Origin of the sequence: Tardiphaga robiniae (genome assembly GCF_013359755.1) — a bacterium.
GTDB classification, from domain to species: domain Bacteria; phylum Pseudomonadota; class Alphaproteobacteria; order Rhizobiales; family Xanthobacteraceae; genus Tardiphaga; species Tardiphaga robiniae.
The window spans coordinates 1-113612 of the sequence record NZ_JABMCJ010000067.1; the positions used below are offsets into that span (position 1 = coordinate 1).

106 protein-coding genes, 1 tRNA gene and 1 riboswitch are annotated in these 113612 nt (G+C 62.3%); of the genes, 57 read left to right on the forward strand and 50 right to left on the reverse strand.

Annotated elements, in window-relative coordinates; translation table 11 throughout:
- Positions 1–430 precede the first annotated feature (430 nt).
- Positions 431–823, reverse strand: coding sequence for a Co2+/Mg2+ efflux protein ApaG (apaG, locus tag HP556_RS03120; protein WP_089266768.1), 393 nt, complete (start codon positions 821–823; stop codon positions 431–433).
- 242 nt (positions 824–1065) lie between these two features.
- Between apaG and HP556_RS03125 the strand changes: the two genes are divergently transcribed.
- Genes HP556_RS03125 through HP556_RS03135 form a run of 3 tightly spaced genes read left to right on the forward strand, consistent with a single transcriptional unit; the run spans position 1066 to position 4048 of the window.
- On the forward strand, positions 1066–2322 hold the full coding sequence (locus HP556_RS03125; RefSeq protein WP_175365880.1) for an OpgC domain-containing protein: 1257 nt from the start codon (positions 1066–1068) through the stop codon (positions 2320–2322).
- Complete coding sequence (locus tag HP556_RS03130) at positions 2319–3077, forward strand: SGNH/GDSL hydrolase family protein (RefSeq protein WP_175365881.1); 759 nt, start codon at positions 2319–2321, stop codon at positions 3075–3077. The genes HP556_RS03125 and HP556_RS03130 overlap by 4 nt, the downstream gene beginning before the upstream one ends.
- Entirely contained in the window at positions 3077–4048 is a 972-nt protein-coding gene (locus HP556_RS03135; protein WP_175365882.1) for an SGNH/GDSL hydrolase family protein, read from the forward strand. The genes HP556_RS03130 and HP556_RS03135 overlap by 1 nt, the downstream gene beginning before the upstream one ends.
- 155 nt (positions 4049–4203) lie before the next feature.
- Here the strand turns inward: HP556_RS03135 and HP556_RS03140 are convergent, their stop codons facing one another.
- Positions 4204–5385 carry an O-succinylhomoserine sulfhydrylase gene (locus HP556_RS03140; protein WP_175365883.1) on the reverse strand — a complete coding sequence of 394 codons (1182 nt, stop codon included), beginning with the start codon at positions 5383–5385 and terminating at the stop codon, positions 4204–4206.
- An 84-nt stretch (positions 5386–5469) separates the two neighbouring features.
- A riboswitch (SAM riboswitch) is annotated at positions 5470–5549 on the reverse strand.
- Between the two features lie 107 nt (positions 5550–5656).
- Between HP556_RS03140 and HP556_RS03145 the strand changes: the two genes are divergently transcribed.
- Positions 5657–6763: a 2'-deoxycytidine 5'-triphosphate deaminase gene (locus tag HP556_RS03145; protein WP_068737579.1), complete on the forward strand. Its 1107-nt coding sequence runs from the start codon at positions 5657–5659 to the stop codon at positions 6761–6763.
- Between the two features lie 100 nt (positions 6764–6863).
- Here HP556_RS03145 and HP556_RS03150 read toward each other — a convergent pair whose 3' ends face one another.
- The gene (locus HP556_RS03150; protein ID WP_093758063.1) at positions 6864–7526 is read right to left on the reverse strand and encodes an outer membrane protein; all 663 of its coding nucleotides are present in this window, start codon (positions 7524–7526) and stop codon (positions 6864–6866) included.
- A gap of 229 nt (positions 7527–7755) precedes the next feature.
- Positions 7756–8649 (reverse strand): LysR family transcriptional regulator, encoded by an 894-nt coding sequence (locus HP556_RS03155; RefSeq protein ID WP_175365884.1) that lies wholly within the window; start codon positions 8647–8649, stop codon positions 7756–7758.
- A 139-nt stretch (positions 8650–8788) separates the two neighbouring features.
- Between HP556_RS03155 and HP556_RS03160 the strand changes: the two genes are divergently transcribed.
- Positions 8789–9781 (forward strand): aldo/keto reductase, encoded by a 993-nt coding sequence (locus HP556_RS03160; protein ID WP_175365885.1) that lies wholly within the window; start codon positions 8789–8791, stop codon positions 9779–9781.
- Between the two features lie 19 nt (positions 9782–9800).
- On the opposite strand, the gene HP556_RS03165 is transcribed toward HP556_RS03160, so the two are convergent.
- The gene (locus HP556_RS03165) at positions 9801–10643 is read right to left on the reverse strand and encodes an NAD-dependent epimerase/dehydratase family protein (RefSeq protein ID WP_175365969.1); all 843 of its coding nucleotides are present in this window, start codon (positions 10641–10643) and stop codon (positions 9801–9803) included.
- A 162-nt stretch (positions 10644–10805) separates the two neighbouring features.
- On the opposite strand from HP556_RS03165, the gene garD reads away from it, so the two are divergent.
- Positions 10806–12350 (forward strand): galactarate dehydratase, encoded by a 1545-nt coding sequence (garD, locus tag HP556_RS03170; protein WP_175365886.1) that lies wholly within the window; start codon positions 10806–10808, stop codon positions 12348–12350.
- A gap of 168 nt (positions 12351–12518) precedes the next feature.
- On the opposite strand, the gene HP556_RS03175 is transcribed toward garD, so the two are convergent.
- Positions 12519–13859, reverse strand: coding sequence for a PQQ-dependent sugar dehydrogenase (locus HP556_RS03175; protein WP_175365887.1), 1341 nt, complete (start codon positions 13857–13859; stop codon positions 12519–12521).
- 128 nt (positions 13860–13987) lie between these two features.
- On the opposite strand from HP556_RS03175, the gene HP556_RS03180 reads away from it, so the two are divergent.
- A complete protein-coding gene (locus tag HP556_RS03180) occupies positions 13988–15040 on the forward strand; it encodes a hypothetical protein (protein WP_175365888.1) in 1053 nt (350 codons plus the stop codon).
- Positions 15041–15169: 129 nt separating this feature from the next.
- On the forward strand, positions 15170–16615 hold the full coding sequence (locus tag HP556_RS03185; RefSeq protein WP_175365889.1) for an MATE family efflux transporter: 1446 nt from the start codon (positions 15170–15172) through the stop codon (positions 16613–16615).
- Positions 16616–16622: 7 nt separating this feature from the next.
- Here the strand turns inward: HP556_RS03185 and HP556_RS03190 are convergent, their stop codons facing one another.
- From HP556_RS03190 to HP556_RS03205, 4 genes are read right to left on the reverse strand one after another with little or no spacing between them, the layout of a single operon-like run.
- Positions 16623–17150, reverse strand: a complete 528-nt coding sequence (locus tag HP556_RS03190) for a hypothetical protein (protein WP_175365890.1) — start codon at positions 17148–17150, stop codon at positions 16623–16625.
- Positions 17147–17548, reverse strand: coding sequence for an SRPBCC family protein (locus HP556_RS03195; protein ID WP_175365891.1), 402 nt, complete (start codon positions 17546–17548; stop codon positions 17147–17149). Before HP556_RS03195 ends, HP556_RS03190 begins: the two co-directional genes overlap by 4 nt.
- A 35-nt stretch (positions 17549–17583) precedes the next feature.
- Positions 17584–18426 carry a helix-turn-helix domain-containing protein gene (locus HP556_RS03200; RefSeq protein ID WP_175365892.1) on the reverse strand — a complete coding sequence of 281 codons (843 nt, stop codon included), beginning with the start codon at positions 18424–18426 and terminating at the stop codon, positions 17584–17586.
- 9 nt (positions 18427–18435) lie between these two features.
- Positions 18436–19014, reverse strand: coding sequence for a methylated-DNA--[protein]-cysteine S-methyltransferase (locus HP556_RS03205; RefSeq protein WP_175365893.1), 579 nt, complete (start codon positions 19012–19014; stop codon positions 18436–18438).
- Positions 19015–19180: 166 nt separating this feature from the next.
- On the opposite strand from HP556_RS03205, the gene HP556_RS03210 reads away from it, so the two are divergent.
- Both HP556_RS03210 and corA read left to right on the forward strand, forming a co-directional pair.
- Positions 19181–19254, forward strand: a tRNA-Gly gene (locus HP556_RS03210).
- Between the two features lie 110 nt (positions 19255–19364).
- A complete protein-coding gene (gene corA / locus HP556_RS03215) occupies positions 19365–20372 on the forward strand; it encodes a magnesium/cobalt transporter CorA (RefSeq protein WP_089266783.1) in 1008 nt (335 codons plus the stop codon).
- 12 nt (positions 20373–20384) lie between these two features.
- Here corA and HP556_RS03220 read toward each other — a convergent pair whose 3' ends face one another.
- Positions 20385–22043, reverse strand: a complete 1659-nt coding sequence (locus HP556_RS03220; RefSeq protein ID WP_175365894.1) for an FAD-binding dehydrogenase — start codon at positions 22041–22043, stop codon at positions 20385–20387.
- A 257-nt stretch (positions 22044–22300) separates the two neighbouring features.
- Between HP556_RS03220 and HP556_RS03225 the strand changes: the two genes are divergently transcribed.
- Complete coding sequence (locus HP556_RS03225; RefSeq protein WP_089266785.1) at positions 22301–22759, forward strand: Clp protease/crotonase-like domain-containing protein; 459 nt, start codon at positions 22301–22303, stop codon at positions 22757–22759.
- Between the two features lie 437 nt (positions 22760–23196).
- Positions 23197–23790, forward strand: a complete 594-nt coding sequence (locus HP556_RS03230; protein ID WP_175365895.1) for an SCO family protein — start codon at positions 23197–23199, stop codon at positions 23788–23790.
- On the opposite strand, the gene HP556_RS03235 is transcribed toward HP556_RS03230, so the two are convergent.
- Positions 23781–25661 carry a glycosyltransferase gene (locus HP556_RS03235; RefSeq protein WP_175365896.1) on the reverse strand — a complete coding sequence of 627 codons (1881 nt, stop codon included), beginning with the start codon at positions 25659–25661 and terminating at the stop codon, positions 23781–23783. The two genes, HP556_RS03230 and HP556_RS03235, sit on opposite strands and share 10 nt — an antisense overlap.
- A 211-nt stretch (positions 25662–25872) precedes the next feature.
- Here HP556_RS03235 and HP556_RS03240 point away from each other — a divergent pair, with 211 nt between their 5' ends.
- Together HP556_RS03240 and HP556_RS03245 are read left to right on the forward strand one after the other, a co-directional pair.
- Positions 25873–26754, forward strand: coding sequence for a transporter substrate-binding domain-containing protein (locus HP556_RS03240; protein WP_420878639.1), 882 nt, complete (start codon positions 25873–25875; stop codon positions 26752–26754).
- Positions 26755–26826: 72 nt separating this feature from the next.
- Positions 26827–28470 carry a lysine--tRNA ligase gene (locus tag HP556_RS03245; protein WP_175365897.1) on the forward strand — a complete coding sequence of 548 codons (1644 nt, stop codon included), beginning with the start codon at positions 26827–26829 and terminating at the stop codon, positions 28468–28470.
- Between the two features lie 63 nt (positions 28471–28533).
- On the opposite strand, the gene HP556_RS03250 is transcribed toward HP556_RS03245, so the two are convergent.
- Together HP556_RS03250 and HP556_RS03255 are read right to left on the reverse strand one after the other, a co-directional pair.
- Positions 28534–29043: an SgcJ/EcaC family oxidoreductase gene (locus HP556_RS03250; RefSeq protein ID WP_175365898.1), complete on the reverse strand. Its 510-nt coding sequence runs from the start codon at positions 29041–29043 to the stop codon at positions 28534–28536.
- An 83-nt stretch (positions 29044–29126) separates the two neighbouring features.
- Positions 29127–29756, reverse strand: a complete 630-nt coding sequence (locus HP556_RS03255; protein WP_089266927.1) for a S24 family peptidase — start codon at positions 29754–29756, stop codon at positions 29127–29129.
- Between the two features lie 237 nt (positions 29757–29993).
- On the opposite strand from HP556_RS03255, the gene HP556_RS03260 reads away from it, so the two are divergent.
- Together HP556_RS03260 and HP556_RS03265 are read left to right on the forward strand one after the other, a co-directional pair.
- A complete protein-coding gene (locus HP556_RS03260; protein WP_175365899.1) occupies positions 29994–30338 on the forward strand; it encodes a DUF952 domain-containing protein in 345 nt (114 codons plus the stop codon).
- On the forward strand, positions 30335–31429 hold the full coding sequence (locus tag HP556_RS03265) for a quinone-dependent dihydroorotate dehydrogenase (RefSeq protein ID WP_175365900.1): 1095 nt from the start codon (positions 30335–30337) through the stop codon (positions 31427–31429). Before HP556_RS03260 ends, HP556_RS03265 begins: the two co-directional genes overlap by 4 nt.
- Here the strand turns inward: HP556_RS03265 and HP556_RS03270 are convergent.
- From HP556_RS03270 to HP556_RS03285, 4 genes are all read right to left on the reverse strand, one after another.
- Complete coding sequence (locus HP556_RS03270) at positions 31404–32753, reverse strand: MATE family efflux transporter (RefSeq protein ID WP_175365901.1); 1350 nt, start codon at positions 32751–32753, stop codon at positions 31404–31406. The genes HP556_RS03265 and HP556_RS03270 overlap by 26 nt on opposite strands.
- 30 nt (positions 32754–32783) lie before the next feature.
- Positions 32784–33089 (reverse strand): DUF6460 domain-containing protein, encoded by a 306-nt coding sequence (locus HP556_RS03275; protein WP_068737958.1) that lies wholly within the window; start codon positions 33087–33089, stop codon positions 32784–32786.
- 86 nt (positions 33090–33175) lie between these two features.
- Positions 33176–34852: an ATP-dependent DNA ligase gene (locus tag HP556_RS03280; RefSeq protein ID WP_175365903.1), complete on the reverse strand. Its 1677-nt coding sequence runs from the start codon at positions 34850–34852 to the stop codon at positions 33176–33178.
- Positions 34849–35889: a ligase-associated DNA damage response exonuclease gene (locus HP556_RS03285; protein WP_175365904.1), complete on the reverse strand. Its 1041-nt coding sequence runs from the start codon at positions 35887–35889 to the stop codon at positions 34849–34851. Before HP556_RS03285 ends, HP556_RS03280 begins: the two co-directional genes overlap by 4 nt.
- A 74-nt stretch (positions 35890–35963) precedes the next feature.
- Between HP556_RS03285 and HP556_RS03290 the strand changes: the two genes are divergently transcribed.
- Entirely contained in the window at positions 35964–36896 is a 933-nt protein-coding gene (locus tag HP556_RS03290) for a class I SAM-dependent DNA methyltransferase (RefSeq protein WP_175365905.1), read from the forward strand.
- Positions 36897–37080: 184 nt separating this feature from the next.
- On the opposite strand, the gene HP556_RS03295 is transcribed toward HP556_RS03290, so the two are convergent.
- Complete coding sequence (locus tag HP556_RS03295; protein WP_175365906.1) at positions 37081–38487, reverse strand: outer membrane protein; 1407 nt, start codon at positions 38485–38487, stop codon at positions 37081–37083.
- 196 nt (positions 38488–38683) lie between these two features.
- The gene (locus tag HP556_RS03300; RefSeq protein ID WP_175365907.1) at positions 38684–40033 is read right to left on the reverse strand and encodes an outer membrane protein; all 1350 of its coding nucleotides are present in this window, start codon (positions 40031–40033) and stop codon (positions 38684–38686) included.
- A gap of 346 nt (positions 40034–40379) precedes the next feature.
- Between HP556_RS03300 and HP556_RS03305 the strand changes: the two genes are divergently transcribed.
- The 4 genes from HP556_RS03305 to pdeM all read left to right on the forward strand — a co-directional run bounded on the left by HP556_RS03305 (position 40380) and on the right by pdeM (position 46563).
- Positions 40380–41600, forward strand: coding sequence for an ABC transporter substrate-binding protein (locus tag HP556_RS03305; RefSeq protein ID WP_175365908.1), 1221 nt, complete (start codon positions 40380–40382; stop codon positions 41598–41600).
- 166 nt (positions 41601–41766) lie between these two features.
- Positions 41767–42924 carry an ABC transporter substrate-binding protein gene (locus HP556_RS03310; protein ID WP_246297372.1) on the forward strand — a complete coding sequence of 386 codons (1158 nt, stop codon included), beginning with the start codon at positions 41767–41769 and terminating at the stop codon, positions 42922–42924.
- A gap of 187 nt (positions 42925–43111) precedes the next feature.
- Positions 43112–45832, forward strand: coding sequence for a ligase-associated DNA damage response DEXH box helicase (locus HP556_RS03315; protein WP_420878640.1), 2721 nt, complete (start codon positions 43112–43114; stop codon positions 45830–45832).
- A gap of 38 nt (positions 45833–45870) precedes the next feature.
- On the forward strand, positions 45871–46563 hold the full coding sequence (pdeM, locus tag HP556_RS03320) for a ligase-associated DNA damage response endonuclease PdeM (RefSeq protein WP_120288144.1): 693 nt from the start codon (positions 45871–45873) through the stop codon (positions 46561–46563).
- Positions 46564–46585: 22 nt separating this feature from the next.
- Here pdeM and HP556_RS03325 read toward each other — a convergent pair whose 3' ends face one another.
- Positions 46586–47119 carry an ureidoglycolate lyase gene (locus HP556_RS03325; RefSeq protein ID WP_175365910.1) on the reverse strand — a complete coding sequence of 178 codons (534 nt, stop codon included), beginning with the start codon at positions 47117–47119 and terminating at the stop codon, positions 46586–46588.
- A 78-nt stretch (positions 47120–47197) separates the two neighbouring features.
- Positions 47198–48061, reverse strand: a complete 864-nt coding sequence (locus HP556_RS03330; RefSeq protein ID WP_116664696.1) for a LysR substrate-binding domain-containing protein — start codon at positions 48059–48061, stop codon at positions 47198–47200.
- 95 nt (positions 48062–48156) lie between these two features.
- Between HP556_RS03330 and HP556_RS03335 the strand changes: the two genes are divergently transcribed.
- The 3 genes from HP556_RS03335 to HP556_RS03345 all read left to right on the forward strand — a co-directional run bounded on the left by HP556_RS03335 (position 48157) and on the right by HP556_RS03345 (position 51232).
- Entirely contained in the window at positions 48157–49083 is a 927-nt protein-coding gene (locus HP556_RS03335) for a DMT family transporter (RefSeq protein ID WP_175365911.1), read from the forward strand.
- A gap of 3 nt (positions 49084–49086) precedes the next feature.
- On the forward strand, positions 49087–49851 hold the full coding sequence (locus HP556_RS03340; protein WP_175365912.1) for an MBL fold metallo-hydrolase: 765 nt from the start codon (positions 49087–49089) through the stop codon (positions 49849–49851).
- A gap of 73 nt (positions 49852–49924) precedes the next feature.
- Positions 49925–51232: an NRAMP family divalent metal transporter gene (locus tag HP556_RS03345; RefSeq protein ID WP_175365913.1), complete on the forward strand. Its 1308-nt coding sequence runs from the start codon at positions 49925–49927 to the stop codon at positions 51230–51232.
- Between the two features lie 44 nt (positions 51233–51276).
- Here HP556_RS03345 and HP556_RS03350 read toward each other — a convergent pair whose 3' ends face one another.
- The 5 genes from HP556_RS03350 to HP556_RS03370 form a co-directional block, all read right to left on the reverse strand.
- Positions 51277–52050, reverse strand: coding sequence for a TIGR02186 family protein (locus HP556_RS03350; RefSeq protein WP_175365914.1), 774 nt, complete (start codon positions 52048–52050; stop codon positions 51277–51279).
- Positions 52047–52976 (reverse strand): sulfite exporter TauE/SafE family protein, encoded by a 930-nt coding sequence (locus HP556_RS03355; protein WP_175365915.1) that lies wholly within the window; start codon positions 52974–52976, stop codon positions 52047–52049. The genes HP556_RS03350 and HP556_RS03355 overlap by 4 nt, the downstream gene beginning before the upstream one ends.
- Before the next feature lie 215 nt (positions 52977–53191).
- Positions 53192–54007: a COG3904 family protein gene (locus tag HP556_RS03360; RefSeq protein ID WP_210269049.1), complete on the reverse strand. Its 816-nt coding sequence runs from the start codon at positions 54005–54007 to the stop codon at positions 53192–53194.
- Positions 54008–54123: 116 nt separating this feature from the next.
- The gene (locus HP556_RS03365) at positions 54124–57528 is read right to left on the reverse strand and encodes a tetratricopeptide repeat protein (RefSeq protein ID WP_175365916.1); all 3405 of its coding nucleotides are present in this window, start codon (positions 57526–57528) and stop codon (positions 54124–54126) included.
- Positions 57529–57755: 227 nt separating this feature from the next.
- The gene (locus HP556_RS03370) at positions 57756–58343 is read right to left on the reverse strand and encodes a TetR/AcrR family transcriptional regulator (protein WP_338117526.1); all 588 of its coding nucleotides are present in this window, start codon (positions 58341–58343) and stop codon (positions 57756–57758) included.
- 77 nt (positions 58344–58420) lie between these two features.
- Between HP556_RS03370 and HP556_RS03375 the strand changes: the two genes are divergently transcribed.
- From HP556_RS03375 to HP556_RS03390, 4 genes are all read left to right on the forward strand, one after another.
- A complete protein-coding gene (locus HP556_RS03375) occupies positions 58421–58807 on the forward strand; it encodes a nuclear transport factor 2 family protein (protein WP_175365917.1) in 387 nt (128 codons plus the stop codon).
- Positions 58808–58905: 98 nt separating this feature from the next.
- Positions 58906–60696, forward strand: a complete 1791-nt coding sequence (locus tag HP556_RS03380) for an acyl-CoA dehydrogenase C-terminal domain-containing protein (RefSeq protein ID WP_089266812.1) — start codon at positions 58906–58908, stop codon at positions 60694–60696.
- A gap of 157 nt (positions 60697–60853) precedes the next feature.
- Positions 60854–62062 (forward strand): acetyl-CoA C-acetyltransferase, encoded by a 1209-nt coding sequence (locus HP556_RS03385; RefSeq protein ID WP_068732581.1) that lies wholly within the window; start codon positions 60854–60856, stop codon positions 62060–62062.
- 12 nt (positions 62063–62074) lie between these two features.
- Complete coding sequence (locus tag HP556_RS03390) at positions 62075–64291, forward strand: 3-hydroxyacyl-CoA dehydrogenase NAD-binding domain-containing protein (protein ID WP_175365918.1); 2217 nt, start codon at positions 62075–62077, stop codon at positions 64289–64291.
- Positions 64292–64548: 257 nt separating this feature from the next.
- Here the strand turns inward: HP556_RS03390 and gstA are convergent, their stop codons facing one another.
- Positions 64549–65163, reverse strand: coding sequence for a glutathione transferase GstA (gstA, locus tag HP556_RS03395; RefSeq protein WP_175365919.1), 615 nt, complete (start codon positions 65161–65163; stop codon positions 64549–64551).
- 125 nt (positions 65164–65288) lie between these two features.
- Between gstA and HP556_RS03400 the strand changes: the two genes are divergently transcribed.
- The 5 genes from HP556_RS03400 to HP556_RS03420 all read left to right on the forward strand — a co-directional run bounded on the left by HP556_RS03400 (position 65289) and on the right by HP556_RS03420 (position 68810).
- Positions 65289–65789 (forward strand): MarR family winged helix-turn-helix transcriptional regulator, encoded by a 501-nt coding sequence (locus tag HP556_RS03400; protein WP_068732586.1) that lies wholly within the window; start codon positions 65289–65291, stop codon positions 65787–65789.
- A 96-nt stretch (positions 65790–65885) separates the two neighbouring features.
- Positions 65886–67256: a glutamate--cysteine ligase gene (locus tag HP556_RS03405; RefSeq protein ID WP_175365920.1), complete on the forward strand. Its 1371-nt coding sequence runs from the start codon at positions 65886–65888 to the stop codon at positions 67254–67256.
- A 149-nt stretch (positions 67257–67405) separates the two neighbouring features.
- Positions 67406–67921, forward strand: a complete 516-nt coding sequence (locus tag HP556_RS03410; RefSeq protein WP_116664682.1) for a PAN domain-containing protein — start codon at positions 67406–67408, stop codon at positions 67919–67921.
- Positions 67922–67948: 27 nt separating this feature from the next.
- A complete protein-coding gene (locus HP556_RS03415; RefSeq protein ID WP_175365922.1) occupies positions 67949–68308 on the forward strand; it encodes a DUF6152 family protein in 360 nt (119 codons plus the stop codon).
- Positions 68309–68318: 10 nt separating this feature from the next.
- Positions 68319–68810 (forward strand): hypothetical protein, encoded by a 492-nt coding sequence (locus HP556_RS03420; protein ID WP_175365923.1) that lies wholly within the window; start codon positions 68319–68321, stop codon positions 68808–68810.
- On the opposite strand, the gene HP556_RS03425 is transcribed toward HP556_RS03420, so the two are convergent.
- The 3 genes from HP556_RS03425 to tldD all read right to left on the reverse strand — a co-directional run bounded on the left by HP556_RS03425 (position 68801) and on the right by tldD (position 71486).
- Positions 68801–69157: an MmcQ/YjbR family DNA-binding protein gene (locus HP556_RS03425; protein WP_175365924.1), complete on the reverse strand. Its 357-nt coding sequence runs from the start codon at positions 69155–69157 to the stop codon at positions 68801–68803. The genes HP556_RS03420 and HP556_RS03425 overlap by 10 nt on opposite strands.
- 128 nt (positions 69158–69285) lie before the next feature.
- Complete coding sequence (lepB, locus tag HP556_RS03430; RefSeq protein ID WP_089266821.1) at positions 69286–70062, reverse strand: signal peptidase I; 777 nt, start codon at positions 70060–70062, stop codon at positions 69286–69288.
- A complete protein-coding gene (tldD, locus tag HP556_RS03435) occupies positions 70059–71486 on the reverse strand; it encodes a metalloprotease TldD (protein WP_175365925.1) in 1428 nt (475 codons plus the stop codon). The genes lepB and tldD overlap by 4 nt, the downstream gene beginning before the upstream one ends.
- A 343-nt stretch (positions 71487–71829) precedes the next feature.
- Here tldD and HP556_RS03440 point away from each other — a divergent pair, with 343 nt between their 5' ends.
- Positions 71830–73041, forward strand: coding sequence for a PepSY-associated TM helix domain-containing protein (locus HP556_RS03440; RefSeq protein WP_175365926.1), 1212 nt, complete (start codon positions 71830–71832; stop codon positions 73039–73041).
- 17 nt (positions 73042–73058) lie between these two features.
- On the opposite strand, the gene HP556_RS03445 is transcribed toward HP556_RS03440, so the two are convergent.
- The gene (locus HP556_RS03445) at positions 73059–73391 is read right to left on the reverse strand and encodes a winged helix-turn-helix transcriptional regulator (RefSeq protein WP_420878641.1); all 333 of its coding nucleotides are present in this window, start codon (positions 73389–73391) and stop codon (positions 73059–73061) included.
- A 233-nt stretch (positions 73392–73624) separates the two neighbouring features.
- On the opposite strand from HP556_RS03445, the gene HP556_RS03450 reads away from it, so the two are divergent.
- The 3 genes from HP556_RS03450 to HP556_RS03460 all read left to right on the forward strand — a co-directional run bounded on the left by HP556_RS03450 (position 73625) and on the right by HP556_RS03460 (position 75288).
- A complete protein-coding gene (locus HP556_RS03450) occupies positions 73625–74008 on the forward strand; it encodes a DoxX family protein (protein ID WP_175365927.1) in 384 nt (127 codons plus the stop codon).
- Between the two features lie 88 nt (positions 74009–74096).
- A complete protein-coding gene (locus tag HP556_RS03455; RefSeq protein WP_089266825.1) occupies positions 74097–74609 on the forward strand; it encodes a DsrE family protein in 513 nt (170 codons plus the stop codon).
- Positions 74610–74655: 46 nt separating this feature from the next.
- Complete coding sequence (locus tag HP556_RS03460) at positions 74656–75288, forward strand: TlpA family protein disulfide reductase (RefSeq protein ID WP_338117527.1); 633 nt, start codon at positions 74656–74658, stop codon at positions 75286–75288.
- 18 nt (positions 75289–75306) lie between these two features.
- Here HP556_RS03460 and HP556_RS03465 read toward each other — a convergent pair whose 3' ends face one another.
- Positions 75307–75867 (reverse strand): invasion associated locus B family protein, encoded by a 561-nt coding sequence (locus HP556_RS03465; RefSeq protein ID WP_246297366.1) that lies wholly within the window; start codon positions 75865–75867, stop codon positions 75307–75309.
- Between the two features lie 483 nt (positions 75868–76350).
- Between HP556_RS03465 and coxB the strand changes: the two genes are divergently transcribed.
- The 12 genes from coxB (at position 76351) to HP556_RS03525 (ending at position 87320) form a co-directional block, all read left to right on the forward strand.
- Positions 76351–77196, forward strand: a complete 846-nt coding sequence (gene coxB, locus HP556_RS03470; RefSeq protein WP_175365929.1) for a cytochrome c oxidase subunit II — start codon at positions 76351–76353, stop codon at positions 77194–77196.
- A 103-nt stretch (positions 77197–77299) separates the two neighbouring features.
- Positions 77300–78925: a cytochrome c oxidase subunit I gene (gene ctaD, locus HP556_RS03475; protein ID WP_089266829.1), complete on the forward strand. Its 1626-nt coding sequence runs from the start codon at positions 77300–77302 to the stop codon at positions 78923–78925.
- A 101-nt stretch (positions 78926–79026) separates the two neighbouring features.
- The gene (locus tag HP556_RS03480) at positions 79027–79968 is read left to right on the forward strand and encodes a heme o synthase (protein WP_175365974.1); all 942 of its coding nucleotides are present in this window, start codon (positions 79027–79029) and stop codon (positions 79966–79968) included.
- Positions 79969–79984: 16 nt separating this feature from the next.
- Entirely contained in the window at positions 79985–80158 is a 174-nt protein-coding gene (locus tag HP556_RS03485; protein WP_120288167.1) for a CoxF protein, read from the forward strand.
- Between the two features lie 18 nt (positions 80159–80176).
- Positions 80177–80827, forward strand: coding sequence for a cytochrome c oxidase assembly protein (locus HP556_RS03490; RefSeq protein ID WP_175365930.1), 651 nt, complete (start codon positions 80177–80179; stop codon positions 80825–80827).
- A gap of 96 nt (positions 80828–80923) precedes the next feature.
- A complete protein-coding gene (locus HP556_RS03495; RefSeq protein WP_175365931.1) occupies positions 80924–81781 on the forward strand; it encodes a cytochrome c oxidase subunit 3 in 858 nt (285 codons plus the stop codon).
- Between the two features lie 80 nt (positions 81782–81861).
- The gene (locus HP556_RS03500) at positions 81862–82257 is read left to right on the forward strand and encodes a DUF983 domain-containing protein (RefSeq protein ID WP_175365932.1); all 396 of its coding nucleotides are present in this window, start codon (positions 81862–81864) and stop codon (positions 82255–82257) included.
- Positions 82254–83009, forward strand: coding sequence for an SURF1 family protein (locus tag HP556_RS03505; RefSeq protein WP_175365933.1), 756 nt, complete (start codon positions 82254–82256; stop codon positions 83007–83009). The genes HP556_RS03500 and HP556_RS03505 overlap by 4 nt, the downstream gene beginning before the upstream one ends.
- Positions 83010–83136: 127 nt before the next feature.
- A complete protein-coding gene (gene thrC / locus HP556_RS03510; RefSeq protein ID WP_175365934.1) occupies positions 83137–84552 on the forward strand; it encodes a threonine synthase in 1416 nt (471 codons plus the stop codon).
- Positions 84552–85841, forward strand: a complete 1290-nt coding sequence (locus HP556_RS03515; protein ID WP_093761650.1) for a M16 family metallopeptidase — start codon at positions 84552–84554, stop codon at positions 85839–85841. Before thrC ends, HP556_RS03515 begins: the two co-directional genes overlap by 1 nt.
- A gap of 34 nt (positions 85842–85875) precedes the next feature.
- On the forward strand, positions 85876–86463 hold the full coding sequence (locus HP556_RS03520) for a GNAT family N-acetyltransferase (protein WP_175365935.1): 588 nt from the start codon (positions 85876–85878) through the stop codon (positions 86461–86463).
- A gap of 167 nt (positions 86464–86630) precedes the next feature.
- Positions 86631–87320 carry a hypothetical protein gene (locus HP556_RS03525; protein ID WP_246297368.1) on the forward strand — a complete coding sequence of 230 codons (690 nt, stop codon included), beginning with the start codon at positions 86631–86633 and terminating at the stop codon, positions 87318–87320.
- 71 nt (positions 87321–87391) lie between these two features.
- On the opposite strand, the gene HP556_RS03530 is transcribed toward HP556_RS03525, so the two are convergent.
- The 5 genes from HP556_RS03530 to HP556_RS03550 form a co-directional block, all read right to left on the reverse strand.
- Positions 87392–87880, reverse strand: coding sequence for a F0F1 ATP synthase subunit B family protein (locus HP556_RS03530; protein WP_068732624.1), 489 nt, complete (start codon positions 87878–87880; stop codon positions 87392–87394).
- Between the two features lie 4 nt (positions 87881–87884).
- Positions 87885–88454, reverse strand: a complete 570-nt coding sequence (locus tag HP556_RS03535) for a F0F1 ATP synthase subunit B family protein (protein WP_089266933.1) — start codon at positions 88452–88454, stop codon at positions 87885–87887.
- Between the two features lie 62 nt (positions 88455–88516).
- A complete protein-coding gene (locus HP556_RS03540) occupies positions 88517–88744 on the reverse strand; it encodes a F0F1 ATP synthase subunit C (protein WP_068732626.1) in 228 nt (75 codons plus the stop codon).
- A 73-nt stretch (positions 88745–88817) separates the two neighbouring features.
- A complete protein-coding gene (locus HP556_RS03545; protein WP_089266839.1) occupies positions 88818–89567 on the reverse strand; it encodes a F0F1 ATP synthase subunit A in 750 nt (249 codons plus the stop codon).
- A 104-nt stretch (positions 89568–89671) separates the two neighbouring features.
- The gene (locus tag HP556_RS03550) at positions 89672–90049 is read right to left on the reverse strand and encodes an AtpZ/AtpI family protein (protein WP_089266840.1); all 378 of its coding nucleotides are present in this window, start codon (positions 90047–90049) and stop codon (positions 89672–89674) included.
- A gap of 275 nt (positions 90050–90324) precedes the next feature.
- Here HP556_RS03550 and HP556_RS03555 point away from each other — a divergent pair, with 275 nt between their 5' ends.
- From HP556_RS03555 to HP556_RS03565, 3 genes are all read left to right on the forward strand, one after another.
- The gene (locus HP556_RS03555; RefSeq protein ID WP_120288171.1) at positions 90325–90948 is read left to right on the forward strand and encodes a 2-hydroxychromene-2-carboxylate isomerase; all 624 of its coding nucleotides are present in this window, start codon (positions 90325–90327) and stop codon (positions 90946–90948) included.
- Positions 90949–91046: 98 nt separating this feature from the next.
- The gene (locus HP556_RS03560) at positions 91047–91541 is read left to right on the forward strand and encodes a hypothetical protein (protein WP_175365976.1); all 495 of its coding nucleotides are present in this window, start codon (positions 91047–91049) and stop codon (positions 91539–91541) included.
- Positions 91542–91684: 143 nt separating this feature from the next.
- The gene (locus tag HP556_RS03565; protein ID WP_089266842.1) at positions 91685–91906 is read left to right on the forward strand and encodes a DUF6894 family protein; all 222 of its coding nucleotides are present in this window, start codon (positions 91685–91687) and stop codon (positions 91904–91906) included.
- A gap of 15 nt (positions 91907–91921) precedes the next feature.
- Here the strand turns inward: HP556_RS03565 and HP556_RS03570 are convergent, their stop codons facing one another.
- Positions 91922–92143, reverse strand: a complete 222-nt coding sequence (locus HP556_RS03570; RefSeq protein WP_175365879.1) for a hypothetical protein — start codon at positions 92141–92143, stop codon at positions 91922–91924.
- A 31-nt stretch (positions 92144–92174) separates the two neighbouring features.
- On the opposite strand from HP556_RS03570, the gene HP556_RS03575 reads away from it, so the two are divergent.
- Positions 92175–92645, forward strand: coding sequence for a secondary thiamine-phosphate synthase enzyme YjbQ (locus HP556_RS03575; protein ID WP_175365936.1), 471 nt, complete (start codon positions 92175–92177; stop codon positions 92643–92645).
- A gap of 101 nt (positions 92646–92746) precedes the next feature.
- Here the strand turns inward: HP556_RS03575 and HP556_RS03580 are convergent, their stop codons facing one another.
- On the reverse strand, positions 92747–94399 hold the full coding sequence (locus tag HP556_RS03580) for an MFS transporter (RefSeq protein WP_374725619.1): 1653 nt from the start codon (positions 94397–94399) through the stop codon (positions 92747–92749).
- A 412-nt stretch (positions 94400–94811) separates the two neighbouring features.
- On the opposite strand from HP556_RS03580, the gene HP556_RS03585 reads away from it, so the two are divergent.
- The gene (locus HP556_RS03585) at positions 94812–95492 is read left to right on the forward strand and encodes a response regulator (RefSeq protein ID WP_175365937.1); all 681 of its coding nucleotides are present in this window, start codon (positions 94812–94814) and stop codon (positions 95490–95492) included.
- Between the two features lie 120 nt (positions 95493–95612).
- Here HP556_RS03585 and HP556_RS03590 read toward each other — a convergent pair whose 3' ends face one another.
- From HP556_RS03590 to HP556_RS03620, 7 genes are all read right to left on the reverse strand, one after another.
- On the reverse strand, positions 95613–99131 hold the full coding sequence (locus tag HP556_RS03590; RefSeq protein ID WP_093761642.1) for a PAS domain-containing hybrid sensor histidine kinase/response regulator: 3519 nt from the start codon (positions 99129–99131) through the stop codon (positions 95613–95615).
- Positions 99132–99244: 113 nt separating this feature from the next.
- On the reverse strand, positions 99245–99574 hold the full coding sequence (locus HP556_RS03595) for a GlpM family protein (RefSeq protein WP_068732644.1): 330 nt from the start codon (positions 99572–99574) through the stop codon (positions 99245–99247).
- Between the two features lie 131 nt (positions 99575–99705).
- Positions 99706–100935, reverse strand: coding sequence for a 5-aminolevulinate synthase (gene hemA, locus HP556_RS03600; protein ID WP_175365938.1), 1230 nt, complete (start codon positions 100933–100935; stop codon positions 99706–99708).
- Positions 100936–101097: 162 nt separating this feature from the next.
- Positions 101098–102162, reverse strand: a complete 1065-nt coding sequence (locus HP556_RS03605) for an MBL fold metallo-hydrolase (protein WP_175365939.1) — start codon at positions 102160–102162, stop codon at positions 101098–101100.
- 87 nt (positions 102163–102249) lie between these two features.
- On the reverse strand, positions 102250–103302 hold the full coding sequence (gene bioB, locus HP556_RS03610) for a biotin synthase BioB (protein ID WP_175365940.1): 1053 nt from the start codon (positions 103300–103302) through the stop codon (positions 102250–102252).
- Between the two features lie 120 nt (positions 103303–103422).
- Positions 103423–105567 (reverse strand): methyl-accepting chemotaxis protein, encoded by a 2145-nt coding sequence (locus HP556_RS03615; protein WP_175365941.1) that lies wholly within the window; start codon positions 105565–105567, stop codon positions 103423–103425.
- A 190-nt stretch (positions 105568–105757) separates the two neighbouring features.
- Positions 105758–106492, reverse strand: a complete 735-nt coding sequence (locus HP556_RS03620; protein ID WP_089266850.1) for an outer membrane protein — start codon at positions 106490–106492, stop codon at positions 105758–105760.
- A 460-nt stretch (positions 106493–106952) separates the two neighbouring features.
- Here HP556_RS03620 and HP556_RS03625 point away from each other — a divergent pair, with 460 nt between their 5' ends.
- The gene (locus tag HP556_RS03625; RefSeq protein WP_175365942.1) at positions 106953–107309 is read left to right on the forward strand and encodes a hypothetical protein; all 357 of its coding nucleotides are present in this window, start codon (positions 106953–106955) and stop codon (positions 107307–107309) included.
- 163 nt (positions 107310–107472) lie between these two features.
- Here HP556_RS03625 and HP556_RS03630 read toward each other — a convergent pair whose 3' ends face one another.
- Positions 107473–109341, reverse strand: a complete 1869-nt coding sequence (locus HP556_RS03630) for a dihydroxy-acid dehydratase domain-containing protein (protein WP_175365943.1) — start codon at positions 109339–109341, stop codon at positions 107473–107475.
- A 340-nt stretch (positions 109342–109681) separates the two neighbouring features.
- Here HP556_RS03630 and greA point away from each other — a divergent pair, with 340 nt between their 5' ends.
- On the forward strand, positions 109682–110164 hold the full coding sequence (gene greA, locus HP556_RS03635) for a transcription elongation factor GreA (protein ID WP_175365944.1): 483 nt from the start codon (positions 109682–109684) through the stop codon (positions 110162–110164).
- Positions 110165–110246: 82 nt separating this feature from the next.
- On the opposite strand, the gene HP556_RS03640 is transcribed toward greA, so the two are convergent.
- Positions 110247–111305, reverse strand: coding sequence for a ketopantoate reductase family protein (locus tag HP556_RS03640; RefSeq protein WP_175365945.1), 1059 nt, complete (start codon positions 111303–111305; stop codon positions 110247–110249).
- A gap of 223 nt (positions 111306–111528) precedes the next feature.
- On the opposite strand from HP556_RS03640, the gene HP556_RS03645 reads away from it, so the two are divergent.
- Positions 111529–112518: a Bug family tripartite tricarboxylate transporter substrate binding protein gene (locus HP556_RS03645; RefSeq protein ID WP_175365946.1), complete on the forward strand. Its 990-nt coding sequence runs from the start codon at positions 111529–111531 to the stop codon at positions 112516–112518.
- 154 nt (positions 112519–112672) lie between these two features.
- Here the strand turns inward: HP556_RS03645 and HP556_RS03650 are convergent, their stop codons facing one another.
- Positions 112673–113587 (reverse strand): 3'-5' exonuclease, encoded by a 915-nt coding sequence (locus HP556_RS03650; RefSeq protein ID WP_175365947.1) that lies wholly within the window; start codon positions 113585–113587, stop codon positions 112673–112675.
- Positions 113588–113612: the final 25 nt, after the last annotated feature.

Consider the following 113612-nt stretch of genomic DNA (forward strand, 5'->3'; position numbering starts at 1 on the left):
GCCTTGGGACTTTAATTCGCGATCGGAGCGTTCGTCGAGGCAAAGTGCAAGCAACCGAAAAAACACCGCAGGCGGAACGTCGGGCACTTGCTCGGCGCCTCCGAAAGTCCTGATGCACACTAACCCTGCGGAAGACCGCATCGCATCAGGCCCAAGGGTGCAACGGGCACCCGGCGTTCCGCACGCCCTCTCACAGGGGGCAGGGAATGCAAAAGACGACGGCGCCCCCGCGCCGCAAACAATGGGGGCGATGACGCATGTCTGAAGAGCAGTGGCTGTTTGACAGTTGAATCTGCGATGAGGCCGTAGGATGGGTAGAGCGCAGGCGCATCTTGCGCCGGAGCGAAACCCATCACCAACATCAACATACGGTGGTGATGATGGGTTTCGCGAAGACGCTCTACCCATCCTACATTTCTACGGCGGTCGCCTAATTCAGCACGCGCTTCCCGTCCGGTCCGTCCAGCGAAAACAGCGGCACGTCGATCTCGAACGGCTCGCCGGTATCGGTCACCATCTGATAGGTGCCTTCCATGAAGCCGGACGTCGTCGGCAGCGGCACGCGCGATGTGTATTCGAAGCGTTCGCCGGGGCCGAGCACGGGCTGCTCGCCGACGACGCCTTCGCCGCGCACTTCCTGCATGCGGCCGGATGCATCGGTGATGATCCAGTGCCGGGTCTTCAACTGCACGGTCTCTTTGCCAGCATTGGTGATGACGACCGTATAGGACCAGAAGAACTGTCGCTTCTCCTGCGACGAGCTTTCAGGCATGAAATTCGGTTCGACGGTGACTTCGATCTGTCGTGTGATGGCGCGGTACATGGCGGTGTCATCGTTCAAAATGCGTCGCAAGCATAGCGAAAAACACGTTACCGGCCAAATCCAGGGAAAATCGGCGTGGAGTGCTGCGCGGAACGGCGGCAACCCATCGCGGTTTCAACATAGTTACCGCATAATCGATCCCTGATTTGGCTATGACGTGACGGATCGCCCCATGCAGATGGCCTGCGTGGTGTGGGGCGGTCGATTTTCATCATGCGACGATTTCCGTTGAGCGGTGCTGAATGACCTCTGTTGCCGACCCGATTGCCGGCCATCCCCACGCAGATGCGTCCTCCCACGTGTCCGCGTCGCGCGCCTCGACGCGTGCCGATGCCGTGTTGTTTCCCGTCGCAGGCACCGAACGCGAATTGCGCCTCGATCTGTTTCGCGGGCTGGCGCTGTGGCTGATCTTCATCGATCACCTGCCGCCGAATATCCTGACCTGGCTGACGATCCGTAATTACGGTTTCAGCGACGCTACCGAGATCTTCATCTTCATCTCCGGCTATACCGCCGCTTTCGTCTATGGCCGCGCGATGCAGGAGCAGGGCACGCTGGTTGCCAGCGCGCGCATCTTCAAGCGGGTCTGGCAGATCTATGTCGCCCACGTCTTCCTGTTCACGATCTTCCTCGCGGAAATTTCCTATGTTGCGACGCGGTTCGAGAACCCGCTTTATTCCGAGGAAATGGGGATTCTCGATTTTCTCAAACAGCCTGACGTGACCATCGTTCAGGCGCTGTTGCTGAAATTTCGCCCGGTGAACATGGACGTGTTGCCGCTCTATATCGTCCTCATGCTGTTCCTGCCGCCGATCCTCTGGCTGATGCGCCGCCGCGCCGATCTCACGCTGGCGCTGTCGGTCGGTCTTTATGCGCTGACCTGGGAATTCGACCTGCATCTGACCGCCTACCCGAACGGCGTCTGGGCCTTCAATCCGTTCGCCTGGCAGTTGCTGTTCGTGTTCGGTGCCTGGTGCGCGCTGGGCGGCGCCGTCAGGATGTCGCGGATACTGTCATCCAACGTCACGCTGTGGCTCTGCGTGGCCTATCTTCTGGCGGCGTTCTGGGTGACGCTGACCTGGTACATTCCGCAGATCCATCATCTGCTGCCGAAGGTCATCGAGCAGTGGATGTATCCCATCAACAAGACCGATCTCGACGTGCTGCGCTTCGCCCACTTCCTGGCGCTGGCGGCGCTCACAGTCCGTTTCCTGCCCAAGGACTGGCCGGGGCTGAAATCGGTCTGGCTGCGGCCGATGGTGCTGTGCGGCCAGCATTCGCTCGAAATCTTCTGTATCGGGGTGTTCCTGGCCTTTGCCGGCCATTTCGTGCTGGCCGAGGTCGCCGGCGGGGCCGGCATGCATGCCCTGATCAGCTTCCTCGGCATAGTTGTTATGTCAACCGCCGCCTGGGTGTTTTCGTGGTACAAGGGCGTCACTGTCAAAGGCGGATCCCGCGCCAAACGATCCGACGCGGATCTCGCAGGAGGGGAAGCATGAAGGCCGTTCTGCGGCTCACGATGCTGGCTGGCCTGCTGGTGGCGGCTCCTGTCCGGGCTGAACCGCCCGCGCATACCTGTGAGGTTCCCGCCTACCTCCTGACCTCCGAAAGCACCCTGCCCAAGGTCGAGGCTGCGGCCAAACCGGGTGGAAAACTCGATATTCTGGTCGTTGGCAGCCGATCCTCGGTGATCGGGGTCTCAGACCACTCCGCAGCCTATCCGAACCGCCTGCAGGCCTATCTGAAGGAGAAGCTACCGGGCGTCGAGGTGAACGTGGCACTGGAGCTGCAGGTCAAGAAGACCGCCGAGGAAATGGCCCCGACCCTGGAACAGCTGGTGACGGACAAGAAGCCGAACCTGGTGATCTGGCAGACCGGAACCGTGGATGCCATGAAGCAGGCCGACGCCGACGACTTCCGGAACGCCCTGGATGAGGGCGTTGCCGCCATGCAAAAGGCCGGAACTGACGTCATTTTAATGAATCTGCAGTACAGTCCGCGCACGGAGACGATGATTTCCGGCTCCGCCTACCTAGATAATATGCGTGTGGTGGCGCAGCAGCACGACGTCCCGCTGTTCGACCGTTTCGCCATCATGCGGCACTGGAATGAGAGCGGTGATTTTGACCTGTTCAGCGCGTCGCCCGGCATGGAGCTGGCGAAGCGGGTGCATGATTGTCTTGGCCGGGCGCTTTCGACCTTTGTCGTCGATGCGGCCAAGATCAAAGCAGCGGATTTGAGGATTCAGCGTTAATGAGTTTCGTCGGCCATTTGTCTCGCTTTGCTGTCGTCGCTGCCTTTGCTGCTTCCACGACCTTCGCGCTCCCGATCTCATCGTCCGTCGCTCACGCGGAAGCGGCGCAGGCCGCCCCGGCTGACAGCAAGGGCGCCGACCAGGGCGTTGCGGCGAATGATCCCGCGGACGCCGCGAAGAGGGGCGTCGCTGCGAAAGCCATCGACAGGGTCAAGGAAGTCGCAAAGACCGCGACCGATATCTTGAGCCGCGTCCCCTGCCGTACACCGAAAGGCGGCATGAAGGCGATGGGCGCGCTGCCGCATGTGGCCAGCAAGCTCGTGGCCGGCAAGCCCGTGGTCATCGTTGCGTTCGGCTCGTCCTCTACCGAAGGCTACGGTTCGACGGCGCCCGAATTCACCTATCCGAACCGCCTTGCAGCGCAGCTGCATCGTGCTTACCCGTCGGCCAACATCACCGTGCTCAACCGCGGCAAGGGCGGCGAAGATGCGCCGGAAATGATGGCGCGGCTGCAGAGCGAAGTGATCAATTCGAAGCCTGATCTCGTGATCTGGCAGGTCGGCACCAATGCGGTGCTGCGCAATCTCGATCCCGGCGAAACCGGCAAGATGGTGGAAGACGGCGTCGCCCGCATTCAGGCAGCCGGCGCCGATCTGGTGCTGGTCGATCCGCAATATTCGCCGCTGGTGAATACGCGGCCGGAAGGCACCAGCAAGATGGTTTCGCTGCTGCACAAGGTGGCCGAACTGCGCAAGGTCGGCATCTTCCCGCGCTTCGAAGTGATGAAGGAATGGCACGAAGGCCAGCAGATGTCGTTCGACAGCTTCGTCATTGCCGACGGCCTGCATATGAACGACTGGGGCTATGCCTGCTTCGCGCAGTTGCTTGGCGACAACATCATCAAGTCGGTCGGCCAGGTGAAGCTCGGCATCAACGAGCCGCAGATTCAGCAGGCGCAGAAGCCGCTGTAAGTTCGAAGAGGGGCGAATGCCTCTCAGCCGTCATTGCGAGCCCGCGAAATTCGCCTTCGGCGATTTTCGCTGAGCGAAGCAATCCAGTCTTGCTTGAAAGAAAGTCTGGATTGCTTCGTCGCAAGTGCTCCTCGCAATGACGATGGAGAGATTGGCTACGCCTTCGCCAATGCCGCTTCGAGATCCTCGATCAGATCGTCACGATGCTCGAGGCCGGCCGAGAAGCGGATGAAGCCTTCCGTGATCCCGAGTTCGAGCCGCGCTTCCAGCGGCAGGCGCTGATGCGTCGTTGTCGCCGGATGCGTGACCAGGCTCTTGGCGTCGCCGAGATTGTTGGAGATGCGGGCGACTTTCAGCTCGTTGAGGACGCGGAATGCAGCTGCCTTGCCGCCCTTCACCTCGAAGCCGATCAGCGTCGATCCCGCACGCATCTGCTTCTTCACCGTTGCTGCCTGCGGATGATCCTCGCGGCCCGGATAGATCAGCCGCGAGATCTTCGGATGCTGCGCCAGCACGTCGGCGATCGCCGCGGCAGTCTGCGTCTGCCGTTCGACACGGATCGCCAGCGTCTCCAGTCCCTTCACCAGCGTCCACGCATTGAACGGCGAGATCGAGGGGCCGGTCTGGCGCAGATAGTTGTGAATATGCTCGTCGATGAACTCCTTCGACGACAGGATGATGCCGCCGAGGCAGCGACCCTGTCCGTCGATATGCTTGGTCGCCGAATACACGACGACATCTGCACCGAGCGCCAGCGGGCTCTGCCAGAGCGGCGTCGCGAATACGTTATCGACAATCAGTCGCGCACCGCCGGCATGGGCGATGTCAGCGATGGCTGATATGTCGAGCACGTCGAGCGTCGGATTGGTCGGGCTTTCGAGAAACAGCGACTTGGTGTTCGGGCGCATCGCCTTCTGCCACTGGTCGAGGTCGAGTCCATCGACAAGCGTGAATTCGATGCCGTAGCGCGGCAGCAGCTCTTCGATGACGTAGCGACAGGAGCCGAACAGCGCCTTGGCGGCGACGACGTGATCGCCCATGCGCAGCGGCGCGAGAATGGCGGTGGTCACGGCGGCCATGCCGGTGGCCGTCGAGCGTGCAGCCTCCGCACCTTCGAGGTCGATCATGCGGCTCTCGAACATCGACGTATTCGGATTCGAAAAGCGCGAATAGATGAAACCGGGATCTTCGCCCTTGAACCGCGCCTCGCAGGCTTCTGCGGTCTCGTAGATGAAGCCCTGCGTGAGGAAGAGGGCTTCGGACGTCTCGTTGAATTGCGAGCGCAGCGCGCCGGAATGAACGAGCCGGGTTTCGGGGCGATAGGACTTCGTAGACATGTGACCTCCAACGTACCCGCGTAACACGGGCACAAAAAAAACCGGCCTGGACGGACGTCCTCAGGCCGGGATCGCATGCTGGAAGGACATGTGTCCCCGGCCTGTTTAGCGACTTATTTTACGTGGCTGCAAGCCGGCCGGCTCAAATCACCACGGGATAACGATGTGCATATTCCCGCTTGCCCTTTTCGTCAAGGCGGGGCTGAGATAACCGGTAAAGTCGCTATTTTTCAGTGTATTCTCGCTGAAGGACGACCGAAGGACGAGACCTGTGCCGTTTACGCTTGCCCCCGATGCCGATGGAATTCTGCCCGACCGCATGATTGCGGCGATGGCCGATGCCGGCCTGATCCTGCCGGAATATCCCTTCGTCGAGAGCCAGATTCAGCCCGCCAGCCTGGATCTGCGGCTCGGCTCCATCGCCTATCGCGTGCGCGCCAGCTTCCTGCCGGGGCCGAATTCGACGGTCGCCGAGCGCATCGATGAGCTGAAGCTGCACGAGATCGACCTGTCCGACGGTGCGGTGCTCGAAACCAACTGCGTCTACATCGTGCCGCTGATCGAGAGCCTGGCGCTGCCGCCGAACATCTTCGCCGCCGCCAATCCGAAGAGCTCCACGGGGCGCCTCGACGTGTTCACGCGGGTGATTGCTGATGGCACCAGACGGTTCGATGTGATCGGTGCGGGCTATCACGGGCCGCTTTATGCCGAAATCAGCCCGAAGACATTTCCAGTCCTGCTGCGCGAAGGCTCGCGCCTGTCGCAGGTCCGTTTCCGCGTCGGCGATGCGGTGCTCGACACCGAGGCGCTGGAAGAACTCCACGCGCAGGAGCCGCTGGTCGACAGCGACACTGCCGACCTCAACAATGGCCTCGCGCTGTCTGTCGATCTCTCCGGCGAGAATGCCTCGGGCTTCGTCGGCTACCGCGCCAAGCGTCATACCGGCGTGGTCGATATCGATCGTCGCGGTGGCTACAGCGTCAATGAATTCTGGGAACCGATCTCGGCGCGCAAGGACGGCACGCTGATCCTCGATCCCGGCGAGTTCTACATCCTCGCGTCCAAGGAAGCCGTGCAGGTGCCGCCGGATTACGCCGCCGAAATGGTGCCGTTCGATCCGCTGGTCGGCGAATTCCGCGTCCACTATGCCGGCTTCTTCGATCCCGGCTTCGGTCATGACGGCGCTGGCGGCAAAGGCTCGCGCGCCGTGCTGGAAGTGCGCTCGCGCGAAGTGCCGTTCATTCTCGAACATGGCCAGATCGTCGGCCGTCTCGTCTATGAGCGCATGCTGGATCGTCCGGATGCCCTCTACGGCCAGCGTATCGGCTCGAATTATCAGGGCCAGAGCCTGAAGCTGTCGAAGCACTTCAAGGTCTGATCGCTCACCGCTGGTCATCGTAGCCGAGAAAGAAAAAAGGCCCGCATCGCTGCGGGCCTAAGTTTTTTCTGGAGACGAAGTAGACGATAGATCGTCAGGCTTACTGAACGAAGCCTGCGCCGAAGTTGCCCAGATTGAAGCGATAGTTCAGGCCGGCCTTGATCGTGTGCTCGTCGTTCTTGAAACCACCAACGGCGAGGGTCGGCGTGATGAAGTTGACGTTGCCGAAGTCGTAATACTGGTACTCGACCTTGCCCGACCAGTTCTGGGTGAACAGGTATTCGAGACCGCCACCAACCGTGTAGCCATCGCGGCCACCATCGCCGGCAAAGCCGTTGGTGAAGCGAGAGTCAGCCCAGGCGTAACCACCCTTCACGTAGAGCAGTGCTGGACCCCAGGTGTAACCGACACGACCGGTGACCGAACCGAGGCCGCGATTGTCGAAGTTGCTGCTGGTGGACAGGAAGCTGTAATTGGCTTCAAGACCGAACACCCAGTTCGGGGCGAACTGGTAGTCGTAACCACCCTGCACACCGCCCATGAACGTGCCGTCGTTGCTGCCGCCGAGCAGGTTGTTGTCGTTGCCCGGGAACGCGCCGCCGATGTGACCGCCGATGTAGAAACCGGTCCAGTTGTAGATCGGAGCAGCCGGAGCATAGGCCGGAGCCTTGGTGTAAGGGCGCGCAGCCAGGTCAGCAGCGGACGCCGGAGCGGCCAAAGCGACGAGGGCCAGAGCAGCGGTAGACAGTAGAAGCTTCTTCATCAGGTGTTCCTTCTCAATCCCGACGGGGGATGACGAAAGGCAACCTAGACTATTGCGCAGTGATTGCTGTCACACGCGTGCAACAGCGCCTCAAACGAAAAAGGCAGCTTTGGCGACCACGTCGCGCTTAAGACACAGCATTGCCCAAATTGATTCAGGAACTTTTCACGATGTGCGATTTTGCGTCAATCACGTTCGGATTGAAGCGCTGGAACACGACAACCGCTGATCAGCCGCGGTAACGCAACGCTTCAACCAGCGCCGCGAATGCGGATGTCGGTTGTCGGCGGCTCGGATAATAAAGGTGATAGCCCGAGAACGGTTGGCACCAATCGTCCAGCACTTGAACAAGCCGGCCTGAGGCAATGTGCTCGCGCACGCGATCCTCCGGCAAATAGGCCAGCCCCAGTCCGTTCAACACCGCCTTGTGGCGCAGCGACATGTTGTTGAACACGATCTGGCCATCGACACGCACTTTCAAGGCGCGCCCGCGCTTCTCGAACTCCCATGCATAGAGGCCGCCCATGGTCGGCAGGCGGATATTGATGCAGTCATGCGCGGTGAGGTCTTGCGGGCGTTTTGGCAGCGGTCGTTTGGCGAAATACGACGGTGCGCCGACCACGACCATGCGAAAGTCCGGTCCGATGCGGACGGCAATCATGTCTTTCGCGACCTGTTCTCCCAGGCGAACACCGGCGTCGTAGCGTTCCGCGACGATATCGATGAGGCCGTAATCGACGACGAGTTCGGCCTTGATGTCGGGATAGCGCGGCAGCAGCTTGGCAAGCGCAGGCCAGATGATCGTTTCGGCGGAATGCTCACCTGTTGTGATGCGGATGGTGCCGGCAGGCTTCTCGCGCAGCTCCGTGACGGCCGTGAGTTCGGCGTCGATCTCTTCCAGCTTCGGGCCGATCGTCCGGATCAGGCGTTCGCCAGCCTCGGTCGGCGCGACGCTGCGAGTCGTTCGGGTCAATAGCCGCAGTCCGAGCCGTTCTTCGAGACCGCGGATGGTGTGGCTGAGCGCGGATTGAGAGACGCCGAGTTTGGCGGCCGCGCGCGTAAAGCTCGCCTCTTTCGCGACGGCAAAGAAGGCGAGGAGGTCGTCGATTGTCTGGCGGGCCATTCATGAATCCGGCTGATAAGTGCGTGCAGATTATATCATCTAGTCTCATGGGCGCACGATCTCCAGATGTCGCAGGTCGGCGGCAACATCCCACCAGCGCGGGAGCCGCTCATTGGCCGGATGGCACAGGAGATTTGACATGAAGACACGCAAACTCGGACGCAATGGACTGGAAGTCTCGGCCATCGGTCTCGGCTGTATGGGCATGAGCTTCGGCTACGGGCCTCCGGCCGACACAACGGAAATGACCGCGCTGATCCGCGCAGCCGTCGAACGCGGTGTTACTTTCTTCGATACCGCCGAAGTCTATGGCCCGTTCACCAATGAAGAACTCGTCGGTGCAGCGCTCGCGCCGGTTCGCGATCAGGTCGTCATCGCCACCAAATTCGGCTTCAGGCTCGATCCCGTGACCGGTCAGCAGGTCGGTCTCGACAGCCGACCCGCGCATATTCGCGAGGTCGCTGAAGCATCGCTCAAGCGGTTGAAGATCGATGCCATCGATCTGTTCTACCAGCATCGCGTCGATCCTGACGTGCCGATCGAGGATGTGGCTGGTGCGGTAAAGGACCTGATCCGCGAAGGCAAGGTCAAGCATTTCGGCCTGTCCGAGCCGGGCGTGACGACAATTCGCCGTGCCCATGCCGTGCAGCCGATTACTGCGATCCAGAGCGAGTATTCGTTATGGACGCGCAGTCCCGAAAAGGTAGTGCTGCCGACGCTCGAAGAACTCGGGATCGGCTTCGTCCCCTACAGCCCGCTCGGCAAGGGCTTCCTCACGGGCGCCATGAATGAGAGCACGACGCTCGACAGCGGCGACTTCCGCAATATCCTCCCGCGCTTCACGCCAGAAGCGCGCAAGGCCAACCAGGCGCTGGTCGATCTGCTCGCCGAGATCGCCGGACGCAAGCAGGCGACGCCGGCGCAGATCGCGCTGGCATGGCTGCTGGCTCAGAAGCCGTGGATCGTGCCGATCCCGGGCACCACGAAACTGCACAGGCTTGAAGAGAACCTCGGTGCTGCGGTTGTCAAACTGACGGCTGGCGATCTGCAGGACATCGACCGGGCTGCTGCGAAGATCACGGTGCAGGGCAACCGCTATCCGGACAGGCTGGAGGCGATGACCGGCCGGTAGTCCGCAGGTCATTCGCTGCTTAGATCTCGCGCCGCTGCCACAGCGCCATGAGGCCTTCGCGATAGGTCGGAAATGCGAGCTTCACGCCGAGCTCGCGTTTCAGCCGCGCATTCGAGATGCGGTTGTTGCTGGCATAGAAGCTGCGCGCCATCGGGCTCATCTCGGCGTCATCGAAATTTTGCTCGGGCGGCGGCGCGATGCCCATCAGCGAAGCGGCGAATGTCACGACGTCCTGCGGCGGCGCGGGCTCGTCGTCGCACAGATTCCAGATGCCGGTCTGCGGATGTTCGAATGCAGCCGCGATGGCCGTCGCGATGTCATCCGCATGAATGCGGTTGAACACCTGGCCCGGCTTGACGATGCGATGGGCCTTGCCGGCTTTGAGGTTTTCCAGCGCATTGCGGCCAGGGCCGTAGATGCCAGCGATGCGCAGAATCGTCGCGCGATCGCCGGCCAGAGCGCGCCAGCCGGCTTCGGCATCGATACGTGCCTTGCGCCGGCCCTCGCCGGAGACCGGGGCGGTTTCGTCGATCCAGGCGCCCTGATGATCGCCGTAAACCCCGACGCTGGAGAGATAGACGATGCGCCGGACGCCGCTGGCGGCGATCCGCGCGCCGAAGGCTTGCAACACGGGATCGCCATCTGCACCGGGCGGGATCGAGACGAGCAGCAGATCGGCATCTGCGAGGCGATCGGCAATGCGGGGGTCGGCGACCTCCGGGTTGAAGACGAGCGTCTCGATATCCCGAGCAGCCGACTTGCCGGCCGTGCGGACGGTGCCGGCAATCCCGGTGAATTGACCGCCGTGCCGGGCGATGAACCGGTTTGCGCTGTAGCCGAGCCCGAATACGAAAAGACGCACGTTCATCCCATTTCTGCATGAATTCGGGCGCGCCGGCCCATTTCAAGGTCATCATTCGGGCTGCAGAGCGCGTCGGTCAAGTGCGCGACACCGTCATCTTTTGTGCTACTGCTCTGCTACGAGACCGGCGCGAATGCCGGCAGATTTGGGAAGGACAAGGCGATGGCCACCACGCTGGCAGCAGACGCATATGCGCCGCGCTACATCAAACTGAATGCGCGCGACAACGTCGCCATCATTGTCAATGATTTTGGCCTGCCCGCGGGCACCATGATGACCGGAGGTCTGGAGCTGCGTAATTTCGTGCCGCAGGGCCACAAGGTGGCGCTGGAAGATATCGCCAAGGATGCGCCCATCATCCGCTACGGCGAAATCATCGGCTATGCGTTGGATATGATTTCGGCCGGTGAATGGGTCGAGGAGGCGCGCATCCATATGCCCGATGCGCCGGATCTCGACAGTCTTGAGATCGCCAACGCGGTTCCGGAACCGCAGCCGCCGCTGAATGACTACACATTCGAAGGTTTTCGCAATCGCGACGGCTCCGTCGGCGTGAAGAACATTCTCGCCATCAGCACGTCAGTGCAATGCGTCGCCGGCACGCTCGAATTTGCGCTCAAGAAGATCAAGGCCGAGCTGCTGCCGCGCTATCCGAATGTCGATGACGTCGTCGCCGTCACGCATGGCTATGGCTGTGGCGTCGCCATCAATGCGCCGGATGCCTATATTCCGATCCGGACGCTGCAGAACATCGCGCGCAATCCCAATTTTGGCGGCGAGGTGATGGTGGTCGGCCTCGGCTGCGAGAAGCTCGCACCGGAGCGTTTACTGCCGAAGGAGGATCCCGGCAGCATGATGCGCCTTCAGGATGAGAGCAATCAGAGCTTTGGCGACATGGTGGATACGATCATCACCATGGCCGAGGCGCGGCTGAAAATCCTGAACCAGCGCAAGCGCGAAACCTGCCCGGCCTCCGATCTGGTGATCGGCCTGCAATGCGGCGGCAGCGACGCGTTTTCCGGCGTGACCGCCAATCCGGCGCTCGGCTTCGCCAGTGATCTTCTGGTGCGCGCCGGCGCAACGGTGATGTTCTCCGAAGTCACCGAGGTGCGTGACGCCATCGAATTGTTGACGCGCCGTGCGGTCAACGAGGATGTCGGCCGCGCGCTGATCCGCGAGATGGATTGGTACGACTCCTATCTGGCGCGGGGTGGCGCCGATCGCAGCGCTAATACGACGCCCGGCAACAAGAAGGGCGGCCTCGCCAATATCGTCGAAAAGTCACTGGGCTCCATCGTCAAGTCCGGCTCGAGCGCGATCAGCGGCGTGATTGGCCCCGGCGAACGCGCCACGACGAAGGGACTGCTGTTTGCAGCAACGCCGGCGAGCGATTTCGTCTGCGGCACGCTGCAACTCGCCGCTGGCATGCAGATGCAGATCTTCACCACGGGACGTGGCACGCCCTATGGGCTGGCGCAGGCGCCGGTCATCAAGGTCTCGACGCGGACTGAACTGGCGAAACGCTGGTCGGACCTCATCGATTTCGACGCCGGCCGCATTGCGTCAGGCGAAATGACCATCGAGGAAGCCGGCTGGGAGCTGTTTCAGCTGATCCTCGACGTCGCCAGCGGCCGCAAGCAGGTTTGGGCGGACAAATGGGGGCTGCACAACGATCTGGTACTGTTCAACCCCGCGCCGGTGACGTGAAGAATTTCAAGTGGGATAGGCGAAGTAATAAAACTCGTCATGCCCGGCCTCGTGCCGGGCATCCACGTCTCGGCCATGAACTCAGGAAGACGTGGATTGCCGGGACATCCAGTGAAGCCCTCGCTTCGCGCTGCCCGGCCATGACGGAGCTTCGTCAGGTCTCTGGTATCACTTCAACGCTGCCGCCTTCGCGCCCGATGGCGTCACGCGCCAGATCGTATTGCCGACATCGTCGGCCACCAGCAATGCGCCCTTGCTGTCGATGCGCACGCCCACCGGGCGTCCCTGCGCTTCACCGCTGTCATTGAGGAAGCCGGTGAGCACGTCCTGCGGCTTGCCCGACGGCTTGCCGTCGGTGAAGGGCACGAAGATCACCTTGTAGCCGCTTTGCGGTCGCCTGTTCCAAGACCCGTGCTGGCCGATGAAAGCGCCGTTCTTCATGTTGGCGGGGAAGAGATCGCCGGTGTTGAAGGTCAGCCCGAGTGATGCGGTATGCGCACCGAGCGCGTAATCCGGCGCGATGGCTTTGGCCACCATGTCAGGGCGCGGCGGCTGCACGCGGACATCGACATGCTGGCCGTAATAGCTGTAGGGCCAGCCATAGAAGCCGCCATCCTTCACCGAGGTCATGTAATCTGGCACGAGGTCGCTGCCGATCTCGTCGCGCTCGTTGACGGTGACCCAGAGCGCGCCGCTTTGCGGCTGCCACGACGGGCCGTTGGGGTTGCGCAGGCCGGATGCGAAGACGCGTGAGGCGCCGGTCGCGCGGTCGATCTCGATCACCGCGGCGCGGTCTTTCTCGGCCTCCATGCCGTTCTCACCGACATTGCTGTTGGAGCCGACGGTTGCATAGAGTTTCGTGCCGTCGGGACTCGCCGTGAGATCCTTGGTCCAGTGGTGATTGATCGGGCCGCCGGGCAGGTCAGCCACCTTCACGGCAGGCGTTGTGATCCTGGTATCATTGGTCCTGTAGGGAAACTTCACCACGGCATCGGCATTGGCGACGAAGAATTCGTCGCCCATCAGCACCATGCCGAAGGGTGAGTTGAGCCCTTCGAGAAACGCTGTCCTGGTCTCGGCGACGCCGTCGCCATCCGCGTCGCGCAACAGCGAAATGCGATTTGCCGTGGGCGTACCCGCGCCAGCATGGCCCATCACCAGTTTCACGACCCAGCCCTTGATGCCCTTGCCGTCTTCCGGCTTCGGCGGCGCATTGCTTTCTGCCACCAGCACGTCGCCATTGGGCAACACATAGACCGTACGTGGATGATCGAGCCCGCGCGCAAAAGCGTTGACCGTCATGCCGTCCGCAGCCTTCGGCTTGGCACCCTCTGGCCAGCCGACCGCCTTGGAGACATTGACCGTTGGAATAAGCGACTTGTTGGGCTCGACAAGCTTCGGCGCCGGTCCGAAATCTTCGCCGGATGCGATGGTGGATTGTTCGTTGCATCCGGCCAGTGGCAGCGCCAGAGCGATGAGACAGGCCGAAAGCAGGAATTTCTGGCGCATGGAATGTCCTTGTGGCTGAACCGATCTAATGCGGTCAATGCAGGAACGTTCGACCTCCCTGCATGAATTTCATGTGAAGCCGGAGTGATGCGCGGCTATGGTCCTTCCCAATAATCAGGGAAGAAACGATGACCGGACCGACAAATACGGGCGACGAAGCCACCTGGACGCGCTGGCGTAGCGTCGCCGATCTTTATCACGCCTATTTCACCGGCCTGATTCTGACCACGGTCACGCGCCGCGGCACGGCAGACGCCGCCGAGTTCATGTTTCGGATATTCCGCCGGCAGCAGCAGGAGCGGTTTCTGCCGGGACTCGTGAAGCTCGGTCTGTCCGGCCTGCCACCCGCGGTCGCTGCGGCCCAGTATCACTATCTCTCGAACTGGATCGGCGGCGTCTCGGTCGAATATATGTATGAGAGTGATCGCAAGGCCTGGATCCGCTATCCGCCGCCGCGCTGGATCTGGCGGGGCACCGCGATCTGCGGCATTCCGGGTGAAGTGTCCCGCGCAATGCTGCGCGGCTGGCACGCCAACAATGGCGTCTCGCTCGGCAATCCCCGCATGGGCTTCGTTTGCACCAAGCAGAGCGTCGATGGCCAGGATGGGCTCGAAGGCTATTACTGCGAATACGACCATGATCTTGATATCGATCAGCGTCTGGTGTTCGCGCGCCACCTGGAGGCGCCGTTGTTCGATCCCGCGACGGCACCGGCGCTGCCGGTGGATAGCTGGCCAAAGGCCCGGCTGGAAAAGGCCTATCGCAACTACGCCATGGAATATGTACGGACAACAGCGCCGGTGGCGGTTCAACTGTTCGGCCCGGTCGACGCGGGTTATCTGCTGCATCTCACCGGCAAGCTGATCGGCATGCAATATTTCGACGAGGTTTCCGCGGGCTTCGGCCTGCGGCGCGGCGACGCCAGGGCCTTCGCAGAATTCCTCGGCGTTCTGTTCGCAGCGCAGGACGACGTCGTGGAGATAAGCGCATCCGAGGGCCAGTTCGAGATCCGGCAGCAGAGCTGGAAATTGATGGACGGCGTTGCCGACAACAATGCCGCCTGCGCGAAAGCCCTACAGGGACTGGTCGAGGGCCTCGCCGCCGGATGCGGTCGCAATATACCCATCGCGATGACGCCGGCACGAGGTGGTGCGCTGCCGTTCATCTGGTCGATCGGCTAGCGCCTCGACCCCTTGATACTGCAGTGCAAATCGAACATCCCCCATGCGTGTGTCGCGCATGGCATTGTCCGCGATCGGTGCTAGGAACGAGGTGTCCGGCAGGCAAGACCGGAAGCTCAGGGAGAATGCATGTCCGACGCTGTCGTCGCCGAACCCCGATTGGTCGATGCCGACAAGCAGCCGCTTCCGAGCCTGAAGGCGCCGGCCAAAAACCCCCTGCTGGATCATCCCATTCTGCCGACCATCTTGCGGTTGGCCTGGCCCAATGTCATCGCGCTGACGGCAGGCGCCGTCGTCGTTATTTTTGAGACCACCTATGTCGGTCGGCTCGGCACCGAAGCATTGGCGGCGATGGCGCTGGTGTTTCCCTTCGTGATGCTGACCATGACCATGTCCGGTGGCGCCATGGGCGGTGGCGTGTCCTCGGCCATCGCGCGCGCGCTTGGCGCCGGCGACCGCGCGCGCGCCGATACGCTGGCGGGCCATGCGCTGCTGATCGCCATCTGCTTCGGCCTCACCTTCACGGTCGGCATGCTGGCCTTCGGCTCCATGCTGCTGCAACTGCTTGGTGGCCGCGGCAATGTGCTGAGCCAGGCGCAGGGCTACATCACCGTCTTCTTCGCTGGTGGCGCGATCCCCTGGCTGCTGAATACCTTCGCGGCGATCCTGCGCGGCACCGGCAACATGAAGATGCCCTCCGCCATGCAGATGGCGGGGGCTGCCTTGCAGGTGGTTCTCGGTGGCGTGCTGGGCCTCGGCTTCGGTCCGATCCCGCAATTCGGCATGCCCGGCGTCGCGGCGGGCACGCTGATTGCATTCACGATCGGCACAGGCGTCATGGGCTGGTATGTCTTTTCCGGTCGTGCGCGAGTCCGGCCTCAGATCAAGGGCTTCCGCATTCAGCGCGGGATGTTCTTCGATATTCTGAAAGTGGGTGCCATCGCCTGTTTCAATCCGCTACAGGGCGTTCTGACTCTCCTGATTTTCACCCATATGCTGGCGCAATACGGCACCGCGGTGCTGGCCGGCTACGGCATCGGTGCGCGGCTCGAATTCATGCTGAGCACGCTGGCTTTCGCGGTGGGTATCGCCTCGGTGCCGATCGTCGGCATGGCAATCGGCGCTGGCCGCATCGCGCGTGCGCGCCGCGTGACCTGGACTGGCAGCGTGATCGCCTTCGGTGTCGTCGGCCTGCTCGGCACACTGATCGCGATCTTCCCCGATGCCTGGGTCAATATGTTCACCAATGATGCCGGTGTGCGTGCGGCAAGCCAGACCTATCTGGCCACCTGCGCGCCAATGTATGCCTTTCTGGGGCTGTCCACGGTGGCCTATTTTGCCTCGCAGGGCGCCGCCAAGGTGCTCGGCCCGGTGCTGGCGCAAACCGCGCGGCTGGTCTTCGTCAGCGTTGGAGGCTGGTGGCTGCTGTCGATCGATGCCTCGGCCACAAGCTTCTTCTGGCTCGCGGCAGCGTCCATGGTGCTGCTCGGCGTGCTGTCGGCACTCAGCGTACTGCTGACGTCGTGGGGACCGAAGGCTGGCCCCGTGCCCGAGATCCGGCCGGAGCTCGTCTGAGCAGTTTCTAGCCAACGCGCGTCGCAGTAAATTCCACATCGCGCCGCCACGTCGCGCCGTCGTCATGCGAGGTCTCGCCGCGCCATAGAAACGAGCGCGGCGTGATCTGCGAGAAGCTCCAGCGGATCGGGCGTCCGTCATTGTCGCGGCCGAGTTGGACGATGTCGTTGCCCTGTTTGCGGCCGGTCATGGTGAGAAAATTCTGCATCACCGGATCGGTCCACTGGATCTGCCACGCATCGATACGTGGGTCGTAGATCCGCAACGTGCTTCCATACGAGTAGGCATTCGCTGTGGCGTCGCCGTCGCGCAACTGGCCGCGCGGCGGCACGATCCAGACATCCTGGATGGCACGGCCTTCCAGCACCCAGCCGAAATGCCATTCGCCCTTGCGCCGGCGCTCCCCGCCGTCCGGCATATACCTGATCACATCGAGATCCCAGGCGCCGATCAGCCAGCCATAGAGATCCATCTGGCCGATGCGATCCGGGGCAGGGCCGTCTGCTGCGAGCGCATCGAGAAACGATGCAGTCATCGCGCCACTTTCCCGAACTGGGTCTGCATCGCCGCCAGGCCCAGATCCATCTGCTCGCTCATGTAAGGCGCGATCTCGTTCGGCAGCACGTCGGCCGTCCAGACAAACCGGCAGCGCGCATCGCCATCGGCAAACACCTGCGCTGACGCGCTGTGCTGGCTGATACGTTCGCTGACGATGGCATAGACGAGGCGCTGCCGGTCGTGGTCGCAGGTGACCAGTCTTTCGCGTGCGACGGACCCATTGGCGAACGTCACGATACGCGCGTCGCCGTCCAGCTTTGTGTCGGTGACGAAGCCCGGCACCAGCCTTGTGTGCAGCGCGCCGAAGTCGGCCAGTGCGGACCAGACATCGTCTGCCGGTGCGCCGAGGAAAATCTCTTTGTGAATCGATGCCATGCTGTGCCTCCCGGTTGATCAGGACGGCAAGTTACTCAGTGCACGGCCAGCCGTTCTTGGAAAATCTTGCGGTCGCCGCGGGAAGCCTGTCGAAATACGCGGGGCGAGACGCCGGCAGCGCGATGGAAGCTGCGCACGAAATTCGAGAGATCGCCGAAGCCGACATCGAAGGCGATGTCGGTGATGGCGCGGTCTTTCTCGACCAACAGGTTTGCAGCCCGCCGCAGCCGCGCGCGCACCAGATACTGGTGCGGTGTCACGCCGAGCACATTCCTGAACAGGCGCAGGAAATGAAACGGACTCAATCCGGCCTGACGGGCGGCCGCATCGAGATCGATCTCCTCGCTGGCATGGGCGTCGATCCACAGCGCGGCCTCGACCGCGCGCCGGCGATCCCGTGCATTGCCGTTCACACGCCTGCGCGGCTCGCCTGACACGACGTCGACAAAACGCGTGGCAAATGCATGACCGATCTCATCGAGCCCGAGATCGCTGTGCGCCGATGCGCTGGCCTGCGCGAGCTCGCCCAGCACCATCAATTCGGCGCGTGGCGCGATGGCGCCCTGTTGCCAGATGTCCCTGGCGTCGCCGACGGTGTCGATCAGCTCAGGCGCGAAGGAGAATGAAAGGCACTCGTCGCCAGAGCCATGATGCTCGTGATGGCAGGTATATTCGTCGCCGGGGTGCCCGATCAGCAGCGCGCCGGCGATGAGTTCGTGCGATTGCCCGCGGCAGCGACAGCCGAAACTGCCCTTGCGAACATAGGAGAGCGAATGGCCGGCGTGCTGTTCGGAAAACGGCTGGTCGTCCGGACCCGCCGTACAGCGATAGTCCGTGACGGTGATCGCGTTGCTCTGGAACAGTGTTGTTGCCTGCATAGGCTGAATTTAGCCCTGTGGGCGCGGTGGGGCAACCGACAGCAGGGCATCGAACAGGGTGGTCGTCCGGCCCGCCAGCGCGCCCTCGATCGAGAGCAGCCGCGACTTGGTGATGATGCCGCCATTGCCGGCAAAGCCGCTGGTCTGGCCCGCAACGGCCAGTGCACGGTGGCATGGTACGAGGATCGCAAACGGATTGCGGGCGATGGCCTGGCCGACTGAATAGACCGCGCCGCTGGCGCCGATCTTGGCCGCGATCTCCGCATGGGTGCGGGTCTCGCCGCGCGGGATCATCCGAATGGCCTCATAGACGCGGCAATTGAACAGCGGCAGGCCATGCATGTCGACGGGGATATCGCCGAGGTCGACGGCTTGCCCACGCAGCAGCGCAACGATGCCCTCGATGGCGTAGTCGACATCGGTGGGCGGCCGGAATTCGCGCGCATCGGGAAATTGCTGCAGCAGGCGGCGCCGGGTCTCGATCTCGCGCGCTTCCGGCAACTGCACGCCAACAATGCCGGCGTCGCCCCATGCGATACCGCATCGGCCCACCGACGTGTCGAAGGTTGTGTATCCGTGCCCAGCCATCCCGAAGGGATGTTAGCAGGCGAATTGAAGCCGTCATCTGGAATCTTTGGAGCGGTTACCTTTCGAAGGGCGCGGCCGGGTGTGCAGCGCGATGAAACTGTAGCCGGCTGCCATCAATCCGCTTGGCGGATCGGCCGGTCTCGGCTAGATCAGATGGCGCGACGACGCGGGCGTAGTTCAATGGTAGAACGGCAGCTTCCCAAGCTGCATACGAGGGTTCGATTCCCTCCGTCCGCTCCAGCCCCCTCATTCATTCCAGATGATCGGTGCCGCATGGCGATTGAACGGTTTGGCATCCCCGCTGTTCTTCAAAGGCGCCCGTTGCTGTTCGCACAACACAAGGTTCTTGAATGACGTTTCCCCTCTCAGCTGCAACCGCCGGCAATGTGCCCGGTGTTGTCGCCTCCAGCGTCTATGCCAATGGCCGCCGTGTTGCGGATATCCCCGTCGAAGAGGCGGGCGTCTGGGCGCAGAAGCCGGGCCATGTCGTCTGGATCGGACTGTTTGAACCGTCCCTTGAACTGCTCGAGAAACTGCGCGCGCAATTCGATCTGCATCCGCTCGCCATCGAGGACGCGCTGAAATCGCATCAGCACCCCAAGGTCGAGCAATATGGCGAAGCGCTCTTCATCGTCGCGCGAACGGCGCAACTGGTCGATCAGACGGTTGCTTTCGGCGAGACGCATATCTTCTTGGGTAAAGGCTACGTCGTGTCCGTGCGCCATGGCGCCTCGACGTCCTATGCGTCTGTCCGCGAGCGATGCGAGGCTTGCCCGACAAACCTGACGCACGGCGAAGACTACATCCTCTACGCAATTCTCGATTTCATCGTCGACAACTATCGTCCTGTCATCGAATCCATCCTGTCCGAGATCGACGAGCTCGAGGATGGCGTCCTGCATCGCATGCTGACGCGGGCCGAATTCGAGCGGCTCTACAAGCTGCGCCGCGAGCTGTTGCGCCTTCGTCGCGCGGTCGGACCGCTGGTCGATGTCTGTCACCGCCTCGAACATATCGATATCCTGTTCATCGACGATGACATGAAGCCGCTGTTCCGCGACGTGCTGGATCACGTCAAACGCGCGGAAGAAGATATCGATTCGCTGCGCGAAGTGCTGGCCTTTGCCTTTGAAGCCAGCCTGATGTCAGGGCAGTCGCAGCAAACCGAAATTACCCGCAGGCTTGCGGCCTGGGCGGCGATCCTGGCGGTGCCGACGGCGATTGCCGGAATCTACGGCATGAATTTCGAACATATGCCGGAGCTGAAATGGGCTTACGGCTATTACGTCGTGCTGGGCGGCATCGCCGCGATCTGCGGTTACCTGTATACCCGCTTCAAGCGTAACGGATGGCTGTGATCGACGAGACGATCACCCCACCGCCTTCGCCGCAGCCCGCCCCGCCGTCCGCCCCGTGAACAAACAGCCGCCGAGAAACGTGCCTTCCAGCGAGCGATAGCCGTGCATGCCGCCGCCGCCGAAACCGGCGGCTTCGCCGACCGCGTAGAGGCCGGGCATGATCTGGCCGTTGCTGCCGAACACGCGCGAGTCCAGGTCAGTCTCGAAGCCGCCCAGCGTCTTGCGCGTCAGGATGTTGAGCCGCACGGCGATCAGCGGTCCCTGTGCGGGATCGAGAATGCGATGCGGCTTCGCGGTGCGGATCAGGCGGTCGCCGATATATTTGCGCGCATTGTGGATGTTCATCACCTGCGCATCCTTGACGTAGGGATTGGCCATGGTGCGGTCACGCGCCTCGATCTGCATGCGGATCTCATCGAGCTTCAGCAGATTGTCGCCGGTCAGTGCATTCATTGCGCTGACGAGGTCGTCGAGATTGTCGCGCACCACGAAGTCGATGCCGTGATCCTTGAAGGCTTCGACAGGCGCCGGCGCGCCCTTGTTGGTGGCGCGGCGCGCGGTCATCAGCCAGCTCTTGCCGGTGAGATCCGGGTTCTGCTCGGAGCCGGAGAGCGCAAACTCTTTCTTGATGATCGCTTGCGTCAGCACGAACCATGAATAATCATAGCCGGTGGACTGGATATATTGCAGTTGGCCGAGCGTATCGGAGCCGGGAAACAGCGGCGCCGGCAGCCGCTTGCCGGTGGCGTCGAACCACATCGACGAGGGGCCCGGCAGAATGCGTATGCCGTGCTTCGGCCAGATCGGATTCCAGTTCTCGATACCCTCGACATAGTGCCACATGCGGTCGCGATTGATCAGCCGCGCACCGGCGGCTTCCGTGATGCCCATCATGCGACCGTCGACATGGGCGGGCACACCGGAGATCATGCGCTTCGGCGGTTCGCCGAGGCGCTTCGGCCAGTTCTGCCGCACCAGATCATGATTGCCACCGATGCCGCCGGAGGCAACGATCACGGCTTGCGCGCGCAGCGAGAAGTCGCCGATCACATTGCGCGAACTGCTTTCGCCGCGCTCTGTGTTGGACGGTTCGAGAATCGCGCCGCTCACGCCATCGACAGTTCCGTTGGTGACGCTGAGCGCATCGACGCGATGGCGGAACCTGAAGCTCAGCAGGCCCTTCTTCTGTGCCTCGCGCGCACGCCGCTCGAACGGCTCGACGATGCCGGGGCCAGTGCCCCAGGTGACATGAAAGCGCGGAACCGAATTGCCGTGGCCCATCGCGTCATAGCCGCCGCGCTCGGCCCAGCCGACCACGGGAAACACGCGGTGGCCCATGGCGCGCAGCCAGTCGCGTTTCTCGCCGGCGGCGAAAGCGACATAGGCTTCGGCCCAGCGCCGTGGCCAGAGGTCCTCATCGCGATCGAAACCGGCCGTGCCCTGCCAGTCCTGCATCGCTAGGTCATAAGAGTCTTTGATGCCAAGGCGCCGCTGTTCCGGCGAGTCGACGAAGAACAAACCGCCGAACGACCAGAACGCCTGGCCGCCGAGATTCTGCTCGCCTTCCTGATCGACCACGACAACGCGCTTGCCGGCATCGGCAATTTCCGTAGCCGCGACAAGGCCCGCGAGTCCGCCGCCGACGACGATGACATCCGCATCAACGGCCATACTGTTTCCCCCATTTTGTTAATGGAGATTGAAGTCGGCGCGGGAACTTTGGTCAACGGAAATTGCGCGCGAAGGGCGGCGCTGTTTCAGATTGATACCGCGACGGAACCGAGGTGCATCCCGCGCGCAACACTCGATTTGAATCGCATTGGAAGCGTCATGCTCGTCTGGACAAAGCCACGATCTCGCAACACGCTGATCATGCCCTGCATCACCAGGGCGCTCAGATTCGGGATCGACAGGTTTTGGGGCTGGACATGAAGTTCGTTACGGGTTTGCTGGCGGCGGTCTTGCTGTTCGCGGGCGTCGGGGCAAGTCACGCGGTGGTTCGGATCGCGGATGATCGTGGCGGACGGATCGGAACCTATGTCGACAGATATCAGGGATTGCGCACTTCCGGCGAAACCGTGATCATCGATGGCCTGTGCGCCTCGGCCTGCACGATCGTGCTCGGCGCGGTTCCGCGTGACCGGATCTGCGTCACCTCCAATGCCAATCTCGGCTTTCATGCGGCCTGGGACATGGGCGCCAATGGTCGCGCGGTCACCAACCCGGAAGCCACCCAGATGTTGTATTCGATGTATCCGACGCAGATCCGGCGCTGGATCTCCAAACGCGGCGGACTGAAGACGCAGATGATCTTCCTGCGCGGTCGCCAGCTGATGGGCATGTACAAGCCCTGTTACATGGATGCTCACGCCTCCAGCGCGCGCTAGAGCGTTTTCGAGCGAAGTGGATGCCGGTTCGCGTCAAGAAAACGCGTCAGAACAAAAAGCTAATGGCCGATCTGGGTTTTATTCCATCAGCATGACGTGATGCCCTGCGGCGCCGGGAGCGCTTGCCCGCGCCGTCATCTCAGCCTATCTGGAACCTGGATGGCGGGCTCTTGAATGATCTCGGGCCTTGGCCGTTCTGAGATCGTCTGATGGTGCAGCCTTTATTGACGCCTAAGAGCACGATGCCCGCGTCCGAGCGGCCGTCTCGGCTTGCGTCGGTCATTGTCGCATCGGCCGCGGCGTTCGCAGCGCTCCTTCTGGTGGGTGCAATCGGGCTGTGGGCACATTACGGCACTGCCGTATTTTTCGAGATGATCAAGACTGGCATCGCCGCCTGCATGTGATCGGCTGCCAAAGGGCAATTCAGGGGACATTCCATGACTGAACGAACCACCCGGCCGCTGGTCATCATTGCTGCCTTCGCCGGCAGCCTCGCGGCGGGATTGCTGGTCGTGCTGTGGCTGACGGGCGGTTTCCGCAATGTCGCTGCACCTGCCTCGATTGGCGGTTCGTTCCAGCTCACCGATCAGTCCGGCCAGACCGTCACCGAGCAGAGCCTGAAGGGCAAGCCGACGCTGGTCTTCTTCGGCTTCACCCATTGCCCGGACATCTGCCCGACCTCGCTGTTCGAAATGTCGGAAGTGCTGCGCGCGATGGGCAAGGACGCCGATCGTATCAATACCTATTTCGTCTCGGTCGATCCCGAGCGCGATACGGCACCGATCATGAAGGAATATCTGTCGAGCTTCGATCCGCATCTGAAGGGTTTGACCGGTACGCCTGATGCGGTGGCGAAGGTGATTTCCGGCTACCGCGTCTATGCCAAGAAGGTGCCGACCAAGGACGGTGACTATACGATGGATCACACCGCGCTGATCTATCTGATGGACAAGGACGGCAATTTCGTCGCGCCGTTCAACCTCAAGCGCAAGCCGGAAGAAGCGGCCACGGATCTCAAGCGCTATCTCTGAGGTCGACCGCGGCTCGCTGCCATCGTTCCGGTCCGATGCACGAGGCCGTGCTCGGTCTTTTCCCAGTGATGGCGCCGGGTCCAGAATTGCCACAGGGCGCGCCAGGTCGCGATCGAGAGACATCCCCAATAAATCGGCGTCAGGGCCAGGATCCAGCCGTCGCGCAGACGGCCGCGGCGCATCAGGCCGGTGAGGCCCAGGATGCAGGTCGCGATGAAGCCGCAGGCGATGGCCAGCACGTGCAGTGACGACAGCCGGTCGCCAAGCAGCAGGGTGCTATCGGCAAGCAGCAGGCAGGCGATAAGTTTGACGACCAGCACCGTAAAAGCCAGCGACGTCAGGATATTGCCGCCGAAGACGATGTTGAGTGCGAGGAATCCCCGCGCACCGGCTTCGTCCCACAGTTTTCGGGGATCGCGCATATGCACGGCCCAGGTCTGCATCCAGCCCTTCATCCAGCGTGAGCGTTGTCGCAGCCACGCGCCGAACGCGATCGGTGCTTCCTCAAGCGTGACCGATGGAATGGTCACCGAGCGATAGCCCAGCCGCGCCAGGCGGATTCCGAGGTCGGCATCTTCCGTGACGTTATAGGCGTCCCAGCCACCGATGCGGCGCAAGGTGTCGGTGCGAAAATGATTGGAGGTGCCGCCGAGGGGCAGTGGCATGCCCAATGCGACCAGTCCGGGCAGGAAGACCGCGAACAGCCCGGCATATTCGACTGCCGCCATGCGTGACAGCAGGCTGTGCGTCAGATTGTCGAAATGCAGCCCGGCCTGAACGCAGGCGACGTCGTCGTTGTGCTGGCGAAACATGCCGAGCGCTGCGCGCAATTGGCCGGGGTCGGGATCGTCTTCGGCATCGAACACCGTCAGAAAGCTGCCGCGCACGAAGGGAAGTGCAACATTCAGCGCCTTCGGCTTGGTTTTCGGACCCGTCGCCTGTGCGATCAGGACTTGAACCTGCGGCCCCGGCCGGGCTCTGGCAACCGCCGCGCGGGTCCGCAGATCGTCGGACTCGAGCACCAGAATGATGTCGAGTTTCTCGGAGGGATAGTCGAGCCTTTGCAGGGATCGCAACAGACCCGGAACGGACGCTTCCTCGCGATAGAGCGCGACGACCACTGAGTAGATTGGCAGTTGATCGTCGCGCAAGTGCGGAAACCGTTGCTCCGGCTGCGGCGGAACCAGCACGCAAGTCAGCCTGAGAAGCGAAAAGGCGAGAAACCAGATCGCCGCCAGGCCGCCGATCAGATCCATCGTCAGCGCCGGATACAGAAGCGCGAAAACCGCGCATACCGGCAGCAGAAGCGCCGGCAGCAATCCTTTGCGCCAACCGACGGCCGACTTGGCCGACATGGCAGGTTGCATCTGCAGCAGGCCTTCGGCGGCGATATCCGAAAGCGCGTCGCCGGTTTGCTCGGTCAGATATTGATGCAGGTGACGCCGCGTGGTCAGCCGAATGCGCGCGATAAGTGATGGATATGTGGTGGAGAAACGCATCAGCCGCCGTGCCGTAAAGGCGCGCGGCGTGACGATCCAGTTGAGTGTGTCATCCTCCTGGAGGGGCAGGATGCCGAACTCTGCGATCCCCGGAAGATCGGCATCCGCCAGGGGGCAGTGAGCGCGCCCGACTGTCGAGAGATCGTCGAAGCCGATGCTGAGGTGGCGGGCCAGATGCGCGACATACGTCTCCTCGGTGATCACGCCCCATTGGATCAGGATCTGATCGGCGCCCAGATTGAGCTCGCGGCTCCGTCGCTCCGCGGCGTGCAGCAGCGGGACCGGGAGTATGCTGCGCAGGCAGTCGAGTTCGCTGGCTGGTTCCGCGCGCCGGTCCGACCCGTCTCGCTCCGGCATGGGGAAGGAGGTCATCCTGCCGATCGGCAGAGGAGGAGAGCGTAGTGCGGCGCCCGGCTGGCGCGAAACGCGCGGCCGATGACCCCGGGAAGATTGCTGCACCCCCATGCAACGCCCTCACACCACAAACGCTACTCGCGTCTCGCGCCGGATGGTCTATAAGACCGCGATCCGGAAGCACCCTATGCAACCACAGATGGTTAATTCCCGCAACCAAATACCGCTAATGAAGTGTCGCGCAACTGCGCTGACCCTTGGCGCTTTGCTGGCCGCATGGATGTCGCTGTTTTCGGCCGCACCGGCTTTGGCGCAGACGTCGGCTCCGGCTGTGAGCCAGCCCGGTCCGCAGGCCGTGCCGGGCTTCTGGGATCCGCGTCGCCGTCCGGACCGACCGGACCTGTCGCGCATCACCGTGATCCGCTTCCTGACCGAGACCGACTACCCGCCGTTCAACTTCACCGGCCCCGACGGCAATCCGGCGGGCTTCAACGTCGATCTCGCACGTCTTCTCTGCGAGGAGATCAAGGTCACCTGCACGGTGCAGATGCGCCGCTTCGAGACGTTGCTCGATGCCATTTCCAGCAACCGGGGCGACGCGATCATCGCCTCCATGGCGGTGACGCCGCAGATTCGCGCCCGCGTCGATTTCACCGATCCCTATTACCGTGCGCCGGCGCGCTTCGTGGCCCGCAAGAATGCGGTGATGCCGGAGATCCGCCCGGAATATCTCGAAGGCAAGAAGGTCGGCGTGATCGCGGGCTCGACCCATGAGGCCTATCTGAAGGCGATGTTCACCGATGCGGTGCTGGTGCCTTTTCCAAGCGACGATGCGCTACGCCAGGCGCTGAAACGCAGCGAGGTCGATTTCATCTTCGGCGATGCGATCTCGTTCGCCTTCTGGATCAATGGCAGCGATTCCGCCGATTGTTGCGCCTTCAGCGGCGGCCCCTTCATCGAAAGCCGTTTCTTCGGCGAGGGCATCGGCATCGCCGTCCGCAAAGGCAACGACACGCTGCGCCAGGCGCTGAACTGGGCCCTGTTCCGGGTCTGGGAGAAAGGCCGCTACACAGATTTGTGGCTGCGTTATTTCTCGGTCAGCCCGTTCTGAATTTTCTCATCCCGCGGTTTGGCATTTCGGTGCGGAGCCGCTAGGTTCCGCGGCCCGGAGGCCCAAAACACGATGTCCACGCTAGACCCCACCATGAGCCCGAGCGAGTTGTGCGCGCTCGCCGAGACTTCCAACGCCTGGCCGTTCGAGCAGGCGAAGGCGCTGGTGGCGCGTCTGAAGAAAACGCCGAAAGACGAAGTGCTGTTCGAGACCGGCTACGGTCCGTCGGGCCTGCCGCATATCGGCACTTTCGGCGAGGTGGCGCGCACGACCATGGTGCGCCATGCCTTTCGCGTACTCACCGAGGACAAGATCAAGACCCGGCTGATTGCCTTCTCCGACGACATGGACGGTCTGCGCAAGGTGCCGGACAATGTGCCGAACAAGGACATGCTGGCATCGCATCTCGGCAAGCCGCTGACGCGGGTGCCGGATCCGTTCTCGAACGAATATCCGTCCTTCGGCGCGGCCAACAATGCACGGCTGCGCGTATTTCTGGATCAGTTCGGATTCGACTACGAATTCGCTTCGTCGACCGACTACTACACATCCGGCCGGTTCGATGCGACGCTGCTGAAGATGCTCGCAGTCTATGACAAGGTCATGGACATCATCCTGCCGACCCTGGGCCCGGATCGTCGCGCCACCTATTCGCCGTTCCTTCCCATTAGCAAGACCACTGGCGTCGTGCTGCAGGTGCCGATGATCCGGCGCGACGTGGCTGCAGGCACCGTCACCTATGTCGATCCCGACACTAACGAAGAAGTCACGACGCCGGTCACCGGCGGCGCTGTGAAGTGCCAGTGGAAGGCCGACTGGGCGATGCGCTGGGCTGCGCTCGGCATCGATTATGAAATGGCCGGCAAGGATCTCATCGATTCCGTGAAGCTGTCGGGCAAGATCTGCGCGGCGCTCGGTGGCACACCGCCGGAAGGCTTCAACTATGAGCTCTTCCTCGACGATAAGGGCGGCAAGATTTCGAAGTCGAAGGGCAATGGCCTGACCATCGACGAATGGTTGCGCTATGCCTCGCCGGAATCGCTGTCGCTGTTCATGTATCGCGAGCCGAAGGCGGCCAAGCGGCTGTTCTTCGACGTCATCCCGCGCAATGTCGACGAATATCAGCAGTTCGTCGAAGGCTATGCGAAGCAGGATCCCAAGCAGCGCCTGTCCAATCCGGCCTGGCATATCCATGCCGGCGATCCGCCGGTGGCGGACATGCCGGTCACGTTCCAGCTCCTGCTGACGCTGGTGTCGTCGTCGAATGCCGAGAATGCCGAAACCCTGTGGGGCTTCATCCGGCGTTATCGACCGGGCGTCTCCGCGGCGACGCATCCGCGGCTCGACGCGATGGTCGGCTATGCCATCAACTACTATCGGGACTTCGTGGCGCCGACCAAGACGTTCCGCGAGCCCACCGATGTCGAGCGCGTGGCGCTGCAGGATCTGCGCGATGCGCTCTCGCAACTGCCGGCGGAGGCCACGCCGGAAGACATCCAGAACGCGGTCTATGAGATCGGCCGCCGCGAGCCGTTCCTTGATCACAAGAAGCTCGCCAAGGATGGCCGGCCCGGGGTCTCGCTCGACTGGTTCAACATGCTGTACCAGGTGCTGCTCGGCCAGGAGAAGGGCCCGCGCTTCGGGTCCTTCGTCGCGGTCTATGGCGTGCAGAATGCGATCAACATGATCGACGGCGCGCTGGCGCGCTCGGCCTGAGGCTCACACTCTACGGAACATCAAAGGCGCGCTTCCTGATGGAGCGCGCCTTTTTCTTGACGCCTACTTCGGCGCTGCCGTCGCTGCCGCGGGCGTGACAGGTTCCGGCATTGCCGACGAGTGGTGATGCGCGATCAGCCATTTCTTGTCGCGGTAGACATAGACATAGCTGTAGCGGGCCTTGACGATTTGCGTATCGCTGGGGGACTTGCCGGACAGCGTGAAGGTGTAGGTGCCGACGTCGGATGCCATATTGCAGCCGATCTTGACGGTGCGCGTGTCGATCTTGCCTTGCGGGTGCTTCTTCAGAAAATCCACGAAGTAGCTCTGGATCGACGCGCTGTCGGTGCGCGGCGTGTTCGACACCGTCGGCAGCAGCACCGCGTCCGAGGCGTAATTGGCGGTGACCTTGGCGGGGTCGAGCGTTGCGAGCGAGGCATTCCAGCGGTCGAATAGCGCTTCGATCTGCTTTGTCGTGACGACCGCGCAGGTCATGGGCTTCGCATGTGCGAGAGAACCTGCGCTAACGACGGCCAGCGCGATCGCGCCGGCAACGATTGTTCTGGTTTTCATGGCGCCACCGAAGGTTGCGAGTTTCGGATAGGGAACTCGCATAGATCATTCGGTGGCCGGACGCCAGTCCAGAGTGTGTTCGGTTACTGGCTCGCCCAAACGATGCGCGCGATCCAGGCGATGTCGGCGGCCGGAAAGCTGCGGTCGACATGGTTCGGATTGAGCGACTGCAGCTCGATGATCTTCGTGGTTCGGCGCTTCAATTCCTTCGCCATCACCTCGCCGTCCTTTGTCTTGACCACGACGCGGTCGCCCTTGCGGATCTGTGCTTCCGGCGAGACGACGATGATGTCGCCGTCGCGATAAGCGGGCTTCATCGAGTCGCCAGAGATCTTCAGCGCATAAGCGTGCTCGTCATTCACCGACGGCAGGCCCACTTCGTCCCAGCCCTTGCTGCCGGCGGGAAAACCCGCGTCGTCGAAGTAACCGCCATGGCCGGCCTGTGCGAAGCCGAGCAGCGGCACCGACTGCACGATGCGCTTGGTACCTTCGATCAGCGTGACGAAGCTGTCGATGGTCACGCCGGTTGCGGTCAGCGCCTTCGAGACCGACTCCGTCGACGGCCAGCGTTCGCGGCCATCATTGGTGATGCGCTTGGACTTGTTGAAGGTCGTGGCGTCGAGCCCCGCTTTCTTCGCAAGGCCGGAGGGTGACATGCCGTTGCGCTCTGCGAGGCGGTCGAGGGCGTTCCAGATCTGGGCGTGCGAGAGCATCATCGGTTTCGGTCCCTTGGCCCGGATTTCTGCGGGGCGGTGAATCGTGGCGAAATCTAGGAATTATTGCCGTGAATGCACGGATTTCGCAACAGGCATTTGAAAAAAATGTGCAGCCTTGAAGTGGAGGGGGGGCGCCGATACGGTCGACTGTCGGCTCCAGCCACCGAATCCCGCGACTGGGCGTCCACACCACATCGAAAACAGCTGATTCAACCAAATTGGAAGTCTGGGCGGTTGCGCACCATCTATAAAATCTGTCCGGCCTCGAGCTGGCGCGAGGCCGAGCGCCAGGGCACCTATCGCGGCAGTGCCGATGATGCCCGGGACGGCTTCATCCACTTCTCGACCGCGGCACAGCTCCCCGAGACGCTCCGGAAGTATTATTTCGGCCAGACCGGCCTGTTTCTGGTCGCTGTGGACGCAGACGCACTCGGTGACGACCTGCGCTGGGAGCCATCCCGCGGTGGCGATCTGTTCCCGCATCTCTACGGCGAACTCGATCTCGGCGCCGTCACGGCCGTCCTGGATCTGCGTGCGCGCTCCGACGGCAACCACGACATTCCGGAGCTCAAATCGTGATCCGCGCTTTCGATGCCTTTTCCCTGCCGATGCTGCGCATGCTCGACGCCGAAGACGCGCACCGCCTCGCGATCCGTGGGTTGCGCATGCTGCCTTACGCCCGCCCGCGGCCGGATGATCCAAAACTCGCGGTCCGTGCATTTGGTCTGAACTTCCCCAATCCGGTGGGGATCGCCGCCGGCTTCGACAAGAATGCCGAGGTGCCGGACGCGCTGCTCCGTCTCGGCTTCGGCTTCGCCGAGATCGGCTCGGTGACGCCGAAGCCGCAATCCGGCAACCCACGCCCGCGCATCTTTCGGCTGGAGCGTGACGAGGCGGTCATCAACCGGCTCGGATTCAACAATGACGGTGCGGAGGTCGTGCTGCGTCGGCTGGCTGCACGTGCGCAGAATGGCGGTATCGTCGGCGTCAACGTCGGCGCCAACAAGGATTCGCCCGATCGCACGCAGGATTATGTGCGGCTGATCGAGACCTTTGCGCCGGTGGCGAGCTATTTCACCGTCAACGTGTCATCGCCGAACACGCCGGGCCTGCGCAATCTGCAGCAGGCCGCCGAACTCGACGATCTGCTGGCGCGGGTGATCGATGCGCGTGAGCGCGTTCGCAAGAATGCGGGAGATTCTCCGGTGTTGCTGAAGATCGCGCCCGATCTCAGCCTCGCCGACCTCGACGATGTCGTCCATGTCGCGCGCTCGCGCGGCGTCGATGGCATGATCGTCGCGAACACCACTATCGGCCGTCCCTCGACCTTGCGCGAACAGGCACGCTCGAAAGAGCAGGGCGGATTGTCCGGGCGGCCCTTGTTCAGGCTGTCTACCCGCATGGTGGCGGAGACCTTCGTGCGTGTCGAAGGTGCATTTCCGCTGATCGGCGCCGGCGGCATCGACAGCGGCGGTGCGGCGCTCACCAAGATTCGCGCGGGTGCGAGCCTGATCCAGCTCTATTCGGCGCTGGTCTATAAAGGCGTCGGCCTTGTCGACAGCATCAAGGCCGACCTGTCCTCGACGCTGCTGCGCACCGGCCGTGATTCACTGTCGGAAATCGTCGGCGCCGATGCGGCGACGATCACAGCGGAAGACTGGCCGGCGTAAGCCAGGCCTGCTGCGGAAACGACTGTCGCAGCAGGGCTGGATGACGCAGCGCTTGCAAAGCGCCGCGCGACAGCATGAACACCAGAAACGCGAGCCATAGTCCGGTATTGCCAAGGCTGGCCAGTGCGAACCATGCGGCGATGTAAATCGCTAACGCCAGCAGCATCAGGTTGCGCATGTCGCGCGCCCACGATGCGCCGATATAGATGCCGTCATAGGCGTAAGCGAGGACGCCACAGGCGGGCGCCAGCGCTGCCAGCAGCATGTAATTCCGCGCAGCGAGCCGAACTTCGGGGCTGGTGGTGATGAAATCGATCAGCGCGCCGCCGAACAGCACGAATAGCAACGTGACAGCGATGCCGAATGCCGTGCTCCAGATCAGGACGAGCTTTACGGCCCGGGAAAACTGCTTGCGGTCGCGAGCGCCGGTGCCTTGACCGCAGAGCTGCTCGGCGGCGGTGGCGATGCCGTCGAGGAAGAACGAGCCGATCATGACGAAGTTGTTGAGCACTGCATTGGCAGCCAGGGTCAGGTCGCCTGCACGGGCGCCCTGCGCCGTGAAGAAGAGAAATGCAGCAATCAGTGCTGCCGTACGGATCATGATGTCGCGATTGACTGCGAACAACCGTAGTAGCCGGATGCGGTCGAACAGGACCGCGCGCGGCACATCGATGCGGCCGCCAAGGATTTTCCACACGGCGATGAGGCCGGCGAGAAAGCCCGCGGTTTCCGCGATCACCGTAGCCAGTGCTGCGCCACTGACGCCAAAGTCGAATTGCAGGACCAGCAGGGAGGTGAGTGCCATGTTGGCGAGATTGATGCCGACCTGCAGTGCCAGAGCGATCCCGGTGCGCGCCTGGCCGACCAGCCAGCCGAGAATGATATAGTTGCCGAGCATCAGCGGCGCGGACCAGAGTCGGATGAAGAAATACTGGCGTGCGGCGGATGTGACGGCGTCGCTGCCGCCCATGATGCTGAACACCAGCGCCGCCAGCGGTGTCCGCAAGATAATCAGCGTCAGCCCGATCGCCGCTCCGAGCATCAACGCGCGCAGCAGGATAGCGCGCACCTCGATCCGGTCACCGGCGCCAAGCGCCTGTGCGGTGAAGGCAACCGTCGCCATGCGCAGAAATCCGAACAGCCAGAAAATGCAGTCGAATGCCACGGAGGCCAAAGCCACACCGCCGAGCAGGTGCGGGTCGCCAAGCCTGCCGATTGCCGCGGTCGAGACGATGCCGATCAGAGGCGTCGTCAGATTGGCCAGCATGGCCGGGCCGGCAATGGCAAAGACGCGCCTGTTGGTGACGGACAATCCCGACGACATCAATGCAGCCTGAAGCGGATGATGCGCGTCTCAGCGGCCGCGGGGGGCGCTGAACAGCCGCATGATCAGCCAGATCGGCACGACGATCACGGCGCCGAGCAGGAAGTAGCGCCAGAGGCCATTGATGGCATCGAAGCCGAGGTCATAGACCCACTGGAACAGGCGACGAATGCTGGTGACAATGTTCCACGGATCGAAGCCGATGGCGGCGAGAACGACGCCGACCAGGATCGACAGCAGGATCAGCCGGCCGAGTACCGCCAGCGGCGAACCGCCGAGGAAGCGCGCCAGGCCGTCATTGTTGGCCGGCAAGTCCCGAGTCTCATTTGGCTGCATCATGGTCTCCTGCGCGCAAATCGCGCGCTGATCATAGGTGGTCCCACGCAAATGGGGAACCCGGCTCGTTCGTCAAGTATGGACCGTCAAGGCGTCGCAGGCTCGGGCGGCGCAATTGTGGTCTCCGCCTTCAGCATGCGCTCCAGCGTCTCCAGCCGGTCGGCCTCACGTGGCGGCTTGTCCCAGCGCAGCCGGCTGATGCGGGGAAACCGCATTGCGACCCCCGACTTGTGCCGGGGCGAGCGCGCCAGCCCTTCAAAGGCAACTTCCAGCACCAGCCCCTTGTCAGGTTCGTGGGTGACGTGGCGGACCGGGCCGAACTTTTCGGTGGTGTTGCGGCGAACGAAGCGGTCGATTTGCAGCAGCTCCTCGTCGGTGAAGCCGAAATAGGCCTTGCCGACCGGTACCAGCTGGTCGCCGCTCTCGCCTGCGGTCCAGACGCCGAAGGTGTAATCCGAATAATAGGACGAGCGCTTGCCGTGGCCGCGTTGCGCATACATCAGCACCGCGTCGATGATGTGTGGGTCGCGCTTCCATTTCCACCACTGGCCTTTCGGCCGTCCCGGGAGATAAGCGGAATCGCGCCGCTTCAGCATCACGCCCTCGACGGCGTCGGCATCTTCGCCGGCTCCGGCACTGACAGGATCGGCACGCGCGGCGGTGAGGGCATCCCACGTTGCGAACGGGATCTGGTCGGACAGATCGATCCTGTCGTCGTCCAGCTCTGTGATGAATCTTTCCAGTTTGGTTCGTCGCTGTTCGAATGGCAGTTCGCGCAAATCCGTCTCGCCATCGCTGAGCAGGTCATAGGCGCGCAGATGGATGGGATATTCCTTCATCAGCTTCGGCGTCACGCTCTTCCGGTTCAGCCGTTGTTGCAGCACGTTGAATGACTGCACGCGTCCCTCGCGCAGCACCAGCAACTCGCCATCGATCGCGCCGGGCAAACGCAGCGATGGCGTCAGGTCCGGGAAGCTTCCGGTGATGTCCTCGCCGGTGCGCGAATAGAGCCGCGTGACGATCCTGTCGTCATCGCCTTTGCCGCTGATCGCCTGAATCCGGATGCCATCCCATTTCCACTCCGCGACGAAATCAGACGCGTCGAGATTGGCGAAGTCGGAATCTTCGATGGCATGTGCCAGCATCACCGGGCGGAACGGCGCCGGATCGCGATTGACCGGCTTCTCCGCGCGACCTTCGAGCCAGGCGAACAATTCGCCATAGGGCGACGCAAGGCCGGGCCAGATCAGCTCGACGTCATGCGGGTCCTTGTCGCCGAGCGCCGCGGCGGCGGTCTTGGCCAGCCGCGCCGAAACGCCAATCCGCATCGCGCCGGTGACGAGCTTCAGCAGTGCCCAGCGCCCGGTCTCGTCGAGTTCATCGAGCCAGCGGGTGAGTTGTGCGGGCAATTCGGCCTTGCCGAGCGTGCGGAGTGTGGTGACGACTTCGGTGAGTGTCGGTGGTGGCGGGTTGTTGTGCACGATGTCCTGGGCCTTCGGCCACATCAGCGCAACCGTCTCCGAGAGATCGCCGACATAGTCATAAGAGAGTTCAAACAACACCGGATCAGTTCGCGATGCGATGAGGTCGCGGATCAATCCAGCTTTCGCATGCTTGAACGACAGCGCACCTGTCAGCGCCGCTAGCGCGTAGCCACGGTCGGGATCGGACACTTCGCGGAAATAGCCCGTGATCAGCCGCAGCTTGTTGTTGCGGCGGGGTTCGTAGGTCAGGCGATCGAGCAGTTCGGCGAAGCGGTTCATGCCTCGGCGCTTTCGCCGGGCGGAAGTGTCTCTTCTTCCTCTTCGTCGCCATAGCCGACCAGCGCAAGAGGCCGCGCAGTCAGGCCTTTGCTCTGGCACCAATGCACCAGCGCGTCTTCCTGGCCATGCGTGACCCAGATTTCGCCGGCTCCAGTGGCGCCGATGGTGGCGCATAATCCATCCCAGTCCGCGTGATCTGAAATCACCAGCGGCAGTTCGACGCCGCGTTGCCGCGCACGGGCGCGCACGCGCATCCAGCCGGACGCAAAGGCGGTGACTGGATCGGGAAAGCGCCGCGTCCACACATCCGATGTGGCCGACGGCGGCGCCAGCGTGATGGTGCCGGCGAGATCGGCTTTCTTGACGCCCTTCACCGGGCGCAGTTCGCCTAGATCGATGCCGCGGCTCTGATAATAGTGTGTGATCTTCTCCATCGCGCCATGCAGATAGATCGGTGCATCGTAGCCGGCCTCACGGATCAGCTTGATGACCCGCTGCGCCTTTCCCAGCGAATAGGCGCCGACCAGATGCGCGCGCTCCGGAAACAGCGCGACCGAGGCCAGCAGTTTCTTCACTTCGTCGGCGGCATTGCCATGACGAAACACCGGAAGCCCGAACGTCGCTTCGGTGATGAACACATCGCAGGGCACCACCTCGAACGGTGTGCAGGTCGGGTCATGGGCGTCCTTGTAGTCGCCGGAGGCGACAATGCAGATATCCTTGCAGGTCACCGCCATCTGCGCGGAGCCGAGGACATGGCCGGCGGGATGGCAGGACACCGTGACGTCGCCGAGCTTTACCGTCTCGCCATAGGCAATGGCCTGCGTGCTGCCGGCGAAATTGTCGCCATAGCGCAGCCGCATCATGTCGAGAGTCTCCTGCGTCGCCAGCACATGGCCGTGACCCGGTCGCGCATGGTCGGAATGGCCGTGGGTGATCACGGCGCGCTCGACCGGTCTGACCGGGTCGATATGGAAGCCGCCCGGTTTGCAGCGAAGGCCGGCGGGAACCGGGATAAGGATGTTTTGCGGACGCATCTCGGTTATATAGGTCCGCCTCGGGTTGGTTCGAGTCATCCTGCGAACGCCCCGCCCTCCGATCGGTTCCCACCATGCCCGCGCGCTTGTTCATGTCATCCGGCGATATGAACGCCGACCGGCGTTTCGACTATGCGCGCGACCTGCAGGTACAGGGCGATCTGGTGGCGGCGGCCGATCTGTTCGAGCAGGCCACTGATTTGGCGCCGGGCTTTGCCACCGCATGGTTCGTGCTCGGGGAGGTCCGGGAGCAGCTGGGTGACACCGCTGCCGCCATTGCCGCGTTTCGCCGCGCGCAGGCCAGCGATCCCGGTGATCGCAACGGTGCTGGTTTGCGGTTGATGCGGCTCGGCGCTGACGATCTCTCGGCCATGCCGGCGACCTATGTGACGGCGCTGTTCGATCAATACGCGCCTAAGTTCGACGCCGCGCTGGTCGATACGCTCGGTTATCGCGGACCAGCGGTCCTGTTGGGCGCCGTGCGTGCCGCATGCGCTGCGACGGATAGGGCGATGCTCTTCCCCCGCGCCATCGATCTCGGTTGCGGCACCGGGCTGGCAGCCGGCGCTTTTGCCGCCTGCACCGGCGCCATCATCGGCATCGACCTGTCGCCGCGCATGATCGAGCGCGCTCATGCCACCGGGCTTTACGCCGAGCTTGAAGTGGTCGAGATCGTCGAGGGTTTGTGCCGCCGGTCAGATAGCAGTGTCGAGCTGGTCATCGCCGCCGACGTGCTGATCTATCTGCACGACCTTGCGCCGGTTTTGCGAGAAGCTACGCGCGTGCTGGTCCCAGACGGGTTGCTCGCCTTCACGGCTGAGACCCATGACGGCGACGGTGTCGCTCTCGGCGCGGGCTTGCGTTATGCGCAGAGCGAAGATCATCTGCGTGGCCTGATCGCAACTGCCGGCCTGGCGCTCATTCATCTTGAACACGTTTCGTCTCGTACGGAACGCGGCGTTGCCGCACCAGGACTGGTGGCCGTCGCGATCAAACGTCGGCTTTAACGCCGTCGGGGTCAGCTAGGGCAAGTTTGCTGGCGCGATCGAGAAACGAAGCGAAAAGACGGTCGCTTCGTTTCAAGGTCTTACAATGAAGGCCGGGCAATAACGTCTGTGAGCGCCAAGCGTCCTACCAATAAAAACCCCGGCCGTGAGGCCGGGGTTTCGCGTTTCAGCGATGTCACCAGGATCAGTACTTCGCAACGACCGGGCTGTTGAAGTGATAGTTCAGCCCGGTGCGGAAGATGTGTTCGGTGACCGCGGTCGTGACGGTCGTGGTGTTGATCAGGTTCGAGGTCGAGCCGAGATCGACATAGAGATATTCCGTCTTCGAGGTCCAGCTCGGGCCGAACAGGCCGAGCAGGGTGAAAGGCGTCTCGATGCCGGCGCCCGCGGTCCAGCCGCTCCTCGTGGTCGATGCATTGAGCTGCACGGCGCCGTCTTCGCTGGCCTTGGTCTTCACGCCGCCATAGGCGTAACCGCCGGTGGCATAGAACAGCGTCGAGCCGACCGAGTAGCCGAGGCGGCCGCGAACAGTGCCGAACCAGGGCAGCTTGGCGTCGAACGGGACGTCGCCGAGGCCAATCGCCGTCTTGTTGTCGCGCTGGCTCGAAGCCTGGATGTCGGTTTCCAGACCGTAGACCCAGTTCGCCATCTGCCAGTTGTAACCCAGCTGTAGGCCGCCATTGATGCCATCGGGAGCGAGGTTGAAGGCATTGTAGGAAGGTAAGTCGCCAAGGCCATCACCGGCTTTGGAGACCGAGGTGCGGTCGCGTCCGATGCCGGAGCCGACATTGCCGCCGAGATACCAACCGGTCCAGTTCGCGGCAGGCGCCGGCACATAGGTGCTGTTGTTGCCGCCGATGCGATAGTTCAGACCGACGCGGAACAGATTCTCGCGCAGTTCGGTGGTGGTGGTCTGCGGAAAGGTGCCGAGCACCATCACCTGGTCGGTCTTGTTGCCGAGGTTGAGATAGAGGTACTCGATCTTGCCGGTCCAGTTGCCGCCGAGAGATGCCTCGACGCCGCTGCCGACGGTCCAGCCGCCCTGGACGCGGCTCGTCGCCAGGGCAGGAAAGCCCAGGGAGGTGGAGGTAGTGGTGACGTTGCCATAGGCATAGCCGCCGGTCACATAGCTGAGCACCGGACCCGTTGCCAGACCGACGCGGCCGCGCACCGTGCCGAACCAGTCGATTTTCTGGCTGTAGGTGTCCTGCGACGCCAGCGGAAAGGCGCCGTTCTCCAGCAACGGATAGCTGTCCTTCAGCGCGCCGCCCTGGATGTCGGCTTCGACGCCGTAGACCAGCGGGCCGAACATGGAGCCGGTCTGCCAGTTGTAGCCGATCTGACCGCCACCGAATCCGCCAGCAGGCTGTAGATAGGTCGAGGTGGCTGAGCCGGGAGTGATCGGGTCGTTGTTTTGCAGCCGATCCCGGCCGACGCCGTAGCCCGCGTTCACGCCCATGTAGAAGCCGGTCCAGTCATAAACCGCTGTTACCGGCACCTTGTAGTAGGGGGCCTTCACGGCCATGTCGGCGGCTTGCGCACCGGCGGTCAGTGCGAGCAGTGCCGCGGCGGTGAGGCGAAGGGTTTTCATGATGGGATCCAGTTCAGGTTTCTGGCCGAACTATGAAGGGGTAACGGAATGCTGTCTGCAGCCGTGCGACCAGAAATTGCGGTATTTGGATATTGGGTTCCTTGTGGTTAATTTTCTCGGAACAGCGTTGTTCAGGGCGCAAACAAAAACCCCGGCCGCAAGGCCGGGGTTTTCGAAATAGCGGATGTCGCTGAGATCAGTACTTCGCAACGACCGGGCTGTTGAAGTGGTAGTTCAGGCCGGTACGGAAGATGTGCTCGGTAACCTTGCTCTCGCTGACGACGCCGGGAAGGATCGTGGTCGAAGCCGAGCCGAGGTCGACATAGAGATATTCGGTCTTCGAGGTCCAGTTCGGTCCGAACAGGCCGAGCAGCTTGAACGGGGTCTCGATGCCCGCACCAGCGGTCCAGCCGCTCTTGGTGGTCGAAGCGTTGGCAACTTCGACGCCCAGTGCGTTGATCTTGGTCTTCACGCCGCCGTAGGCGTAACCGCCGGTGGCGTAGAACAGGGTCGAACCGACCGAGTAGCCGAGGCGGCCACGAACCGTGCCGAACCAGGGCAGCTTCTGATCGTAGCTGACGAGGCCGAGAGCAACCGCAGTTTTGTTGTCGCGCTGGCTGGAAGCCTGGATGTCGGCTTCAAGACCGTAAACCCAGTTCGATGCCTGCCAATTGTAACCGATCTGGGCACCGCCGTTGATGCCGTCCGGAGAAAGGTTGAACTGCTCAGGAACCGGGGTGACGCCGGTAAGCGTGGTGCGATCACGACCGGTGCCGGAACCGATGTTGCCGCCGAGGTACCAGCCGGTCCAGTTCGCTGCAGCGACCGGGGTGTAAACGCTGTTGCCGCCGATGCGGTAGTTCAGACCGACGCGGAACAGGTTTTCACGCAGCTCGGTGTTGGTGAGCTGGGTGGGGGTAGCGAACGCATCAGAGCGGTTGCCGAGGTTCAGGTAGAGATATTCGATCTTGCCGGTCCAGTTGCCGCCGAGCGCTGCTTCCACGCCGCTGCCGATGGTCCAGCCGGTCGCCATGCGGCTGTCCGAGAACGCCGTCACGCCGCCTTCAGTGATCGTGGTCTTGACGTTGCCGTAAGCGAAACCGCCGGTGAAGTAGCTCAGGACCGGACCGGTTGCGAGACCGACGCGGCCACGAACGGTGCCGAACCAATCCGACTTCTGACCGTAGACGGTCTGCAGCGGGCCAACCACATTGGCGCCACCGCCGGTGAGGCCCGAACCCTGGATGTCGGCTTCGAGGCCGTAAACGATCGGGCCGAGCAGCGAGTCGCCCTGCCAGTTATAGCCGATCTGGCCGCCGCCGAAGCCGCCCTGCGGCGTGAGATACAGCGAGTCGCCGGTGTAGCTATGGGTGACGCGGTCGCGGCCGATGCCGACGCCGGCGTTCACGCCGATGTAGAAGCCGGTCCAGTTATAGACCGAGACGAGGGGCGCCTTGTAATAAGGGGCCTTGACGGCCAGATCGGCAGCCTGCGCGCTCACAGCGGTTCCGAGCAGCGCGGCGCTCGCAAGAAGAATACGTTTCATGGTCGACCCCAATTCAGATTTGAACCGTTAGAATAGGGGAGTCGGGCCATATTGGCTGTATCCGGACGGCCACACTGTCCGACATTGCAACCGCAGGGGCGCCGGCCAAAAAAAGCCGGTTAAATAAGCGTTTAGACGTCCGTGGCGCGATGCGTATTTCGTCACGTTTGGGTGCGCTGAGACCCTGTCGATAGCCAACCCACGGAAAACATGAGGCAACCTGTGAGGGATTGCCAACCCTGCTGCGCCCGCAGAGGATAAGGGCAAGCCCGTACAGCCGCGATCAACGCCGGGACGGGTCACAAAAACACGCCCGCACAAGCGGGTCTCAGGGAGAAAACACCAGATGCCTTCGCGCCGCAGGTCTGTCTTTAGGACGGCAACACTCGCTGCAGTTGTCTCGATTCTGGCCCATTCGGCCTCTGCGGCGGACAAGAAATACGATCCGGGTGCCAGCGATACCGAGATCAAGCTTGGCCAGACCATCCCCTATAGCGGCGCCGGTTCCCTGTATGGCGTGATCGGCCGGACACAGGCCGCCTATTTCCAGATGCTGAACGAAAAGGGCGGCATCAACGGCCGCAAGATCAATTTCATGTCGCTGGACGATGCCTATAGTGCGCCGAAGGCCGTCGAGGCCACCCGCCGGCTGGCGGAGCAGGACGAGGTGCTGGCGCTGTTCGGCTCGCTGGGCACTGCGCCGCAGTCGGCGGTGCAGAAGTTTCTCAACAGCAAGAAGATCCCGCAGCTGTTGCTCAACACCGGCGCCTCGCGCTGGAACAACCCGAAAGAGTTCAAGTGGACCACGCCGGGCCTGCCGATCTATTCGACCGAGGGCCGGATCATCGCGCGCTACCTGATGCAGGCCAAGCCGAACGCCAAGGTCGCGATCCTTTACCAGAACGACGAGTTCGGAAAGGACTTCATGAATTCGTTCAAGGAGATTCTGGCCGAAGCGGGCGGCTCCGCGAAGGTGATCGCCGAGGCGTCTTATGACCTCACCGATCCGACCATCGATTCCCAACTGATCAATCTGGCGAAATCGGGCGCCGACACTTTCTTCAACATCTCCACCGGCAAGGCGACGTCGCAGTCGATCCGCAAGGTCGCGGAGCTCGGCTGGAAGCCGCTGCATCTCCTGGTGTCGACCTCGAGCGGTCGCTCGATCATCAACGCCGCCGGCGCCGAGAATGCCAAGGGCATCGTGGCGATGACCTACACCAAGGAAGTCAGCAGCGAGAAGTGGAAGGACGATCCGGACGTGATCGCCTTCCAGGAGCTGCGCAAGAAGTATCTGCCGAATGTCGATCCCGACAACACCATCGCATTCCAGGGCTATTCGCAGGGCGTGACCATGGCGGAGATCCTGCGCCGCTGCGGCGACGATCTCACCCGTGAGAATGTCCTGAAGCATGCCACCAATCTGGAAGGCTACCGCGCACCGGTGTTCCTGCCGGGTATCACCTATGGCTTCACGCCGACCGACTACACTACCATCAAGGCGCTCTATGTGGGCACATTCAACGGCACCGACTGGGATCTGTCGGACAAGCCGGTGAGCCAGTAAGCGCGTATCTTAAAATAGCGACCATCCCCGGCGGATAGGCCGGGGATGGAGACGACCAATCGGACTCGCAAAGAGCCGTATCAAAAATCATCAGGGAGAAAACGCCATGAACAAGGGACTGTTTGCGTCTGCGGCGCGGGTCGCCGTCGTCGTGTTGCCACTGACTATGACGGCCGCTATCGCCGCCGACAAGAAATACGATCCAGGCGCCAGCGACACTGAAATCAAGATCGGACAAACCATTCCGCATAGCGGACCCGGTTCGCTCTATGGCGTGCTAGGCCGTGTCGGTGAAGCCTATTTCCAGAGCTTGAACGAGAAGGGCGGCATCAATGGCCGCAAAATCAAGTTTCTGACGATGGACGATTCCTACAGCGCACCGAAGGCGGTCGAGGCCACGCGCCGTCTGGTGGAGCAGGAGGAGGTACTTGCACTCTATGGCTCGCTCGGCACCGCGCCGCAGACGGCCGTGCACAAATATCTCAATTCCAAGGGCGTACCGCAGCTGCTGCTCAACACCGGCGCATCGAAGTGGAACGATCCGAAGAACAACAAATGGACCATGGCCGGCCTGCCACTCTATCCGACCGAGGCGCGTATTCTCGCCAAATATGCCGTCAGCGTGAATCCGAATGCGAAAGTCGGCATCCTCTATCAGAACGATGATTTCGGTCGGGATTTCCTCGGGCCGTTCAAGGATGAACTCGCGAAAGCCGGCGGCACCGCCAAGGTGATCGCCGAGGTGACCTATGACCTCACCGATCCCACGATCGACTCGCAGCTGATCAATCTCGCCAAATCCGGCGCCGATGTTTTCTATAACATCACCACCGGCAAGGCGACGTCACAGTCGATCCGCAAGGTGGTCGAGCTCGGCTGGAAGCCGCTGCAGTTGTTGTCGGCGGGCTCCACCGGCCGATCGATCCTGGAGGCGGCAGGGTTGGAGAACGCCAAGGGCATTGTCTCGATTGCCTATGGCAAGGATATCGGTTCGCCGCTTTATGCCAAGGATCCCGACATCGTGGCGTTCGAAGCGCTGCGTGCGAAGTATCTGCCGACGGTCTCCGCGGATAATTCGATCGCCTTCTTCGGCTATGGTCAGGCCGTGTCCATGGCGGAAATCCTACGCCGCTGCGGTGACGAGCTTACCCATGAGAACGTACTAAAGCAGGCCATCGGCCTGAACGGCTTCCGCGCTCCGCAAATGCTGCCGGGGGTGAGTTACAGCTATACCAATGACGCCTATGTTCCGATGGCGACGCTCTACACCCAGCGGTTTGACGGCAAGGACTGGATCATCTCCGACAAGTCGGTGACGCAATAAGACCACAGGTCTCTCCACGTCATTGCGAGCCCCGGCGAAAATTGGCGCAGCCAATTTCGTTTGGGCGAAGCAATCCAGTCTTCTCTTGCTGTTTTCTGGATTGCTTCGTCGCAAGGGCTTAGGGGAAAGTTGCACGGCAACTTTCCTTGACCTCGCAATGACGGCTGAGAGTGCCTAGTTCTAACGCGTGCCGCCCCGTAAATCCGTCGCCAAACCTGACCTGTTGCCCGATCACTTCCTGCGCTGGTTCGCCATGCGCGGCTGGTCGCCGCGCGAACATCAATTGGCGCTGCTGCAGATGGCGAGGGACGATCGCTCGGCGCTGCTGATCGCGCCGACCGGCGCCGGCAAGACACTGGCCGGGTTTCTTCCGACGCTGGTGGAACTGTCTAACCTCTCCCCGCTTGCGGGGAGAGGTCGGCTTGAGAGCGCAGCGAACAAGCCGGGTGAGGGGGAGCGCATAATTGAAACTCCCGAGTTCGCCGAAGCTCCCCCTCACCCGTCGCGGACTGCGTCCGCGCCAGCCTCTCCCCGCAAGCGGGGCGAGGGGAAAAACGCCCTCGTCTCCACCGGCCGCACCGTTCAGCGCACCGGTGGTCTGCACACACTCTACATTTCCCCGCTGAAAGCCCTTGCGGTCGACATCGCGCGCAACCTGGAAACGCCGATCGCGGAGATGCAGCTGCCGATCAAGGTCGAGACGCGCACCGGCGACACGCCGGTGTCGCGGCGTGCACGGCAGCGCCGCTATCCGCCGGATATTCTTCTGACCACGCCGGAACAACTGGCCTTGCTGTTGTCGTCCGACGACGCGCCGTTTCTGTTCTCGTCGCTGAAGCGCGTCGTGCTCGACGAGTTGCATGCGCTGGTGACGTCGAAGCGCGGCGATCTGCTGTCGCTCGGCCTTGCGCGGCTGTGGAAACTCGCACCCGAGATGCGGGCCATAGGCCTGTCGGCGACGGTCGCCGAGCCTGAATCGCTGGCACGCTTTCTGGTACCGCAGCCACCAGGCGAAAGCGTCTCGGCCGATATCGTCGTCGCCGGCGGCGCGGCCGAGCCGGTGGTCGAGATGCTCGACACCAAGGAACGGTTGCCCTGGGCCGGGCACTCGGCGCGCCATGCGCTCGGCGAAATCTACGATCTCATCAAGGCCAACAAGACGACGCTTGTCTTCGTCAATACGCGCAGCCAGGCCGAGATGCTGTTCCAGGATCTCTGGCGCATGAATGACGATGGCCTCGCCATCGCGCTGCATCACGGCTCCCTCGACGTCGCGCAGCGCCGGAAGGTCGAGGACGCGATGTCGGCCGGGAAACTACGAGGTGTGGTCTGTACCTCGTCACTCGATCTCGGCGTCGACTGGGGCGATGTCGATCTCGTCATCAATGTCGGTGCCCCCAAGGGCGCCTCGCGGCTCATGCAGCGGATCGGCCGCGCCAATCACCGGATCGACGAAGCCTCGCGCGCTGTACTGGTTCCGGCCAATCGTTTTGAAGTGCTGGAATGCCGCGTTGCCATCGATGCCGTTGCCGAAAATGCCCAGGATACTCCGCCGTTGCGGACTGGTTCGCTCGACGTGCTGGCGCAGCACGTGCTCGGCTGCGCCTGCGGCGCGCCGTTTCGCGCGGACGATCTCTATAACGAAGTGCGCTCGGCGGCGCCCTATGCCGAACTGTCGCGTGTCGATTTCGACGATACCGTGGAGTTCGTGGCGTCCGGCGGCTATGCGCTGAAAATCTACGAGCGTTTCGCCCGTATCAAGCAGGACGCCTCCGGCAAGTGGCGCGTCACCAATCCCAAGGTGCGCCAGATGTATCGCATGAATGTCGGCACCATCGTCGAGGATACGATGCTGAAGGTGCGGCTGGTGCGCGGAGACAGCGGAAAAGGCAAAAAGGGTGTCACTGGTGCGCTGGCGCGCGGGGGACGCATGCTCGGCCAGATCGAGGAGTATTTCATCGAAGGCCTTGTGGTCGGCGACACCTTTGTCTTTGGCGGGGAAGTCGTGCGCTATGAATCCCTGGTCGAGGATCAGGTCTATGTTTCGCGCGCTCATGACAAGGGCGCCAAGGTGCCGTCCTATATGGGCGGCAAGTTTCCGCTCTCGACCTATCTCGCGGAACGCGTGCGCAAGCTGCTGGACGATGAGCGCGCCTGGAAAGGCCTGCCTGATCAGGTACGCGAATGGTTGTCGCTGCAGGCCCATGTCTCGCATGTGCCCGGCGCGCGCGAACTGATGGTCGAGACTTTTCCGCGTGCCGACAAGCATTACCTCGTCTGCTATCCGTTCGAAGGCCGCCTCGCGCATCAAACATTGGGCATGCTGCTGACGCGCCGTCTTGAACGCGCCCGCGCGCGGCCGCTGGGCTTCGTTGCCAATGAATATGCGCTGGCCATATGGGGCCTCGGCGACACGTCGCACATGATCAGGCAGGGCAGGCTTGATCTCGCCGCTCTGTTCGATCCCGACATGCTCGGCGACGATCTCGAAGCCTGGCTCGCGGAATCGGCGCTGATGAAGCGCACGTTCCGCACCTGCGCGGTGATTTCGGGGCTGATCCATACGCGCTTCACCGGCGAGGAGAAATCGCGCCGTCAGGTGCTGTTCTCCACGGACCTGATCTATGACGTGTTGCGCAAGCACCAGCCCGATCACGTGCTGCTGCGTGCCGCGCGTGCCGACGCGGCGACGGGATTGCTGGACATTCGGCGATTGAGCGACATGCTGACGCGGATTCAGGGCCGCATCATTCACCGGGAACTCGACCGCGTCTCGCCGCTGGCGGTGCCGGTGATGCTGGAAATCGGCCGTGAAGCGGTATACGGCGAGGCGTCCGACGAGCTCCTGGCAGAAGCCGCCGAGGAACTCGTGAAAGAGGCGGCAGGATTCGAAGAGATGGGATCGTAAGGGTTTTGCGAATCTCGCATTCGTCTTAAAAGAGCACCATGCACGCTGAGACCATCACCGTCGATATGAGCACCGTCAGCATCGCCGGCGTCACGCTGGCTGCGGACCTGTCGGGCGCCTTGTATTGGGAAGAGCAGAAACTTCTCGTGGTGTCCGACCTGCATCTCGAAAAGGGCTCCAGCTATGCCAATCGCGGCGTGCTGCTGCCGCCCTACGATACGATCGCAACGCTCGGTCGCCTCGGTGCGGTGATCGCGCGTCACGATCCGCGCATTGTGATTGCGCTCGGCGACAGCTTCCACGACCGTGACGCCCATGAGCGGTTGTCGCCGGCCAATCGCGAGGTGCTGTCTGCATTGCAGATGCGCCGTGACTGGATCTGGATCTCAGGCAATCACGATCCTGCATTGCCGCCGGATCTCGGCGGCACCGTCGCTGAAGAAGTGGCCATCGGCCCGATCACCTTCCGTCATGAGCCGACTGGTGCTGCCGGCGAGATTGCCGGTCACTTGCATCCAAAGGCGCGCGTCAGCACGCGCGGGCGCGCCGTCGAACGTCGTTGCTTTGCGAGCGACGGCACCCGCGCGGTGATGCCGGCCTTCGGCGCCTATACGGGTGGGCTCAACATCCGCGATGCAGCATTCGCCAGGATCTTCCAGACCCTTGGCTTCGTTGCCCATGTGCTCGGCGACCGGCGCATGCACGCCATTGCTGCCTCGCGCTGTTGCTAGATCAGCGATATCCAACAGATCGTCATTCTGGCTGGATCAGGCGAACCTGTGGGATTTCCAGGATGGCAGTCTCCTTTGCGGGCTGGCTGTTGACGAGATGGTCGATAAGATCCTTCGTCGTCGAGCCACGGGTCAGCATCAGGCAGGTCGCATTGTCGGCGCGCGTTGCGTGCCAAACGCCGGCGCGCATGCAGATTCCGACGCCAGGAGACAAACGATAAGCTCGGAGGGTCGACAAATCCGGCTGCCGGTTTGCGTCACTCAAGCAAAGGACCTGAACGATCTCTTTCGTGAGAGGCACGACCGCCTGCTGGGTCAGGTGATGGACTTCGAGCTTGGAGACAAGCGGATTGTTGTCACGATACTCGACCCACAAGACCTCGGTGTTGCCTCCCGTGCCGGGATCAAAGAAGTGTTCGTGCCAGAAATCGCTCGCCGGGCTTCGAAAACCGACCGCGTCTTTTTTGAGAGGATCGGTTTTGCCGAGCACCCATCCGAAGGGTTCGAACGACGTGGGACTCAGAGCCTCGACAGTAACAGCGTCGGATGTCGGCATGGAGGGCTCCTTGGGGGCGTGTCCGAAGCATGGCTTCATGGCCCTGCAAACCGACGAGCATTAAAAGAAAGAGCGGCCTTACGCCGCCTTCGCCTGCACCGTATCGCAGAACTCGGCGAGGTGGTCGGCAAGCCGCAGCGTTGCCGGGCTCGCGTCGGGGGCGGCCATCAGCGTCACTTCAGTCTGGTCGATCGGCGCGAAGCCTTCTTTCGCCGTCAAGATGCGATGGTCGGCCTGGATAGCCATGTCGGACAGGATACTGAGGCCAAGTCCGGCGGCGACCGCAGCCTGGATGCCGGCGAGGCCGGAGCTCGTATAGGCCATGTGCCAACTGCGGCCTGCCGCCTCGATGGCATGAATCGCGCGGGTCCGGTAAAGGCAGCCGGCGGGAAAGCCGATCAACGGGACCGACCGGATGGCGGGGTCGATCGGATGCGCCTTGCTCGTGACCCAATGGATACGCTCGGGCCACACCGCGATGCCACCTTTCTCACCGGCGGCGCGCTTGAACAGTGCCAGGTCGAGTTCGCCGCGTTCGAGGTCGCGGCGCAAATACGTGCTCTGGTCGGCGCGCACGTCGAGCCGCAAGCCGGGTCGGGACCGCGAAAAATTCGCCAGCAATTCGGTCAGGCGATAAGCCGCGAAATCCTCGGGGATGCCGAGCCTGACGGCGCCTTCATTGGTCGGCCGGGCCAGTACGTCGCGGGCTTCCTCCGCCAGCGCCAGCAGCCGTCGCGCATAGGACAGGAGGCGCTCGCCGGCTTCGGTCGGGGTCACGTCCTTGCCGGTGCGGTTCAGCAGCGGCTGGCCGATATCCTCTTCCAGTCGCTTGATTTGCTGGCTGACGGTGGATTGGGTGCGGTGAACGCGCTCGCCGGCGCGGGTAAAGCCGCGGGCATCGACCACCGAGACGAAGCTGCGCAGGAGTTCGAGATCCAGCATCGGCTGTCCATTCGTTTTTCAACTGACAGCAAGTATATCATTTAATTTCCAAATGGGAAGGCGAGCGCATAGACCGGTGGCAAAGGAGATTTCCGATGTCCCTCGCGCCGTCAGTTGCGGTTCCCCGTGCCGCCTTCAATCCGCTGCCGATCTATATCGGCATCTTCTGTCTGCTCTGGAGTTTCTCCTTCGTCGCGGGGAAAATCGCTGTCACCGATTGCCCGCCGCTCATTTTGCTCGCCGCGCGGTTCTCGCTCGCTGGTGTTCTGATCCTTGGCATTTCCGCCCTGCGCCGCGGTGCCTGGTCGCTGTCCTGGCGCGATGTCGCGGCTTACGCCGTCATCGGCCTGGCCAATAACGCGCTGTATCTCGGCCTCGGTTATACCGGCCTGCAAACCATCTCCGCCGGTCTCGGTGGCCTGGTCGTCAGCGCAAACCCAGTGTTTACGGCTGTGTTCGCAGCGCTGTTGCTGAAGGAGCCGCTCACCGGACGCAAGGTCGCCGGGCTCTTGCTCGGCATCGCCGGCGTCACCTCGATCGTCTGGCACCGCATATCGGTGGGCACCGACAGCGCGCAGGGCATCGTATTCACGCTGGCATCGCTCGCATCCATCGTGACCGGGACGATCCTGTTCAAGCTGCTGGCACCGAAGGGCAGCCTGTGGCTCGGCAACGGCGTGCAGAATCTTGTGGCCGGCGTGGTGCTGATCCCGGTGGCGCTCACGTTTTCCGATATCGGCGCGATCGTGCCGAGTGCGCGATTGATCGCTTCGTTTGCATTCCTGACATTGGGCGGTTCTATCCTCGGTTATCTGCTGTGGTTTCACCTGCTGAAGACCTGCGGCGCCACCGCTGCCAGCGCCTATCACTTCCTGATGCCGCCACTCGGCATGCTGTTCGCCTGGATGGTGCTCGGCGAGCATGTCGAAAGTCGTGATCTTCTGGGGATCGTCCCGGTCGCCCTCGGTATCTATCTCGTCACCAGACCGGCCGCTTCACCAGCCCCCCTGCGACAGGAGTAGTTCATGTCTCTCACCATCACTTTGATTGGCGGACCCACCGCGCTGATTGAATTCGACGGCTTCCGGCTGCTCACCGATCCGACGTTCGATCATCCGGGCGCCTACAAGCTGCCGCATGTCACGCTGGAAAAACTCGTCGGTCCCGCGATCTCCGCCGCGCAAGTCGGCGCGGTTGATGCGGTGCTGCTCAGTCACGATCAGCACTCCGACAACCTTGATACCTCCGGGCGCGATTTCCTGCGCCACGCGCCGCGCGCACTGACAACCATTGCGGGCGCCAAGCGCCTCGGTGGGGATGTCGAGGGTCTCGCGCCATGGGACAGCACCGAACTTACAGGCAAGGATGGTCACTCGCTGACGATCACCGCGACGCCTGCGCGTCATGGCCCCGCGGGTATCGAGCCGCTGTCTGGCGACGTCATCGGATTCGTGCTGAGTTCGAACGCGCCGGGGAGCAGGCCGATCTACATTACAGGCGACACCGTCTGGTTCGATGGCGTCGCCGAGGTCGCGCGGCGTTTTCCGGCCGGCGTGGTGCTGCCCTTCGCCGGCGCGGCGCAGACCCGCGGGCCATTCCACCTCACCATGGACACCAACGACACCATCGAGACGGCGCGCGCATTTCCCGATGCGACGATTGTGCCGGTGCACACCGACGGATGGGCGCATTTCAAACAGAGCGCCGGCGACCTGCGCGCATCCTTCGACACGCTCGGCTTCGGTGCCCGTCTGCGTATCCTCGAACCGGGTGTGCGGACCTTGATCTAGCCCATTGCCAGTCTCTGCTTCGGAACGTTAGCTGCGACGGCACGTTGCCGAGCGGTGAGATGGCAGGGATCAGATGTCGGACCAGTCCAGCGAGAAGAAGCCTGATGATCAGGAGGGAGAAACTGCTGGTCCGAAAGGTTTTCTGAAACGGCTTGGTCCTGGTCTGATCACCGGCGCTTCCGACGACGATCCGTCCGGCATCGGCACCTATAGCCAGGCCGGGGCGCAGCTCGGCTACGGCATCGGCTGGACCATGCTGTTGACCTTTCCGCTGATGGTCGCAATCCAGGAAATTTCCGGACGCGTCGGCAGCGTGACCGGTCGTGGCATTTCCGGAAATGTCTGCCGGCACTATCCGGCATCGCTGCTGCACCTCATCGTGTCGCTGCTGTTCATCGCTAACACGATCAACATCGCGGCCGATCTCGGCGCCATGGCCGATGCCACCAAACTGCTCGTTGGCGGTCATGGCATCGTCTATGTCGTTCTGTTCGGCGCGCTCTCGGTAGGCGCGCAAATCTTCTTTGACTACAAGCGCTATGTTTCGGTGCTGAAATGGCTGACGCTCTGCCTGTTTTCCTATGTCGCCGCGCTTGCGGTGGTGAAGGTCGACTGGAGCGCGGCTCTCACAGGCATCCTGCTGCCGCAAATCACCTGGAGTGGCTCGTATCTCACCACCATAGTCGCCATTCTCGGGACGACGATTTCGCCATATCTGTTCTTCTGGCAGGCCTCGCAGGAGGCGGAGGACGAACGTATCGATCCCGCCAAAGCTCCGTTGATCGAGAGGCCGATTGGTGCCGCGATGGAGTTTTCGCGCATTCGGGCCGACACGATCGTCGGCATGGCATTTTCGAACCTGATCGCGCTGTCGATCATCATCACGGCTGCGGCCACGCTCAATGCCTCCGGCAAGACGGATATCGAGACCTCGGCGCAGGCGGCTGAAGCCTTGCGTCCGATCGCCGGAGTATTCGCAGAGTGGATATTTGCGCTGGGCATCGTCGGCACGGGTCTGCTGGCGATCCCGGTGCTCGCAGGCTCAACTGCTTATGCTGTCGGCGAGGGCCAGCGCTGGCTGGTCGGACTCGATCGCAAGCCGCGCGAGGCCGTGGCGTTCTACTCGGTTCTGGCACTGTCCGCGGCGATCGGGATCGCGCTGAATTTCACCTCGATCAACCCGATCTCGGCGCTGTACTGGAGCGCGGTCATCAACGGCGTGCTCGCCGTGCCGGTGATGGTGCTGCTGATGGTGATGTCGCGCCGCAAGGATGTGATGGGCGATTTTGTGATCAAGGGGCCGTTGCACTGGCTCGGTTGGCTGTCGACTGCAGCAATGGCCATCAGTGTGGTGGCGATGGGCGTAGGTGTCTTCCTGTAGGATGGGTTTCGCTGCGCTCTACCCATCCTACGGTCTGTGAGCTTTCAATCCCGCCTGAACACGATCGACGCGGCCCAGCCGGACATTAGCGCCATCGCGGCGGTGAGCAGCCCGTAGATGAAACCGTGATTGCGCGCGGCATTGGCGACGAACTGCTCGAAGCCGATCTTGACGATATCGAACGCTGTCTCTGCTTTCGAGATCAGCGCACCGTCGGCGAACAATTTGATCTCGACATCATAGGTTCCGATGGGGACTTCGGCGGGCAGCGGAATGCTGGTTCGGAACAGCGTCGGTGTCAGGAATGTCACCGCTGAGGTCTCCTCGCGATACAGTCCGTGTTCCTTGCGCAGTCGCACAAAGGCGCTGCGGAACGGGTCTGTGGCCACGACGTCCGCATAGTCGGTGCCGACGCGCTGGGTCAGCAGGACGTTATTGATTCCGAGCTGCTGGCGGCGCTGTACGTCGGCAGGCGCTATGGCGTCCATAGGACGGTTGGAAAACACGGCGAGATAGGACGGCACCTGCAGGAATTGGCGCGAATCCGTGTTGATCCAGATGCCGAAGCGGCGCTCCTTGCGCCGGGTCATGAGGTCGGTGCGCGGTCCGTTGACGGTGACGACGAGATTGTAGTTGTTGCGGCCGGGCGGTGTCTTGTCGTCTTTCTCGACAGCGCCGAACAGCACCAGTTCCTCGCCGGCATAATTCGGCGTCACGGTCACGCGATGGTTCGATACCGAAACGATCAGTTGTTCGGCGCGGGCCGGAGCGAGCATTCCGATGCCGAGTGCGGCGATGATCGGGAGCGCGCGTATCATGGAGCGACGCCTCCGGTATCGCGGATCGTGAACAGATCCGTGGGGCGAACGACCAGTTCCACCGCGAAGCGGACGCCGACCGCCAGGATCAGCAGGCCCAGCAGCAGGCGCAAATGCTCGCCGCGAATCTTCTGCCCGGCGCGGGCGCCGAATTGTGCGCCGGTGACGCCGCCGACCATCAGGATGAGGGCCAGCACCGCATCGACCAGATGATTGGTGACGGCGTGCAGCAATGTCGCGATCACCATGGTGACCAGCGTCAGCACCATAGATGTGCCGATGACCGTCGAAGTCGGAATGCGCAGCCAGTAGATCAGGATCGGGATCAGGATAAAGCTGCCGCCGATGCCCATCACGGCGCCGATGAAGCCGATCAGGAGACCGACGGCGATCACCGGGATCACCGAGAGATAGATCTTGGAGCGCTTGAACCGCATCTTGAGCGGCAGGCCGTGAACCCAGCTATGGCTGCCGGACCGGCGCAAGTTCACGGGATCACCGCGCCGGATGCGCAGCAGCGCGCGCAGGCCCTCCCAGAACATCAAGCTGCCGACGGCGGTGAGCAGGATCACATAGGACAGCGAGATGGTGAGGTCGAGCTGGCCGAGATTGCGCAGCTGCGTGAATGCCCACACGCCGAGCGCCGTGCCGACCACGCCGCCGGTCAGAAGGACACTCGCAAGCGCGGGATCGATGGCGCGGCGTCGCCAGTAGGACAGCGCACCGGAGAAAGACGAGGCTGCAATGTGGCTCGCGACCGACGCGACCGATACTGCGGGGGCGATGCCGACGAAAATCAGCAGCGGTGTCATCAGGAAGCCGCCGCCGATCCCGAACATGCCGGAGACGAAGCCGACTGCAGCGCCCATCGCCAGGATGAGCAACACATTGATCGGAATGTCGGCGATCGGGAGATACAGTTGCACGCGCGTTCGCTTCGGAATTCTGGCCCTGAGTTGGGCCGAAACCGCTCATGGCGTGGTTCTGGAGGCGGCGCGGATTGCGAGCCGCGTCCTCGTCTTAGACGATATCGTCCGTTGATGGGATTAAAGAATTCGGTAAAGGCGCGGTTTTCCGCCTCTACCGATGATGCACCTTTCAAGGTGGTAAATTTTGTTGGGCCAGGCGCAGGCCGGGGGTATCACGACTTCCTGGCCGGATCGGTGACGAGGTTCATGGCGGCGGCCTCGCTGGTGCCGAGCCAGCGGATTTTCTCGGTGGCTGACATCGCCTCGACGACCGACGAGGCGACGCCCATCTTGGTCATGTAGCTCAGCACATAGCCCATGGTGCGCTGCGCGGACGCAACAGGATCCGCCCCCGGCTTGGGCGAGACGAAGCGGTGAACGCCCAGCTTTGAGCCCTCGACGCCGATGCGGGCCTTGCCGCCGGCATAGGTCATCACGCAGGCGCTGGCGCAGTAGGACGGTTTGATGCGGCCCGCCGAATCCACCGTGCCCACCGCCGTAGTCAGCCCGCGTGCACGGATGATCTCGCCCATGATGATGGCTTGGCCGACATTTCCGCCCGGAGACGACAGCAATACGGTATCGCCGGGCGCGAGTTTGGCTTCATCGAGCTTTTCGCGAAACCAGCTCGCAGTGGCCGGGCCGATCTCGCCCGTGATCGCCAGCGCTGGACGGCCGCGGCCCGAATTGTCCGGATCGAGACTTCCGACCTCCGAAGACGACATGCTCGGCGAGACATAGAGGTCTTTCCAATAGGCCCAGGCCTCGGGTTTGGAGAGCTCCTGATAGGCCTGCGCACCGATGCCGCCGAATATCACGACCGCGAGTGCGACCGAGGGCCAGTTGAACCATTTGCTGTGCGGTGGCTCGGGCAGCGGGGGCTGCGGTGGGGCAGACGGCTCGGGGGGACGTGCGGCCCAGGGGTTGACCGTAGGGATCCCCGATGGACGTTCCGCGCCCCCCGATGTGTCGTCATTCCGAAAAGACAAATCAATTTCCTCGTCGTTCAGTCCGGCCCGGCGCGCACTTCACGGCGCCAAATTTGCTGAAGGTTTGTTGAGGAAATAAGACCGCCGGTTCGATCCGGCGGCCAGAAAAATCTGCCTTAGCGCGCAGCTCGCTTGCCCATCGATGCTTTCGCCCCGACCTGTGCCGGCGTGGCATCCCAACCGCCCGCGGGAGTGGCCACGTTAATGGCGTCTTCGGGCTGGCCTTCCGGCGCGAAGGTCTGGACCGCCAGCCTGGCCGCGGCCAGCGACTGCGGATCGAGACGCTTGGCAATGTCATCGCGCTTGCGGCCGGCATCGACGTCGCCCTGGGAGGCGGCGAGGCTGAACCACTTGAAGCTCTCGGCGAGGTTCTGTTCGACGCCGATGCCGCGGGCATAGAGGATGCCGAGATTGAACTGGCTGTCGGCGACGCCGCGATCGGCGGCCTTGCGGAACCAGTACGACGCGCTCTTGTAGTTGGCGCCCTTGGTGCCGCCGTCGGCATCGAGCACGGCGAGATTGTGCATCGCCTTGGCGTTACCACGGTCGGCGGCGAGCACGTAATAGCGGCGGGCGACGTCTAGATCCTTCTTCGCGCCGAGGCCCTTCTCGAACAGCGCGCCCAGGCGGAACATCGCCGGCACGACATTGGCCTGCGCCGCGCGGTCATACCACTTGGCGGCTTCGTCGTAGTTCTGCGCTACGCCCTTGCCCTCGGCATAACGGACGCCGATTTCGAACGCGGCAGAGGCGTCGCCCTTGAGCGCCGCGTTGCGCAGCGCGGTGCTGCCGATGGTCTCGGGCAGGCGCTCGCCGGCAGGGATCGAGGCTGTGGTGATCTTCTGGCCGCTCGACGGCAGCACCGGCCCGGCGGCACTGGCTTGCGGCGCGGCAATGCTGCCGGTGACGTCGGGCGACACATATGGCACGGGCGCAGCCTGCGGCACCGGCTGCGGCGCGGGCTCGACGGCGGCGGGCGGCGGTGCGATCAGCGATTGCTTGCCGATCGGGGTGGGCGATGTCATCGACGGCGCGGCCGGCACGGGAGCTGCGGGCTTGGTCAGGACCTCGGCCGGCTCGGGCGCGTTCAGCTGCAGCGGCGGTGCCGAGTGAATATTCTCGGCCACCGGCGCCGGCGAGCCGCTGTCCAGCAGCGTCATCGCCATCTTGAACGAGCCGAGCACGATCACGACCACGCTGGCACCGACCAGCAGCGAGCGGATCTTCGAGCCGATTGTGGAGGATGACTTTTCGCTATCCGCGAGCTGCGGCCCGGGTCTGGTGGCCTTCGATTTGTCGGCCCTGGATTTGTCAGACCTCGATTTGTCGTTGCCGGTTGCGGCTGCAGCCTGTGCGGCGCGGCGTGCGGCAGCAATGAAACTCGACGCGGTGGCCTGTTCGGGGGCATCGACGGCGATTTCGCTGATCGCGTCTTCCGACGCGGCGATGCGTTCGGATGGCGATGCGCCGCGGCCCTGCGGACGCGTGCCGGGTTCGAGCGGATGATCTGGTGGCAGCGCCGGGTCAACCATCGGGCGCGGCGACGCACGCTCAGCAGCGGATGCAGACTGCGCGACTGGCTTTGGCGCGGGCGGAGGATCGAGAATGTCGCTGATCGCCTTCGGCATCGGGAAGGCCGATGCCGGTTCGTGCGAGATCGCAGTTGCCGCGAAGTCGCGCGGCGCGGCATCGAAGTGAACCTGCGGCGGACGCACCTCGACCTGCGACGGCGCAGCCTGTGGCTTCACCGGATTGGGCATCTGCGGGCGCGTCGGAGCAGGCACCGAAACATCTGGTGCAGTCGCGGGGCGCGAGGTCGGAGCGGGTGTTGCAACGGGCGCGGATTGCTTGGCAGGCGCGGCGCTGACCGCGCGCAGATCGCCCTCGATCCTTGCGAGGCGATCGACCACATGGCCGAGCGTGGAGTGTACGACCTCAAGCGAATCCTGCGTGTGGCGGTCGGTTTCCGACTGGCTGAAGCGCATGTCGGAGAGTTCGCGCTTGATCGTGTCGACCAGGCCGGGATCGATCGATGACGCCTTGCTGCGGGGATTGTCCAGCGCGGCGAACAGCGACTGCTGGCGTTCGAGATGGCGCAGGATGTCCTGCAGCCCGTCCTCGACACGGCCGAGATTGTTGCCGCGCGTATCGGTGATGCTCTCCATCCGCTCGAGCAGATAGGAGACACGCTGTTCGAGATGCGCGAAGGCCGACGACGAGTCATTGCCCACCGGCATATGGTCGAGACGCTCGGACAGCGTCCGCAATGCGGTTTCCAGATGATCCGAGCTGGCCATGACAGCCGGGCGCTCGCGATTTTCCAGCGCTGCCGTCAACGTCATGATGCGCGCCTCGAGCGCGGCAAATGAATCGCTGTTGTCGGCGCGTGCGAGCTGATCGACCTTCGACGACAGCGTCTGCAGGTCGTCGCTGAGACGGCCGAGTGCTTCGTTGGAGGCGACGTTGGACACGATGGCGCGCAGCGCCGTGATCGCGCCTTGCAGCTGTTCCATGGTGCCGGGATCGTTGCTCGAGCGCACGATCAAGTCGATCTTGCCGCCGAGATTGCGGATCGCCTCGTCGAAGCCGGCGAGCTGTTCGGCCGGGGTCAGCGTGGTCAGCGTCTTGTGGATGTCGGCCAGTGCGCGTTCGAGATTGGCCAGTACGTCGCCGTCGATGCCGCTATGGCGGTTGTCGTCGATGCGGCGGCCGAGTTCACGGATCTCGTTCTCGATTGATTCAATCGCGCGACGCGGCATCGCTTCGGTGATGACGTTGCGGATCTCGGCGAGTTCGCCGCGGAAGGCCGCGATCGACTGCTCGATATTATTGTCCGGGCGCTGCAGCGCATCGATCTTTGTGGTGATCTGGAACAGCTGCCGCTCCAGGCCGGACATATCCGGCATGAAGCTCTGCGGCGGCGCGGCAGGCTGCGCATAAGGCGGCTGCACGAAGGACGGTGCAATGGGCGGCGTATTGCGCGGGGCCATGCGCGGCGTGCCGTCGAGTTCGCCCTGACGGGCCGCGATCTCGGCGATGGCGAAGTCCAGCGAAAACGGATCGATCGGCGATGAGGCGCTATAGACCTGATTGGCGGCGCGCTCGACCATATCGATGCGCGGCTGTTGCGGCGGCGCGGGGCGATATGTGGGCTCGCTGATCTGCGACAGGCGCGCATCGAGCCGTGAAATCGCATCATTGAGCTGGCGCGCGACGCCGGGCTCGCTGCTGCGTTGTGCAGGCTTCGAGAATAGTTCGATCTGCCGGGCAATGGCGTCGAGCCGCTCGTGGATTTCGACGACATCGGCAGCGTCGCGCTGCGGCAGCGCTGCGCGCGGGGTAAGGGGGCGTTCCTGGTCGCGCGGGCGTGCGTTGGGGGAGTTATAGCGCGGGGGAGCTTCGCCGATGGTCGAGTTCAGCCAGTCGCCCAGCGACATGCCGGCACGGCGCGCCGCAGCTTCGGCCCGCTCGCGAACCGATGGCTCAATCCCGTCAACACTCCACGATACGCGCGAATTCATGCTTTGGTCCGGTTCCGAGCTTGACGCCCACCAGCGCCTGCAGCCTCCCCCGCGCGTCCCATTGTGAAGACAATCGTAACGTGCGCGGGTCATCTGCCTCTGATCCGGACTTTTCAGGGTTAGGGTAAATAACGGGTTAAGGATCGGGCTCGGCCAGCCTTAAAAGTTAACTCGCTGATACACTTGCGCCGATTTGCAGGTAGGATCGGATGTCTCTGGCTTTGGCGTCAGCGCGTAAACAGCGCACTCAAATCGTCGACATCCAGTTCGGTGATGGCGCTGTGGCGCGGATCCATCACCGCGGACTGGCCGATATAGGCCCAATAGAGAAACTCGGCGCGGGGCAGTGCCCGCTGGCTTTCCACCCCGGCCTCAATCAACCATTTCGCCATATAGCCGACCCGCCTCGCATCCACCGAGGCGACCATTTTGGCGACGTCTGTGTCGGTCGAGGCCATGGCGCGGATGGCACGGTCCAGGCTGCGATCTTCGTTGAAAGCGAGCTTCATCAGATGGGTCAGACGTGCGGCCCCCACGATCGACGTGTCGATCCCCTCGATCACCTGATCGGTCGTCCGCTCCTGCCAGCGCTGCAGAAGCTGTAGTCGAAATTCAGATATGTCTTTGAAATGCCAATAGAAACTTCCGCGTGACACGTTTAGGCCGGTGGCCAGTGCGCCGACCTTCAGCGCGTCGGCGCCTTGCCGCGCGAGGATCCTCAGCCCGTGGTCGAGCCAGGCCGAGCGCGTCAGGCGGTCTTTGGTCAGTTGGTCATCCATTCCCCGACCATACACATGTGTATTGACGAAATCCACGCTCTGGCGTTAACGTCCATGCAGAAGTGTATGGAGCGGCACTGGCCGAACAGTGCCCGATGCGGGAGGGAGAGCCGATGAGCGTGAGCGGCCTCGATAGATGGTACAGTTTCATGCGGTCTCATGATCGGGCGATGCTGTGGGACCTGCTGCATCCGGACGCCGTGTTCGAAAGCCCGGTTGTGCATGCGCCGCAGCGGGGCCGTGAGATCGTGTTCAAGTATCTGACGACTGCAGAGAAAGTGCTGGGTGGCCCCGGCTTCGCTTACAAAGGCGAATGGCGCAGCGACAACGGTGCGGTGCTCGAATTCGAGAACGAGATCGAGGGCATCAAAATCAATGGCGTCGACATGATCTCCTTCGCCGATGATGGCCGCATTACCCACTTCAAGGTGATGGTCAGGCCGCTCAAGGCCATCAACCTGTTGCACAGGCTGATGGGCGAGGAATTGGCGCGGCAATGAGCCGCCAGCTGCTTGCTTCATCTCCGATAGCAATTGCGTAAATCTGACACGGCGGCGCCGTATCATCCGATCAATTGAATTCAAACCGAGAGAATTCCATGCCCAGCTACAAAGCCCCGCTCGAAGACGTCGGCTTCCTGCTCAACGACGTGTTTCAGTTCGATCGCTACAACAATCTGCCCGGCTTTGCTGACGCGTCTGCCGATGTGCGCGAGGCGATTTTGGGCGAAGCCGCCAAGCTCAGCGAAGAAGTGCTGCAGCCGCTGAATCGCGTCGGCGATCTCGAAGGCTGCAAGCGCAACGACGACGGCAGCGTGACGACGCCGAAAGGCTTCAAGGAAGCCTACAAGCAGGTCGCCGAGGGCGGCTGGCTCGGCCTCTCGGCTCCCGCTGAATTCGGTGGCCAGGGTCTGCCCGTGACACTGTCCCAGACCGTCGCCGAATTTCAGATCTCCGCCAATATGGCGTTCTCGATGTATGGCGGCCTCACCATGGGCGCGACCGCAGCACTCATCGTGCACGGCAAGCCCGAGCAGAAGTCGATGTTCCTGCCGAAGATGGTCGCCGGCGAATGGACCGGCACCATGAACCTCACCGAGCCGCATTGCGGCACGGATCTGGGTCTTTTGCGCACCAAGGCCGCGCCGCAGGCGGACGGTAGCTACAAGATTTCCGGCACCAAGATTTTCATCTCGGCCGGTGAGCACGATCTTGCCGACAATATCATCCATCTGGTGCTGGCCCGTATCGAGGGCGCACCAGCCGGCATCAAGGGCGTGTCGCTGTTCGTCGTGCCGAAGTTCATGGTCAATGCCGATGGATCGATCGGCGCACGCAACGGCGTGATGTGCGGCTCGATCGAGCACAAGATGGGCATCCACGGCAATTCCACCTGCGTGATGAATTACGACGGCGCCACCGGCTGGCTGATCGGCGAAGAGAACAAGGGCATGCAGGGCATGTTCGTGATGATGAACGAAGCCCGTCTCGGCGTTGCCGTGCAGGGCCTCGCGCAGTCCGAAGTCGCCTATCAGAACGCGGTCGCCTATGCGAAGGACCGCCTGCAGGGCCGCTCGCTGACCGGGCCGAAGTCGCCCGACAAGCCAGCCGATTCGATCATGGTTCATCCGGACGTGCGCCGCACCCTACTCACCATCCGCGCCTTCAACGAAGCCGCCCGCGCGATGGTGGTGTGGACCGCGCTGAAGAGCGACGTCGCGCATCGCTCTGACGATCCGAAGGAGCGTCAGGCCGCCGACGATCACATGGGCCTGATGACACCGGTGCTGAAGGGTGTTTTGACTGACGGCGGTTTTGCCAATGCGGTCTCAGCGCAGCAGATGTTCGGTGGTCACGGCTATATCGCCGAATGGGGCATGGAGCAGTTCGTGCGCGACGCGCGCATTGCCATGATCTATGAAGGCGCCAACGGCATCCAGGCACTCGATCTGGTCGGCCGCAAGCTGCCGCGCGATGGCGGCCGTGCCGCGATGGCGTTCTTCGGCGAGGTCGGCGCATTTGCGAAGGAGCATGGCGCTGACGAAGCCATGAAGCCTTACATCGATCCGCTCTCGAATGCGCTCGGTCATCTGCAGCAGGCGACCATGTGGCTGATGAACAATGCCATGATGAAGCCCGACAACGCCGGTGCCGGCGCTACCGATTACATGCAGCTGTTCGGCCTCACCGCCTTCGCCTATATGTGGGCGAAGATGGCCAAGGTGGCGCAGGACAAGATTGCCACTGATGGTGCGACACCCTATCTGACCACCAAGCTGGTCACCGGCCGCTTCTTCATGGAGCGGATGTTGCCCGAAACCGCACTCCATCTCGCCCGCATCCAGACCGGCAGCGCGACGACGATGGAGCTTCCTGCGGAAGCGTTCTGAGACTAATAAGTACTCCGTCATCACCAATACACGCCGTCATTGCGAGCGCAGCGAAGCAATCCAGAAAGCCACAAGCGAAGACTGGATTGTTTCGTCGCAAGTGCTCCTCGCAATGACGAGCCGATAGATCAACTATCCGACAACCGGGAGAGAATGAATGCCCGAGGCATATATCTACGATCACGTTCGCACGCCGCGCGGCCGCGGCAAGGCCGATGGCTCGCTGCATGAGGTGACCGCGCTGGCGCTCGCCACCGCGCCGCTGAAGGCGCTCAAGGAGCGCAACAACCTGCAGCCGGGCACTATCGATGACGTCATCCTCGGCGTGGTCGACCCGGTCGGCGAAGCCGGTGGCGACATCGCACGCATGGCTGCGCTGTCGGCCGGCTACGGCAACGACGTGCCGGGCATCCAGATCAACCGCTTCTGCGCCTCAGGCCTCGACGCCGTGAACTTCGCCGCGGCGCAGATCATGTCTGGCCAGCACGACATGACCATCGGCGGCGGCGCTGAGAGCATGAGCCGCGTCGGTATCGGCGCGGCTGGTGGTGCCTGGCCGGTCGATCCGTCGATCGCCGTTCCTGCCTATTTCATGCCCCAGGGCGTCTCGGCCGATCTGATCGCAACCAAATACGGTTTCTCCCGCGACGACGTCGATGCCTATTCGGTGCAGAGCCAGCAGCGCGCTGCCAAGGCCTGGGATGAAGGCCGCTTCAAGAACTCGGTGATCCCGGTGAAGGACATCAACGGCCTCACCATTCTGGCCAAGGACGAACATATGCGCCCGTCCACCACGATGCAGTCGCTCGCGGCGCTGCAGCCTTCTTTTGTGACTATGGCACAGATGGGCGGCTTCGATGCGGTGGCGATCCAGTCGCATCCGGAAATCGAAGGCGTCAACTACGTCCATCACGCCGGCAACTCGTCGGGTATCGTCGATGGCGCTGGTGCCGTGCTGCTCGGCAGCGAGGCGGCCGGCAAGAAGGCGGGCCTCAAGCCGCGCGCGAAGATTCGCGCCTTCGCCAATATCGGCTCCGAGCCGGCGATGATGCTCACCGGTCCGGTGGACGTCACCAAGAAAGTACTGGAGCGTTCCGGCATGAAGCTGTCGGACATCGATCTGTTCGAACTCAACGAGGCCTTCGCCTCGGTGGTGCTGCGCTTTATCCAGGCCTTCGATATCGACAATGAGAAAATCAATGTCTGCGGCGGCGCCATCGCCATGGGCCATCCGCTCGGCGCCACCGGCGCGATGATCCTCGGCACTGTGCTGGACGAACTCGAGCGCACCAACAAATCGACGGCCCTCGTCACCCTCTGCATCGGCGGCGGCATGGGCACCGCCACCATCATCGAACGCGTGTAAGGAGCGGCCAACATGACCTTCAAGAATTTCAAGGTTGAGACCGACGCCGATGGCATCGCGCTCGTCACCTGGGACATCTCCGGCCGTTCGATGAACGTGCTCGACGTAGCGACCATCGAGGAACTCGGCGCCATCGTCGATCAGACCACTGCGGATGCCGCCGTGAAGGGCGTCGTCATCACCTCCGGCAAGGAAGCTTTCTCGGCCGGTGCCGATCTGTCGATGCTGGAAGGCATGGGCAAGGTGTTTGCCGAGACCAGGGCAGCCAAGGGCGAGGAAGCCGCGCAGCAGATGCTGTTCGACGAGAGCCGCAAGCTGTCGCTGACACTGCGCAAGATCGAGACCTCGGGCAAGCCATGGGTCGCGGCCATCAACGGCCTCGCGCTCGGCGGCGCGTTCGAGCTGACGCTGGCCTGCCACTATCGCGTTGCTGCGGAAAATCCGAAGACGCGTCTGGGTCTGCCTGAAATCAAGGTCGGCCTGTTCCCAGGTGGCGGCGGCACCCAGCGCCTCGCGCGCATGCTGCAGCCGCAGGACACGATGCAGATGCTGCTCAAGGGCGAAGCGATCAATCTCGTCAAGGCGAAGGCGATGGGCATCGTCGGCGCGGTGGTACCATCAGCCGATCTCATCTCGGCCGCGAAGGAGTGGATCAAGGCTGGCGGCAAGGCTGTCGCGCCTTGGGACGAGAAGGGCTTCAAGCTGCCCGGCGGCCCCGTCTATTCCAAGCAGGGCATGATGATGTTCCCGGCTGGTAACGCCATCTATCGCCGTGAGACCTTCGACAACTATCCGGCAGCCCGTGCCATTATGCAGTGCGTCTATGAAGGCCTGCAGCTGCCGATGGATGCGGCGCTCCGCGTCGAGTCCCGTCAGTTCGCGCATATCCTGCAGACCAAGGAAGCGGCGGCGATGATCCGCAGCCTGTTCCTGTCGATGCAGGAGCTCAACAAGGGTGCGCGTCGTCCGCAGAACGTGCCGCCGACCAAGGTCAAGAAGCTCGCCGTCATCGGCGCCGGCTTCATGGGCGCGTCAGTCGGCTTCGTCTCCGCGCGCGGTGGCATGGAGGTCGTGTTGATCGATCGCGATCAGGCCAGCGCCGACAAGGGCCTCGGTCATTGCATCGCCGCGATCGACGGTCTGATCGCCAAGGGCCGCGCCAAGGAAGCCGATAAGACCGCGCTGCTGGCAAAGATCACCGCGACTGCAGACTTCGACGTTATCAAGGAGTGCGATCTTGTTATCGAGGCCGTGTTCGAGGATCGCGCCGTCAAGGCCGAGATCTACAAGAAGGTGCAGCCGTTGTTGAAGGAAGGCGCCATCATCGCGTCGAACACCTCGACGCTGCCGATCAACTCGCTCGCCGAAGAATTCGCGGACCAGTCCAAGTTCATCGGCATTCACTTCTTCTCGCCGGTCGAGAAGATGATGCTGGTGGAGATCATCGTCGGCAAGAACACCGGCGACGTCGCGCTGGCCACCGCGCTCGACTATGTCCGCGTCATCGGCAAGACGCCCATTGTCGTCAATGACTCCCGCGGCTTCTTCGCCAATCGCTGCGTGCTGCGATTCACGGCCGAAGGCCTGGAAATGCTGCTCGAAGGCGTGCCCCCGGCGATGATCGAGAACACCGCCAAGATGGCCGGCATGCCGGTCGGGCCGCTGTCGCTGTCGGACGAGATCGCGCTCGACCTCGTGCTGAAGATCATGAAGGCCACCGAAGCCGATCTCGGTTCGCAGGCCGTCGATCAGGCGCAGAAGAAGCTGATTGTCGAGATGGTCGAGAAGCAGGAGCGCTTCGGTCGCAAGAACGGCAAGGGCTTCTATGAGTATCCGCCGAAGGGCAAGGGCTCCAAGGCTCTGTGGAAGGGCATCGCGCCGCTGCTGCCGAAACCGGTCGATCCCGATACGCTCGATGTCGAGGAGCTGAAACAGCGCTTCCTGGTGGTGCAGGCGGTAGAAGCCGCGCGTACCGTCGAGGATCACGTGATCGTCGATCCGCGCGAAGCCGATGTCGGCTCGATCCTCGGCTTCGGCTTCGCGCCGTTCACCGGCGGTACGCTGAGCTATATCGACTTCATGGGCACCAAGAAGTTTGTCGAGCTCTGCCACAAGCTTGAAGCCAAATACGGCTCCCGCTTCACGCCGCCGAAGCTGCTCGAAGAGATGGCCGCCAAGGGCGAGACCTTTTACGGTCGCTTCCCACCGAAGAAGCTCGCGGCGGCGTAGTCGATAGCACGGACCGTAATGCTCCCTCCCCTCAAGGCGAGCGAAGCTTCGCTAGGCGGGGGAGGGTCGGGGAGAGGGGTGTCCAGAACTCGGGCGTCGCGATTTGCGGCCACCCCTCTCCCTAACCGTCTCCCGCAAGGGGAGAGGGGACGACAGCGCCAAGTCTATCATGTGGTGATCAACGCGGCATCCAACACAAACAAAAAGGGCCAGATCAATGATCCGGCCCTTTCGTATTTCAGCTCGATGCCAGCAGCTTACGCCGCCTTCATCAGGCCTTCCTTCTCCAGCGCGGCCTGCACTTGCGGACGGGCAGCGACGCGATCCTTGTAGGTCGTCAGGTTCTTGAACTCGGAGAGGTCGATGCTCATCCGGTCGGCCCATTTCAGCATGACGAACAGATAGCCGTCGGCGACGCTGAAATCCTTGCCCAGCAGGTAGTCCTTACCTGCGAGCTGGCCATCGAGATATTTGAACTTGCCCATCAGGCGGGTCTTGAAGAAGCCCTTCACTTCGTCATCGAACACCGGCTGGAACAGCGGGCTGAAGTTCTTGTGCAGCTCGCCGTTGATGAAGCCAAGATACTCCTGCAGCTGGCGGCGTGCATCGCTGCCATTGGCCGGCGCCAGATTTTTGGCAGCGGCCTGGTCGGCGATGTACTGCACGATAACCGGACCTTCGGTCACGAGCGCACCGCTGTCGAGGCCGAGGGCTGGCACTTGGCCCTTGGGGTTGATGGCGAGATAGTCGTCGCCATTTTCCAGCTTCTTGGCTTTGAGGTCGACCTTCACGAGATCGTAAGGCAGGCCGGCTTCGAGAAGTGCGATATGAGGCGAGAGCGAACAGGCGCCTGGCGAATAATACAGCTTCATCGAAAATTCCTCCCTGAGGACATTGGTTTAACCACGCGGGTGACTAAATGCATATGCATGAAAGAGTCAAGATTGATGCAGCTGCATCAAGTGGGCTAGGGTGCCGCCACCATTTGGACTGAGCCATGAAACGTAAACCTTCCACCGAGGCGACAGCCGCCTGGATCCGCCTGATGCGAATCCAGAGCCGGGTGCTGGACGGCGTCGAGCAGGACCTCAAGCGCGCCGGTTTTCCGCCGCTCGCATGGTACGACGCGTTGGCCGAGTTGTCGCGCTCGCCGACCGGCGAGATGCGCCCGGTCGAGCTCGAAAAGCAGATGCTGATACCGCAATATTCGACATCGCGGCTGATCGATCGTCTGGTCGACGAAGGCCTGGCTGCACGCCGCGAATGCAAGATGGACAAACGCGGCCTGTTCGTCGAGATCACGGCTGCCGGGCGCGAGTTGCACAAGAAGATGGGCTGCGCCTATTCAACGGCAATCGAGAAACATGTCGGCTCGAAACTGTCCGACGCAGATGCAGCAAAACTGTGCGGCCTGCTCGACCGGCTCGGCTGCGCGTGCCAAGAAGCGGCATCGACAGTGACATCGCCGGCCGCCAGAGACGCCGCGCCGGCGCGATGAACCTTAAATTTTTGCCTGCGTTCGCGACCCGCACGGGCCGCGGGCGTTCCCGACACCGCGCGCAACAGATTGCAGCGCCTTTCATTCGGAATTTCCATGGCGCGTGACCAAATCGATATGACGCCGCTGCAGTCGCGCGACGAACTCGTGGCGTGGCTGGCGGCGGGCGTGAAGCCGCCATCGGAATTCCGCATCGGCACCGAACACGAGAAGACGCCGTTCACGCTGAACGGTCACAATCCCGTGCCTTACGAAGGCCCGCGCGGCATCGGCGCGGTGCTCGACGGTATGAAGCACCTGCTCGGCTGGGAGCCGATCATGGAAGCCGGCAATATCATCGGCCTCTATGACGTCACCGGCGGCGGCGCAATCTCGCTCGAGCCCGGCGGCCAGTTTGAATTGTCGGGCGCGCCGGTGGAGACAGTCCACCAGACGCAGTCCGAACTGATGGCGCATCTGGCGCAGGTGCGCGAAGTGGCGACGCCGCTCGGCATCGGCTTTCTGGGTCTTGGTCTCACGCCGTCGTGGTCGCGCGCGCAGATTCCGGTGATGCCCAAGGGCCGCTACAAGATCATGACCAACTACATGCCCAAAGTTGGCCAGTACGGTCTGGACATGATGTACCGGACCTGCACGGTGCAGACCAATCTCGACTTTTCCTCGGAAGCGGACATGGTCAAGAAGCTGCGCGTCTCCGTTGCGCTGCAGCCGATCGCGACCGCCTTGTTCGCCAATTCGCCGTTCACTGAGGGCAAGCCGAACGGCTTCCTGTCGTTCCGGTCCGAAGTCTGGCGCGACACCGACAATGCGCGCTCGGGCATGATCCCGTGGGCGTTCGAAGACGGCATGGGTTTCGAGCGCTGGGTCGATTACGCGCTGGATGTTCCCATGTATTTCGTCAAGCGCGGCGACACTTACATCGATGTGTCGGGCTCATCGTTCCGCGATTTCTTCGCGGGCAAGAACGAAAAGATACCCGGCGAGCGTCCCACTCTCTCGGATTGGGCCAATCATCTTTCGACGATTTTCCCGGAAGTGCGCTTGAAGCGTTATCTCGAAATGCGCGGCGCCGATGGCGTGCCGTCGGATCGTTTGCCGGCGCTGTCGGCGTTCTGGGTCGGATTGCTTTATGACGACAGCGCCCTCAATGCGGCCTGGGATATCGTCAAGAACTGGACTGCGGCGGAGCGACAGGCGCTGCGCGACGACGTGCCGAAGTTGGGCTTCAAGGCGAAGATCAAGGATCGGTATCTGTTCGAAATCGCCAAAGAGTGTCTGCAGTTGGCCCATGGTGGCCTGCGCCGGCGCGGCAAGCTCGACGCGCACGGCCGCGATGAGTCCCACCATCTGGAGGCACTCGATCGGATACTGGATTCCGGCAAGACTCCGGCCGAGCAGATGCTCGACAGGTTCCATGGCGCCTGGGGTGGCTCGGTGGCGCCGGCCTATAAGGAATACTGCTTCTAGATCAGCGGCTTGGCGAAGCTGAAAATCCGTTCATCAGCGGTACAGGTGACCGGCGTTCCAATGGCGTCCTTCTTACGCCATTTGCAAACCGCTGAAAGTCATCCTGCATGCCGAGGAACCTGTTCAGAGCGTGTCTGACAGCCCTCGCCATGCTGTTGGTCGCAGCCGTTACGCCTGCTCAGGCGCAAACCAATTTCGATCGTCCCGGCGGTGATTATTCGCGCTCGGTCTCACTATCCGGCGATCCGGCCGAATGCGCGCTGATCTGCGAGCGCGACAAGAAGTGCCGTGCCTGGAGCTTCAACTATCCGAGCGACAATTCCGAAAACGCAGTGTGCTGGCTGAAAGACAAGGTGCCGCCGCGGGTCGAGAGCTATTGCTGCGTCTCCGGCGTGCGTGGTGCCGGTGTCATTGAGCCGCGCACCGGTCCGGTGGAAACCTCGACAGATCGTTTTGGCGGCGACTATCGTTCGTTCGAGATCAAGAACGACGACAAGGCCGAGCACGGCGATGCCTGCCGCGATGCCTGCCAGGGCGACAACAAATGCCGCGCCTGGACCTTTGCGCGGCCCGGTTATGCCGGCAAGAATGCGCGCTGCTTCCTGAAGAACGACATCAAGCCGCCGCGGCGAAAACCGGGTTTCATCTCGGGCGTTGTGAGGTAGCATTCCGGCAATAAAGGGAGTTGAGCCATGACGCGTCTCCTGCCCGCACTGACATTCGCTGGATTACTGATTGCTGTTACGACGGTCGCCGCCGTCGCCCATCACGGTTGGGGCAGCTACGACGCTGCCAATCCGGTCACCGTGAACGGTCCTGTCGAAAACAGCAAATTCGAGAACCCGCACGCGACGATCGTGATCAAGGGGGCCGACAAGGCCTGGACCGTCACTCTTGCGCCGACCTCCCGCATGACGGCGCGCGGGGCATCTGCCGATATCGTGGCTATCGGCAAGACCGTCTCGGCGTTTGGCTATCCGTCCACCGTCGAGAAGGACGAGATGCGCGCCGAACGCATCACCGTGGACGGCAAAATCTACGAATTGCGATAGCGCTGCGGGCATGACCGAGGGCGCACCCGCGATCTTCATGGCGATGGAAGCGTCCGCAATTGGCGCTGCGATCCGGCAATCGCGCTGGCTCTATATGTCTGCCAATATCGGCCACATCGTCGCGCTGATGTTCTTCGCCGGTGCAATTGCGGTGATGGATGTTCGGCTCGCGGGCGGGTTGGCTGCAACGGCGCCCGGTCCGCTGCTGCGCAGGGCGCGCCGCTTTGCCATTGCCGGATTTCTCGGCCTCGTGCTCACCGGCGGCATTCTGTTTACCGCCGAAGCGAGTCATGTCGTGCTGAACCGCGTGTTTCAGATCAAGGCGGCTCTGATAGCGCTGGGCTTACTCAATGTCGTCTGGGTCGAGGCGATCATCGTGCCGAGGATCGCAGCGTTGCCACCGTTGTCACCGATGCCTACGGGTGCGCGGCAAGGCGCGCTGGCATCAATCGCCATCTGGTTCGCGGTCGCCATATGCGGCCGCGCGATTGCCTATTTCTGACGGGAAGAGCCTTCGGTCTCGAACGCCTTGCGCGCGGCCTTCGAGGCCAGCGCCAGCCACTGTCGTCGCAACAGCGGTTCGACCAGAGCGCGCTTCGCCTTGGACAGGCGGATCAGCACCATCGGATAATCGCGATAGTGATCGGTGAAATAGAAGATATTCGGTTCGTTCTCGACGAGCACGTCGCGCTCGTCCCGCTGAACGCCGGGCATCACCAGCGAGTCGCCGTCTTCCTTTAGTCGGACCAGCAGTTTCTTGCGCACCTTGAGAGCCGGTGTACCGTAGGAAGTGCCATCGTCGACTTCAGGCCAAGCGCGGGCGAGTGTGCGGATATCTTCGAACGTCATCGCGGTCCCGCCTCGCCGGTCATGTCGAGATGTCGAGCTTCCGAGGCGTGAAGCTTGAGTTCAGGCCACAGGGCCCGCCAGCGTGCAGACTTGGTCCGATACGCCTCTGCGGAGCGCTGTCGCGGCGCTCAATGCACCCCGGTAAAAAACCGCGCCATGCGGAAGCCCGATAGCCAGTTGGTGACCGGCTGGCTGCGCATGCCGAGATCCCATGAGCCGACAATGGCATCGACACGGCCGACGAGATTATCCATCGGCAGCAGGCCGACGCCGCCCTGGCTTACCGGCACGCGGCTGTCGGCGGAGTTGTCGCGGTTGTCGCCCATCACGAACAGGTGGTCAGGGGGAATGACGACTTCCGGCGTGTTGTCGAGGCGGCCGTTGTCACGCAGCTTGAAAATCGGATGCGACACGCCGCCGGGCAGGGTTTCGACATAACGATGCGCCGGTTCGGAGCCGCCGCTATCGTCTTCCGCGGCACCGATGCCGTCGGCCTTCACGGACGTCGCGACGCCATTGAGCCAGACCTGACCGCCGCGCAGTTCGACGCGATCGCCGGGCAGGCCGATCACCCGCTTGACCCACACCTGCGAACGGTCGCCGGGCCAGCGAAACACCACGACATCGCCGCGCTTCGGCGTGGTCGCGAAGACGCGGCCGGTCTCGGGAAGGGAGACATGGATCGGCAGCGAGGCTGTCGAATAGCCGTACGGAAACTTTGTCGCCAGCAGTGCATCGCCGATCAGCAGCGTCGGCTCCATGGAGGCCGACGGCACATAGAACGGCTCGGCGAGAGCCCCCTTTGCCACGAAGACGATGCCGACGATCGCGACGATCTGTGCCAGCTGACCGGACCAGCGTTTTGCGGTCGATGCGACGGTTGTGGTTTCCGTGTCCGTGGTCACTGGCCCGTTCCTCCGATGGTCACCTTGTCCATGCGCAGCGTCGGCTGGCCGACGCCGACCGGCACGCCCTGGCCATGCTTGCCGCACGTGCCGATGCCGTCATCGAGCGCGAGATCGTTGCCGATCATGCTGATGCGGTGCAGGTCGGTTGGACCGTTGCCGATCATCATCGCGCCCTTCAGCGGCGCACCGATCTTGCCGTTCTCGATCTTGTAGGCCTCGGTGCACTGAAACACGTATTTGCCGGAGGTTATGTCGACCTGGCCGCCGCCAAAGTTCACCGCATAGATGCCGTTCTTCACTGAGGCGAGGATTTCCGCGGGATCGCGCTGGCCGGCCAGCATGTAGGTGTTGGTCATGCGCGGCATCGGCACATGGGCATAGCCTTGACGGCGGCCGTTGCCGGTTGGCTTCATGCCCATCAGCCGCGCGTTCTGGCGGTCCTGCATGTAGCCGACCAGGATGCCGTCCTCGATCAGCGTTGTGCGATTGGTCGGCGTGCCTTCGTCGTCGATCGACAGCGAGCCGCGGCGCGACGAGATCGTGCCGTCATCGACGACAGTCACGCCTTTGGCGGCAACCTGCTGACCCATCAGACCGGCGAAAGCCGAGGTCTGCTTGCGGTTGAAATCGCCTTCGAGTCCGTGGCCGACGGCTTCATGCAGCATCACGCCGGGCCAGCCGGGGCCGAGCACCACATCCATTTCGCCGGCAGGGGCCGGGATCGATTCCAGGTTGACCAGTGCCTCGCGCAGCGCGCCGTCGGCTGCCGTGCGCCACGAACCGCTCTCGATGAAGCGCGCATAGCCCTCGCGGCCGCCATAGCCCTTCGAGCCGCTTTCCTGCCGATCACCCTGACCGGCGACGACGGAGATATTCACGCGGACCAGCGGACGGATGTCGCGATAGCTCTCGCCGTCCGGGCGCAGGATTTCGACCACCTGCCAGGTGGCGCCGAGGGAGACCGAGACCTGGCGGACGCGCGGGTCCTTGTCGCGGACATAGGCGTCGATTTCGGCCAGCAGCTTGACCTTGGCCTCGAAGCCCGGCGCATCCAGCGGATTGTCGTCACTATAGAGCCGCACATTGGTGTGCAAGGGCGCCGCTGCAAAGGTGCCCGCATAGCCGCCACGGACCGCATTGACCGCATCAGCCGCACGGATCAGCGCCGGAATGGAAACGTCGGAAGAATGCGCATAGCCGACCGCGTCGTCCTTGACGGCGCGGAGGCCAAAACCCTGCGCGGTGTCATAGGTCGCCTGCTTCAGCCGGCCGTTGTCGAAACCGAGCGCCTCGGACTGGCTGTATTCGAGAAACAGCTCGCCATCGTCAGCTCCCTGAAGCCCCCGTATGAGCTCGCGGCGAACTTCGTCGCGGTCCAGATTGGCGCGGTCGATCAGGGAGGTGGTGGCTGGGCTGGTCATGCAGGCTCCAATGTCAGCGGCGCGGCCCCGGCGCCGGGCGCGGGGCCACGATTTCAATTTGTAGCGACAACCCGGGGATGGGTCGCCTTACAATGGCGTAACCTGCGGCGAAACAGGCGATTCAAACCAAGATAGGTGCTGTTTTGACAAAAAGGGAGGCCTGCACATCGCCGGGGCGAGATCCTCTGGGAGCAACCGTGCCAGCCATGATGGGGCTACCTTGGAGCTATTACAAACTGCGCTCCGATGCGCCTCAGGCTGCGGTGCGGTAGACCTCCGAGCATCATCCTGTGCGAACGGTATTCCTTGCAGGACTAATCTCTTCTGGCAATTATCGCTTTTCATGGCCTCACGAACCAAATCCGCATTCCTGCAAATCCATTCCATCATCGGCCTGGCGATCTCGCTGATCCTCGGCCTGATCGGGCTGACCGGCGCCATGCTGAGCTTCGAGGACGAAATCGTCGCTGCGTTGAACCGCGATGTGGCGAAGGTCGATCCACGGCCGGCGCCTGTATTGTCACCCGACGCGTTGGTGGCGCTGGTGCAGGCAATCCCCGGGTCGGGCAAGGTCGCCATCGTGACCATGTCGAGCGATCCCGGGGCTGCCGTGCGCATCCGGGCCCGGGGCGAAGGCGGCGAACGCGCGTCGGTCTATGTCGATCCCTATGATGGTCACGTGCTCTCGGCCATGCGCGGCGAGGGCTTCTTCGTCACATTGCGCAACCTGCACCGCTTTCTGCTGCTGCCCGGCAACGGCAACGGCGTCGGGCGCCAGATTACCGGCATTTCCGTGCTCGGCCTCTTCGTGCTGCTGATCTCCGGACTGGTGTTGCGGTGGCCGCGCCGCGTCCGCAGCATCAAGAGCGGTATCAAGACTTGGCTGAAGCCGAATCTCGCGATGCCCGGTCGTCCGTTTCACTGGTCGCTGCACAGTGTCACCGGGACCTGGGTTTTGCCGATCTATCTGGTGAGCATTCTCACCGGCCTGTGGTGGTCGTTCGACTGGTACAAGGACAGCGCCATCTCGCTGCTGTCGAACAAGCCCGCTGTGACTGCGTCGGCGCCGCGCCCGGCCAAGGAAGGTCCCAAGGGTGGCAAGAAAGCGCCCGAGAGTGCGGCTGACGCACCTGCCGCGCCGTCATTCGACAAGGTCTGGTCGACGTTCCTCGCCGATCAGGGTAGCCGCTACGCGATCGTTAACATGCAAATGCCGAATGGTGCGGGAAGTGTCATGCGTGTCCGCTCGGTAGCGAAAGATGCACCATTCGAGGAAGCACGCGACGAATTTCGTATCGACGGTGTGACCGGGCGCATGGTGTCGGCGGAGCGCTATAACGATAAATCCACGGGCGATCGCATCCTCGCGGCGGTGCTGCATATCCACACCGGCGCATTTTTGGGTCTCCCGGGCCGCATCCTGTTCATGCTGGCCGCGGCCTTGATGCCGCTGTTCACCGTGACCGGCTTCATCCTGTATTTCTCGCGCCGCCGCCTGCGTGCGGCATCGAAGCCCGGGCGCCGTCATGCGGTCAACCTGGTGCCCGGCGAGTAAGCCGCTCCGTTCCCGGATCAAGGATGAGTCAGGGGCGCTGTGCTCTCGTCGGAGCCGGATGAGGTCGTGGATCGGGCCTGCATCGCAGAGAAATGCGCCTGCGACCATCGGAACAGTTCGTCGAAGACCGGCCTGAGCGCTCTCGCCGATTCCGTGATTTCATATTCCACCCTCGGAGGTATCTCGGCGAAGACCGTGCGCTTGACGAGTCCGTTGGACTCGAGATCGCGCAGTTGTGTCGTCAGCATGTGTTGCGTGACACTCGGAATCGCTCGCTGCAGTTCTCCAAACCGGTGCTTGCTCTGGACCAGTTGCCAGAGGATCTCACACTTCCATTTGCCGGTAATCATCCCCAGCGCCCGATGAAAATCTTCTACTTCCCGGCCCTGCTGACATTCGGGGAGCGCGATATCGCCTGTTTTTCCATTAGTCATGTTTTTCATACTATCTCAGAAAAAGCATTCTACTTGTCTTTTTCATCTTACTGCCGAAATTTGTGCTTCGAAAGCGCGCCGTGGATCTGAAGCAGGCTTTGCCGTCAGCCGCGCCGGCGAAACCGTTTTGACCATCTTCGGAGCTGCCCATGTCATCGTCTTCCGTCACCTCGTCAGCGCCGCGGCGCTGGACCTCCGTCAGTCTCTGGGCCGTCAGGGGCTTGCTCGCTCTTGCGTTCGTCGCTGCGGGGACTGCCAAGCTTTACGGCGTGCCGATGCTCGTCGAAGAGTTCGAACATATCGGTCTTGGGCAATGGTTCCGCTATCTGACCGGCACGCTCGAAATCCTCGGAGCGGTCCTGATTATCATTCCGTCAACGGTCGCGTTTGGCGCGGCCCTCCTGTGCTGCATCATGATCGGTGCGATTTTCACGCACGTGTTTGTCATTGGCGGCTCACCGGTTCCAGCGATCGTGCTGCTCGCATTGAGTGGTATCGTGGCTTACGCCAAGCGCAGCATGATCCTCAGGTAGCGAGCGCTCATCGTTCTCACCCGGCTATCCACGTTGCCGTTGGAAAAAGCCGAACCTTCAGTGTGTTCGAGTGCAAGCGATGATTTCAATGCGGAGTTATAGCGGCAAGGCTTTGGCCACGGTGGCGTTCGGTCTGGCGTTTGCGGCACCGTTATTCGTCACTCTGGCTTTGACGGACGCAGGGTCCGCCATTTCAAAGCCGTGGGCGCCGGAGACGAAGCCTGCGGCGGCCAAGGCACATCGTCTCGTGCTGCAGATCAACACTGATGACCCGACCGTCATGAGAGCGCTGATTTCGACGTCGCTAAACCTGCCGAAATACTATCGGGAGACGAAGCAGGACTTCTCGATCGAAATCGTCGCTTACAACGCCGGTATTCATATGTTTCGAGTGGACACGTCGCCGGTCAAGGAACTGCTGAAGGTCGTCCAGGCTCTCACCCCTGACATTCGCTTCGTGGTCTGCGAAGCGACCAAGCTCGGTATGGAGCGCAGCGAGGGCCATCCGATTTCGTTTATCGATAACGTTCAGATGGTTCCGAGCGGGCCTGGACGGATCATCGAGCTGCAGGAAGCGGGTTGGTCCTATATCCGATCCTGAGCAGCACCCTTCGCGACCCTATTTGATGCCCATCGGAGGCTCGACCGTGACAACACCGCACCGCGGACGGGCTATTGCTCGCTCGCCAATCTCGCGACGTAAGCTGCTCAAAGGGGCATTGGCCACGACGGCCGCATTGGCTGTGAGGGGCGCTGCCGCGGATGCGCGGCCTGACGGGCCGCCGCCCTTTGGCACCGCCCGGCATCAGTTCACCGTCATCCGGGGAGCGCGGCCGATCCCGTCCGTTGCGGTGCCTCGCCTCGTTGGCAAGCCGGTTGATCTGACCGCGTTTCCAGGAAAGGTCGTTCTGGTCAATTTCTGGGCGACATGGTGCCCGGCCTGCAAGACCGAGTTGCCGATCCTTGATCGGCTTCAGGACATCGAGACACGCGCAAATTTGCAGGTTATCGCGATCGCCACCGATCGCGCAGACGTCGCTTCGTTCGTGCGCAACCTGAAGCTGAGACATCTCGATGTCGGTATCGACCCTGGTGGACTGGTCGCGCGTGCCGGCGAGGTTGCTGCTCCGGATACTCCGTTCAGCCTTTACGCGATGCCTATCTCATATCTGATCGGGACGACGGGGCAGGTCGAGGGATATCTTGCAGGGGAGGCCGACTGGACATCTGAAGATGCCCGGCGATTGCTGGACTATTACAGAGGGCGTGGTTCCGGCTAATGCTGCCGGGTTCAAAGCCTATGGCAGCTTGTCGTAACCCTCGCCGATGCCGTTGAGGCTGAGCGGGAAGCCGATGCCTTCTTCGGGCGTTTCGAAGATGATGAAGGTGGCAGTCTTGGCGGTGCGGAGCTGGGCGAGCAGCTTGTCGTCCATCACGACTTCGGCAACGCAGCCATTGGGCAGGCAGCGCACGAAGCCGGCGCGGCCGACGTCCTGATTGTCGAGCTTGAGGCCGAGGCCGGATGGCAGCAGCACGCCGAGCGGCGCCACCACGCGCATCAGCTTGCTCTTCTGGTCGGCGGTCTTCAGCACGATCACCGTCAGGCCGGCATTGGAGCGGTCTTCCGCCACCACGCTCTGGATCAGGGCACATTGTTCGGCCTGGGCACCGGGCGGGGTGTCGCAGCGGATCTGCCAGTCGCCATGAACCGAGCGCACCGCACCCTGGGCGCTGGCGGTAGCCGGGACGGCGGCGATCGCCGCCAGGGCGAGACAACCGAGCGCCAGCCGGCGCCAGCCTGCGATCCCGCGGGCCGGGCGGTTCAGGGTCGATTTATACTGCAACTTCGAGTGCCCCATCCGGGTCGATTCCTTAGGCGGTGACGTGGTGGTCGTAGTCCAGGGCAGCACGCTTGACGCTGTCTGTCCGGAGGATTTTTCCAGACCACGGAATGATACGGCAATGACGGCGCCTTGAAGGCATCCACGGAGCCACGAAAGCGCTCGCAGGCGCGAATCAGCATCCTGCCGATCGCCTGATCTGTGCCTACATCGGACAATTCCGCTGTCAAGCGCCGTTCGGCTGCCGCACGCCTGTTTATGCCTGATTTCATGCAGCAATTGCGACCTTCGTTCAATACCGCCGAATGCATTACGGGATGCGCCACTCCTGCATTGCGACAGACCGCGAATTATGGTTTGAGAGGCTAGATTTCGACGCATTCTAACAACTGCCTCCAGGCCAATCACTTGGGCGTTTTGGCAAATTGGCAGGGTGCGGATCGGGCGGCATAATTCGGCGACAGGCCGAAATGCGACAGTAAATATGGGAGCGCGAGCGGCATGAGGATGTCGAGGGGCCAGATTGGCCGCCGGTTGCTGGGGTTAGCAGTTGTTGGGGCCGGGCTTGCTTTTGGCGGTGCTGCATTCGCAGAGGTGATGGGCCAGCCCGCGCCGTGGGAATTCAAGCTGCAGGAAGCCGCCACGCCGGTGATGGAGAACATCACCTGGTTTCATAATTTCCTGCTCTGGCTGATCACCGCCATCACACTGTTCGTGCTTGTACTTCTCGTCATCGTGGTGATGAAGTTCAACTCCAAGGCCAACCCGGTCGCATCCAAGACCACGCACAACACGCTGATCGAAGTGGCGTGGACGATCATCCCGGTTCTGATTCTGGTCGCTGTGGCGGTGCCGTCGTTCCGTCTGCTGTTCCTAGAACTCGATATTCCAAAAGCCGACCTGACCATCAAGGCAACCGGCAAGCAGTGGTTCTGGACCTACAGCTATCCCGACAACGGCCCGTTCGAATTCGACTCGCTGATGGCCGCTGACAAGCAGCCGCGCCTGCTTGCCGTTGATAACGAAGTCGTCGTTCCCGTGAACAAGGTCGTGCGCGTGCAGACGACCGCCGCGGACGTCATCCATTCCTTCGCGATCCCGTCCTTCGGCATCAAGATCGACGCCGTTCCGGGCCGTCTGAACGAGACCTGGTTCAAGGCCACCAAGACCGGCATGTTCTACGGCCAGTGCTCGGAACTGTGCGGTAAGGATCACGCGTTCATGCCGATCGCGATCCGCGTCGTCAGCGATCAGGAATTTACCGCATGGGTCGAGACCGCGAAGAAGAAGTTCGCGTCCAATCCGGCGAATTCCTATGCTTCGGCCGGAACTGCTGTGGCGCAGTAAGCGGGTGGCGGAGCCGCGAGGCTCCGCACGCACTGTAAGAAATTAGGGCGAGGGGACCGCAAGGTCCAAAGACTGCCAGAAGAAGACAAAGCAGGATTTGAAAATGGCAACGACCGCGGCAACACCGGCTCACGACGATCACGCCCACGACGATCATGCGCATGCGCATCCGACGGGGTGGCGGCGCTACGTCTATTCGACGAACCATAAGGACATCGGCACGATGTACCTTATCTTCGCGATCGTGGCGGGCGTCATCGGCGGCATCATGTCGATCCTGATCCGCATCGAGTTGATGTATCCGGGCGTCCAGATCTTCCACGAAAGCCACACCTACAACGTCTTCGTCACCTCGCACGGTCTGATCATGATCTTCTTCATGGTGATGCCCGCGATGATCGGCGGTTTCGGCAACTGGATGGTGCCGCTGATGATCGGCGCGCCGGACATGGCCTTCCCGCGCATGAACAACGTGTCGTTCTGGCTGCTGCCGGCTGCCTTCGCGCTGCTCATCATCTCGACCTTCGTGGAGGGCGAGCCCGGCGCGAACGGCGTCGGTGCCGGCTGGACCATGTATGCGCCGCTCTCGACATCGGGCCATCCCGGGCCTGCCGTCGACTTCGCGATTCTGGCGCTGCATATCGCCGGTGCGTCGTCGATCCTCGGTGCTATCAACTTCATCACCACCATCTTCAACATGCGTGCGCCGGGCATGACCCTGCACAAGATGCCGCTGTTCGTGTGGTCGATCCTGGTCACCGTGTTCCTGCTGCTGCTGTCGCTGCCGGTTCTGGCGGGCGCCATCACCATGCTGCTGACGGACCGTAACTTCGGCACCACCTTCTTCGCCGCAGACGGCGGCGGTGACCCGATCCTGTTCCAGCATCTGTTCTGGTTCTTCGGTCACCCCGAAGTGTACATCCTGATCCTGCCCGGCTTCGGCATGATCTCGCAGATCATCTCGACCTTCTCGAAGAAGCCGGTGTTCGGCTATCTCGGCATGGCCTATGCGATGGTGGCCATCGGCGGCATCGGCTTCGTCGTCTGGGCGCACCACATGTACACCGTCGGCATGTCGTCGGCGACGCAGGCCTACTTCGTTGCCGCCACGATGGTCATCGCGGTGCCCACCGGCGTGAAGATCTTCTCCTGGATCGCCACGATGTGGGGCGGTTCCATCGAGTTCAAGGCACCGATGCTGTGGGCCGTGGGCTTCATATTCCTGTTCACCCTCGGCGGCGTCACCGGTGTCGTGCTGGCCAATGCCGGCGTCGATCGCGTGCTGCAGGATACCTATTACGTCGTCGCGCACTTCCACTACGTGCTGTCGCTAGGCGCCGTGTTCGCCATCTTCGCCGGCTGGTATTACTGGTTCCCGAAGATGTTCGGCTACATGTATTCGGAAACCATCGCCAAGGCGCATTTCTGGGTCACCTTCATTGGCGTGAATCTGGTGTTCTTCCCGCAGCACTTCCTGGGTCTGTCGGGCATGCCGCGCCGCTATGTCGACTATCCGGATGCCTTCGCCGGCTGGAACCTGGTGTCGTCGATCGGCTCCTACATCTCCGGCTTTGCCGTGCTGATCTTCATCTACGGTGTGATCGAAGCTTTCGTCCGCAAGGAACAGGCTGCGAACAATCCGTGGGGTTCGGGCGCGACCACGCTGGAATGGACCCTGAGCTCGCCACCGCCGTTCCATCAGTTCGAAGTGCTGCCGCGCGTTCAGTAAGTGTTTTTCGTGCGGCGCTCTTGGGTGCCGCACCGAGTTAATGCCTCCGCCGAACTCGCAAGGGTTTCGGCGGAGTGCTCGTAACAAAAGTGAGAATGATCTTGTCCGTCCTCGACCACCATACCATCGACCTGTCTGCCCCCCGCATCTCCGAAGCGGGTGTTGCCGACTACATCGCGCTGCTCAAGCCGCGGGTGATGTCGCTGGTCGTGTTCACGGCGATGGTCGGTTATTTCCTGGCGCCGGGCGATCATCACCCGGTGCTGGCGATCACCTCGATCCTCTGTATCGCTGTCGGCGGCGGCGCCTCCGGCGCGCTGAACATGTGGTACGAGGCCGATATCGACGCGCTGATGTCGCGCACCGCCAACCGCCCGATCCCGCGCGGTCGCATCACCCGGCCGGAAGCACTGACCTTCGGTCTGGTGCTGGCCTTCTTCTCGGTGATGACGCTCGGCATCCTTGTCAACTGGCTCGCCGGCGCGCTGCTCGCTTTCACCATTTTCTTCTATGTCGTGATCTACACCATCGCTCTGAAGCGCTGGACTGCGCAGAACATCGTCATCGGCGGTGCAGCCGGTGCGCTGCCGCCGGTCGTCGCCTGGGCTGCGGCGTCAGGAACGCTCTCGATGGAGCCCGTCCTGCTGTTCTTGATCATCTTCTTCTGGACCCCGCCGCATTTCTGGGCGCTGGCCCTGTTCCGCAACGACGATTACACCCGCGCCGGCGTGCCGATGCTGCCGGTGGTCGCCGGTCCCGATGCGACCCGGCTGCAGATTCTGCTCTACACTGTCGTGCTGGTTGCGACCGCCGTGGCCCCGTGGCCGCTTGGCTATTTCTCGGCCGTCTACGGCGTGGCGTCGCTGATCCTCGGCGCCGGCATGATGTATCTCGCCGTGCAGGTCTATCGTCTGCGCGAAGGCACGCCTGCCAATCGCGCGACGCGCAAGCTGTTTGCTTTCTCGATCGTCTATCTGTTCGCGCTGTTTGCCATTCTGTTGCTCGAGGTGGTCGTGAAGGCCATCCTCCCGATGGTCTGGTAGAGGGGCGCATGATCCCATGGACAATGAGCGCAAGCCTACCGAGCCAGAGGGCATCGTCCTCACCGAGGCGCAGAAGAAGAGCCGGCGCGAACGCTCCCTGGCCATCGCCTGGGCGCTCGGCATCCTCGTCGTGCTGTTCTTTGCCGTCACCATGGTCAAAGGGCCGGCCGTTCTCATCCGGCCCATGTAATGACAAAAGCTGAGTGACATGACCGATCAGCCGCAGATCCAGCCAGTCGAAGTGAGCAGCCCGCGCAGCGATAAGAATGCGCGCCGCGGTCTGGGTCGCGATGCGACTGTGGCTGCGGCGTGCGGTCTGCTCGTGGCCTTCATGGTCGGCGCGTCCTACGCCGCCGTGCCACTGTATAACTGGTTCTGCCGCGCCACCGGCTTCAACGGCACCACGATGGTGGCGAGTTCGGCACCCGCGACGGGCCCGATCGCACGCAAGATCGCCGTCCGCTTCGACGCCAACGTGTCCGGCGGCCTGCCATGGAAATTCGTCCCGGAGCAGAGTGAGATCGAGGTCAAGATCGGCGAGGTCGTGACTGTATTCTACACCGTGACCAACCAGTCCGCCCGCACCACCTCCGCACAGGCTGCCTATAATGTGGCGCCGCTGACGGTGGGTGCGTATTTCCAGAAGATCAATTGCTTCTGCTTCACTGACCAGACCCTGGCGCCCGGTGAGAAGCGCGAAATGCCCGTCGTATTCTATGTCGATCCTGCGCTGGCCGCGGATAGCGAGAATGACGGACTGAAGTCGATCACACTGTCCTACACGTTCTACCCCCTGCGCGATCCGGCGCCGAAGCCGCTAGCGGCGACGGAGACTGACAAGCGCAAGGGTAACCTCTAAGAGAAAGCTCTGAGAGAAATCCCGGAGCGTTCCGAGTTATAAAATTGAGAGAACTCGCACCGGCTTCAACCGGCGCAGCTGACGGAGAGAACCGCAATGGCTACGGCGCAAGCTAAGCACCACGACTATCACCTCGTCGATCCCTCGCCGTGGCCGGCGGTAGGCTCGCTGTTCGCCTTCATCATGGCGGTCGGCGCTGTCAGCTGGATGCATCACATGTATGCGGCGGCGCCCATCGTGTTCGGCGTCGGCACTATCGGCGTGCTCTATGTGTTCGCAAGCTGGTGGACCGACGTGGTTCGCGAAGCCCAGTACAAGGGCGACCACACCCGCGTGGTGCAGATCAGCCATCGCTACGGCATGATCCTGTTCATCGCCTCGGAAGTGATGTTCTTCGTCGCCTGGTTCTGGGCCTACTTCAATTCGTCGCTGTTCCCCGGCGATCCCGTGCACGCCACACGCGAGGCGCTGTTCGGTGGCGTCTGGCCGCCGAAGGGCATCCAGACTTTTGATCCCTGGCACCTGCCGCTGCTCAACACGCTGATCCTGTTGACCTCGGGCACCACCGTCACCTGGGCGCATCACGCCCTGCTGGAAGGCGATCGCAAGGCTGTGAAGTATGCGCTGATCCTCACTGTGTTGCTCGGCGCAGCCTTCTCCTGCGTGCAGGCGTTCGAATATGCCCACGCCGCTTTCGGCTTCAAGGGCAACATCTACGGTGCGACCTTCTTCATGGCGACCGGCTTCCACGGTTTCCACGTGCTGGTCGGCACCATCTTCCTCTTGGTCTGTCTGTTCCGCGTCTATGCCGGTCACTTCACGCCGAAACAGCATCTCGGCTTCGAATTCGCCGCCTGGTACTGGCACTTCGTGGACGTGGTCTGGCTGTTCCTGTTCGTCACGATCTATGTCTGGGGCTATGGCGGCCCCATCGCCGGCGCGGCCGCGCACTGATCGCATTCGGGTGCTACAAGAGGGCGGCCGCAGGGCCGCCCTTTTTGTTTGGCGCTTGCGCCGTGAAAGAATTCGACTCGATGCCCGATCAAGCCGCTGTTCCCGTCACGCTTGGCCAGACCGTCATTCGCGGCCTGACCTGCAAATGCCCGCGCTGCGGTGAGGGCAAGCTCTATGCGGGCTTCATCAATCTGGCGCCGCGCTGCGAGCGTTGCGAACTGGACTATGCTTTCATCGACAGCGGCGATGGTCCGGCGATCTTCATCATCATGCTCGCCGGTGCCATCGTGGTCGGTTGCGCGCTGGTGGTGGAGCTCAAGTATCAGCCGCCATTCTGGCTGCATGCCGCATTGTGGCTGCCGCTGATTCTCGCGACCACGCTGCTGCCATTGCGCTCAATGAAGTCGCTGCTGATCGCCCTGCAATTCCACCACAAGGCCTCCGAAGGCCAACTCATCGATCGCACGCCGAAATGAACACAGTTGCAGCGCGCCGGCGCAGTATCACCGGTCTCGGCATCGTCACGCTCATCATCGTCGGTGTGCTCCTCAGCCTCGGCTTCTGGCAGTTGCAGCGCCGTACCGAGAAACACGCGTTGATCGCCGCACTCACGGAGCGCCTTGCAGGTGCGCCCGGCGCATTGCCCGCGCCGGCCACATGGAGCGCGCTGACCCCGACGAAGGACGAATTCCGCCGCGTCAGCTTCTCGGCCACCTACAAACCCGTGCCGGACGGCATGGTTTACAGCTCCGGCTCCGGCGTGCGGCCCGATGTGCCCGGCCCGGTGACCTGGGCTTTCCTGCCGGCGCAGCTGGCATCCGGCGAGACTGTCGTGATCAATGCGGGCTTCGTGCAGAACACGATGCAGGATCGCGCCCAGCAGGACCGCGCCGTGCAGAAGCTCATCACCGGCACCCCCGTGACCCTGACCGGCTATCTGCGCTTTCCCGAAACCGCGGGCACGTTGACGCCCCATGACGACGTCAGCAAGCGCCTCTGGTTCAACCGCGACCAGCGCGCCATGGCGCAGGCGCTCGGCTGGGGTGCTGTGGCCCCGTTCTATGTCGATCTGGAAAGTCCCGTGCCGGCCAACGTCATCCCGAAGCCCGGTCCGCTCGAAATCCACCTCAAGGATGACCACATGCAATATGCCATCACATGGTTTGGCCTCGCGGCCGCCGTGGTGATTGCCTTCGGGGTCTGGATCAGGGGCCAGCGGCGGGCCTGAACCCTGGCCAAAGTCGGTTTCCTCGCCCGGCGAAACCCATTATGGTGCCCTTCGATTTCACGCGGCGTGAAGTTTTAACCCCATTATTATCAAAGGCTTGGCGGTTTCCGCGCCTTTGGAGGACGCCTTGACGACCTATATCTCGACGCGGGGAGAGGCCCCGAAACTCGGTTTTTGCGATGTCATGCTGACCGGGCTTGCCCGCGACGGCGGTCTCTACATTCCCGAGGTCTGGCCCCAGTTGTCAGCCGAGACCATCGCGTCGCTGTTCGGCCGGCCCTATTGGGAAGTCGCCGTCGAGGTGCTCCGGCCATTCGTGGCCGGCGAGATTTCCGACGAGGATCTCGGGCGCATGGCCAATGAGGCCTATGCCACCTTCCGCCATCCCGCCGTGGTGCCGCTCGACCAGACCGCGCCGAACCAGTTCGTGCTCGAGCTGTTTCATGGCCCGACGCTGGCGTTCAAGGACGTCGCCATGCAGCTCATCGCGCGGCTGATGGATCACGTCCTCGCCAAGCGCAATCAGCGCACCACCATCGTGGTCGCGACCTCGGGCGACACCGGCGGTGCCGCCGTCGATGCCTTTGCCGGCCGCGACAATGTCGATCTTGTCGTGCTGTTTCCGAACGGCCGTATTTCCGACGTGCAGCGTCGCATGATGACCACGACCGGCGCGTCGAACGTCCATGCGCTCGCCGTCGAGGGCCATTTCGACGATTGCCAGGCGATCGTGAAGGGTCTGTTCAATCATCACAAGTTTCGTGACGCCGTGTCGCTGTCGGGTGTGAACTCGATCAACTGGGCACGTATCGTTGCGCAGGTTGTTTACTACTTCACCTCGGCCGTCGCGGTCGGTGCGCCTGCACGCAGCGTTGATTTCACGGTACCTACCGGCAATTTCGGCGACATCTTTGCCGGCTATGTGGCCAAGCGCATGGGTCTGCCGGTGCGCAAGCTGCGCGTCGCCGCCAACGTCAACGACATCCTCGATCGCACGCTCAAGACCGGCATCTACGAGGTGCGTGAGGTTCACGCCTCGTCGTCGCCGTCGATGGACATTCAGGTGTCGTCGAATTTCGAGCGCCTGCTGTTTGAAGCCTCCGGCCGCGATGCTGCGCTGGTGCGCGGCTTGATGGATTCGCTCAAGCAGTCCGGTCGTTTCGTGCTGCCCGAGAAAGTGCTGACCGCGATCCGTGCCGATTTCGAATCCGGCCGCGCCGATGAGGATGAGACATCGGCTGCCATTCGCGCGGCGTGGCGCGAAACCGGCGATCTGATCGATCCGCATACCGCCGTGGCATTGGCCGTCGCCGATCGCGACACCACCGAGATGCATGTGCCCAATGTCGTGCTGTCGACAGCGCATGCAGCGAAATTCCCCGATGCAGTCGAAGCCGCTTGCGGCGTCCGGCCGGCATTGCCGGTCTATCTGGAAGGGCTGATGACGAAGCCCGAGCATATTAAGGTCATGAAGAATGACCAAAGCGATATTGAGCAGTTCGTGCTGTCGGTCAGCCGCGCTGCGAAGCAAGGAGTGTCCTGATGACTGTCGAAGTTACCAAACTGCCTTCGGGCCTGACGGTCATCACCGATACCATGCCGCATCTGGAAACCGCCGCGCTCGGCGTCTGGACCGGCGTTGGTGGCCGCGATGAGAAGCCCAACGAGCACGGCATCTCGCATCTGCTCGAACACATGGCGTTCAAGGGCACCAAGAAGCGTTCGTCGCGCGAGATCGTCGAGGAGATCGAGGCGGTCGGCGGCGATCTCAATGCCGCGACCTCGACCGAAACCACAGCCTATTACGCCCGCGTGATGAAGGCCGATGTGCCGCTGGCGCTCGATGTGCTCTCGGACATTCTCGCCAATCCCACTTTCGTGCCGGACGAGCTGGAGCGCGAGAAGAGCGTGATCGTGCAGGAGATCGGTGCGGCACAGGACACGCCGGACGATGTCGTGTTCGAACATCTCAACGAGCTCTGCTATCCCGACCAGCCGATGGGCCGTTCGCTTCTGGGCACCGCCAAGACGCTGAAAGGTTTCGACCGCGACATGCTGCAAAGCTACCTGTCCACGCATTATCGCGGGCCGGACATGGTGGTGGCTGCAGCCGGCGCCGTGAATCATCGCCAGGTCGTGCATGAAGCCGCCGATCGCTTTTCCAGCTTCGAAGGTACTGCCGCTCCGAAGCCGCAGCCGGCGATGTTCGGCAAGGGCGGTTCGCGTGTGGTCAATCGCGATCTCGAACAGGCGCATCTGACGCTGGCGCTGGAAGGTTTGCCGCAATCGGACCTGTCGCTGTTCAGCCTGCAGGTCTTCACCAACATTCTCGGCGGCGGCATGTCCTCGCGGCTGTTCCAGGAAGTGCGCGAAAAGCGCGGCCTCTGCTATTCGATCTACACCTTCCACGCGCCCTATACCGACACCGGCTTCTTCGGTCTCTATACCGGCACCGATCCTACCGATGCGCCGGAGATGATGGAAGTCATCGTCGATGTCATCAACGAGTCGGTGGAGACATTGACCGAAGCCGAAATCGCACGCGCCAAGGCGCAGATGAAGGCCGGTCTGCTGATGGCGCTGGAGAGCTGCAGCTCGCGTGCCGAACAGCTGGCGCGGCACATGCTGGCCTATGGCCGTCCGCTCACCGTGGAAGAGCTCGTCCAGCGCATCGATGATGTCAGCGTGGAATCGACCCGCAATGTCGCCCGTGGCTTGCTGACGCGCAGCCGCCCGGCCGTGGCGGCGCTCGGCAGCGGCCGGGGGCTGGACACGGCAGTGGCTTTTGCGGAAGGATTGACCCGCGCCAAGGACAAGAGCCTGCTTCACTAGGCAGGTGAGGTCCGAGGCATCAGGGAGCGAGCCTATGGCCCTGTTTCGTTTGCCATCGAGCATGCCGGCGGCGCTGGCGCCGCGCGGCTACGGCGTTGCATTGCGTGCACCCGTGATGAGCGATTTTCCGCAATGGGCCGATCTGCGTGAGCTGAGCCGGGGTTATCTCACGCCGTGGGAGCCGATCTGGCCGTCAGACGACCTGACGCGCTCCGGCTTTCGCCGCCGGCTGCGCCGCTATGCCGACGATGCGTCCGCCGATCGCGCCTATCCGTTTCTGGTGTTTCGCGAGTCCGATGGCACGCTGCTGGGCGGCGTGACGCTCGCCAATGTGCGCCGGGGCATCGTTCAGGCCGGCACCATCGGCTATTGGGTCGGCCAGCCCTATACCGGGCAGGGCGTCATGACCGCGGCGCTGCGGGTGCTATTGCCGACGTTGTTTGGCGAGTTGAACCTGCACCGCATCGAGGCGGCCTGCATTCCCAGCAACCTGCCGTCGGTGCGGGTGCTGGAGAAGTGTGGCTTCTCGCGCGAGGGACTGGCGCGGCGTTATCTCTGCATCAATGGCATCTGGCAGGATCACCTGCTTTACGGCATGCTGCATGAGGACTTCCGCGGGTAGTCGTGCTGCAACGCGATGTCCGGATGTGGTGCAATGGCGCGCATCTGTCCTCTCTCAAGCGCCTTGTTTAAGTGCCTTGGGTTCGCCGCCATTGCGCTGTTATAAGGCCCTGCGCACGCCTTGGGCGGGGCTGCGCAAACGACTGAATTTCCGGGGATATCTTCATAATGCGCAACATTCGTTCGATGCCGATCAGCGGCCGCACCGGCGCGCTCCGCGGCCTGCTGGTGATCACTGCAGCAAGCCTGACGCTGGCCGGTTGCGGCGGCGGCAGCATGTTCGGCGGCGGTTCGCCGAGCAGCAGCAGCGGCGGCGGCAGTCCGTCGATGACCGATCGCTTTACCCAGTTGTTCTCGGGCAAGTCCACCGAGGTCGGCGCGCCGCAGTCGCCGCAGACCGATGAGAACGATCTGACCTGCCCGAGCGTCAGCATCCGGCCGGGCGCCTCGACCTATGCGGTCGGCGCTGCGGGCAAGCCTGCGGTCGGCAACGATCTGGCTTTCCAGGCCACCATCACCCGGACAGCGCGCTCCTGCGATCTCAATGGTGGTCAGATCTCGGTCAAGATCGGCATCCAGGGCCGCGTCATCGTCGGGCCGGCCGGCGCGCCAGCAGTGGTCGATGTGCCGCTGCGTGTCGCCGTGGTGCAGGAAGGTGTGACGCCGAAGACCATCGCCACCAAGGTGTTCCAGACCAATGTACAGATCGGCAGCGAGACCAGCGTGCCGTTCAGCCTGGTCGGCGAGGATCTCGTCTATCCGGTGCCGACGGGTACCGCAGGCGATTCCTACATCTTCTATATCGGCTTCGATCCGCAGGCCCTGAAATCGCAGGCACCCGCACGCAAGCGGCGCTAAGGGGTTGTCCGAGCCAACAAAAAAGCCGGCGCGATGATCTCGCGCCGGCTTTTTAGTTTGAAGTCTTTCGCTTAGTTCAGCTTGGAGCGAACTTCGCCGATGCCCTTGGCGATCAGGTCGTCGGCCACCGAGCCCTTTACCGACTGCGACAGTACCGAGGCTGCGGCATTCACTGCGGCTTCGGCTGCGGCTGCGCGAACATCTGCGATAGCCTGGGCTTCCGCCATTGCGATCTTGCCTTCTGCGCTCTTGGTGCGGCGAGCGACAAAATCTTCCATCTTGGTCTTGGCTTCGGCGGCAATGCGCTCGGCCTCTTCCTTGGCGGACGTGATGATGTCCTGCGCTTCGCGCTCGGCCGCTGCATGACGCTTCTTGTAGTCTGCGAGCAGCGCGGCGGCTTCATCACGCAGGCGACGGGCGTCGTCGAGTTCCTGCTTGATACGGACGCTGCGGTGGTCGAGCGCCGTCAGGATGGTGCGGTGAATACCGAACCAGCCGAAAACCGCCATCAGAAGGACAAAAGCGACGGCGACCCAGAATTCAGCTTGAAGTCCGAACATCCGTTTATCCTTTCAGCGACGCGTCGAGCGCGGCGTTGACGGCGCCTGCATCCGGGCTGATGCCCGTCAGACGTTCGACGATCGCCGAGGCCGTGTCCGCAGCAATGCTGCGCACATTGCCCATCGCCGTTGCGCGGGTGGTGGCGATGGTCTGCTCCGCTGCAGCAAGCTTGGTGGCAAGGCTCTCTTCGAGCTTCGCCTTGGCCTGCTCCTGTTCCGCATTGAGCTTCTCACGAACTTCGGTCGCCATCGCCTGCGCCTTGGCGCGAGCATTGGCGAGTTCGGTTTCGTAAGCCTTCAATGCAGCGTCGGAATCGCCCTTGAGCTTGGCGGCTTCGTTCAGGTCCGTATCGAGAACCTGCTGACGGGCCGCAAGCACGCCGCCGACGCGGGGCAGCGCCAGACGCGACACGATCAGATAGAGCAAGCCGAACGCGATCGCGAACGACACCAGCTGTGAAGCGAAGGTGTTGCTCTCGAACGGCGGAAACGACGCCTTGTGACCACCGTCTGCCGCAGTGTGCGCGGCAGTCCCGTGATCGGCGCCCTTGGATTTGCCCTGACCTTCAGCCACAGCAGTCTCCTTATCGATCGGAAGCACTCCAGGACGGAGCGGCAACCGGATCCGTTTTCAGCTTAGACGGCGAACAGCAGCAGCAGCGCGATCAGCAGCGAGAAGATGCCGAGCGCTTCGGTCACGGCGAAGCCGAAGATCAGGTTAGCGAACTGGCCCTGGGAAGCCGACGGGTTGCGGAGCGCACCGTTGAGGAACTGGCTGAAGATCATGCCGACGCCGATGCCAGCGCCACCCATGCCGAGACAAGCAATGCCGGCGCCGATGTACTTCGCTGCGATGGGATCCATAGTAAAACTCCTTCTTGGGATAGGGGATTAAGACAGTTGAGGGGTGGAATTCCGCCAGAACACTAAAACGCGGTTAGTGGCCCGGATGAAGTGCGTCGTTGAGATAGATGCAGGTCAGGATCGTGAACACATAGGCCTGCAGGAAGGCGACCAGCAGCTCCAGCGCGGTCAGCGCCGTGGTCATGGCCAGCGGCAGCACCGAACCGAAAATGCCGAGTGCGCCGAGTGCGCTGAGCGAGGTCACGAAGCCGGCAAAAACCTTCAGTGTGATGTGGCCGGCCAGCATGTTGGCGAACAGACGGACCGAATGCGACACCGGGCGGGACAGGAACGAGATCACCTCGATCACCGTAACCAGCGGCAGGATGTAAATCGGAATACCGTGCGGCACGAACAGCTTGAAGAAGCCGAGACCGTTTTTGTAGAGGCCGTAGAGCAGCACGGTCAGGAACACCATCAATGCCAGCGCGACGGCGACGATCAGATGGCTGGTGACGGTGAAGGTATAGGGGATGATGCCGATCAGATTCGCCGTCAGGATGAACATGAACAGCGAGAACACGAACGGGAAGAACTTCATCCCTTCTTCGCCGATGCTACTGCGCACCGTATTCGAGACGAATTCGAAGGACAGCTCGGCGACCGACTGGAAACGGCTCGGGATCAGCGCACGTCCGGCGCTGCCGCCGATCATCAGCAGCGACACGACGGCGACAGCGCCGAACATATAGGCCGATGAGTTGGTGAAGGCGATTTCCTGATTGCCGATATGGCCCAGGGTGAAGATCTTGTGGATCTCAAATTGATGGATCGGATCGGCCATCCACGTCGGTCTTTCAATTCGGCCGGAACGTCCGGCGTTTCCTTGCCGGACAGCCGGCACTCAAATGCTGCGCCAACGACGCGGAGGTCTTGGGCGCGAATTTCTTATTCCGCTTTTTTTCCGACCCCAGCCGAGCGCATCACGTTCATCACGCCGGCGACGAAGCCGAGCAGCATGAGAACGATCAGCCCCCACGGCGATGTCGACAGCAAACGATCGAAGCCCCAGCCCAGAATCGTTCCGACGACGACGCCCGCGACCAGTTCCGAAGAAAGACGGAGACCCACCGCCATGGCCGATGCCCTGGACTGCGCGTTTCCGCTTCCAGTTTCGGATTGGTCAGTCTGAAGTTTGCGCTCATCCTGAAGTTTGGACAGACGCTGATTCAGACTTCCGAGCCTTGCGGAAAGCGCAGCCTCATCGGGAGACGATTTGCCATCGTTTCTGCGTTCACTGTCATCGTCCCGTGTGCCGTTCGTCATGCTTGCGACACTCGAAATAACGCTGCAAATGCTGGAAATAACGCCCCATCACCCTTCAAAGCCGGGCGGACCATACTTAGCGCATCTTGCCAAGTCAAGATTCGCTGATCGCCCGTTAGTGCTTTGATTCATTTGATTTTATTGACGAAATTCGAATCCCGCTGCGCGGGATCGCCGCAGCGCAAGAATGACTTTCGAGGTGATCTATCTTGCACGGCGCAGGGCGCTCTGTTGGAGTACCGCAGAGTTTGAAAACGCCCCTGCCGGAGCCCGGAATGTCTCAAGAGATCGACTACTATTTTTCGCTGCCATCGCCCTGGGCCTATATCGGCCACACGCTCTTTCGCGATCTCGTAAGTACTTATGATCTCAAGGTGAATCATAAGCCGGTATTTCTCGGCGATCTGTTCTCGGAAACCGGCGGCCTTCCGCTGGGCAAGCGTCATCCGGTGCGGCAGCGCTACCGGATGCTTGAATTGCAGCGCTGGCGCGACAAACGCGGTCTCGATTTTCATCTGCAGCCGAAGAACTGGCCATTCGATGGCCGACTCGCCGATGGTCTGGTGATCGCGGCGCTCGAGGCTGGACACGATCCGGACCCGTTCCTGCGCCGTGCATTTCCCGCGGTCTGGGAAGGTCAGCTCAATCTCGGCGACACGGCCGTGCTGACCAGGCTGGCGGATGATTCGGGGCTGCCGGGCGCGAAACTGCTAGAGCGCGCAGCGTCCAGCGATGTGGCTGCGATATACGAACAGAACCGTCAGGAGGCGATTGCGGCTGACGTGTTCGGCTCGCCGGCCTATGTGCTCAACGGTGAAGTATTTTGGGGGCAGGACCGGCTCGAATTGCTGGCTGATGCGTTGAAGGCGAAGCGGGCGCCTTTCAAATCTCAAATCTGAGCACATTTGAGAGTAAAGGCGGCTATCGCCCCGAACTCGCAACGCGGAGCATCTCCATGAAGAATGCTGTGGTGCGTTTTGCCTCCCCCGGACAGCCCATGCGGTACGCTGCGCGGGTTGGCGCGGTTCTGATGGCCGGGATCGTCAGTGCGTCTGCGCAGGCCCTCCCGGACATCGAGAATGGCCGTTATTCGCTGTCGCCGATCGCTGAAGGCGTCATCCGCCTGGATACCCGCACCGGCACGGTTTCGACATGCACGGATAAGGGATCCGGCTGGGCCTGCTATGTCTTGCCGGATGAACGTGCCGCGCTCGATACCGAGATCGGGCGGTTGCAGAGGGACAACGACAAGCTGAAGGCGGAGCTTGCCCAGCGCGGTCCAGCCGTCGCCGGCAAGACCGATGAAGCGCTCCCGAAGCAGGATTCGCTGAAGCCCGGAAAACCAGGGAGTGCGGATGGCGAGAGGAAGATCGAGATTCCGCTGCCGAGCGAACGCGACGTCGATCGGGTGATGGCCTTTGTCGAAAACGCGTGGCGTCGCCTTGTCGACATGGCCAGCCGCATCCAGCGCGATTCCAGCGGGAAGATCTGAGCGCTGCGAGTTTAGCGCCGGATGGCAGCGCTCACATAGCTGACTGGTATTATCGCAGCGCCTTTTGCCGCGATATCGAGAATAATTCGGTACTAGCAGAGAGGAGCCAAATCGTACGTTTTTCGACTTAAGGGAGCACTTTGATGCCGAGATTTTATTTTGATCTCGTCGATGGGACGACCGTGCCCGACGCTTCCGGGCAGATTTTGCGCAATGAATTGCTGGCCGCTGAGGTCGCCGACAAGCTCGCAGGCGATATTTACAAGATCAGGCCCGAGCTCCGCGGCAAGCACTTCGCCATTTCCGTCCGCAACGAAGAGGGCGAGGAAATTCACCGCGCAGATGTGGTTAGCTCTGACGATTAACGCAGTGCGCAGCTCTTATTTGCGGTCGAGCCCGATATCGTCGCCATCGCCATGGATGGCGTCGCGGTCGGCTTGATCGGTCTTGTCTGCGTCCTTAATCACCGCTTTCTCCTGCGCGCGCTGTTCGTCCTTGCGTGGCCCCGGCCCCGGAATGTCCCTTGATGTTTTAGGCTTCATGGCGTTTTCCCTTGTCCATCCTGATTGAAGTGGGAACGCCATCTCGGCGTTTTGGTTCATCAGAAGATCCACCAGTCGAAAGGTTCGCGTCGTGACATCAGCCAGATCCATCACGCACAGCGCGCTGTCTGCAGTTCGCATCGAAACCGTCGTGTCGTCGCTACTGACGGTGCAGACATCCGGTGCGGGTTTCGTCGATCTGACCCGCGAGGTCGGCAAATTCCTGAGCGAGATCGGGGCCCGTGAAGGTGCGTTGACGCTGTTCGTCCGCCATACCTCAGCGTCGCTCACCATCCAGGAAAACGCCGATCCTTCCGTGCTGGTCGATCTCATGAAAACGCTCGATCGTCTTGCGCCTCAGGATTTTAACTGGACGCACGATACGGAGGGTCCCGACGATATGCCGGCGCATGTTCGTACCATGCTGACCGCAACCTCGCTGCACATCCCGGTTCTGTCAGGCAAGCTCGCGCTTGGAACCTGGCAGGGGATCTATCTGATCGAACACCGCGCCCGCCCGCATCGCCGCGAGGTGGTGCTGCAGTTCGTCGGCGCGACCTGACGCTCGCAGATCTGCCGAAACAAAAAAAAGGCCGCGGATTGCTCCGCGGCCGGTTTGTCGTCGTCGTGTCTGCCGGCAGCCAGGCTGCCGGCTGGGCGAGATTAGTTCGCGCTGATATCGACGTCCTTGGTCTCCGGCAGGAAGAAGAAGCCGACGACCACGGTGATTGCCGCGAAGATGATCGGGTACCACAAGCCGGCATAGATATCGCCGGTCGAGGCCACGATGGCGAAGGCGGTCGCCGGGAGAAGTCCGCCGAACCAACCGTTGCCGATGTGGTAGGGCAGCGACATCGAGGTGTAGCGGATCTTGGTCGGGAACAGTTCGACCAGCATTGCCGCGATCGGCCCGTAGACCATGGTCACGAACAGCACCAGGACGAACAGCAGTCCGATCACCGCCGCGACCTGCGGACGGAAGATATCGAACGGATGCGCCATCTTCACGATCTGCGCGTCGCCCGCCTTGGGATAGCCCGCCGCCTGAACCGCTGCGAGAACCTGCGGGTTCGACGCTGCAGCCGCGGTGTAGGGCACGTCCTTGCCGTTGACGACGACCTTCACGCCCGAGCCCGCTGCACCGTAGGCGGTCGAGTACTTGACCGACGACTGGGCCAGATAGGCGCGGGCCGTATCGCAAGGCGTGGAGAACACGCGGGTGCCGACCGGGTTGAACAGATCGCCGCAAAGCGCGGGATCTGAAACGACTTCCACCTTCACGGTCTCGATCGCCTTTTCCAGCGTCGGGTTGGCGTTGGTGGTGATCATCCGGAAGATCGGGAAGAAGGTCAGCGCTGCGATCAGGCAGCCTGCCAGAATGATCGGCTTGCGGCCGATCTTGTCGGACAGGGCGCCCCAGAACACGAAGAAGCCGGTGCCGAGCAGCAGCGACCACGCGATCAGGAGATTCGCGGTGTAACCGTCGACCTTGAGGATCGATTGCATGAAGAACAGCGCGTAGAACTGGCCAGTGTACCAGACCACGCCCTGGCCCATCACGCCGCCGAACAGTGCGATCAGCACGATCTTGGCGTTGCTCCAGTTGCCGAAGGCTTCGGTGAGCGGAGCCTTGGAGCCCTTGCCCTCGTCCTTCATCTTCTGGAACACGGGCGATTCATTCAGGCGCAGACGGATCCAGACCGAGATGCCGAGCAGAACCACCGAGACCAGGAACGGAATTCTCCAGCCCCAGGCGGCGAATTCAGGCTCGCCTAGCGCCGACCGCGTGAACAGGATCACGAGCAGCGACAGGAACAGGCCGAGCGTGGCCGTGGTCTGAATGAACGACGTGTAGTAGCCGCGCTTGCCGGCCGGCGAGTGCTCCGCCACGTAGGTCGCCGCACCGCCATACTCGCCGCCGAGCGCAAGGCCCTGCAGCAGGCGCAGGCCGATCAGGATGATCGGAGCCGCGATGCCGATGGTCGCTGCGTTAGGCAGGATGCCGACGATGAAGGTCGACAGGCCCATGATGAGGATGGTGACGAGGAACGTATACTTGCGGCCGACGATGTCGCCGACGCGTCCGAACACGATGGCGCCAAACGGACGAACGATGAAGCCCGCGGCGAAGGCCAGCAGCGCGAAGATGTCGCGCGTGGCCTGATTGAACATCGGCAGCTTGGTGGCGGGATCGATCACGCCGAAGAACTGCGCGCCGATGATGCCGGCCAGCGAGCCGAACAGGTAGAAGTCATACCATTCGAAAACAGTGCCGAGCGATGACGCGAAGATGACGAAGCGTTCGTCCTTCGTCATCCCTTGGGCTTTCGCCGATGTAGCTGCGATGGTGGACATGTTTGAATCGCTCCCCAAATCCGTTGCAAAATTTATTGTGGCTTCTCGCTCGCTGCGCCGAACTTCTGTCGGCTCATTGCAGAGAACTTCGATGCAAAAGGTAGCATTGCGGGGAAATGCGACCCAATACGACTTTAGGCCGTGCGCAAGGGGGCTGTGCGCAGACGTCGCAGTGGCGAAAACGTCCTTCTGGCCGTGAGCGTGCATATGAAATATTGCGCCGCACAATGGCCCGCGTTCACCAATTTACCGCGTGGCAGCATTGGACGCTTGCAAGACGTTGTCGCGCGGGGGACACTTGTGGCGAAATGCGCTTTTGCGCGTCGTCTCAACGCGGTCGCTGGTTCGCCGCAAGATTTTTGCATGGATTTTGATGACCGTTATCGCTCCCTCGCGCCTCATTATTGCCGACGATCATCCGTTGTTCCGCGGTGCATTGCGGCAGGCGGTCAGCAGTGTGCTGCCGACGACCACGGTTGATGAAGCCGGTACGTTCGAGGATCTGACCAAACTGCTGGAACAGGATTCCGACGTCGATCTGATCCTGCTCGATCTGTCGATGCCCGGGATCAGCGGATTCTCGGGACTGATTTACCTCCGAGCACAGTATCCCGCGATTCCGGTGGTTATCGTCTCCGCCAGCGATGACGTCGGTACGATCCGCCAATCGCTGGACTTTGGCGCGTCAGGCTTCATTCCAAAGCGCTTCGGCGTCGATACGCTGCGCGACGCCATCGTGCGCGTGATGGATGGCGACGTCTGGGTTCCACCGGACGTCGACATGTCCGCAGCGGCCGATCCGGAAATGAGCAAACTGCGCGATCGGCTGGTGACGCTGACGCCGCAGCAGGTCCGCGTGCTGATGATGCTGTCGCAAGGACTGCTCAACAAGCAGATCGCCTATGAGCTCGGCGTGTCCGAGGCGACCATCAAGGCGCATGTCTCGGCGATCCTGCAGAAGCTCGGCGTCGAGAGCCGCACCCAGGCGGTGATCGCCGCGGCAAAAATAGCCGGCGGCCAGTGGCGCCAGGGCGAACAGACGCCGCAGCAGTAGCGACATCGCTCCGGCCTCATGGTGAGGAGGCGCACTTGCGCCGTCTCGAACCATGAAATGCTAAGACACCATCCTTCGAGACGCGACGAAGATGTCGCTCCTCAGGATGAGGGCAGAGCCCTATTCCGCCGCGATCATCTGCTGCGTGCGCCACTGCCCAAGCAGTGCGCGCAGCGACGCCGGCTTCACCGGTTTGTTCAGCACCGCGATCTTGTCCTGCCGCGCGGCTGACTGCACATGCGGGCTGCGGTCGGCGGTGATCAGGATGGCCGGAATTTCCTTGCCGAAACGGTTGCGGATTTCCCGGATCGCGGCGACGCCGTTGCCGCGGTCGAGATGATAATCGACCAGCAGGCCCGTGAGGCGGCGGCCCGAGCCCTGGATTTCGGCAATCGCATTCATCGCGGCTTCCGGATCAGGGACTGCGACGACCTCGGCTCCCCAGGCCTGCAGCAGCGTCTTCATGCCATCGAGAATCGCCATGTCGTTCTCGATACAGACAACGAGCGTGCCCGACATCGGTGACTTCGACAGAGGCGTCGCGCTGGTGACCGCGGTGGTGTGATTGATCGCCTTGGCCACCGGCACCGTCACCGAGAAGAACGAGCCGCCGCTGCGATTGGAATCCAGCGCGATGCCGTGATTGAGCACATGGGCGAGGCGCTTGACGATCGACAGACCGAGCCCGAGGCCACGCGCGATCCGCGCGCCCTGTTCGAGCCGGTGAAATTCCTTGAATATCTCGCCGCGCTTGAGAATCGGGATGCCGACGCCGGTGTCGTAGATGCCGATCTGCAAGGCCTTGCCGCGGCGCCGGCAGCCGACCAGCACGCGGCCATGCGGCGTGTATTTGATCGCGTTCGAGATCAGGTTCTGCAGAAGACGCCGCAGCATCAGGCGATCGGATTCCACGGGCAGTGAGCACGGCACGAATGTGAGCTTGACGCCGCGGGCGTGTGCAATCGGTGCATATTCGATCTCGAGCGAGCGCATCAGGTCGCCGATGCGGAAGCTGGAAATCGCAGGGCTCATGGCGCCCGCATCCAGGCGCGAGATGTCGAGCAGCGCTCCGAGGATTTCCTCGATGGCCTCCAGCGAGTCGTCAATATTCTCGACCAGCCGCGCATCCTCGCCGCCGCTCTTTCGTTCGACCAGGCTGGTGACATAGAGCCGTGCGGCATTGAGCGGCTGCAGAATGTCGTGGCTGGCGGCGGCCAGAAAGCGGGTCTTTGAGATATTGGCGTCTTCCGCAGTGCTCTTGGCGAGCGCCAGTTCGGAATTCAGTCGCGTCAGCTCCTCAGTGCGGTCGCGGACGCGTTTTTCCAGCGTGGCATTGGCGCGCTCCAGCGCTTCTGCGGCCTCGAAGCTGGGCGTGACGTCGGAGAAGGTGAGCACGAGCCCGCCATCGGGCATCTTGTTGGTGCGTACCTCGATGACGATCTGGCGGTCCTGAAGACGTTCAAGATACGGCTCGCCTTCAGTCGTGTAGGCAGCCAACCGCGCCTGCGTCAGGGTTTCGTTGTCGCCATAGGGCGATGCGCTCTGGATGCCGATGAATTCCAGAATCTCCCGGAGCGGAATGCCGATCTGCACGATCTGCGGTGGCAGGCCGAGCAGTTCGCCGAACTGCCGGTTTGACACGATTAGCTGCAGGTCGGGGTTGAAGACGGCGATGCCCTGGCGGACGTGATTGAGTGCAGTCTGCAGGATCTCGCGATTGAAATGCAGCGCCGCATGCGAATCGTCGAGCAGCTTCAAGGCAGCTTTGGCCGACACCGTGCGCTTGCGCAGCAGTAGCGACATCACCACGCGGGACGAGGCTGCGCCAATCGATGACGCGATCAGATATTCTGCGTGCTGCAGCAGTTCGAAATCCGCAGGCGCGGCTGGATCGAGATCGACACGGCGACGCGTGGCGAAAGCATCGAAGGATTCGCGCGCGCGGTCCGGGCCGAGATATTGGGTCACGGTGCTGAGAATGTCCTGCACCGTCACCGTGGTCCGCCAGCGCCGGAATGCCGGTGTGATCGGCGCCAGTGTGTTCGGCACGAAGACGTCAGCCTGCAGCCGTTCGATCGACGACGGGGCCCGCATCAGCGACAGCACGATATAGGTCAGGATATTGAGCGACAGACTCCACAGAGTGCCGTGCAGCAGCGGTGGCAATTCAGTGCCGAGCAGGTCCTGCGGCCGCAGCGCCTCGATGCCGAACGGGCCGTGCTGCAGGAACAGCACGCCTGCGGTACTGCCTTCAAGGAAGCTCGGGATGAACAGCGTATAGGCCCAGACGATGAAGCCGACCACCATGCCGCCCATGGCGCCACGGGCGGTCGCGCGCCGCCAGATCAGCCCGCCAAAGAAAGCTGGAGCGAGTTGCGCGATGGCCGCAAATGACAGCAGGCCGATGGCGGCCAGTTGCGTATTGCCGAGTGCGCGGAAATAGAAATAGGCCATCACCATGATGGCGAAGATCGAGAAGCGCCGCGCCTTGAGCAGGAAGTTGCCGAAGTCGGTCTGCTCATTCTGCGTCTGCGGTCCGCGCCGCAAGACCAGTGGCAACACGATATCGTTGGACACCATAATGGCCAGCGCAACGCATTCGACGATCACCATGGCGGTGGCAGCCGACAAACCGCCGATGAACACCGCCATGCTGAGCGCGCTGGAACCGGCTTCGATCGGCAACGCCAGCACATACATGTCGCTGTCGACGGCGCCGAACGGAAAGGTCACGAGGCCCGCCAGGGCGATCGGAATGACGAACAGGTTGATGGCGATCAGATAGGTGGGAAACAGCCAGCGCGCACGGCTCACTTCGGAGTCGCTGGAATTCTCGACGACGCTGACGTGGAACTGCCGCGGCAGCAGCATGATGGCGCAGAACGACAGCAGCACCATCGTGAGGAAATTGCCGAACGACGGCACATAGTTGATGGCGCGCATCGCCTCCGGTGTCTTCATCGCGCGCTCGACCAGTTCCGAGGGGCCGAACATCCAGAATGTCACGAAGGCGCCGGCGATGATGAACACCACCAGCTTGACGATGGATTCGGTAGCCACGGCGAGCATCAAGCCGTGCTGATGCTCGGTCGCATTGGTCTGCCTTGTGCCGAACAGGACGGCGAACATCGCCATGGCCAGCGTCACGACCAGTGCCATGTCGCCGACGATGGGAACGCCGGCAATGGCCTTGTCCTCGCCGAGGATCGTTTCCAACGACGACGCGACGGCTTTCAGCTGCAGCGCAATGTACGGAACCGAACCGATGATGGCGATCACGGCCACGGTGGCGGCGACGGCCTGGCTCTTGCCGTAACGCGCGGCGATGAAGTCGGCGATCGAGGTGATGTTCTGGGTCTTGGCGAGATGGATCACACGCCGCAGCACCGGCGAGAAGAAGGCAAAGAACAGGATCGGGCCAACATAGATCGCGAGGAAATCCACGCTCGTCCGGCTGGCCACGCCGACCGAGCCGAAGAACGTCCATGACGTGCAATAGATCGCCAGCGACAGCGGATAGATGACGGCCTTGGCACGGCCGCTCTGGAACAGCGCGATCCGGTCGCCATAGCTGGCGACGCAAAACAGAAATCCGATGTAGCAGAGGGCGGCAACAATCACGCCCCAGTCGTGCAGCATCGTGCGTGCTCCCTTTGGCGGGCGCAAGCCCGTCCGTCAGGCGAAAATCTAGCCGGTTGCGCCGGTGCAGGCGACAGGGATTTGGCCGGACGCCGGGGAATGCCGGATCGTCGTTAAATCCAGCGCGGGCCGAAAAAGGCGATCAGGATAATGAACAGCCACGCGGTCACGCCGGCAAGCAGAGCGAGGCGGTAATCGAACGTGCCGACCGTGAGATAGCAGATGCCGAGAAAAGCAAGATAGGCCGGAATGGTCTTCGCGCCGGCCATGCAGGCCTCCCGGAAGCCTGCGCTATCGCCCTTTGCGCCGACGATGAGGAGCGCAATGATCGCAAAGGTCGGAAACAACGGCAGAATGCCGGGCAGCGTGTTGCCCCGTTTGGACAACCAGGCAATCAGGGCGGTGAGCAGTCCGCCGAGAATACCTTTCCAGATGATGTCCATGATGGTGACTCGTTTGAGGCGGGCGCCGTTCTCTCCGCGTCATTGCGAGGAGCATAGCGACGAAGCAATCCAGTCTTCGCTTCGGGCCTCTGGATTGCTTCGCTGCGCTCGCAATGACGGCCGTGAGAGGATTACTCCGCTGCCAGCGCCTTGGTGCGCAGTGGCAGGCCGAGTTCATCCCACACCTGCAGCAGCGATTCTGCGAGATGATCGATCAGCACGTCGTCGTGATAGGGCGACGGCGTGATGCGGAGGCGCTCGGCGCCCTTGGCGACCGTCGGGTAGTTGATCGGCTGGATGTAGATGCCGTGATCTTCGAGCAGCAGATCGCAGGCCTTCTTGCAGAGTTCGGCATCGCCAACGAATACCGGCACGATATGGGTGTCGGTGGACATCACCGGAATGCCGGCGGCGGTGAGGATCGCCTTGACCCGCGCAGCGCGATCCTGATGGCGCTCACGCTCCCAGCTGGAGCTCTTCAGGTGCTTGATCGCAGCGGTCGCGGCCGAGCAGATCGCCGGCGGCAGCGCGGTGGTGAAAATAAAGCCCGGCGCATAGGAGCGCACGGCGTCTACGATGTCCTTGTTTGCTGCGATATAGCCCCCGAGGCAGCCATAGGCCTTGGCCAGCGTGCCTTCGAGCACATCGATGCGATGCATCACGCCATCGCGCTCGGCGATGCCGCCGCCGCGTGGGCCATACATGCCGACCGCATGGACTTCATCCACATAGGTCATCGCGCCATAACGTTCAGCGAGATCGCAGATCGCAGCCAGTGGCGCGACGTCGCCGTCCATCGAATACAGGCTCTCGCAGGCGATCAGCTTCGGCCGCGCGGGATCGGCGGCCTTCAGCAGTTCCTCGAGATGCGCGACGTCGTTATGGCGGAACACAACGCGGTCGCAGCCGGCCTGCCGGATGCCTTCGATCATCGAATTGTGGTTGAGCGCGTCGGACAGGATCAGGCAATTCGGCATCAGCCGGGCGAGCGTGGAAATGCCGGTCTGGTTCGAGACATAGCCGGAGGTGAACAGCAGGGCGGCCTGTTTGCCGTGGAGGTCGGCGAGTTCTTCCTCGAGCTGCACGAGCGGATGATGGGTGCCTGCGATATTGCGGGTGCCGCCGGCGCCGGTGCCGACACGGGTCGCGGTCTCGACCATGGCGCCGACCACTTTCGGGTGCTGGCCCATGCCGAGGTAATCGTTGGAGCACCAGATCACGACATTGCGCGGGCCCTGCGGCGTGTGCCAGACCGCATGCGGGAACCGACCGGCAATGCGCTCGAGGTCGGCGAAGACACGATAGCGGCGCTCGTCATGCAAACGATTGAGCGCGTCACTGAAGAACTTGCTGTAATCCATCGCAAAAGACCCAAAAACGAAACCCGAACCCAGCGTCAGGTGCGTTTTAGAGCTTTTCCAGCTTGGCTGTCGAGGCGCAATTGGTCAATTTGACCACGTGCTGCGGCTTTTGATGTGCATCAAGAGCCTGAGGTCGTTCACGAATTTTTGCTGCGCTGCAGGTTACGTCGATTTGAACCGCAGCATGCCATCGGCGCCCATTGCCGAGGTCAGCCGCTTCTGCGCCAGCATGTGATTGACGTGGGCGATCAATTCGCCGGCGGCAAATCCGGTCTGGTGGGCGTCCAGCTTGTGCTTGTGAAACACCACCGGAACCAGTTCGGCCGAGGTCTTGCCGGCATCCTTGCACGCGGCGGCGATCATCTGGCAGCGCTCTTCATGATGATCGGCGAGCTGCTTGATGCGGATCTTGAGGCCGTGAAAGGGCACGCCGTGACCGGGGAGCACGAGCACGTCGTCGGGCAGTGTATCAGCGAGACGTTTCAGTGAATGCAGATAGGAGCCGAGCGAATTCTCGTCGGGCTCATGGGCCCAGACGCTGACATTCGGCGAGATCTTGCTGAGCACCTGATCGGCCGACAGGAACAGTTTGTCGGCCTCGCAATACAGCATCACCTGATCCGGAGAATGGCCGGCGCCGGTGAGCACGCGGAAGGTGCGCGTGCCGATCACGAGATCGTCGCCATCGGACAGTCGGCGATAGGCGGCCGGAAGCGGTACCGTCTTCTTCAGATACTCCTGGCCGCGGCCGAGCAATTGCTCGGTGATATCTGCATCCATGCCGTGGCGATGGAAGAACTGTCGCATATTGACGATGCGCTCTTCGGTGCGGCGGTGCTGGTGATAGACGCCCTGCAGATATTCGACTTGCGACATATAGAACGGGCAGTTGAACCGCTGCACCATCCAGCCGGCCTGGCCGACATGATCGGGATGCGCGTGGGTGACAATCACCTTGCTGATCGGTTTGCCCTTCAGCGGACCTTCGAACAGTTTCGTCCATGCAGCGATGGTGGCGTCGTTGCCGATGCCGGTATCCACCATGGCCCAGCCATCGCCGTCGGCGAGCAGATAGATGTTCACATGGTTGAGACGAAACGGCAGGTCGAGCCGGATCCAGAGAACGCCCGGGGCAATTTCGACCACCTGATCGGTACCGGGATGGTTCTCCCAGGGATAGCGGAGGTCATCGGCTGGCTTTGTGCTGGCGTCTGTTTTCGAATGCATCGGTTCTGTCACAATGTCCTTTTCATCCGGCTTAGCGGGCCAAGGACCCCTGCGCCAGCACAAATTCGGCTGGCGCAGGGCATGGGTTTATGCGCTGGCGCGCATATCGGCCTGTGCTGAAGCGGTAACCGGCAGAGTCGGCGTGCTCTTTCCGCTCACGTCGTCGAGCCGCGAGGTCATGCCGAGCCGGTCCAGCAGGTTGGCATCGCGGTCGGTCTGGGGGTTTTTCGTGGTCAGCAGCACGTCGCCGATGAAGATGGAATTGGCGCCGGCGACAAAGCACAGTGCCTGCAATTCATCGGTCATATATTGCCGCCCGGCGGAAAGCCGCACCACGCTCTTCGGCATCATGATACGCGCCACGGCAATCATGCGGACCAGCGCGATCGGATCCGGGCGTTCGGCGGTGTCGTTGACCGGCACGCCCTTCACTTCGTTCCACATATTGATCGGCACGCTGTCCGGATGATGCGGCAGGTTGGCCAGCAGCATCAGCATGCCCAGGCGATCCTCGACCTGCTCGCCCATGCCGATGATACCGCCGCAGCAGACCTTGAGGCCGGCATGGCGCGCCCGCGCCAATGTCTCGATGCGATCTTCCATCGTACGCGTGGTGATGATCTTGCCGTAGAATTCCGGCGAGGTATCGACATTGTGATTGTAGAAGTCGAGACCGGCGTCCTGCAGGCGCTTGGCCTGATCCTCCGTGAGCATGCCCAGCGTCGCGCAGGTCTCGAGGCCGAGATCCTTCACCGCGCTGACCATGTCGCAGACGCGGTCGAGATCCTTGTCCTTGGGATTGCGCCAGGCCGCGGCCATGCAGAAGCGGCTCGCACCGGCATCCTTTGCGCGCTGCGCCGTGGCAACCACGGCGTCGCGATCCATCAGCTTGGTCGCCTTAACGTCAGTGTTGTAGTGCGCGCTTTGCGAGCAATAACCGCAGTCTTCCGCGCAGCCGCCGGTCTTGATGCTGAGCAGGCTCGCGGTCTCGACGTGATTCGGATCGAAATTGCTGCGGTGGGTGCTCTGCGCTTGAAAAATCAGGTCCGCAAACGGCAAATCATAGAGTGCCTGGGCTTCATGGCGTTGCCAGTCGTGGCGCAGTTCGGTCGATGTCCATGCAGAGGGAGTTGGGGGCATTCACGCAATCCTTACATTCTGCGCAGCCACCGGTCATGGGCTGCTGTGAAAGCAGTCCATGATTTTGAGGGTTGGAGCAATGACGCTGGCCGGGTGCAGCCATGCGCTGGATCGCCGCTCCTATGCCGCGCGGATGCTCGACAGGAACTCGTCGATTTCACCACGAAGGACGTGGGCCTCGCGGCGCAATTCGCCCGAGGCGCCGAGCACGTCGTTGGCAGCCGTGCCGGCCTCCGTCGATGCATCGCTGACGCCGACGATGTTGCTTGACACTTCGCTGGTGCCGCCGGCGGCGTGCTGGATGTTGCGCGCGATCTCGCGTGTTGCTGCACCTTGCTGTTCGACGGCGGTGGCGATGGCAGCACTCACATGATTGATCTCGGCGATGGTCTGCCCGATGTTGCGGATTGCTCCGACCGCGGTGGACGTGACCTGCTGCATCGAGACGATCTGCGTGCGAATCTCGTCGGTGGCCTTTGCGGTCTGATCGGCAAGGCTCTTCACCTCGGAGGCCACCACGGCGAAACCGCGGCCTGCATCGCCCGCGCGTGCCGCCTCGATGGTCGCGTTGAGCGCCAGGAGGTTGGTCTGCGACGCGATAGTCTGGATCAGATCGATCACCACGCTGATGCGATTGGCGTTGTCGGCCAAGCCCTGCATCGTTGCATCGGTTTCGCCGGCCTCGTTGACGGCCTTTGCGGCGATTTCGGTTGACGTGACGACCTGTCGGCTGATCTCGTTGATCGATGACGACAGCTGTTCGGTCCCGGCCGACACCGTCTGGACGTTCACCGAGGTTTCCTCTGCGGCCGACGCGACGGCGCTGACCAGCGCGCTGGAACGATCGGCAGTAGCCGTCATGCTCTGCGCGGTCGATTGCATGGAATCGGCCGAGCTCTGCAGCTTCTCCAAAGCATTGCGCACCTTGCTCTCGAAGTCGACGATGCGGGCTTCGATGCGCGACGTGCGTTCGCCCTTGGCAATGCGGTCCTGATCCTGCTCCGCGCTCAGCGTGCGGGCGTTGATCATGCTGTCGCGGAATACTTCGAGCGTGCCCGCCATCGCCGCGATTTCGTCCTGCTGGCGGCTTCGGGCGATCTCGGTGTCGAGATCTCCGCTGGACAGCCGCTGCATCGCGCGCTGCAATTGCGCGAGGCGGCGCAGAATGCTGCGGCCGACATAGAGCCAGACGAACAATGCCGATCCGATCAGCGTCAGCGCGCCGAGGCCGAGCATCACCTGCGTCGCGAGCGTGATTGTCGTCTGCGCCTGTGTCGTGGCGGCATCGGTTTCGCTGCGCACCTTGTCGACCAGTTGCTTGACGCTCATGCCGAGGCCGACATTGAGCTTGCGCGTCTCGTCGAGAATGAGTTCGCCATATTCGACGGTGTCCATTTCTTTCTGGCGCACCTTGAAGACGCTGTTCTTGCCGTCGCCGATCGCCAGCAGCTGCAAGGCGGCTTCCTTGAGTTCTTTGGTCCCCTTGATGCCGACGAGAGCATCGAGATTGGATTTGACGCGGGTCTGGGCGGCCTTGAAGTTGTCTTCGATCGGAGAGAGCGCTTCGGACGAGCCGGCCGACAGTGCGGCCATCAGATCGGACGAGATCAGGTTGGTGCTGGCGACGACTTCGCCGACCTGCACGATGACGCGCGCGGCTTCGCCCGAATCTTCGGCCGAGAAAACGGTTGCCCGCAGCGTGTCGTTCATCACGTTCTGGGCGTCGGTGGCGGCTGGCTCCGACATCTTGACGAAGTTTGCCGCAGCGGCGCGCAGGGCGTCGTATTGCTTCTGATGCTGGGCGACGGCGTCGAGACGTTCCTGGGTGGCAGCGCCAAGGCTGCGAATCGTGTCTTCGATGTTCTTGACGGTATCGGCCAGGGCGGCGACCACGGCCTTGTCGGCGCCGAGCTTGGCGATGGTGTCGAGCTTCTCAACTGCAATCTTGTGCGTATCCCGCATGCGCTGCGAGCGTTCCTTCAGAACGTCGGGGCTGCTCGATGCCAGCAGCATTGGGCCCTGGCTGGCAAGGCTCTCGCTGGCGGTGGCCAGTTGAAGGCTGGCGGTCAGTTTCGGAATGTCCCGGCCGTTCAGGTCCGTCATCATGCCGCCGAGCTGACCGAGAATCATGCCGGCACCGGCACTGATCAGGATCGCCATGCCCGCGATAACAGCGAAGGCGGCGAATAGGCTGCCGCGGATGCCCCAACGAGGCCGCGAGAAACGAAACCGTCCGAATTTTCCGATGAACGACGTCAGTGCCATTGATTCCCCCCGCGTCCGCCGTCCTGGTGGCGGATCGCGTGGAGAGTATGTAGGTACCGGGTTAATATTCGGGTAAATCGGCAACCTTTGGCTGTCGCGGGGCTTGCGAGGTTACCAAAGGGTAAAACGAAAAAGGCCGGCGTTTCCGCCGGCCTTTCCGTAGTTAAGAGCCTGAAATCAGGCGCGAAGCTCAGTACTTCGCAACAACCGGGCCACCCCAGTTGAAGCGGTAGTTCAGGCCAGCCTTGACGGTGTGCTCGTCGTTCTTGGACGACAGGCCGACGATGCCAGCCGGCGACGGAGCAGCGAAAGTGGTCTTGCCGAAGTCGTAGTACTGGTACTCAACCTTGCCCGACCAGTTCTGGGTGAACAGGTATTCGAGGCCGGCGCCGACGGTGTAACCGTCATGCTTGGTGCCGCCAGCGAAGGCAACCGGAACGCCACCAGCGGTGGTGACCAGCGATTCGCTGTAGTCGGAGTAAGCGTAGCCGCCCTTCACGTAGAGCAGTGCCGGACCCCAAGTGTAACCGATACGACCGGTAACCGAGCCGAGGCCCTTCTGGTTCAGGTTGTAGGTGACGCCTGGCGTGGTGAGGAAAGCGACGTTGGTGTTGTTCGAACCAACCCAGCTGTACTGACCTTCGATACCAACGACCCAGTTCGGAGCGAACTGGTAGTCAGCGCCGATCTGCAGACCGCCGAGGAAACGGCCATCCGAATTGTCGGAGGTGCCGCCAAAGCCGTTCGAACCATTGAACGCGCCGCCGACGTGACCGCCGATGTAGAAACCGGTCCAGTTGTAGATCGGAGCGGCAACGTAAGCCGGAGCCTTGGTGTAGGGACGAGCAGCGAGGTCAGCGGCCATTGCCGGAACCGAGGCGCCCAGGGCGATCAGGGCAACGGTGCCCATCAGGAAGTTCTTCATTTTCTTCTTCTCCAGAAAACCATTTTAGAGCGAGAGCGCGTTCGCTCCGTCTATGGCGTTGACTTAGACAGCTTTTGCGTAAAATGCTGTCACCCATTCGCCACAGCAATCGACAACCCGACACGATCCGGATTGGCGCAACGGCATGCTTATCGACGCCTTAATAAAAGCTGAAAGATGCCTTAATTTACAGAGGTTTGGCGGACCAGCGTACCTGCTCGCGCTAACCCGCAGCAGTTTGGTTTTGCTCTAGATCGATTTATTGTGATCGGCAAAACCACAGCGCTTTATCCGCATCGCCTGCAACCTCCCGCATCACGTTTTGGAACGTCTCAAAGCGCTGTGCGAATGCCGGCTGCGTGATGACACCGACTGGTCTGTCATGGGAAACAAAAAACGCGCGACCCGTTAGATGTTTGCGTGGTGCCGGTCGGCGCCTCCGTGAATGGAATCGCGTTGCATGCAGGTTGAGCGGATTTTACGTGAATACGGCCACTTCCTTCGGCCGATGAGTGAAGCGCCACGCGACGGTCAGCGGATCCTTGGCCACTCTGCCCAGGGTGGTGCCCAAGGCGGCCACCTCATTTCCTGCTACTGGGAACTGCACCCTCAAGGTCTGATCGGGCCGAACTGGGTGGAGGAGCGCGATAGCGCCATCGGTTATATCGACCGCTATTTCGATGGCTGGATCAGGCCCCGCGAATTCAGGCTGCTTGATTCGGTCGCCATCAACCGGTTGCTCGTCGCTTACATCGACGATGCGCGCGCCGCCGATAACCGCGATGCGCTCAAAATGCTCGAAGCGGGAGACGGCTAGAGCATGATCCCGAAAAGTGGATGCCGGTTTTCGCCGACAAACGAGTTCGTTTGTCGAGAGATCATGCTTTTTAAAGAAAAATGCTCCGGCCGCTTTGAAGACGGGAAATGGCTCAGGCCGGGAGCTTTGCAGCAAACCCGGCCCTGAGTGCCCGTCCGCAGGTCTAGAAAGCCTTGTTGGCTTCCGGACGATGCATATTTTTCGGCACGAAACCCGAGCGTGTGGCCTCGCGCTGGTTGCGCACCCAAACCTCGCGGTTCGGATGCAGGCCGGCGCCGCGGGTGGCGGGCACGGCGCTGGTGCGGGCGCGATGCAGCAAGCGCGTATCAGCCTCGCCGCAGCTCGGATGGATGCCGCCATTGTCCGCAACCACCTTTTCCCATGCCGCCTTGCGCTTGGCATAGATGGCCGGATCCTGCAGCTGCGTGCAGTTGAGTTCGTTGACATTGAGGTCGGCGATGATCTCGTCGCCGTCCTCGATCAGCCCGATGGCACCACCGAGTGCGGCTTCCGGGCCGACATGGCCGATGACCAGACCCACCGAGCCGCCGGAGAAGCGCGCATCGGTCATGAGACCCACGACGATGTTGCGCTCGCGGCATAGGGTGGTGATGCGCGAGGTCGGGTCGAGCATTTCCGGCATGCCGGGCGCACCCACGGGGCCGTCGTAGCGCACGATGACCATGTCGTGGTTCTGGAATTTCTCCGGATGCTGGTCGAGCGCCTGCAGCAGGCCACGCTCGCCTTCGAACACGCGCGCGGTGCCGCGGAACCGATTGTCCTCGAGTCCGCCTTCGACGCCGGCGAGCTTGAGAATGGCGGAGAATTCCGGCGACAGGTTGCCGCCGAGCACGCGCAACCCGCCGGTCGGCTTGTAGGGCTTCGCGACAGTATAGACGACACGGCCGTCGGCCGGCTTGGTCTCGAGGCGTTTGATCTGCTCGGCCAGCGTTTCGCCGGTGCAGGTCAGCACGTCGCCATTGATCAGGCCGGCATCCATCAGCTCGCGCACGATCACCTGCACGCCGCCGACCGCATCGATATCGACCATCGAATATTTGCCATAAGGCCGCGCGTCGGTGAGGACCGGCACGATATATTGCGAAAGGTAGTTGAACTCCGCCGGCGTCATCACTTCTTTCCAGAAGTCCGCAAAGCCTGCGGCGCGCGCGATTTCCGGCGCATGCAGCGTCACATTGGTCGAACCGCCGATCGCCAGCGACACGATCATCGCGTTGCGGATCGAGTCGCGGCTGACGATGTCGCGCGGCTTGATGCCCTTGGCGATCATGTTGGCGAGATAGCTAACCAGCTGCTCCGGGAATTCCTTGACGCGGCGCGGATCGTCCGACGGCGGCGCCACCATGTGCAGCGGCTGCATGCCGACCACGCCGATGAAGGTCTGCATGGTGTTGTAGGTGAAGATGCCGCCGCAAGAGCCATAGCCCGGGCAGGCATGGCAGGCGATGCGGTGGCGATATTCGGCGTCGGGATTGCCGGCGACCTGATAGGCGCTGACGATGTCGAGCTTCTCGCCCGTCTCCGGATCCGTGCCGGGATGGATCGCGCCGTCCGACATGATGATCGACGGCTCGTTATGTTCGAGCAGCGCGGCTAGCGCGCCGACCGGCGGCTTGTCGCAGGCGACCACGGCGATGGTGCCGAGCAGGCCGGTGGCACTCAGATGTTCCGACAGCGCGTCGTTGGTCACTTCGCGGCCGATCAGCGAATAGCGCATTTCGCGCGTGCCGTTGCGGATGCCGTCCGAAGTGGCGATGGTGTATTCCGGTTGCACCAGGCGATAGGGCAACTGGCCTTCGCCGCGACCGATGCGCTTCCTCAGGCTCTCATGGATCGCGTCCACCTTGGACATCACGCCCATATAGCACTGGCTGTCGCCCTTGGTGCCGACCACGCCCACCGACGGCTCATGAATGAGCGTCTCGTCCGTGCCGAGTATGCGCGCAATGCCGATGGTCTGCGCGGAGCGGCCGGGATGGTTGTCGATAGTGACGACGGGCGACTTGGACACGACGAATTCCTTCCTGACGGCGTTCTTGATCTGCGAGGTTTGAATGCACCGCCGCCGGCGCTCGGCATTGGCGCATGTCAGACCCTGCGGTCAGGGCAGGGTCCGTCCACGATCCAATTTAGGATCGGTCTAGCCAGTGCATAACCCCCGAAGATCGCAAACACAATCGGATTGCCCCTCCGCTGGAACAGGGCTGCCTTGTCGCCGTCCGGTGCCGCAAAGCAGCAAAATTCCGGGTGCCATTTATGCGATCAGGCTATTTCTGCATGGTTTTGACAAACCAATGGGGTAATCGCTTCCTGCGCCGCCACCGCGGATCGCGTCGATACGGAGTTCGAGATTGAGCGTTGCCTTCACCAAGGAAGAAAGTGCCGAAACGGCTGCGGAAACCCTGCTGCCCGATCGCCCGATCTCGCCTCATCCGAACCTTGTGACGGAGGCAGGTTTGCAGGCGCTGGAGACGCAGCTCCAGCAGGCCCGCGAGGCCCATGACGCGGCGAGCGCGATCGACGACGTGAACGAACGGCGGCGGCAGGCGGCAATCCCGTTGCGGGACATGCGCTATTTCGCGGCCCGTGTCCGCACGGCCCAGCTCGTTCCAGCCCCGACATCGACCGACACCGTTGCCTTTGGCAGCACGGTGACCTTCTCCCGCAACGACGGACGCGTGCAGACCTATCGGATCGTGGGCGAGGACGAAGCGGATCCCAAGGCCGGTTCGATTTCCTTCGTGTCCCCGGTGGCGAAATCGCTGATGGGCAAGGCTGTCGGTGACGTCGTCGGCACCGGCGCCCAGGAACTCGATATCATATCGATCAAATAGAGGACGCCATCGCGGTGGCGGCTTCGCGTCTGATGTCAGTCGCGAAGCCGATATTCAATCGCAGCGCCGTCACGCCAGCGCGTCAGATTCCCGCGCTGGACTCCAGCCGCTCGTTGAGCTTCTGATCGACGACTTCGACCGTGCGGTCGATATTTGCATTGGTCATGCCGAGCTGATGCGAGATCAACTTCACCAGAAGATCGACCCGCTCGATGAACGGCGCGCCGGCCGCGACCGCGCGGGCGGCCGATGACGGCTTGAGCAGGCTCTCTGCTGCCTTGGCGTATTTGGCGAACGGGACCTGATCCTCGGGATCAGCGCCGAGACGCCGCGCCACGGCATCGACATGCTCGTAGATCGACTGCGACACCTTGAGATCGCCGTGAACGGCCTCGCGGATCGACTGCGGCTCTTCGGGCGTGATGCAGCGATAGTTGCCGGTCAGGAGCATCGACCATTTCGCCAGCGGCACGAACAGCGAGTCGAATACTTTCAGCTTCACCGGTACGTCCTGGCCGTCGAGCTTCACAGCGTCGATGTCGGCTTCGAGTTCGCGCAGCAGCTTGTTGTGAGCCGGATCGGCAAAGGCCGATGCCTTGAAATTCGTCGGCAGGCCGACGTGAAGCACATTCGCCGCTTCTTCCGGCGGCCGGAAGGCCTGCGGATCGGGCGAGCACAGCGTCACCAGTCCCGGGTCGAAGCGTTCCCACACCTGGGCATTGGTATAGGCCTCTTCGAGTTTCATGTCGGCCAGCCCCGGAATGCGCTTGAGATAGGGCAGCGGCGGCATGTTCATGATCGACAGGCAAGGTAGCTTCGCCGCGGCGATCTTGATCATCAGCACGCGGATCGTGTGGTTGGTATATTGCGGCTCCTGCATCGCAAGGCCGACCAGATCGTAGCGCGACAGGTCAACCTGATCCGGCGAGGTCGCATCCAGTTTGCCTGGCAGGTCGCGTGAGAAGATGGCGCGGTGGGTCGCTTCGTCGCGCAGTTTGATGCGCACTTCAGTACCATCGCGATTGATGAGTTCGGCGGTCTTCTTCCGGCACACAAGGGTCACGTTATGACCGGCCATCAAGAGCTTCGTCGCCAGCAACGAGCCGTAGGAAGCTCCGAGAATCAGAATATTCCGCGCCATGGTGTTTCGTCCCTCACGTGATGTGTGCGCCAGATCCGAACGGTCCGGCATTTTTAGTTGGCGCGGACACTACTGCACTGCCGCGCTGCGATCCAGATGGCGTGAGCCGATAGGTGCAGAGCTGGAAGCGATTTGCTTTTCCAATGCGCCAATCTGTCCCGCCTATCGTCGTGGCGAATGAGGGAGCGATCGGGTACCGTCATAAAAAACAACGGAGGGAAACATGTCTGCGATCATCAATCGTCGTCACTTCATTGCTGCCGGGTCAGCAGCCGCCGCTATGCCGTTTGTCGCGCGCGATGCTTCAGCGCAAGCCGCCTGGCCATCGCGGCAGATCCGCATGATTTGTAGCTATCCAGCCGGCGGGCAGACCGATCTGCTCGCGCGCGCCTTCGGTGAATACATATCCAAACAGGTCGGACAGACTGTCGTCATCGAAAACAAGGCCGGCGCATCCGGCGCCATCGGCACGGCGGAAGTCGCGCGCGCCGAGCCAGACGGTCACACGATTCTCTGCTCCATCTCGACCACCTATGTGATGAACCGGGTGATGCTGAAGACGCCCGGCTACGACATGGACAAGGATCTGACGCTGGTCAGTGTCATTCCCGGCGCCGGATTGCCGTTGGTCGCCAGTCCGAAATCCGGCGTCAAGACGCTGGAGGACTTCGTCGCCTTCGCGCGCAAGAACGACAAGGTGAACTTCGGCACCTATAGCGTCGGTTCGGCGCCGCATATGACGATCAACGAACTCAACAAGCAGTATGGCCTCAAGATCGAGCCGATCCATTATCGTGGTGAAGCGCCGATGTGGACGGGACTGGCGGAAGGCTCGATCGATTTTGCGATGGGCAGCTACACGGCGTCACAAAGTGTGCTGCAGAGCGACCGCGGCGTGCCATTCGCAGTGCATTCGAAGAAGGTCGACGCCATCCCCAATGTGAAAACGCTGCCCGAGCAGGGGGCGACGTCGAAGTTCTTCACGGTGAGTGGCTTCACGGGCTGGGCTGTGCCCAAGGCAACGCCGCAGCCGATTGTCGATCGGTTGTCGCAGCTTTGCGTCGCCGCCAACAGCGATCCGAAAGTGAAGGAAGTGCTGAAGACCTTCGTGCTCGAACCGGCGCTCGGCTTCAAGGAGACCAATGCGCTGTATCAGAAGGAGCTGCCGGTCTGGATCGAGGCGGCGCAGGCGCTCGGTCTGCAGCCGGTCTGACCGCCGGCTGGATTGAATTGACGTTCGTCATTGCGAGGAGCGAAGCGACGCGGCAATCCAGTTCTTGTCTTCAAGAACAAAAAGACTGGATTGCTTCGTCGCAAGGGCTCCTCGCAATGACGGCGCTGATATCTAGCCTTTGTCTTTAGATGTTCTACGCTCGCACCGAAAACCGGCTCATCGCACTGAGCGCCTGCACGCGCGGTTCGACATCGCGCATGTAGATCGTCTTGCGCAGGAATTCGATTTCGCTCGCTTCCTTGCTTTCTTCGACATCGATGTACCAGGACTTCGGCCGGCCGTCGGAGCCGTCGCTCCAGCGATAGCCGCGCCGCTTCAGCTCGTCCTTGAGATCGAAGGGCGACTGCTCGGCCCAGACTCGCATCGTTTTCTTCCGGGCGCGTTCCAGAAGAACCGCAAGTGCTGGCGCACCGAGATCGGGCAATTCGAACGCGAGAATCTCCAGCAGCGCATGACAGTCGTCGATCGCCCGGTGCGCCTGATGAAAGAACCCTGCGCCGGCGAGCAGATAGCCGAGGCGCGATCCGTCGAAGCCGTGTTTGCGCCAGTCGACTTCGGTGGCCGAACAGCCCCAGGCCTTGTGCTGGAACACCGGCCAATAGCGCTCGGAAAACTTGCGGTCGAAGCCCGCATTGTGCGCGATGACGATGACGGCGTCGTCGGCGAAAGCGGCGACGGCATCGGGATCGATGCGATGTCCCGCGACGATCTCGTCCGTAATGCCCGTCAGCTCGGTGATCTCCGGCGGGATCGGCCGCGACGGCTCGTTGAATGCGGTGAAGATATCAGCGACGCGCGTAATGCTGCCGTCCGGCAGATAGTCGAACTTGATCATCGCAAGTTCGATGACTTCGTCGCGCACCTGATCGAGACCCGTGGTCTCGACGTCAAGGAGAATGCCGGAGCGGGTCGGCTGGCCGTTGGCCGGCGCGAATTCGGTGCGCGGGATCAGCCGGCGGAGGACGCGGTAGTCGGTCGATCTGGCGAGCGTGTCCGCCATGGCGGCAAGGCTGGGATCGTCCTGCAGGCTAAGATCGTCTTGGAGCATCTGATTCCGGGCAGTTCTTCAGGCG

Excerpts from the sequence above, each read along its gene's own strand:
- HP556_RS03255 (WP_089266927.1), bottom strand. The coding sequence starts at position 29,756 with ATGCTCTCGCACGCCCAGATCTGGAACGCCCTCGACCGCCTCGCAGAG.
- HP556_RS03180 (WP_175365888.1), top strand. The coding sequence starts at position 13,988 with ATGACCGGACCGACAAATACGGGCGACGAAGCCACCTGGACGCGCTGG.
- HP556_RS03380 (WP_089266812.1), top strand. The coding sequence starts at position 58,906 with ATGCCCAGCTACAAAGCCCCGCTCGAAGACGTCGGCTTCCTGCTCAAC.
- HP556_RS03125 (WP_175365880.1), top strand. The coding sequence starts at position 1,066 with ATGACCTCTGTTGCCGACCCGATTGCCGGCCATCCCCACGCAGATGCG.
- HP556_RS03350 (WP_175365914.1), bottom strand. The coding sequence starts at position 52,050 with ATGATACGCGCGCTCCCGATCATCGCCGCACTCGGCATCGGAATGCTC.
- HP556_RS03640 (WP_175365945.1), bottom strand. The coding sequence starts at position 111,305 with ATGGCGCGGAATATTCTGATTCTCGGAGCTTCCTACGGCTCGTTGCTG.
- HP556_RS03190 (WP_175365890.1), bottom strand. The coding sequence starts at position 17,150 with ATGACTGCATCGTTTCTCGATGCGCTCGCAGCAGACGGCCCTGCCCCG.
- HP556_RS03530 (WP_068732624.1), bottom strand. The coding sequence starts at position 87,880 with ATGTTCGGACTTCAAGCTGAATTCTGGGTCGCCGTCGCTTTTGTCCTT.
- HP556_RS03205 (WP_175365893.1), bottom strand. The coding sequence starts at position 19,014 with ATGGCTGGGCACGGATACACAACCTTCGACACGTCGGTGGGCCGATGC.
- HP556_RS03425 (WP_175365924.1), bottom strand. The coding sequence starts at position 69,157 with ATGACGTTCGAAGATATCCGCACACTCGCCCGCGCTTGGCCTGAAGTC.
- HP556_RS03495 (WP_175365931.1), top strand. The coding sequence starts at position 80,924 with ATGGCTACGGCGCAAGCTAAGCACCACGACTATCACCTCGTCGATCCC.
- HP556_RS03325 (WP_175365910.1), bottom strand. The coding sequence starts at position 47,119 with ATGCCGACATCCGACGCTGTTACTGTCGAGGCTCTGAGTCCCACGTCG.
- HP556_RS03620 (WP_089266850.1), bottom strand. The coding sequence starts at position 106,492 with ATGAAGAACTTCCTGATGGGCACCGTTGCCCTGATCGCCCTGGGCGCC.
- bioB (WP_175365940.1), bottom strand. The coding sequence starts at position 103,302 with ATGCCCCCAACTCCCTCTGCATGGACATCGACCGAACTGCGCCACGAC.
- HP556_RS03590 (WP_093761642.1), bottom strand. The coding sequence starts at position 99,131 with ATGCTGCACGACTGGGGCGTGATTGTTGCCGCCCTCTGCTACATCGGA.
- HP556_RS03300 (WP_175365907.1), bottom strand. The coding sequence starts at position 40,033 with ATGAAACGTATTCTTCTTGCGAGCGCCGCGCTGCTCGGAACCGCTGTG.
- HP556_RS03595 (WP_068732644.1), bottom strand. The coding sequence starts at position 99,574 with ATGGACATCATCTGGAAAGGTATTCTCGGCGGACTGCTCACCGCCCTG.
- gstA (WP_175365919.1), bottom strand. The coding sequence starts at position 65,163 with ATGAAGCTGTATTATTCGCCAGGCGCCTGTTCGCTCTCGCCTCATATC.
- HP556_RS03420 (WP_175365923.1), top strand. The coding sequence starts at position 68,319 with ATGACCGAGGGCGCACCCGCGATCTTCATGGCGATGGAAGCGTCCGCA.
- pdeM (WP_120288144.1), top strand. The coding sequence starts at position 45,871 with ATGCACGCTGAGACCATCACCGTCGATATGAGCACCGTCAGCATCGCC.
- HP556_RS03605 (WP_175365939.1), bottom strand. The coding sequence starts at position 102,162 with ATGCATTCGAAAACAGACGCCAGCACAAAGCCAGCCGATGACCTCCGC.
- HP556_RS03335 (WP_175365911.1), top strand. The coding sequence starts at position 48,157 with ATGTCCCTCGCGCCGTCAGTTGCGGTTCCCCGTGCCGCCTTCAATCCG.
- HP556_RS03285 (WP_175365904.1), bottom strand. The coding sequence starts at position 35,889 with ATGCGTCCGCAAAACATCCTTATCCCGGTTCCCGCCGGCCTTCGCTGC.
- HP556_RS03540 (WP_068732626.1), bottom strand. The coding sequence starts at position 88,744 with ATGGATCCCATCGCAGCGAAGTACATCGGCGCCGGCATTGCTTGTCTC.
- HP556_RS03645 (WP_175365946.1), top strand. The coding sequence starts at position 111,529 with ATGTCTGCGATCATCAATCGTCGTCACTTCATTGCTGCCGGGTCAGCA.
- HP556_RS03455 (WP_089266825.1), top strand. The coding sequence starts at position 74,097 with ATGCGGAGTTATAGCGGCAAGGCTTTGGCCACGGTGGCGTTCGGTCTG.
- HP556_RS03390 (WP_175365918.1), top strand. The coding sequence starts at position 62,075 with ATGACCTTCAAGAATTTCAAGGTTGAGACCGACGCCGATGGCATCGCG.
- HP556_RS03230 (WP_175365895.1), top strand. The coding sequence starts at position 23,197 with ATGACTGAACGAACCACCCGGCCGCTGGTCATCATTGCTGCCTTCGCC.
- HP556_RS03410 (WP_116664682.1), top strand. The coding sequence starts at position 67,406 with ATGCTGTTGGTCGCAGCCGTTACGCCTGCTCAGGCGCAAACCAATTTC.
- coxB (WP_175365929.1), top strand. The coding sequence starts at position 76,351 with ATGAGGATGTCGAGGGGCCAGATTGGCCGCCGGTTGCTGGGGTTAGCA.
- HP556_RS03615 (WP_175365941.1), bottom strand. The coding sequence starts at position 105,567 with ATGGCACTGACGTCGTTCATCGGAAAATTCGGACGGTTTCGTTTCTCG.
- HP556_RS03330 (WP_116664696.1), bottom strand. The coding sequence starts at position 48,061 with ATGCTGGATCTCGAACTCCTGCGCAGCTTCGTCTCGGTGGTCGATGCC.
- HP556_RS03400 (WP_068732586.1), top strand. The coding sequence starts at position 65,289 with ATGAAACGTAAACCTTCCACCGAGGCGACAGCCGCCTGGATCCGCCTG.
- HP556_RS03550 (WP_089266840.1), bottom strand. The coding sequence starts at position 90,049 with ATGACGAACGGCACACGGGACGATGACAGTGAACGCAGAAACGATGGC.
- HP556_RS03195 (WP_175365891.1), bottom strand. The coding sequence starts at position 17,548 with ATGGCATCGATTCACAAAGAGATTTTCCTCGGCGCACCGGCAGACGAT.
- HP556_RS03445 (WP_420878641.1), bottom strand. The coding sequence starts at position 73,391 with ATGATTACCGGCAAATGGAAGTGTGAGATCCTCTGGCAACTGGTCCAG.
- HP556_RS03305 (WP_175365908.1), top strand. The coding sequence starts at position 40,380 with ATGCCTTCGCGCCGCAGGTCTGTCTTTAGGACGGCAACACTCGCTGCA.
- HP556_RS03505 (WP_175365933.1), top strand. The coding sequence starts at position 82,254 with ATGAACACAGTTGCAGCGCGCCGGCGCAGTATCACCGGTCTCGGCATC.
- HP556_RS03175 (WP_175365887.1), bottom strand. The coding sequence starts at position 13,859 with ATGCGCCAGAAATTCCTGCTTTCGGCCTGTCTCATCGCTCTGGCGCTG.
- garD (WP_175365886.1), top strand. The coding sequence starts at position 10,806 with ATGGCCACCACGCTGGCAGCAGACGCATATGCGCCGCGCTACATCAAA.
- HP556_RS03220 (WP_175365894.1), bottom strand. The coding sequence starts at position 22,043 with ATGGCCGTTGATGCGGATGTCATCGTCGTCGGCGGCGGACTCGCGGGC.
- HP556_RS03500 (WP_175365932.1), top strand. The coding sequence starts at position 81,862 with ATGCCCGATCAAGCCGCTGTTCCCGTCACGCTTGGCCAGACCGTCATT.
- HP556_RS03280 (WP_175365903.1), bottom strand. The coding sequence starts at position 34,852 with ATGAACCGCTTCGCCGAACTGCTCGATCGCCTGACCTACGAACCCCGC.
- HP556_RS03150 (WP_093758063.1), bottom strand. The coding sequence starts at position 7,526 with ATGAAGAAGCTTCTACTGTCTACCGCTGCTCTGGCCCTCGTCGCTTTG.
- HP556_RS03560 (WP_175365976.1), top strand. The coding sequence starts at position 91,047 with ATGCGGTACGCTGCGCGGGTTGGCGCGGTTCTGATGGCCGGGATCGTC.
- HP556_RS03250 (WP_175365898.1), bottom strand. The coding sequence starts at position 29,043 with ATGAAAACCAGAACAATCGTTGCCGGCGCGATCGCGCTGGCCGTCGTT.
- HP556_RS03130 (WP_175365881.1), top strand. The coding sequence starts at position 2,319 with ATGAAGGCCGTTCTGCGGCTCACGATGCTGGCTGGCCTGCTGGTGGCG.
- HP556_RS03450 (WP_175365927.1), top strand. The coding sequence starts at position 73,625 with ATGTCATCGTCTTCCGTCACCTCGTCAGCGCCGCGGCGCTGGACCTCC.
- HP556_RS03625 (WP_175365942.1), top strand. The coding sequence starts at position 106,953 with ATGCAGGTTGAGCGGATTTTACGTGAATACGGCCACTTCCTTCGGCCG.
- HP556_RS03275 (WP_068737958.1), bottom strand. The coding sequence starts at position 33,089 with ATGCAGCCAAATGAGACTCGGGACTTGCCGGCCAACAATGACGGCCTG.
- HP556_RS03160 (WP_175365885.1), top strand. The coding sequence starts at position 8,789 with ATGAAGACACGCAAACTCGGACGCAATGGACTGGAAGTCTCGGCCATC.
- HP556_RS03465 (WP_246297366.1), bottom strand. The coding sequence starts at position 75,867 with ATGGGGCACTCGAAGTTGCAGTATAAATCGACCCTGAACCGCCCGGCC.
- HP556_RS03270 (WP_175365901.1), bottom strand. The coding sequence starts at position 32,753 with ATGTCGTCGGGATTGTCCGTCACCAACAGGCGCGTCTTTGCCATTGCC.
- HP556_RS03295 (WP_175365906.1), bottom strand. The coding sequence starts at position 38,487 with ATGAAAACCCTTCGCCTCACCGCCGCGGCACTGCTCGCACTGACCGCC.
- HP556_RS03570 (WP_175365879.1), bottom strand. The coding sequence starts at position 92,143 with ATGAACCAAAACGCCGAGATGGCGTTCCCACTTCAATCAGGATGGACA.
- HP556_RS03585 (WP_175365937.1), top strand. The coding sequence starts at position 94,812 with ATGACCGTTATCGCTCCCTCGCGCCTCATTATTGCCGACGATCATCCG.
- HP556_RS03580 (WP_374725619.1), bottom strand. The coding sequence starts at position 94,399 with ATGACGAAGGACGAACGCTTCGTCATCTTCGCGTCATCGCTCGGCACT.
- HP556_RS03225 (WP_089266785.1), top strand. The coding sequence starts at position 22,301 with ATGAAGTTCGTTACGGGTTTGCTGGCGGCGGTCTTGCTGTTCGCGGGC.
- HP556_RS03365 (WP_175365916.1), bottom strand. The coding sequence starts at position 57,528 with ATGAATTCGCGCGTATCGTGGAGTGTTGACGGGATTGAGCCATCGGTT.
- HP556_RS03405 (WP_175365920.1), top strand. The coding sequence starts at position 65,886 with ATGGCGCGTGACCAAATCGATATGACGCCGCTGCAGTCGCGCGACGAA.
- HP556_RS03515 (WP_093761650.1), top strand. The coding sequence starts at position 84,552 with ATGACTGTCGAAGTTACCAAACTGCCTTCGGGCCTGACGGTCATCACC.
- HP556_RS03140 (WP_175365883.1), bottom strand. The coding sequence starts at position 5,385 with ATGTCTACGAAGTCCTATCGCCCCGAAACCCGGCTCGTTCATTCCGGC.
- HP556_RS03440 (WP_175365926.1), top strand. The coding sequence starts at position 71,830 with ATGGCCTCACGAACCAAATCCGCATTCCTGCAAATCCATTCCATCATC.
- HP556_RS03340 (WP_175365912.1), top strand. The coding sequence starts at position 49,087 with ATGTCTCTCACCATCACTTTGATTGGCGGACCCACCGCGCTGATTGAA.
- HP556_RS03565 (WP_089266842.1), top strand. The coding sequence starts at position 91,685 with ATGCCGAGATTTTATTTTGATCTCGTCGATGGGACGACCGTGCCCGAC.
- HP556_RS03310 (WP_246297372.1), top strand. The coding sequence starts at position 41,767 with ATGACGGCCGCTATCGCCGCCGACAAGAAATACGATCCAGGCGCCAGC.
- HP556_RS03240 (WP_420878639.1), top strand. The coding sequence starts at position 25,873 with ATGAAGTGTCGCGCAACTGCGCTGACCCTTGGCGCTTTGCTGGCCGCA.
- HP556_RS03245 (WP_175365897.1), top strand. The coding sequence starts at position 26,827 with ATGTCCACGCTAGACCCCACCATGAGCCCGAGCGAGTTGTGCGCGCTC.
- HP556_RS03415 (WP_175365922.1), top strand. The coding sequence starts at position 67,949 with ATGACGCGTCTCCTGCCCGCACTGACATTCGCTGGATTACTGATTGCT.
- HP556_RS03485 (WP_120288167.1), top strand. The coding sequence starts at position 79,985 with ATGGACAATGAGCGCAAGCCTACCGAGCCAGAGGGCATCGTCCTCACC.
- HP556_RS03345 (WP_175365913.1), top strand. The coding sequence starts at position 49,925 with ATGTCGGACCAGTCCAGCGAGAAGAAGCCTGATGATCAGGAGGGAGAA.
- HP556_RS03520 (WP_175365935.1), top strand. The coding sequence starts at position 85,876 with ATGGCCCTGTTTCGTTTGCCATCGAGCATGCCGGCGGCGCTGGCGCCG.
- HP556_RS03375 (WP_175365917.1), top strand. The coding sequence starts at position 58,421 with ATGAGCGTGAGCGGCCTCGATAGATGGTACAGTTTCATGCGGTCTCAT.
- HP556_RS03385 (WP_068732581.1), top strand. The coding sequence starts at position 60,854 with ATGCCCGAGGCATATATCTACGATCACGTTCGCACGCCGCGCGGCCGC.
- HP556_RS03545 (WP_089266839.1), bottom strand. The coding sequence starts at position 89,567 with ATGGCCGATCCGATCCATCAATTTGAGATCCACAAGATCTTCACCCTG.
- HP556_RS03290 (WP_175365905.1), top strand. The coding sequence starts at position 35,964 with ATGCCCGCGCGCTTGTTCATGTCATCCGGCGATATGAACGCCGACCGG.
- apaG (WP_089266768.1), bottom strand. The coding sequence starts at position 823 with ATGTACCGCGCCATCACACGACAGATCGAAGTCACCGTCGAACCGAAT.
- HP556_RS03555 (WP_120288171.1), top strand. The coding sequence starts at position 90,325 with ATGTCTCAAGAGATCGACTACTATTTTTCGCTGCCATCGCCCTGGGCC.
- HP556_RS03525 (WP_246297368.1), top strand. The coding sequence starts at position 86,631 with ATGCGCAACATTCGTTCGATGCCGATCAGCGGCCGCACCGGCGCGCTC.
- ctaD (WP_089266829.1), top strand. The coding sequence starts at position 77,300 with ATGGCAACGACCGCGGCAACACCGGCTCACGACGATCACGCCCACGAC.
- HP556_RS03650 (WP_175365947.1), bottom strand. The coding sequence starts at position 113,587 with ATGCTCCAAGACGATCTTAGCCTGCAGGACGATCCCAGCCTTGCCGCC.
- HP556_RS03235 (WP_175365896.1), bottom strand. The coding sequence starts at position 25,661 with ATGACCTCCTTCCCCATGCCGGAGCGAGACGGGTCGGACCGGCGCGCG.
- HP556_RS03490 (WP_175365930.1), top strand. The coding sequence starts at position 80,177 with ATGACCGATCAGCCGCAGATCCAGCCAGTCGAAGTGAGCAGCCCGCGC.
- HP556_RS03155 (WP_175365884.1), bottom strand. The coding sequence starts at position 8,649 with ATGGCCCGCCAGACAATCGACGACCTCCTCGCCTTCTTTGCCGTCGCG.
- tldD (WP_175365925.1), bottom strand. The coding sequence starts at position 71,486 with ATGACCAGCCCAGCCACCACCTCCCTGATCGACCGCGCCAATCTGGAC.
- hemA (WP_175365938.1), bottom strand. The coding sequence starts at position 100,935 with ATGGATTACAGCAAGTTCTTCAGTGACGCGCTCAATCGTTTGCATGAC.
- HP556_RS03185 (WP_175365889.1), top strand. The coding sequence starts at position 15,170 with ATGTCCGACGCTGTCGTCGCCGAACCCCGATTGGTCGATGCCGACAAG.
- HP556_RS03200 (WP_175365892.1), bottom strand. The coding sequence starts at position 18,426 with ATGCAGGCAACAACACTGTTCCAGAGCAACGCGATCACCGTCACGGAC.
- HP556_RS03135 (WP_175365882.1), top strand. The coding sequence starts at position 3,077 with ATGAGTTTCGTCGGCCATTTGTCTCGCTTTGCTGTCGTCGCTGCCTTT.
- corA (WP_089266783.1), top strand. The coding sequence starts at position 19,365 with ATGACGTTTCCCCTCTCAGCTGCAACCGCCGGCAATGTGCCCGGTGTT.